This is a genomic window from Streptomyces sp. HP-A2021, from assembly GCF_022807935.1.
In the GTDB taxonomy this organism is placed as follows: Bacteria; Actinomycetota; Actinomycetes; order Streptomycetales; family Streptomycetaceae; genus Streptomyces; species Streptomyces afghaniensis.
The window spans coordinates 6,882,955-6,996,878 of sequence record NZ_CP094344.1; the positions used below are offsets into that span (position 1 = coordinate 6,882,955).

Annotated in this window: 96 protein-coding genes, 1 other RNA gene, 4 pseudogenes and 1 riboswitch (2 of these 102 only partly in view); of the genes and pseudogenes, 40 read left to right on the top strand and 61 right to left on the bottom strand. The window is 71.5% G+C overall.

The window, feature by feature from the left end; genetic code table 11:
* Window positions 1-790, bottom strand: the beginning of a protein-coding gene (locus tag MQE23_RS31110) for an alkaline phosphatase D family protein (RefSeq protein ID WP_243380864.1). The gene continues 848 nt to the left of window position 1, outside the view; 790 of the gene's 1,638 nt are visible here — the first part of the coding sequence; it begins with the start codon at window positions 788-790; the stop codon falls past the left edge of the window.
* 80 nt (window positions 791-870) lie between these two features.
* On the bottom strand, window positions 871-1,515 hold the full coding sequence (locus MQE23_RS31115; RefSeq protein ID WP_020271077.1) for an HNH endonuclease family protein: 645 nt from the start codon (window positions 1,513-1,515) through the stop codon (window positions 871-873).
* A gap of 399 nt (window positions 1,516-1,914) precedes the next feature.
* Here MQE23_RS31115 and MQE23_RS31120 point away from each other — a divergent pair, with 399 nt between their 5' ends.
* Both MQE23_RS31120 and MQE23_RS31125 read left to right on the top strand, forming a co-directional pair.
* A complete protein-coding gene (locus tag MQE23_RS31120; protein WP_020271078.1) occupies window positions 1,915-2,496 on the top strand; it encodes a TMEM165/GDT1 family protein in 582 nt (193 codons plus the stop codon).
* 184 nt (window positions 2,497-2,680) lie between these two features.
* Entirely contained in the window at window positions 2,681-3,340 is a 660-nt protein-coding gene (locus MQE23_RS31125) for an HAD-IA family hydrolase (protein WP_037667881.1), read from the top strand.
* 31 nt (window positions 3,341-3,371) lie between these two features.
* On the opposite strand, the gene cpt is transcribed toward MQE23_RS31125, so the two are convergent.
* Window positions 3,372-3,902, bottom strand: coding sequence for a chloramphenicol phosphotransferase CPT (gene cpt / locus MQE23_RS31130; protein ID WP_243380865.1), 531 nt, complete (start codon window positions 3,900-3,902; stop codon window positions 3,372-3,374).
* Between the two features lie 27 nt (window positions 3,903-3,929).
* A complete protein-coding gene (locus MQE23_RS31135; RefSeq protein ID WP_243380866.1) occupies window positions 3,930-6,269 on the bottom strand; it encodes a peptidoglycan-binding domain-containing protein in 2,340 nt (779 codons plus the stop codon).
* A gap of 178 nt (window positions 6,270-6,447) precedes the next feature.
* Here MQE23_RS31135 and MQE23_RS31140 point away from each other — a divergent pair, with 178 nt between their 5' ends.
* Complete coding sequence (locus MQE23_RS31140; RefSeq protein WP_243380867.1) at window positions 6,448-8,514, top strand: MFS transporter; 2,067 nt, start codon at window positions 6,448-6,450, stop codon at window positions 8,512-8,514.
* A gap of 14 nt (window positions 8,515-8,528) precedes the next feature.
* On the opposite strand, the gene MQE23_RS31145 is transcribed toward MQE23_RS31140, so the two are convergent.
* A complete protein-coding gene (locus MQE23_RS31145) occupies window positions 8,529-9,020 on the bottom strand; it encodes a GNAT family N-acetyltransferase (RefSeq protein WP_037667325.1) in 492 nt (163 codons plus the stop codon).
* 157 nt (window positions 9,021-9,177) lie between these two features.
* Between MQE23_RS31145 and MQE23_RS31150 the strand changes: the two genes are divergently transcribed.
* Both MQE23_RS31150 and MQE23_RS31155 read left to right on the top strand, forming a co-directional pair.
* Window positions 9,178-9,894 (top strand): hypothetical protein, encoded by a 717-nt coding sequence (locus tag MQE23_RS31150; protein WP_020270331.1) that lies wholly within the window; start codon window positions 9,178-9,180, stop codon window positions 9,892-9,894.
* A 5-nt stretch (window positions 9,895-9,899) separates the two neighbouring features.
* Window positions 9,900-10,409 carry a hypothetical protein gene (locus tag MQE23_RS31155; RefSeq protein ID WP_020270332.1) on the top strand — a complete coding sequence of 170 codons (510 nt, stop codon included), beginning with the start codon at window positions 9,900-9,902 and terminating at the stop codon, window positions 10,407-10,409.
* Window positions 10,410-10,419: 10 nt separating this feature from the next.
* On the opposite strand, the gene MQE23_RS31160 is transcribed toward MQE23_RS31155, so the two are convergent.
* Window positions 10,420-10,827, bottom strand: a complete 408-nt coding sequence (locus MQE23_RS31160; protein ID WP_020270333.1) for a DUF1992 domain-containing protein — start codon at window positions 10,825-10,827, stop codon at window positions 10,420-10,422.
* Between the two features lie 88 nt (window positions 10,828-10,915).
* On the opposite strand from MQE23_RS31160, the gene MQE23_RS31165 reads away from it, so the two are divergent.
* Window positions 10,916-11,308 carry an FHA domain-containing protein gene (locus MQE23_RS31165; protein WP_020270334.1) on the top strand — a complete coding sequence of 131 codons (393 nt, stop codon included), beginning with the start codon at window positions 10,916-10,918 and terminating at the stop codon, window positions 11,306-11,308.
* Between the two features lie 6 nt (window positions 11,309-11,314).
* Here MQE23_RS31165 and MQE23_RS31170 read toward each other — a convergent pair whose 3' ends face one another.
* On the bottom strand, window positions 11,315-11,986 hold the full coding sequence (locus MQE23_RS31170; protein WP_243380868.1) for an O-methyltransferase: 672 nt from the start codon (window positions 11,984-11,986) through the stop codon (window positions 11,315-11,317).
* A gap of 127 nt (window positions 11,987-12,113) precedes the next feature.
* Entirely contained in the window at window positions 12,114-13,451 is a 1,338-nt protein-coding gene (gene proP / locus MQE23_RS31175; protein WP_243382826.1) for a glycine betaine/L-proline transporter ProP, read from the bottom strand.
* Window positions 13,452-13,774: 323 nt separating this feature from the next.
* On the opposite strand from proP, the gene MQE23_RS31180 reads away from it, so the two are divergent.
* On the top strand, window positions 13,775-15,799 hold the full coding sequence (locus MQE23_RS31180; protein ID WP_037667323.1) for a phosphatase PAP2 family protein: 2,025 nt from the start codon (window positions 13,775-13,777) through the stop codon (window positions 15,797-15,799).
* Window positions 15,800-15,809: 10 nt separating this feature from the next.
* On the opposite strand, the gene MQE23_RS31185 is transcribed toward MQE23_RS31180, so the two are convergent.
* Together MQE23_RS31185 and MQE23_RS31190 are read right to left on the bottom strand one after the other, a co-directional pair.
* On the bottom strand, window positions 15,810-16,508 hold the full coding sequence (locus MQE23_RS31185) for a VOC family protein (RefSeq protein ID WP_020270339.1): 699 nt from the start codon (window positions 16,506-16,508) through the stop codon (window positions 15,810-15,812).
* A 73-nt stretch (window positions 16,509-16,581) separates the two neighbouring features.
* Entirely contained in the window at window positions 16,582-16,992 is a 411-nt protein-coding gene (locus tag MQE23_RS31190) for an ATP-binding protein (protein WP_020270340.1), read from the bottom strand.
* Window positions 16,993-17,083: 91 nt separating this feature from the next.
* Between MQE23_RS31190 and MQE23_RS31195 the strand changes: the two genes are divergently transcribed.
* Both MQE23_RS31195 and MQE23_RS31200 read left to right on the top strand, forming a co-directional pair.
* Window positions 17,084-17,911: a helix-turn-helix transcriptional regulator gene (locus MQE23_RS31195; protein ID WP_020270341.1), complete on the top strand. Its 828-nt coding sequence runs from the start codon at window positions 17,084-17,086 to the stop codon at window positions 17,909-17,911.
* Window positions 17,892-18,080, top strand: a complete 189-nt coding sequence (locus MQE23_RS31200; protein WP_020270342.1) for a DUF397 domain-containing protein — start codon at window positions 17,892-17,894, stop codon at window positions 18,078-18,080. Before MQE23_RS31195 ends, MQE23_RS31200 begins: the two co-directional genes overlap by 20 nt.
* Here the strand turns inward: MQE23_RS31200 and MQE23_RS31205 are convergent.
* Complete coding sequence (locus tag MQE23_RS31205) at window positions 18,064-19,233, bottom strand: steroid 3-ketoacyl-CoA thiolase (RefSeq protein ID WP_020270343.1); 1,170 nt, start codon at window positions 19,231-19,233, stop codon at window positions 18,064-18,066. The two genes, MQE23_RS31200 and MQE23_RS31205, sit on opposite strands and share 17 nt — an antisense overlap.
* A gap of 217 nt (window positions 19,234-19,450) precedes the next feature.
* Between MQE23_RS31205 and MQE23_RS31210 the strand changes: the two genes are divergently transcribed.
* On the top strand, window positions 19,451-20,686 hold the full coding sequence (locus MQE23_RS31210) for a cytochrome P450 (RefSeq protein ID WP_243380869.1): 1,236 nt from the start codon (window positions 19,451-19,453) through the stop codon (window positions 20,684-20,686).
* A 3-nt stretch (window positions 20,687-20,689) separates the two neighbouring features.
* On the opposite strand, the gene MQE23_RS31215 is transcribed toward MQE23_RS31210, so the two are convergent.
* Entirely contained in the window at window positions 20,690-21,280 is a 591-nt protein-coding gene (locus MQE23_RS31215) for a TetR/AcrR family transcriptional regulator (RefSeq protein WP_020270345.1), read from the bottom strand.
* Window positions 21,281-21,414: 134 nt separating this feature from the next.
* Between MQE23_RS31215 and MQE23_RS31220 the strand changes: the two genes are divergently transcribed.
* Window positions 21,415-22,335 carry a chlorophyllase gene (locus MQE23_RS31220; protein ID WP_243380870.1) on the top strand — a complete coding sequence of 307 codons (921 nt, stop codon included), beginning with the start codon at window positions 21,415-21,417 and terminating at the stop codon, window positions 22,333-22,335.
* 234 nt (window positions 22,336-22,569) lie between these two features.
* Here MQE23_RS31220 and MQE23_RS31225 read toward each other — a convergent pair whose 3' ends face one another.
* Genes MQE23_RS31225 through MQE23_RS31245 form a run of 5 tightly spaced genes read right to left on the bottom strand, consistent with a single transcriptional unit; the run spans window position 22,570 to window position 28,033 of the window.
* A complete protein-coding gene (locus tag MQE23_RS31225; RefSeq protein ID WP_020275935.1) occupies window positions 22,570-23,394 on the bottom strand; it encodes an ECF transporter S component in 825 nt (274 codons plus the stop codon).
* The gene (locus MQE23_RS31230; protein ID WP_243380871.1) at window positions 23,391-25,046 is read right to left on the bottom strand and encodes an ABC transporter ATP-binding protein; all 1,656 of its coding nucleotides are present in this window, start codon (window positions 25,044-25,046) and stop codon (window positions 23,391-23,393) included. The genes MQE23_RS31225 and MQE23_RS31230 overlap by 4 nt, the downstream gene beginning before the upstream one ends.
* The gene (locus tag MQE23_RS31235; protein WP_020275933.1) at window positions 25,043-26,146 is read right to left on the bottom strand and encodes a CbiQ family ECF transporter T component; all 1,104 of its coding nucleotides are present in this window, start codon (window positions 26,144-26,146) and stop codon (window positions 25,043-25,045) included. Before MQE23_RS31235 ends, MQE23_RS31230 begins: the two co-directional genes overlap by 4 nt.
* Before the next feature lie 46 nt (window positions 26,147-26,192).
* The gene (locus tag MQE23_RS31240; protein WP_243380872.1) at window positions 26,193-26,819 is read right to left on the bottom strand and encodes an SCO2322 family protein; all 627 of its coding nucleotides are present in this window, start codon (window positions 26,817-26,819) and stop codon (window positions 26,193-26,195) included.
* Window positions 26,816-28,033, bottom strand: coding sequence for a prenyltransferase/squalene oxidase repeat-containing protein (locus tag MQE23_RS31245; protein WP_243380873.1), 1,218 nt, complete (start codon window positions 28,031-28,033; stop codon window positions 26,816-26,818). The genes MQE23_RS31240 and MQE23_RS31245 overlap by 4 nt, the downstream gene beginning before the upstream one ends.
* A gap of 129 nt (window positions 28,034-28,162) precedes the next feature.
* Window positions 28,163-28,235, bottom strand: a riboswitch (cobalamin riboswitch).
* A gap of 88 nt (window positions 28,236-28,323) precedes the next feature.
* On the opposite strand from MQE23_RS31245, the gene MQE23_RS31250 reads away from it, so the two are divergent.
* Both MQE23_RS31250 and MQE23_RS31255 read left to right on the top strand, forming a co-directional pair.
* On the top strand, window positions 28,324-29,001 hold the full coding sequence (locus MQE23_RS31250) for a phosphotransferase (RefSeq protein WP_243380874.1): 678 nt from the start codon (window positions 28,324-28,326) through the stop codon (window positions 28,999-29,001).
* Between the two features lie 45 nt (window positions 29,002-29,046).
* Window positions 29,047-29,862, top strand: coding sequence for an SAM-dependent methyltransferase (locus MQE23_RS31255; RefSeq protein WP_037672314.1), 816 nt, complete (start codon window positions 29,047-29,049; stop codon window positions 29,860-29,862).
* Window positions 29,863-29,883: 21 nt separating this feature from the next.
* Here MQE23_RS31255 and MQE23_RS31260 read toward each other — a convergent pair whose 3' ends face one another.
* The 3 genes from MQE23_RS31260 to MQE23_RS31270 form a co-directional block, all read right to left on the bottom strand.
* On the bottom strand, window positions 29,884-30,789 hold the full coding sequence (locus tag MQE23_RS31260; protein ID WP_020275928.1) for a helix-turn-helix transcriptional regulator: 906 nt from the start codon (window positions 30,787-30,789) through the stop codon (window positions 29,884-29,886).
* A 91-nt stretch (window positions 30,790-30,880) separates the two neighbouring features.
* Complete coding sequence (locus MQE23_RS31265; protein WP_020275927.1) at window positions 30,881-31,336, bottom strand: nuclear transport factor 2 family protein; 456 nt, start codon at window positions 31,334-31,336, stop codon at window positions 30,881-30,883.
* Window positions 31,337-31,385: 49 nt separating this feature from the next.
* Entirely contained in the window at window positions 31,386-32,414 is a 1,029-nt protein-coding gene (locus MQE23_RS31270; protein ID WP_037672319.1) for an MBL fold metallo-hydrolase, read from the bottom strand.
* A gap of 113 nt (window positions 32,415-32,527) precedes the next feature.
* On the opposite strand from MQE23_RS31270, the gene MQE23_RS31275 reads away from it, so the two are divergent.
* Window positions 32,528-33,979, top strand: a complete 1,452-nt coding sequence (locus MQE23_RS31275) for an aldehyde dehydrogenase (protein ID WP_020275925.1) — start codon at window positions 32,528-32,530, stop codon at window positions 33,977-33,979.
* Between the two features lie 2 nt (window positions 33,980-33,981).
* The gene (locus tag MQE23_RS31280) at window positions 33,982-34,215 is read left to right on the top strand and encodes a ferredoxin (protein ID WP_243380875.1); all 234 of its coding nucleotides are present in this window, start codon (window positions 33,982-33,984) and stop codon (window positions 34,213-34,215) included.
* Between the two features lie 75 nt (window positions 34,216-34,290).
* Here MQE23_RS31280 and MQE23_RS31285 read toward each other — a convergent pair whose 3' ends face one another.
* Window positions 34,291-34,611: a GYD domain-containing protein gene (locus MQE23_RS31285; protein WP_243380876.1), complete on the bottom strand. Its 321-nt coding sequence runs from the start codon at window positions 34,609-34,611 to the stop codon at window positions 34,291-34,293.
* 372 nt (window positions 34,612-34,983) lie between these two features.
* Window positions 34,984-35,646, bottom strand: a complete 663-nt coding sequence (locus MQE23_RS31290; RefSeq protein ID WP_020275923.1) for a TetR family transcriptional regulator — start codon at window positions 35,644-35,646, stop codon at window positions 34,984-34,986.
* Window positions 35,647-35,857: 211 nt separating this feature from the next.
* Here MQE23_RS31290 and MQE23_RS31295 point away from each other — a divergent pair, with 211 nt between their 5' ends.
* The 3 genes from MQE23_RS31295 to MQE23_RS31305 are packed head-to-tail and all read left to right on the top strand — an operon-like array spanning window position 35,858 to window position 39,344.
* Window positions 35,858-37,534, top strand: coding sequence for a glycosyltransferase family 4 protein (locus tag MQE23_RS31295; protein WP_020275922.1), 1,677 nt, complete (start codon window positions 35,858-35,860; stop codon window positions 37,532-37,534).
* Window positions 37,528-38,277: a class I SAM-dependent methyltransferase gene (locus MQE23_RS31300; RefSeq protein ID WP_020275921.1), complete on the top strand. Its 750-nt coding sequence runs from the start codon at window positions 37,528-37,530 to the stop codon at window positions 38,275-38,277. The genes MQE23_RS31295 and MQE23_RS31300 overlap by 7 nt, the downstream gene beginning before the upstream one ends.
* On the top strand, window positions 38,274-39,344 hold the full coding sequence (locus MQE23_RS31305; RefSeq protein WP_020275920.1) for a hypothetical protein: 1,071 nt from the start codon (window positions 38,274-38,276) through the stop codon (window positions 39,342-39,344). The genes MQE23_RS31300 and MQE23_RS31305 overlap by 4 nt, the downstream gene beginning before the upstream one ends.
* A gap of 77 nt (window positions 39,345-39,421) precedes the next feature.
* Here the strand turns inward: MQE23_RS31305 and MQE23_RS31310 are convergent, their stop codons facing one another.
* The 7 genes from MQE23_RS31310 to MQE23_RS31340 form a co-directional block, all read right to left on the bottom strand.
* Complete coding sequence (locus tag MQE23_RS31310) at window positions 39,422-39,715, bottom strand: hypothetical protein (protein ID WP_010048443.1); 294 nt, start codon at window positions 39,713-39,715, stop codon at window positions 39,422-39,424.
* Between the two features lie 53 nt (window positions 39,716-39,768).
* Entirely contained in the window at window positions 39,769-40,779 is a 1,011-nt protein-coding gene (locus tag MQE23_RS31315) for an LLM class F420-dependent oxidoreductase (RefSeq protein WP_020275919.1), read from the bottom strand.
* 95 nt (window positions 40,780-40,874) lie between these two features.
* Window positions 40,875-41,714 (bottom strand): hypothetical protein, encoded by an 840-nt coding sequence (locus tag MQE23_RS31320; RefSeq protein WP_243380877.1) that lies wholly within the window; start codon window positions 41,712-41,714, stop codon window positions 40,875-40,877.
* A gap of 159 nt (window positions 41,715-41,873) precedes the next feature.
* Window positions 41,874-42,839, bottom strand: coding sequence for an N-acetylmuramoyl-L-alanine amidase (locus MQE23_RS31325; RefSeq protein WP_243380878.1), 966 nt, complete (start codon window positions 42,837-42,839; stop codon window positions 41,874-41,876).
* Window positions 42,840-42,902: 63 nt separating this feature from the next.
* Window positions 42,903-43,190, bottom strand: coding sequence for a hypothetical protein (locus tag MQE23_RS31330; protein ID WP_020269411.1), 288 nt, complete (start codon window positions 43,188-43,190; stop codon window positions 42,903-42,905).
* 107 nt (window positions 43,191-43,297) lie between these two features.
* Window positions 43,298-43,948 (bottom strand): class I SAM-dependent methyltransferase, encoded by a 651-nt coding sequence (locus MQE23_RS31335; protein WP_243380879.1) that lies wholly within the window; start codon window positions 43,946-43,948, stop codon window positions 43,298-43,300.
* 90 nt (window positions 43,949-44,038) lie between these two features.
* Window positions 44,039-45,778 carry an MFS transporter gene (locus MQE23_RS31340; protein WP_037672302.1) on the bottom strand — a complete coding sequence of 580 codons (1,740 nt, stop codon included), beginning with the start codon at window positions 45,776-45,778 and terminating at the stop codon, window positions 44,039-44,041.
* A gap of 193 nt (window positions 45,779-45,971) precedes the next feature.
* On the opposite strand from MQE23_RS31340, the gene MQE23_RS31345 reads away from it, so the two are divergent.
* Window positions 45,972-47,399 carry an MFS transporter gene (locus tag MQE23_RS31345; protein ID WP_243380880.1) on the top strand — a complete coding sequence of 476 codons (1,428 nt, stop codon included), beginning with the start codon at window positions 45,972-45,974 and terminating at the stop codon, window positions 47,397-47,399.
* Window positions 47,400-47,431: 32 nt separating this feature from the next.
* Here the strand turns inward: MQE23_RS31345 and MQE23_RS31350 are convergent, their stop codons facing one another.
* The 5 genes and pseudogenes from MQE23_RS31350 to MQE23_RS31370 all read right to left on the bottom strand — a co-directional run.
* On the bottom strand, window positions 47,432-48,049 hold the full coding sequence (locus MQE23_RS31350; RefSeq protein ID WP_279345166.1) for a response regulator transcription factor: 618 nt from the start codon (window positions 48,047-48,049) through the stop codon (window positions 47,432-47,434).
* Window positions 48,046-49,302 (bottom strand): polysaccharide pyruvyl transferase family protein, encoded by a 1,257-nt coding sequence (locus MQE23_RS31355; RefSeq protein WP_243380881.1) that lies wholly within the window; start codon window positions 49,300-49,302, stop codon window positions 48,046-48,048. The genes MQE23_RS31350 and MQE23_RS31355 overlap by 4 nt, the downstream gene beginning before the upstream one ends.
* A gap of 14 nt (window positions 49,303-49,316) precedes the next feature.
* A complete protein-coding gene (locus tag MQE23_RS31360; protein ID WP_020275911.1) occupies window positions 49,317-50,729 on the bottom strand; it encodes a histidine kinase in 1,413 nt (470 codons plus the stop codon).
* Between the two features lie 14 nt (window positions 50,730-50,743).
* Window positions 50,744-50,896 (bottom strand): annotated as a pseudogene (locus tag MQE23_RS31365) (ABC transporter permease); the annotation flags it as partial.
* Between the two features lie 3 nt (window positions 50,897-50,899).
* Window positions 50,900-51,043: pseudogene (locus MQE23_RS31370) on the bottom strand (ABC transporter ATP-binding protein); the annotation flags it as partial.
* Window positions 51,044-51,314: 271 nt separating this feature from the next.
* Between MQE23_RS31370 and MQE23_RS31375 the strand changes: the two are divergent.
* Genes MQE23_RS31375 through MQE23_RS31385 form a run of 3 tightly spaced genes read left to right on the top strand, consistent with a single transcriptional unit; the run spans window position 51,315 to window position 54,254 of the window.
* Window positions 51,315-52,172, top strand: coding sequence for a MaoC/PaaZ C-terminal domain-containing protein (locus MQE23_RS31375; RefSeq protein ID WP_020275909.1), 858 nt, complete (start codon window positions 51,315-51,317; stop codon window positions 52,170-52,172).
* A gap of 53 nt (window positions 52,173-52,225) precedes the next feature.
* Window positions 52,226-53,302 (top strand): Zn-dependent alcohol dehydrogenase, encoded by a 1,077-nt coding sequence (locus MQE23_RS31380; RefSeq protein WP_020275908.1) that lies wholly within the window; start codon window positions 52,226-52,228, stop codon window positions 53,300-53,302.
* Window positions 53,303-53,312: 10 nt separating this feature from the next.
* A complete protein-coding gene (locus MQE23_RS31385) occupies window positions 53,313-54,254 on the top strand; it encodes a 3-oxoacyl-ACP reductase (RefSeq protein WP_020275907.1) in 942 nt (313 codons plus the stop codon).
* Window positions 54,255-54,337: 83 nt separating this feature from the next.
* Here MQE23_RS31385 and MQE23_RS31390 read toward each other — a convergent pair whose 3' ends face one another.
* Both MQE23_RS31390 and MQE23_RS31395 read right to left on the bottom strand, forming a co-directional pair.
* A complete protein-coding gene (locus tag MQE23_RS31390; protein ID WP_020275906.1) occupies window positions 54,338-54,505 on the bottom strand; it encodes a hypothetical protein in 168 nt (55 codons plus the stop codon).
* Window positions 54,502-55,944: a hypothetical protein gene (locus MQE23_RS31395; RefSeq protein WP_243380882.1), complete on the bottom strand. Its 1,443-nt coding sequence runs from the start codon at window positions 55,942-55,944 to the stop codon at window positions 54,502-54,504. The genes MQE23_RS31390 and MQE23_RS31395 overlap by 4 nt, the downstream gene beginning before the upstream one ends.
* Before the next feature lie 257 nt (window positions 55,945-56,201).
* Here MQE23_RS31395 and MQE23_RS31400 point away from each other — a divergent pair, with 257 nt between their 5' ends.
* The 3 genes from MQE23_RS31400 to MQE23_RS31410 are packed head-to-tail and all read left to right on the top strand — an operon-like array spanning window position 56,202 to window position 59,132.
* The gene (locus MQE23_RS31400; protein ID WP_020271986.1) at window positions 56,202-57,059 is read left to right on the top strand and encodes a Nif3-like dinuclear metal center hexameric protein; all 858 of its coding nucleotides are present in this window, start codon (window positions 56,202-56,204) and stop codon (window positions 57,057-57,059) included.
* A complete protein-coding gene (locus MQE23_RS31405; RefSeq protein WP_347710169.1) occupies window positions 57,056-57,799 on the top strand; it encodes a C4-type zinc ribbon domain-containing protein in 744 nt (247 codons plus the stop codon). Before MQE23_RS31400 ends, MQE23_RS31405 begins: the two co-directional genes overlap by 4 nt.
* 19 nt (window positions 57,800-57,818) lie before the next feature.
* Complete coding sequence (locus MQE23_RS31410) at window positions 57,819-59,132, top strand: bifunctional RNase H/acid phosphatase (RefSeq protein ID WP_243380884.1); 1,314 nt, start codon at window positions 57,819-57,821, stop codon at window positions 59,130-59,132.
* On the opposite strand, the gene eda is transcribed toward MQE23_RS31410, so the two are convergent.
* The 4 genes from eda to MQE23_RS31430 all read right to left on the bottom strand — a co-directional run bounded on the left by eda (window position 59,107) and on the right by MQE23_RS31430 (window position 61,994).
* Window positions 59,107-59,754: a bifunctional 4-hydroxy-2-oxoglutarate aldolase/2-dehydro-3-deoxy-phosphogluconate aldolase gene (gene eda / locus MQE23_RS31415; protein WP_243380885.1), complete on the bottom strand. Its 648-nt coding sequence runs from the start codon at window positions 59,752-59,754 to the stop codon at window positions 59,107-59,109. The two genes, MQE23_RS31410 and eda, sit on opposite strands and share 26 nt — an antisense overlap.
* An 83-nt stretch (window positions 59,755-59,837) precedes the next feature.
* Window positions 59,838-60,620 carry a peroxide stress protein YaaA gene (gene yaaA, locus MQE23_RS31420; RefSeq protein ID WP_020271990.1) on the bottom strand — a complete coding sequence of 261 codons (783 nt, stop codon included), beginning with the start codon at window positions 60,618-60,620 and terminating at the stop codon, window positions 59,838-59,840.
* A 43-nt stretch (window positions 60,621-60,663) separates the two neighbouring features.
* Window positions 60,664-61,242 carry a hypothetical protein gene (locus tag MQE23_RS31425; RefSeq protein WP_020271991.1) on the bottom strand — a complete coding sequence of 193 codons (579 nt, stop codon included), beginning with the start codon at window positions 61,240-61,242 and terminating at the stop codon, window positions 60,664-60,666.
* Window positions 61,239-61,994, bottom strand: coding sequence for a MerR family transcriptional regulator (locus MQE23_RS31430; RefSeq protein WP_243380886.1), 756 nt, complete (start codon window positions 61,992-61,994; stop codon window positions 61,239-61,241). Before MQE23_RS31430 ends, MQE23_RS31425 begins: the two co-directional genes overlap by 4 nt.
* Window positions 61,995-62,181: 187 nt before the next feature.
* Here MQE23_RS31430 and MQE23_RS31435 point away from each other — a divergent pair.
* Together MQE23_RS31435 and MQE23_RS31440 are read left to right on the top strand one after the other, a co-directional pair.
* Window positions 62,182-62,339, top strand: a pseudogene (locus MQE23_RS31435) (Uma2 family endonuclease); the annotation flags it as partial.
* Between the two features lie 29 nt (window positions 62,340-62,368).
* Window positions 62,369-63,208 carry an AraC family transcriptional regulator gene (locus MQE23_RS31440; RefSeq protein ID WP_020271994.1) on the top strand — a complete coding sequence of 280 codons (840 nt, stop codon included), beginning with the start codon at window positions 62,369-62,371 and terminating at the stop codon, window positions 63,206-63,208.
* Window positions 63,209-63,283: 75 nt separating this feature from the next.
* On the opposite strand, the gene MQE23_RS31445 is transcribed toward MQE23_RS31440, so the two are convergent.
* The gene (locus MQE23_RS31445; RefSeq protein ID WP_243380887.1) at window positions 63,284-63,553 is read right to left on the bottom strand and encodes a hypothetical protein; all 270 of its coding nucleotides are present in this window, start codon (window positions 63,551-63,553) and stop codon (window positions 63,284-63,286) included.
* A 569-nt stretch (window positions 63,554-64,122) separates the two neighbouring features.
* Between MQE23_RS31445 and rnpB the strand changes: the two genes are divergently transcribed.
* An RNA gene (rnpB, locus tag MQE23_RS31450) (RNase P RNA component class A) lies at window positions 64,123-64,528 on the top strand.
* Window positions 64,529-64,554: 26 nt separating this feature from the next.
* On the opposite strand, the gene MQE23_RS31455 is transcribed toward rnpB, so the two are convergent.
* The 4 genes from MQE23_RS31455 to MQE23_RS31470 all read right to left on the bottom strand — a co-directional run bounded on the left by MQE23_RS31455 (window position 64,555) and on the right by MQE23_RS31470 (window position 69,040).
* The gene (locus MQE23_RS31455) at window positions 64,555-65,925 is read right to left on the bottom strand and encodes an acyl-CoA reductase (RefSeq protein ID WP_020271997.1); all 1,371 of its coding nucleotides are present in this window, start codon (window positions 65,923-65,925) and stop codon (window positions 64,555-64,557) included.
* Window positions 65,922-67,130: an acyl-protein synthase gene (locus MQE23_RS31460; protein WP_243380888.1), complete on the bottom strand. Its 1,209-nt coding sequence runs from the start codon at window positions 67,128-67,130 to the stop codon at window positions 65,922-65,924. The genes MQE23_RS31455 and MQE23_RS31460 overlap by 4 nt, the downstream gene beginning before the upstream one ends.
* Window positions 67,131-67,278: 148 nt before the next feature.
* The gene (locus tag MQE23_RS31465) at window positions 67,279-68,634 is read right to left on the bottom strand and encodes a helix-turn-helix domain-containing protein (RefSeq protein WP_243380889.1); all 1,356 of its coding nucleotides are present in this window, start codon (window positions 68,632-68,634) and stop codon (window positions 67,279-67,281) included.
* 46 nt (window positions 68,635-68,680) lie between these two features.
* A complete protein-coding gene (locus tag MQE23_RS31470) occupies window positions 68,681-69,040 on the bottom strand; it encodes a hypothetical protein (RefSeq protein WP_020272000.1) in 360 nt (119 codons plus the stop codon).
* A gap of 185 nt (window positions 69,041-69,225) precedes the next feature.
* Between MQE23_RS31470 and MQE23_RS31475 the strand changes: the two genes are divergently transcribed.
* Window positions 69,226-70,161, top strand: coding sequence for a LuxR C-terminal-related transcriptional regulator (locus tag MQE23_RS31475; protein ID WP_243380890.1), 936 nt, complete (start codon window positions 69,226-69,228; stop codon window positions 70,159-70,161).
* A gap of 39 nt (window positions 70,162-70,200) precedes the next feature.
* Here the strand turns inward: MQE23_RS31475 and MQE23_RS31480 are convergent, their stop codons facing one another.
* From MQE23_RS31480 to MQE23_RS31540, 13 genes are all read right to left on the bottom strand, one after another.
* On the bottom strand, window positions 70,201-71,010 hold the full coding sequence (locus tag MQE23_RS31480) for an alpha/beta fold hydrolase (RefSeq protein ID WP_020272002.1): 810 nt from the start codon (window positions 71,008-71,010) through the stop codon (window positions 70,201-70,203).
* 56 nt (window positions 71,011-71,066) lie between these two features.
* Entirely contained in the window at window positions 71,067-80,684 is a 9,618-nt protein-coding gene (locus MQE23_RS31485) for a non-ribosomal peptide synthetase (protein WP_243380891.1), read from the bottom strand.
* Between the two features lie 150 nt (window positions 80,685-80,834).
* The gene (locus MQE23_RS31490) at window positions 80,835-85,496 is read right to left on the bottom strand and encodes a non-ribosomal peptide synthetase (RefSeq protein WP_243380892.1); all 4,662 of its coding nucleotides are present in this window, start codon (window positions 85,494-85,496) and stop codon (window positions 80,835-80,837) included.
* Window positions 85,493-85,699: an MbtH family NRPS accessory protein gene (locus MQE23_RS31495; RefSeq protein ID WP_020274993.1), complete on the bottom strand. Its 207-nt coding sequence runs from the start codon at window positions 85,697-85,699 to the stop codon at window positions 85,493-85,495. The genes MQE23_RS31490 and MQE23_RS31495 overlap by 4 nt, the downstream gene beginning before the upstream one ends.
* A gap of 8 nt (window positions 85,700-85,707) precedes the next feature.
* A complete protein-coding gene (gene sbnB / locus MQE23_RS31500; RefSeq protein WP_243380893.1) occupies window positions 85,708-86,745 on the bottom strand; it encodes a 2,3-diaminopropionate biosynthesis protein SbnB in 1,038 nt (345 codons plus the stop codon).
* A 43-nt stretch (window positions 86,746-86,788) separates the two neighbouring features.
* Window positions 86,789-87,772, bottom strand: coding sequence for a 2,3-diaminopropionate biosynthesis protein SbnA (gene sbnA, locus MQE23_RS31505; protein ID WP_020274995.1), 984 nt, complete (start codon window positions 87,770-87,772; stop codon window positions 86,789-86,791).
* On the bottom strand, window positions 87,769-89,115 hold the full coding sequence (gene glyA, locus MQE23_RS31510; RefSeq protein WP_243380894.1) for a serine hydroxymethyltransferase: 1,347 nt from the start codon (window positions 89,113-89,115) through the stop codon (window positions 87,769-87,771). Before glyA ends, sbnA begins: the two co-directional genes overlap by 4 nt.
* Window positions 89,116-89,190: 75 nt before the next feature.
* Window positions 89,191-90,501, bottom strand: a complete 1,311-nt coding sequence (locus MQE23_RS31515) for a cation:proton antiporter (RefSeq protein WP_037671400.1) — start codon at window positions 90,499-90,501, stop codon at window positions 89,191-89,193.
* A gap of 62 nt (window positions 90,502-90,563) precedes the next feature.
* Window positions 90,564-95,894 (bottom strand): non-ribosomal peptide synthetase, encoded by a 5,331-nt coding sequence (locus tag MQE23_RS31520; protein WP_243380895.1) that lies wholly within the window; start codon window positions 95,892-95,894, stop codon window positions 90,564-90,566.
* Window positions 95,895-95,944: 50 nt separating this feature from the next.
* Complete coding sequence (locus tag MQE23_RS31525; RefSeq protein ID WP_243380896.1) at window positions 95,945-97,951, bottom strand: ABC transporter ATP-binding protein/permease; 2,007 nt, start codon at window positions 97,949-97,951, stop codon at window positions 95,945-95,947.
* A 6-nt stretch (window positions 97,952-97,957) separates the two neighbouring features.
* Complete coding sequence (locus MQE23_RS31530; RefSeq protein ID WP_243380897.1) at window positions 97,958-100,375, bottom strand: M20/M25/M40 family metallo-hydrolase; 2,418 nt, start codon at window positions 100,373-100,375, stop codon at window positions 97,958-97,960.
* On the bottom strand, window positions 100,372-100,947 hold the full coding sequence (locus tag MQE23_RS31535) for an isochorismatase family protein (protein ID WP_243380898.1): 576 nt from the start codon (window positions 100,945-100,947) through the stop codon (window positions 100,372-100,374). Before MQE23_RS31535 ends, MQE23_RS31530 begins: the two co-directional genes overlap by 4 nt.
* A gap of 184 nt (window positions 100,948-101,131) precedes the next feature.
* A complete protein-coding gene (locus MQE23_RS31540) occupies window positions 101,132-101,884 on the bottom strand; it encodes a hypothetical protein (RefSeq protein WP_020275004.1) in 753 nt (250 codons plus the stop codon).
* Between the two features lie 264 nt (window positions 101,885-102,148).
* Between MQE23_RS31540 and MQE23_RS31545 the strand changes: the two genes are divergently transcribed.
* The 8 genes from MQE23_RS31545 (at window position 102,149) to MQE23_RS31580 (ending at window position 109,692) form a co-directional block, all read left to right on the top strand.
* Window positions 102,149-102,436, top strand: a complete 288-nt coding sequence (locus MQE23_RS31545) for a hypothetical protein (RefSeq protein ID WP_020275005.1) — start codon at window positions 102,149-102,151, stop codon at window positions 102,434-102,436.
* 198 nt (window positions 102,437-102,634) lie between these two features.
* Window positions 102,635-103,771 (top strand): MFS transporter, encoded by a 1,137-nt coding sequence (locus MQE23_RS31550; RefSeq protein WP_243380899.1) that lies wholly within the window; start codon window positions 102,635-102,637, stop codon window positions 103,769-103,771.
* Window positions 103,772-103,866: 95 nt separating this feature from the next.
* Entirely contained in the window at window positions 103,867-104,655 is a 789-nt protein-coding gene (locus tag MQE23_RS31555) for a cupin-like domain-containing protein (protein ID WP_020275007.1), read from the top strand.
* Window positions 104,652-105,932 carry an aminotransferase class I/II-fold pyridoxal phosphate-dependent enzyme gene (locus MQE23_RS31560; protein ID WP_020275008.1) on the top strand — a complete coding sequence of 427 codons (1,281 nt, stop codon included), beginning with the start codon at window positions 104,652-104,654 and terminating at the stop codon, window positions 105,930-105,932. The genes MQE23_RS31555 and MQE23_RS31560 overlap by 4 nt, the downstream gene beginning before the upstream one ends.
* On the top strand, window positions 105,929-106,822 hold the full coding sequence (locus MQE23_RS31565) for a CoA ester lyase (RefSeq protein ID WP_020275009.1): 894 nt from the start codon (window positions 105,929-105,931) through the stop codon (window positions 106,820-106,822). The genes MQE23_RS31560 and MQE23_RS31565 overlap by 4 nt, the downstream gene beginning before the upstream one ends.
* Window positions 106,809-107,738 carry an acetaldehyde dehydrogenase (acetylating) gene (locus MQE23_RS31570; protein WP_243380900.1) on the top strand — a complete coding sequence of 310 codons (930 nt, stop codon included), beginning with the start codon at window positions 106,809-106,811 and terminating at the stop codon, window positions 107,736-107,738. Before MQE23_RS31565 ends, MQE23_RS31570 begins: the two co-directional genes overlap by 14 nt.
* Window positions 107,735-108,742 carry a 4-hydroxy-2-oxovalerate aldolase gene (dmpG, locus tag MQE23_RS31575; RefSeq protein WP_020275011.1) on the top strand — a complete coding sequence of 336 codons (1,008 nt, stop codon included), beginning with the start codon at window positions 107,735-107,737 and terminating at the stop codon, window positions 108,740-108,742. The genes MQE23_RS31570 and dmpG overlap by 4 nt, the downstream gene beginning before the upstream one ends.
* Window positions 108,739-109,692, top strand: a complete 954-nt coding sequence (locus tag MQE23_RS31580; protein ID WP_020275012.1) for an ornithine cyclodeaminase family protein — start codon at window positions 108,739-108,741, stop codon at window positions 109,690-109,692. Before dmpG ends, MQE23_RS31580 begins: the two co-directional genes overlap by 4 nt.
* Before the next feature lie 26 nt (window positions 109,693-109,718).
* Here MQE23_RS31580 and MQE23_RS31585 read toward each other — a convergent pair whose 3' ends face one another.
* Window positions 109,719-110,210, bottom strand: coding sequence for a MaoC family dehydratase (locus MQE23_RS31585; protein WP_020275013.1), 492 nt, complete (start codon window positions 110,208-110,210; stop codon window positions 109,719-109,721).
* A 115-nt stretch (window positions 110,211-110,325) separates the two neighbouring features.
* On the opposite strand from MQE23_RS31585, the gene MQE23_RS31590 reads away from it, so the two are divergent.
* The gene (locus MQE23_RS31590; RefSeq protein ID WP_243380901.1) at window positions 110,326-111,684 is read left to right on the top strand and encodes a hypothetical protein; all 1,359 of its coding nucleotides are present in this window, start codon (window positions 110,326-110,328) and stop codon (window positions 111,682-111,684) included.
* Between the two features lie 94 nt (window positions 111,685-111,778).
* On the opposite strand, the pseudogene MQE23_RS31595 reads toward MQE23_RS31590, so the two are convergent.
* Window positions 111,779-112,117 (bottom strand): annotated as a pseudogene (locus tag MQE23_RS31595) (MazG-like family protein); the annotation flags it as partial.
* Window positions 112,118-112,164: 47 nt separating this feature from the next.
* Entirely contained in the window at window positions 112,165-112,722 is a 558-nt protein-coding gene (locus MQE23_RS31600) for a DoxX family protein (protein WP_243380902.1), read from the bottom strand.
* Between the two features lie 168 nt (window positions 112,723-112,890).
* Here MQE23_RS31600 and MQE23_RS31605 point away from each other — a divergent pair, with 168 nt between their 5' ends.
* Both MQE23_RS31605 and MQE23_RS31610 read left to right on the top strand, forming a co-directional pair.
* Window positions 112,891-113,217 carry a hypothetical protein gene (locus MQE23_RS31605; protein ID WP_020269661.1) on the top strand — a complete coding sequence of 109 codons (327 nt, stop codon included), beginning with the start codon at window positions 112,891-112,893 and terminating at the stop codon, window positions 113,215-113,217.
* A 59-nt stretch (window positions 113,218-113,276) separates the two neighbouring features.
* On the top strand, window positions 113,277-113,924 hold the 5' portion of the coding sequence (locus MQE23_RS31610) for an aldo/keto reductase (RefSeq protein WP_243380903.1). The gene runs 339 nt beyond the window's last position; 648 of the gene's 987 nt are visible here — the first part of the coding sequence; the start codon lies at window positions 113,277-113,279; its stop codon lies beyond the right edge, outside the window.

The window sequence follows — 113,924 nt, forward strand, 5'->3', positions numbered from 1 at the left end:
CCGGGTCGGCGGCCAGTTCCTCCGGTGAGAGGTTCCCCAGGTGCTGGTGGACCCAGTACGACATCAGGCCGCTCAGCAGCCGCTCCCGCCACCAGTCGGTGGCCCGCATGTCGGCGAGCCAGGCGGCGGAGGTGTTCCAGTCGTCGACGACGTCGTGGTCGTCGAAGATCATGAAACTGGGCACGGTGGACAGCAGCCAGCGGATGCGGGGGTCGAGCCACGACTCGTAGTAGAGGTGCGTGTATTCCTCGTAGTCCGCGACCCCGTTGCCCGGCGGTTCGTCCAGGTCGCGGCGGGCCGCCAGCCAGCGCTGCGTCGTTTCCGAGGTCTCGTCGGCGTACACCTGGTCGCCGAGCAGCAGCAGGATGTCGGGCCGCTCGCCCTCCGGGTCGGCCACGAGCCGGGTGGCCAGCGCGTCCAGGGCGTCCGGGCCCACGGGGTCGTGCCCGCCGGCCGGAGGGGCGGCCCAGCGGCAGGAGCCGAAGGCGACGCGGAAGCCGCCCTCGCCGCCCGGGGCGTGGATCGCCGAGGGCGGGAAGGGGGATTCGGGCAGCGGCCACACGCGGGTGCCGTCGAGGAAGACCTCGTACGTCGTGGCCGTGCCGGCGGTGAGCCCGGTCACCGGGATCAGCGCGTAGTGGTGGCCCGCGACCTGGAAGGTCGGGGCCGTGCCGCCGGCGCCGTCGGCGCAGCGCACCGCGGCCGTGCAGGGACGGCTCGTCTCGACCCATACGGTCGCGGACGCGCCGTCGATGTATCTCAGCAGCGGTCCGAGCCGCAGTCCGGCCATCGCCGATCCCCTCTCCGTCGCCCCGTACGGTACGGAACGACGGAGGTCAGCGGGGAGGTCCCGGCGCGAAATCGCGCGTGTCAGCAGTTCGCGAGGTAGTTCTGGAGCGCGGACTTCTCCGCGGAGTCGACCGAGAGGCCGTAGTAGTACTTCACCTGGACCCAGGCACGGACGTAGGTGCAGCGGTACGCCGTCCGGGAGGGCATCCAGGTGGCCGGGTCCTGGTCGCCCTTGGCCTGGTTGACGTTGTCGGTGACGGCGATGAGCTGCGGGCGGGTCAGGTCGTTGGCGAAGGACTGGCGGCGGGAGGTCGTCCAGGAGTCGGCGCCGGAGTCCCAGGCCTCGGCCAGCGGGACCAGGTGGTCGATGTCGACGTCGGACGCGGCGGACCAGGTGGCGCCGTCGTAGACGGAGTACCAGCTGCCGCTGGTGGCGGCGCAGGAGGAGTCCTGCTGGACGTTGGTGCCGTCGCGCTTGAGGACGACCTCGCGGGTGTTGCAGGCGCCGGACTGGGTGATCCAGTGCGGGAAGAGGTCGCGGTTGTAGCCGGTGCGGTCCTCGGTGGCCACGGTGAGCGAGGCGAGGTAGGAGCGGGCGGTGGCCCCGCTGACGGGGGTGGGCAGGGCGGCGGAGGCGGCCGGGCCGTTGAGAAGCCCGGCCGAGGCTATGAGACCGGTGAGGCCCGCGAGTATGCTGAGCCGTCGACGCGCGTAGAACTTCGGCATGCGAACTCCCTTGTGGGGTGGGGGCGTTGGGCTGCGAGCGAGGGAATGCTCGTCGCGCCGTGTTGCGGGGAGGTGTGCGCCCGGTGAGAAGTTAGTGACGCGTGCATGACATGACAAGCTTTAAGGCGGAACTTTTCACTCCAGGGGTGTCGCGTACGATGGACGGCGCAGAAGGGGAGTAGCTCTTCGCCGGACCGTCGACATACTGCTCAGCTCGTCTGAGCCGGCGCCCGGAGGCAGGTCCCACTGGTCCGTCCAGGGGCCCCGCCAGCGAGACCTTCGGCAAGCAGTGCACGCCCGTGCTCCACGGCACGGGTACCGAGTGTGCTGCCGTGCCGAGGTGTCGCGTGTGAAGATCCAGCACTCTCGGTGGGGCAGCCCCGACCGATTGAGGAACCCTTGATCAGCCTGACCGTGACAGCCGTCGTCTTCGGCGTCGTCTTTCTCGCCGAACTGCCCGACAAGACCGCCCTGGCCGGCCTCGTCCTCGGCACCCGCTATCGCGCCTCCTACGTCTTCGCCGGTGTCGCCGCCGCGTTCGCGCTGCATGTCGCGCTCGCCGTCGCGGCCGGCAGTGTGCTGACGCTGCTGCCGCAGCAGATCGTGCAGGCGCTGACGGGCGTGCTCTTCCTGGGCGGGGCCGCGGTTCTGCTGCTGAAGAAGGGCGAGGACGAGGAAGAGGTCCGTAAGCCGGAGAACCAGTCCTTCTGGAAGGTCTCGGGCGCGGGCTTCATGCTCATCCTGGTCGCCGAGTTCGGTGATCTCACGCAGATCATGACCGCGAACCTGGCCGCACGCTACGACGATCCGCTCTCCGTCGGCCTGGGCGCGGTGCTCGCGCTGTGGGCGGTGGCCGGGATCGGCATCGTCGGCGGAAAGGCGCTGATGAGGAAGGTGCCGCTGCGGCTGATCACGCAGATCGCGGCACTGGTGATGCTGGCTCTCGGGGTGTGGAGCCTGTGGGAGGCCGTGACCGGATGAGCCGGGGCGAGCTGAACGGCGGGTGAACGTCTGCGGGAGGCCCTGGCGCGATCCGGGCATGTTTTGTACCGTGGAGAAACAAAGTGGCTCCCGCCCGTTTTCCCTGACCGGCGGGCGGGGCCGCCTTGTCCCTCCCGGGGGCTGTCGTGCGCCCTCGTCCGAGCCCTGAGCCTTGGAGCTGCCGATGACGGCCACCGCCGTGCTCACCGCCCGCGCCCTCCTGCTGGACATGGACGGCACCCTCGTCAACTCCGACGCCGCGGTCGAACGCGTGTGGCGGCGCTGGTCCGAGCGGCACGGGCTCGACCCGGACGAGGTCATGAAGGTCGTCCACGGACGGCAGGGATACGCCTCGATGGCGCTCCTGCTGCCCGGCCGGCCGATGGAGCAGAACCACGCGGACAACGCCCGGATGCTCGCCGAGGAGACGGCCGACACCGAGGGTGTCGTCCCGATACCCGGGGCGCCGGAGTTCCTCGCCTCCCTGCGGGGGCTGCCGCACGCGCTCGTGACCTCCGCCGACGTTCCGCTGTCGACGGCGCGGATGGCCGCGGCCGGGCTGGACCTGCCCGAGGTGCGGGTGACCGCGGAGTCCGTCGGGGCGAGCAAGCCCGACCCGGAGGGCTTCCTGAAGGGCGCCGCCGAGCTGGGTGTGGCGCCCGAGGACTGTGTGGTGTTCGAGGACTCCGGGGCCGGGATCGCGGCGGGGCGCGCCGCCGGGATGACGGTGGTCGGGGTCGGGTCCCGGGCCGCGTTCCACGAGCCGGACGTGGTGGTGGACGACCTGACGCGGGTGCGTGTGGAGGCTCTGGCGGGCGGGACGATCCGTCTGCACATCGGGTGACGGACGCCACGGTCATCAAGGGCCGGTGCGGTCAGACGTGGGTGGCGATGGTGCGCGCGCACGCCAGGGACTCGGTGTGTGTGGTGTCCACCTCCAGGTCGTAGTGCACGCCCTCGTGCACGAGCTGTGCCTGGGACGCGGCCATGCCCCGGACGCGGTCCCCTCGGGCGATCTCACGGCCCTCGGCGACCGCGCTGTCGCACCTGACGCCGACCCACAGCACATCGAGTCCGGCCAGGGCCTTCTGCCAGCGCTCCTGGGAGTGCGGTCCGCCGAGGAAGACGTCGTCGACGATGATCCTGGCGCCGGCTCTGGCCATCGCGGCGATGCCCTCGGTCCAGGCCGCGTCCAGTGCGCGGAACTCCGCGCCGACGCTCACCCCGCCGTCCGCCGTGAAGGTGATCCCTCCCTCCGAGCCCCGCATCTTGGCGGGCAGCGCCTCGACGAACGAGTCGACGCCGAAGGCCGGCCACGGGTCGGGCAGCACCTCTTGCAGACACCGGACGATCCCGGACTTGCCCGAGCTCGAACCGCCGTTGAGAACGATCACCTGTGTGGTCACGGCGTCAGAGTAGGGCGGCCGGGACGGTCACGGCTTCTTGGTTTCCGACTCCAGCTTCGCCCGCGTCTCCCGGTCGTAGACGCCGAGGTCGTCGGTCTGGATGCCGCGTGACCACTGGTAATTGCGGACGGCCTCCTCGAGCCGGCCGTCGTAGTCGCCGTCGGGGTCCTCGCCGTAGAGGTACAACTGGCGCAGCCGGAGCTGGAGTTCGGTGACCTCCGGCCCGCGGTCGCCGAGGCGCAGGACGGTGGGGCCGCTGTTCTGGCGGGAGTTGTCCGGGGGCGCGTTCCCCGGGCCGGTGGCCGTGGCGGACGTCGGGGGCGCCGACGGGGTGGCCGACTGTGACGGGCTCGGCGAGGCGCTCGACGCGGACGGCGACGGGGAGGCCGACGGGCTCCTGGTGGCCGACGGCGACGGCGGCGGTGCCGCGGGGACCGGCGGCGTGGCCTGTGCGCTCCCCTCCGGGGGTGTGGAGGCCGGGCTGCTCGACGGGGCGTCCGGCACGCTCGCCCGGAGGTCGTCCGGCAGCGCGGTGTCCCGGGACGGAGCCTCGTAGGAGAACAGCCCGCTCGCGAGCCCGGCCGCGGCCACGACGGCGACACAGGCCCCGGCGGCCACACCGAGCAGCGCGCCACGCCGCCGACGCCCGGGCCTCCGGCCGAACTCGTCCGTTTCCGGCCTGCCCCGGCCCGGTCCTCCCGTGCCGTCGAAAAGCCGCAGGTCGGTGACGCTGGGTTCGGTCCCGGCGGGTGTCAGGGGGGTCGGCAGCGGCGCGGTGCCGGGTGCGGCGGGCACCCCGGGGGCGGCCGGGGAGGCCGGGGAAACCGGCAGCACGGTGGTCGCGTCCGGGTCGACCGGGCGCAGGGGCATGGTCGCGTCGGCGAGGGAGGGCGGCGGCGCGGCGCCTTCGGCGCGCTGCCCGGGGTTCGTCACGGGCCGTCGCGGAGCGCCCTCGGCTGCCCGCGCGGGCTCGTCGGTGTGCCGCCGGTCCGTCGGCTGGGTCTGGGGCGGTCGCGGGGCGTCGTCGGCCGTCTGCCCCGGGGCGCGGCGCGGGGCGCCTTCGCTCGCCTGCGCCGAGGCTTGGAGGTGTGAGTTCTCCGCGGGCGAGGGCCGACTGCCTGCCTGCGTTCGCCGTGAGGTGTCTTCGGTCGCTCGGGTGGGGTGCTCGGGGGCCGAGGCCGTCGTGTGCGGGGGCGCGGACGGGCCGTCCTGCCGGGCGCGTCGCGGGGCGCCCTCGGCCGCCCGGCCGGGAGCGTCGGCGGGCGAGGCCTGGCCGTACCGGGGCGAGGCGGAACGGTTCGCCGGGGACGGCTCGTCGGTGTGCCGGGGCTCCGTCGGGTGGGCATGGGGTGGTCGCGGGGTGCTGTCGGGTGTCCGCCCGGGGGCTCGGCGCGGGGCGCCTTCGCTCGCCCGTGCGGGCTCCGCGGGATCAGTGGGGCCCGTGGGGCCCGTGGGCGAGAGCGAACTGTCCGCGTGGGTCTGCGTGGGGGTGCCTTCGGGCGCCCGCGTGGGGCGCTCGGGGCCTGCGCCCTTCGCGTCCCAGAGCGTGGTCGGAACGTCCGCACGGAGACCGGCCGCCCGGGCCGGGGCGTCGGCAGGCGCGGTCTGGGCGCGCGGGGACGGGGTGGGTGCGTCCGCCCCGGACGGCTGTGCGGGACCGTCGGCGCGCCGGGGCCCCGCCGGGTGGGCCCGGGACGTTCGCGGGGCGTCGTCGGCCGGTCGCCCGGACGTCTGGCGCGGAGCGCCTTCGAGGCTCGACGCCGGGGACTCGGCGTGGGAGGTCCCCGTGGGCGTGGGCCTGCCGTTGGCGTGGGGTCGCCGTGAGGTGTGGTCGGCTTCCCAGGTGGGCTGCTCGGGGCCCGGGGTCGTCGCTTGTGAAGGCGTGAGCGGGTGGTCGGCGTGGGGTCGCCGTGGGGTGTCGTCGGCTGTCCAGGTGGGCTGCTCGGGGCCCGGGGTCGTCGCTTGTGAAGGCGTGAGCGGGTGGTCGGCGTGGGGTCGCCGTGGGGTGTCGTCGGCCGTCCGGGTGGGCTGCTCGGGGCCCGGGGTCGTCGTGTGCGAGGGCGTTCGCGGGGCGGCGTCGGCCGCCCGCGTGGGCGCGTCCGTGTGTGAGGGCGGCGTGGGCCGGCCCTCCGCGGAGGGGCCTCCCGGCGTGCCCTCGTCCTCAGGGGACCGTATGGGCGTGTCGGGCGTGAGTTCGACGTACGGGCGGATGCGGAGTGGGTCGAAGTCCTCCGCCGCTGCCGCCTCCGTCGTGCGGGCGTTGCGGAGGGCCTCTGCGGCGCGGTGCGTACAGGTGCAGGACGGGGTGTTGTCCGGCTTTCTGGGCGTGCCGCACTCCGGGCACGGGTGGCCGTTCGGCTGTTCCACGCGTTCCTCCCTCCCCTCGCGAACTCCAGCTCCCCTCGCGAACTCCAGAGATTATCCAGATCTTCTCCACAGTGCGGACGGCCAGCTCCCGGAATGAAAGCTTCCAAAAGGACTCGGCGGGCCATACCGCGTCACACCGGTCACGATGGAAAATGTCACAGGACCCTCGGGAGGTCTCATGGCCGGGCATGCGCACGTCACGAAAGCATCGGACCAGGGCGCCGCAGTCCAGGAGCAGGTGCCCGGGAACGTCCTGGTCTCCATCGGCGCCCTGCTCCTCGGGATGCTGCTCGCCGCCCTCGACCAGACCATCGTGTCGACCGCGCTGCCCACCATCGTCAGCGACCTCGGCGGCATGGACCACCTGTCCTGGGTGGTCACCGCCTACCTGCTGGCCGCGACCGCCGCGACCCCGCTGTGGGGCAAACTCGGCGACCAGTACGGCCGCAAGCGGCTGTTCCAGACGGCGATCGTGATCTTCCTCGTCGGCTCCGCGCTGTGCGGCGCGGCGCAGGACATGACGCAGCTCATCGCCTTCCGGGCCGTTCAGGGGCTCGGCGGCGGCGGGCTGATCGTGTTGTCGATGGCCATCGTCGGGGATCTCGTCCCGCCTCGTGAACGCGGGCGTTACCAGGGGCTGTTCGGGGCCGTGTTCGGCGCCACCAGTGTGCTCGGGCCGCTGCTCGGCGGGCTGTTCACCCAGCACGCGAGCTGGCGCTGGGTGTTCTACGTCAACCTGCCCGTCGGGGTCGTCGCGCTCGCCGTGATCGCGGCCGTGCTGCACATCCCGCGCCGGACGCAGCGGCACGTCATCGACTACCTCGGCACGTTCCTCATCGCGGCCGTCGCCACCTGCCTGGTGCTCGTCGCCTCCCTCGGGGGCACGACCTGGGGCTGGGGGTCCGCGCAGATCGTCGCGCTCGCGGTGCTGGGCGTCGTCCTCGCCGTCGCCTTCGTGGCCGTCGAGCGGCGGGCCGCCGAACCCGTCCTGCCGCTGAAGCTCTTCCGCGTGCGCACCTTCACGCTCGCCGCCGTGATCAGCTTCGTCGTCGGCTTCGCCATGTTCGGCGCGATGGTCTACCTGCCGACCTTCCTCCAGGTCGTGCAGGGCATCAGCCCGACCATGTCCGGTGTGCACATGCTGCCGATGGTGCTGGGGCTGCTGCTGGCCTCCACGGCCTCCGGGCAGATCGTCAGCCGGACCGGCCGCTGGAAGGTGTTCCCGATCGCCGGCACCGGCGTCACCACCCTCGGGCTGCTCCTGCTCCACCAGCTCGACGAGCACAGCTCCACCGCCGAGCTGAGCGGCTTCTTCTTCGTCTTCGGACTCGGCCTCGGCCTGGTGATGCAGGTCCTCGTGCTCATCGTGCAGAACGCCGTCCCGTACGAGGACCTGGGCGTCGCCACCTCCGGCGCCACCTTCTTCCGCTCCATCGGCGCCTCGTTCGGCGTGGCCGTCTTCGGCACGGTCTTCGCGGGCCGCCTCGGCGACCAGCTCACGGACGCCCTCCGGGGGACGCCGCTGCCGCCCGGCGTCTCCGTGGGCGCGCTGGAGGCCGATCCGCGCGGCATCGCCGCCCTGCCGCCCGGCCTGCGCCCGCCGGCCCTGCACGCGTACTCCGTGGCCATCACGGACGTCTTCCTGTACGCCGCCCCGGTCGCGCTCCTCGGCTTCGTGCTGGCCTGGTTCCTGAAGGAGGACCGGCTGCGCGGCTCGGTCACCGCGCCCGACGTGACGGAGACCCTGGCCAGCAACCCCGTCGAGCGGTCCTCGTACGACGAGGTGTGCCGTGCGCTGTCGGTGCTCGGCACCCGCGCCGGGCGGCGCGAGATCTACCGGAAGATCACCGCCCGGGCGGGCTACGACCTGCTGCCCGCGGCGAGCTGGCTGCTGCTGCGGATCAGGCGGTACGGCTCGGTGGAGCCGGCCGTGCTGGCCGAGCGGGTGCCGGTGTCGCTGCCCGTGATCATGGAGGCCGCACGGCAGGTCGAGGAGCGCAGGCTCGCCGTGCGCACGGGCCTCGACATGGTCCTGACCGACCGGGGACGCGAGGTCGCCGAGCGGCTGGCACAGGTGCGTGAGGAGTCCCTGGCCGAGCTGCTCGGTGACTGGTGGGGGCCGGACCGGCCGACCGATCTCGTCCAACTCGTGCGGGAGTTGAACGGCGAACTGTGCGGCTCGCGGCGGGAGCGGCCGGACGCCGAGCGGGCCTATGCCGGGCGCCCGGCCGAGCGGGTGGGCTGAAAGAGGACGTTGGGTCAGGTGAGGTGCTTGGTGAACCAGTGCTCGGCGTACGTGTCGTCGTTGTGCGGCGCGGTCTCCTCGTAGCCGAGCCGGGCGTAGAGGGCGCGGGCCTCGACGAGGTCGCCGCGGGTGTCGAGGATCATCCGCCGGGCACCGAGCGTGCGGGCGGCGTCCTCGGCGGCCCGGACGAGCAGCGCGGCACCGCCCTTGCCGCGCATCGGCTCGCGCAGGAAGACCCGCTTGAGCTCGGCGGTCGTGCCGTCCAGCAGCCGCACGCCCGCGGTGCCGGCCGGCTCGCCGCCGTACCGGGCGACCAGCAACTGCCCGCCGGGTGGGGCGAGATCGGCCCCCGGCTCCTTGGCGATCTCCCGCTCCAGCTCGTCCGGGTCGGTCCGGCGCCCCTCGTGCAGCAGGTACCAGCGGTCGCTGACCTCGGTGTAGTACGCCCGCCACAGGGCGGCGGCGACGGGGGAGTCGTACGGTTCCGGGGCCACGGTCCAGGTCATGACCGGCATTCTCCGCGAGGGCCGTAGCGGGGCCGCAACCCGATAACGCCGGGGGCCTCCGGGCCCGGACGCCGTTTGGGGCCCTGCTTCCGGGCTACCCGGTCGGCGAACCGGCTCGCGAGGAGAGCCGGTTGGGCCGAGAACCCGGAAGGCATTCATGTCCACTGGCCTGATCATTGCTCTGATCGTGATCGCGGCGGTCGTCGTCATCATCGCGGCCGCCATGACCCTGCGCGCCCGAGGGGCTCGGCGCGGCCCGAGCCTGAAGCGGCGCTTCGGACCCGAGTACGAACTGGCCGTCGCACGGCACGACGGTGACGCCAAGGCCGCCGAGCGCGAGCTCGCCGAGCGCGTGGAGCGCCACGGTGAACTGCGCGAACGCGCGCTGGAGCCGGCGCAGCGCGAGCAGTACGAGGCGCGCTGGACGGCCGCTCAGGAGCGGTTCGTCGACTCGCCGCGGGAGGCGGTCGCCGAGGCGGACCGGCTGCTCGCGGAGCTCGCCGGTGCCCGGGGCTTCCCGGACGGCGGGCAGTACGAGGAACAGCTCGCCGCGCTGTCCGTGCACCACGCCCACCACGTGGACGGCTACCGGCGCGTGCACCGCGCGGCGCACCTGCGCGCGGACGACGCCCGGGACGGCGGCACCGGTACGGAAGACATGCGTGAGGCCATGGTGGCGGCCCGCGCCCTGTTCGAGGAGCTGGTGCGTCCGGCCCGCCACGACGGCGGAGACCACGTCGCCGGCCCGCACCTGGGCGGCCGCCATGAGGGCGGACGGCACAAGGCCGGGCTGAACGGCGGCCGCAAGACAACGGCCGGCCGCGGCGGGCACATGCCGTGGGCGCTGCACCGACGTCAGGCGAAGGAGAGTTGAGATCGATGTCCGACATGACCCGACCGCCCGGCGACGACACCCGCGACGCGCAGGTCACCTCTGACACTCGCGTCACCCCCGTCACCTCCCACACCCCCGGCACCCGTGGCTCCTCCGCCGACCCCGATGCCCGCGGTGAGACCGCCCTGGGCACCGGCCACGGCACAGGCCTCGCCGGTGCCAAGGAACGGGAAGGCACCTCCCAGGGCTCCCACGGCACCCCCGCGCACCTGCTCCCCCACGACGAGTCCGACAAACTCACCTCGCAGTTGCACCACGCCGTCGCCGAGTTCGTCGACGCGCCCCGGGCCGCCGTCGAGGAGGCCGACCACGTGCTGGAGGAGATCGCGGCCCGGTTCACCGAGGCCGTGACCCAGCGCCGCCGCACCCTGCGCCACTCCTGGCAGGCGGTGGAGGGCGGCGAGGGCAAGCCCGTGTCGAGCGGCGACACCGAGCAGCTCCGGCTGGCCCTGAAGGACTACCGGGAGCTGGCGGAACGGCTGCTGCACGTGTGAGCTGCCCCGCTCACCGGTCCGCCCGGCGCTCCCGCCATTGCCGTACGACGTCCTCGACGTCGTACGGCTTCTTACCGAGCGGGGGCCCGGGCGGCGGCTTGAACATCATGTCGCGGATCTTGTCGTTGATCTCGCCGATGATCTTCCTGACGGCCTGCTCCGAGGGCGCCGCGTACGCGGCCAGGAGCGCGTCCTCCGCCTCCTTGCGCAGCGCCAGTGTCGGCGGCAGGACCGAGAGGCCCTCGCGGGCCATCTTCCGCTTGACCCACCACAGTTCGTCGTAGGTGGCGTCCACATCGGCCGGCAGCGGTTTGCCCGCCCCCGGCAGCCGCTCGAACTCCCCGCGTGTCTCCGCGTCACGGATCTGTTTGTCGACCCAGGACTCGAAGTCGACGCCGGGTGGCTTTCGCTCGGTCATGAACCCATTGTGCCGGACACCGTGCAGCCGGGCGTTCTATCATGCGGCGGGCTTGCAGTCCCACCAGGACGTCTCAGGAGGAGCGCACGTGCTCGAACTCACCATGGCCGCCGTGTCCGCGGCGGAGGAGGGTGCCACGGCCGGCATGCTCATGGCCGACGCGCCCAGCGAGCCGGGCGCCGTGCTGCGGGTGGGCCGCGACAAGTCGGTGTGCCGGCTCTCCACGCCGGACGACTGGCTGTTCGTCTCCCGCGTCCATCTGGAGTTCCTGTGCGGGCCCGACGGGACCTGGCAGCTGACCTGGCTGCGCGGTTCCCAGCCCGACCCGTCCTCCGAAGTCCGGCTCACGGTGGGGGAGTACGCCCAGCCCCTCGCCTACGGCGGCACCGTCCCGCTGCCCAGGGGCGGCAGCGGCGAGGTCATCGTCCAGGACCGCACCGCCCCGCGCAGCGTCAACGTCGGTTTCTTCCACGAGGTCTGACGCCGGTCAGGCCAGCACCCGGGCCAGCGCGAACCCGTCGTACCCCTTCATGCCGACCGTCTGGATCGCCGTGCCGCTCAGCCGCGGGTGGCTGCCGATCAGTTCGATCGCGGCGCGGGTGCCCGTCACGTCCGGTGCCGTGCTCGCCGCGTCGGTGACGCGGCCGCCGCGGACGACGTTGTCGAGGACGATCAGGCTGCCCGTGCTGGTGAGCTTCACGGCCCACTCCACGTAGTGCGGGTTGTTGGCCTTGTCGGCGTCGATGAAGACCAGGTCGAAGGGGGGCGGGTTCTCGTCGGCCAGCTTGGGCAGCGACTCCAGGGCCGGGCCCACCCGGACCTCGACGAGCTTGTCCAGGCCGGCGCGGGCGATGTTGCGGACGGCGACCTCGGCGTGCCTGGGGTCGTACTCCAGGGAGACCAGCCGCCCGTCGTCGGGCAGGGCGCGGCCCAGCCAGATGGTGCTGTAGCCGCCGAGCGTGCCGATCTCCAGGATGTGGCGGGCGCCCTGGATCTGGGCCAGGAGCTGGAGGAGCTTGCCCTGGTTGCCCGCGACGTTGATGTGCGGAAGCCCGGCGGCGTCGCTGTCGCGCAGGGCGGCCGCCAGGGCTTCGTCGTCCGGGGCGAGGTGGGTGGTGAAGTAGGCGTCGACCTCGTCCCAGACGTGCGACTCGCTCATGCACCTCTACCTTTCGTACGCATAGTTAGCATCCCTAACTACTGGCGTGACGAAGATACGTGGTGCATCGCCTCGGTGTCAGGGGGATTCCCCTCGGCGTGTCTCATCCGGCCACGGAGGCCGTGGATCAGCCGGCCACCGACGGCGCCGAGCCCGGCAGCGGACGCCCTGCCGACTCCGCCATGCGCCACACCGCGAAACCGCCGATGACGGCCGCGGCCATCATGTAGTAGGCGGGCATCATCATGTTCCCGGTGGCGCCGATCAGGGCCGTGACCACCAGCGGCGTCGTGCCGCCGAACAGGGACACGGAGACGTTGAAGCCGATGGACAGGGAGCCGTAGCGGACCTTCGTCGGGAACAGCGCCGGGAGCGCCGAGGGCATGGCCGCCGTGAAGCAGACCAGCAGCAGGCCGAGGGCGCCCATGCCGAGGGCGACCGCGAGCAGGCTGCCCTCGCGGATCAGCAGCAGGGCGGGGACGGACAGCAGCAGGAAGCCCGCGCAGCCGGTGGCGATCACCGGGCGGCGGCCGACCCGGTCGGTCAGCGCGCCGGCGAACGGCTGGACGATCATCATCAGCGCCATCACGCCGAGGACGACGAGCAGGCCGTGCGTCTCGTCGTAGTGGAGCTGACCGGTCAGGTAGCTCGGCATGTACGACAGCAGCATGTAGTCGGTGACGTTGAAGACCAGCACCAGGCCGACGCAGAGCAGCAGCGCGCGCCACTGGCCGGTGATCATCTCGCGCAGCGGCACCTTGGGGCGGTTGGTCTCGGCCTTCTCGACCTCGGCCGCGAACGCCGGGGTCTCCTCCAGCCGCAGCCGCAGGTAGAGGCCGATGATGCCCATCGGGCCCGCGATCAGGAACGGGATGCGCCAGCCCCAGGAGGTCAGGTCGTCGGTGGACAGCAGGGCCGTCATCACCGTGACCAGGCCGGCGCCGCCGATGTAGCCGGCGAGCGTGCCGAACTCCAGCCAGCTGCCGAGGAAGCCGCGCCGCTTGTCGGGGGCGTACTCGGCGATGAAGGTGGACGCGCCCGCGTACTCACCGCCGGTGGAGAAGCCCTGCACCAGGCGGGCCACCAGCAGCAGGATCGGCGCGCCGACACCGATCGTCGCGTACGACGGGATCAGACCGATCGCGAAGGTGCCCGCGGCCATCATGATCATGGTGAGGGCGAGCACCTTCTGGCGGCCGACCCGGTCGCCGAGCGGGCCGAAGACCATGCCGCCGAGCGGGCGGACCAGGAAGGCCGCGGCGAAGGCGCCGAACGTGGAGAGCAGCTGTGCGGTGGGGTTGCCCGAGGGGAAGAAGACCTTGCCCAGCGTGACCGCGATGTAGCTGTAGACACCGAAGTCGAACCATTCCATCGCGTTGCCCAGCGCCGCCGCCTTCACGGCGCGCTTGACGAGCGCGGGGTCGGTGACGGTGGTGCCGGGGGTCTTCGCTGCGCGGCTCTTCAGGCCGGACGCGGGAGCGACGACTGAGACAGTCGACAAGACTCGCTCGCCTACCTTTCGACGGGGACAGGGACGCGGTCCGCGCGGCGGCGCTGTCGTACGGGCCGAAAAGCGACGATAGGCGAAGAAAAGCCCATTACGGGCGGTACGCCTTTCGTTGCAGGATGCATCTAAACACCGGCTGTGCAGGCACGTATGCCCGGCTGGGAGCGGTTCCCACGAGATCTTGATGTGATCCTTCTCGCGCCACGAGAGGCAACCGCCCGTCTCGCGCACTATCGTCAACCGGACGAAGAGGGGCATACCGGGTAGAAGGCCGACGAGGCGTGGCGAATGCGGAGCGCAGCGGACGACCGACGGAAGCCTTCGGAGCGACAGCCGTCGGCGGGACCCGCACACGTCTGCGCGTGGCCTGTCTCGGGCTGTGGCTGATCGTCGCGGCCCTCGCCGCACGGCAGGTGGCCGCCGTTCTCGGCACCCCGCGCGGCGAGCGGCTGACGGATCTGGAGACCTGGGTCGGGCCGAACGGCGTCCTGCACGTGACCGGCTCGCTCTACGACTCGACCCGTTTCACCGGCACCCCCTTCGGCGGGCTCGCCCTCAAACCCCTCACCCGTTCGGCCGAACAGGCCCTCGGCTGGGGCTGGACCTTCGGCACGCTGCTGCTGGTCGTCGCCCTCGGCCTGATCGCCGCCCGCGCCCTGCCTCAGCCCATCGGCCGCCGCACGGCCCTGCTGGCCGCCCCCGTCGCCATCGGCCTGCTCATGCTGTCCCTGCCGGTCCGCAACACCCTGTGGCTCGGCCAGACCAGCATCGTCCCGGTCCTGCTCGTCCTGCTGGGCTGCTTCACCGCCCGCGGTCAGCGGACCAGCGGCCTGCTCATCGGCGTCGCGGCAGCGCTCCAGCCCACCCTGCTGCTCTTCACGCCCCTGCTGTGGTTCACCGGCCGCAGACGCGCCGTGCTCTCCACCGGCGTCACCTTCGCCGCCTGCACCGCACTGGCCTGGGCGGCGATGCCGCACGACTCCCACCGCTACTGGGTCCACCACATGGCGGGCGTGGGCCTCGGCGGCCCGGCCGACGACCTCGCCAACCAGTCCCTGCACGGCGCCCTGCTCCGGCTCGGCCTGACCGGCCCCCTGGAGGTCGCGCTCTTCCTGACGCTCGGCGCGGCCGTCGCCGTCCTGGCCCTGCGCCGCGCCGTGCGCTGCTTCGGCGACGGCCAGCTCCTCCTCGCCGTCGCGATCACCGGCTGCGCCGCGATCGTCGTCTCGCCCACGGCCTGGCAGCACCAGCTGCTGTGGGTGCTGCTCGCGGTCGTCGGCCGGGCCGGCAGACGCGCCGGTGACCGGTACGTCTGGCCGGTCACCGTCGTCCTGGTCATGACCCTGCCGGCCAGGATGATGCTGCCGGACATGCCGGTGCTGGACCCACTGCGCACCAACCTCGTCCTGCTCGCCGCCCTCGCCGCCGCCACGGCCGTGCCGTTCCTCTCCCGCACCTCCCCGCACTACCAGTCGCCGCTCCCGCCCGAGTACGCCCCCGCCGCCCCGGCCCGCTTCCGGCACCTCCCGCTCGCCCCCTTCCTGCGCCGGGTCCTCACCAGGCCGAACCTCCTCCTGGAACTCCTCCTCCTGCGGGTCACCTACGCCGCGTACGCCCAGGTCCGGCTCGCCGCGACCGGCGGCAGCATCTCGGCCGGACGGGCCGAGGCCGAGGAGAACGGCCGGCAGATCCTCGGCCTGGAACGCGCCCTGCACATCGACGTCGAGCACTGGGCCAACCACGCCGTCGTCACGATCGGCTGGCTGCGGGACTTCTTCGACCATTACTACACGTCGATGCATTTCATCGTCCCGCTGACCGTCCTCGCCGTCCTGTACTGGCGCCGCCCGGCCGACTACCGCTGGGCCCGCTCCGCCCTGGGCTTCGCCACCCTGCTCGCCCTGATCGGCTTCTGGCTCTACCCGCTGGCCCCGCCCCGGCTGATGCCGACACTCGGCTTCATCGACACCGTCCACGGCGTCCAGGACTTCTCCCAGCCCGACTACGGCACGCTCACGTCCCTGACCAACCAGTACGCGGCGATGCCGTCCCTGCACTTCGGCTGGTCACTGTGGTGCGGCGTCGTCATCGCCGTCCTGGCGCGCCGCTGGTGGATCAAGGCCCTGGGGTTGCTGCACCCGCTGCTCACCCTGTCCGCGATCGTGGCGACCGGGAACCACTGGGTGCTGGACGCGGTGGGCGGGGCCCTGGTGGCCGGGGCGGGCTTCGGTCTCGTGTACGTACTGACGGGCCCCAGGACGGCCGCCGCCGCTCCTCGACGCATTCCGTCTGAAGTCCGCGCCTAGACGAGTGGTGTCACGGGCGGTCGGTGGCTGTCCTGGGCGGCCCGGCCACGCCGACGCACGCCTCGTTGCCCTCGGGGTCGGCCAGCACCCAGTTCGACGGCGCGTCGGCGTCGCTCACCAGGCGGCCGCCGGCCGCGAGCGCTGCGGCTATCCGGATTTCGGCCTGGTCGTACGGCACCCAGACGTCCACGTGGACCCGGTTGCGCTGCGGGCGCGGTGCGTCCATCTGCTGGAAGTAGAACGGTGCTCCGCGGCGGCGCGGGTCCATCAGGTCCTCGCCGCTGTTCGCGCGGTCCTGGTAGCCGAGCAGGGCACGCCAGAACGCCACCACGTCGGGACCCGCGAGGGCGTCGATGGTGACCTGGACGGTCTGCACGGCGGACGGGTCGGCCGGTATGCCCAGCGCGCGGGCCACCGCCGAGATCTTCCGGGCCAGCTCGACGTGCCGTTCGGTCAGCCCGTAGTAGTCGTCCGTGACCGTGATCAGCCGTACGGTCACGCCCTCCCGCCGCACGTCGACGTCCGGGTGATCGTCCCCGACTCCCGGTATCTCACTGATCGCCTGCAAGAACTCGGCGCCGGCCGCGAACGATCCGGCGCGGAAGTACGCACACGCCCCCTCGCCCACGACGCGCCAGTCCTCCACGCCGACGGTCTCGTGGAACTGCTGCGGCCTCACGTGCTCCGTCTTGCGCTCTGGGTAGGTCATGCGCTCAACGTAGCTTGCAGGTCCGACAACTCCCTTCCAGCGGCTGCCGTACCCGGCCGCTGTCCGCGCGGGGTCACGAGCCCCGATGCGTAGGCGACGCGCATTCGAACCACACGGTCTTTCCGCCCCCGCGCCACAGCGACACGCCCCACTTGTCGGCCATCGCGTCGAGCAGGAGCAGCCCCCGGCCGCCCTCCGCCTCCGGGTCCAACCGGTCCGGGGAGACCGGCAGTCGATCACTGCCGTCCGTCACCTCGACCCGCACCCCGGCCGGCTGCCGCAGCAACAGCAGCGCACAGCGGCGGTCCGGGACGTGCTGTACGACGTTCGCCAGCAGCTCGGTCACGCCCAGCTCGACGGCGTCCGACAGCTCGGGCATCCGCCACTCTTCGAGGAAGGAGCGGACGATGCGGCGGACGTGGCGGGGGGCATGTTCACCGACGGTGAGGCGCATCGAGTACTGGGCGGGAATGTATTCGTTCACGGGACGAGGCTGACGTGCGGTGACTACCCTCGGCTACGGAACGGATACAACCCGTCCGGTGGTGGACGGAGTTGCGTGAGAGGGGCTCTGCGTGACCAACATCAATGCCCTTGACCCGGGTGCTTCCCCGCTCGATTACTACGGCTACGAGCTGCGCAGGCACAGGGAGGCGGCGGGGCTGACGCTGAAGCAGCTCGGGGGAATCCTCAACTACACCGGCTCGCTGGTGGGTCAGATCGAGACAGCGCGGAAGGTTCCGACGCCGGAGTTCAGCGAGCGGGTGGATGCGGCGCTGGGCACGGACGGTTTGTTCTCCCGGCTCGTCGAACTGGTGCTGCGGAGTCGGCTTCCGGCGTGGTTCCAGCAGGTGGCGGAGCTGGAGATGCGGGCGACCGAGATCTGCTCCTTCCAGACGCACATGGTGCTCGGGCTGCTTCAGACCCAGGGATACGCGCAGGCTGTGCTCGGCGCGCTCGACCGGAGCGACCTCGAAGACCGCACGGCAGTCCGCCTGGCTCGTCAACGCGTCTTCGAGAAGGGGGAGCCGCCGGTCTTCTGGGCAGTCCTGAGTGAGGCCGCGTTGCACTTGGAGATCGGTGGCCCGGAGGTGATGCGGGAGCAACTCGCGCACCTGTTGTCGTTCGAGAGCAACCCTCGGCTCAACATCCAGGTGCTGCCGTTCTCGGCGGGTGCGCACCCGGGTCTGCAAGGCTCGTTCGACGTCTACCGCTTTTCGACCGACCCCACCATCGTCTACACGGAGGGGTATGGCAGCGGGCATCCGACCGCGAACCCGGACACGGTCAGAGAGTGTTCGCTCCGTTACGATCACCTCCGGGCCGCCGCGCTTTCCCTCACCGACTCGGCGGAGCTCATCCGGCGCGTAATGGAGGATCGCTATGGAGATGCAGTGGCGTAAGTCGACGTACAGCGGCGACCAGGGCGGCCAGTGCCTCGAAGTCGCCGAAACCCCCCACACCACCATCGCAATACGCGACTCAAAGAACCCGGCGGGACCGATCCTCACGCTCGACCCCGCCACGTTCACCACGTTCATCAACTGGACGACGACTACAACCGCTGAATGATCGTGCCGGTGGCCAAACCGCCGCCCGCACACATCGTGATCAGCGCGAACTCCTTGTCCGCGCGCTCCAGTTCGTGAAGTGCCGTCGTGATGAGCCGGGCCCCGGTGGCCCCCACCGGGTGCCCGAGCGCGATCGCGCCGCCGTTCACGTTCACCTTCTCCAGGTCCTGCTCGAAGACCTGCGCCCAGCTCAGTACGACCGATGCGAACGCCTCGTTGATCTCCACGAGGTCGATGTCCTTCAGGGACATCCCGGCCTTGCCCAGTACGGCCCTGGTCGCGTCGATCGGGCCGTCGAGGTGGAAGTGGGGGTCGGCGCCCACCAGGGCCTGGGCCACGATCCGGGCCCGGGGCCGCAGCTTCAGGGCGCGAGCCATCCGCTTCGACGCCCACATGATCGCCGCCGCCCCGTCGGAGATCTGCGACGAGTTGCCCGCCGTGTGGACCGCCGTCGGCATGATCGGCTTCAGCGCGGCCAGCCCTTCCGCCGTCGTGTCGCGCAGGCCCTCGTCCTTGTCGACCAGGCGCCACATGCCCTGCCCGGCATGCTGCTCCTCCTCGGTCGTGGGGACCTGGACCGCGAACGTCTCCCGTTTGAAGCGCTCCTCCGCCCAGGCGTGGGCGGCCCGCTCCTGGGAGGCGAGGCCCAGCGCGTCGACGTTCTCGCGGGTCAGACCACGGTGGCGGGCGATGCGCTCGGCGGCCTCGAACTGGTTCGGCAGGTCGACGTTCCACTCGTCGGGGAACGGCTTGCCCGGCCCGTGCTTCGAGCCAGACCCGAGCGGCACCCGGGACATGGACTCCACCCCGCAGGAGATGCCGACGTCGATCACGCCCGTGGCGACCATGTTGGCCAGCATGTGGGAGGCCTGCTGGGAGGACCCGCACTGCGCGTCCACGGTCGTCGCGGCCGTCTCGTAGGGGAGCCCCATCGTGAGCCAGGCCGTGCGCGCGGGGTTCATGGACTGCTCGCCGGCGTGGGTGACCGTACCGCCGACGATCTGCTCGACGCAGTCGGCCGGGATACCGGTGCGGCCGAGGAGTTCGCGGTACGTCTCGCCCAGGAGGTAGGCGGGGTGCAGGTTGGCGAGCGCGCCGCCGCGCTTGCCGATGGGGGTGCGTACGGCTTCGACGATCACGGGTTCGGCAGCCATGGGTGCGGGTCCTCTCCGGGAGGCTACGCGGAACTAGTACGCGTTCTAGTTCTGACTGCAGTGTGCTGAGGGTCACTTACTCACCGCAAGGGTCGTGCGGGCAATTGAGGGGCCCGTGCCTCTTGCTACTTGTAGAACCCGTTACTACCGTCACCGCAACTCCGCACAGCTGATGGGCCGTCAGACTCAGAGTCGGTACGAGTGGTGGGAGCCGCCCATGTCCTGTCCCGCGCTGCCCGACGGGTTCGACTTCACCGACCCCGACCTGCTGCACAGCCGCGTGCCCCTGCCGGAGTTCGCCGAGCTGCGCCGGGTGGAGCCGGTCTGCTGGGTGCCGCAGCCGGCGGGTCTCGCCGGCTTCCAGGACGAGGGTTACTGGGCGGTCACCCGGCACGCCGACGTCAAGTACGTCTCCACGCACCCGGAGCTGTTCTCGTCGTACCTCAACACGGCGATCATCCGCTTCAACGAGCACATCGACCGCGACTCCATCGACGCGCAGCGGTTCATCCTGCTGAACATGGACCCGCCGGAGCACACGCGGGTCCGGCAGATCGTGCAGCGCGGGTTCACGCCCCGGGCGATCCGCGCGCTGGAGGAGCGGCTGCGGGCCCGTGCCCGGGCGATCGTGGCGAACGCCCGCGCGCACACCGGCCCGTTCGACTTCGTCACCCAGGTCGCCTGCGAACTGCCCCTCCAGGCGATAGCGGAGCTGATGGGGGTGCCGCAGGAGGACCGGGACAAGATCTTCGACTGGTCCAACAAGATGATCGCGTACGACGATCCCGAGTACGCCATCACCGAGGAGGTCGGCGCCGAGTCGGCCACGGAGATCATCGCCTACGCGATGAACATGGCCGCCGACCGCAAGCAGTGCCCCGCCCACGACATCGTCACGCAACTGGTGGCGGCGGAGGACCAGGGCAACCTCAACTCGGACGAGTTCGGCTTCTTCGTGCTGATGCTGGCCGTGGCCGGCAACGAGACCACCCGCAACGCCATCACCCACGGCATGCACGCCTTCCTCACCCACCCCGAGCAGTGGGAGCTGTACAAGCGGGAGCGGCCGTCGACGACAGCGGAGGAGATCGTGCGCTGGGCGACCCCGGTCGCCGCCTTCCAGCGCACCGCCACCCAGGACACCGAGCTGGGCGGCAAGCTGATCCGCAAGGGTGATCGGGTGGGGCTGTTCTACGCCTCCGCCAACCACGACCCCGAGGTCTTCGACGAGCCGGACGCCTTCGACATCACCCGCGATCCCAATCCCCACCTCGGTTTCGGCGGCGGCGGCCCGCACTACTGCCTGGGCAAGTCCCTCGCCGTGCTGGAGATCGACCTCATCTTCAACGCCGTCGCCGACGCCATGCCGGATCTTGAACTGGTCGAGGATCCGCGTCGATTGAGGTCGGCTTGGATCAACGGAGTGAAAGAACTCCGGGTTCGGGCCCAGTAGCGGTCACTGCGGTTGGCGCAGTCCCGCGACGAGGAGCGCGACCAGTCGGCGTGCGTCGTAGTGGGGGTCGCTGTCAGCGCCGACGCAGAGGTTTCCGATGCCGCGCATGAACGGGTAGGCGTCGAGGTCGGAGCGGATCTCGCCGGACGCGGCGGCGGCTTCGAGCAGTTGGGTGCACACCGGCAGGAGCTGTTCGAGGAAGTAGGTGTGCAGCGGTCCGAAGCAGGTGCTGTCCCCCTGCATCGCGGTGGCCAGGCCGTGCTTGGTGACCAGGAAGTCGACGAAGAGATCGACCCACCGCACCAGGGCGGCATGGGGTGTCGGGCTGCTCGCGAGCAGGGCCGGGCCGGCTTCGGCGCAGGCGTCGACCTGGTGGCGGTAGACGGCGATGACGAGATCCGCCCGGGTGGGGAAGTGGCGGTAGATCGTGCCCACCCCGACGCCGGCCCTGGCCGCGATGTCACGCACCGGCGCGTCCACGCCCGAACTGACGAAGACCTCGGCGGCCGCGTCCAGCAGGGCCTGCTGGTTGCGCCGGGCGTCCTTGCGCTTGGACCGGGCTGAGCTTCCGGCGCTCTGGCCGCTGTCGTTCACCGTGTCGTCCTTCCGTGCGGGTGCGTGCTGTTGCGGGCGGTTGTAAAGCGGAACCATGTTCCGTATCGTGAGCTCGTAATCGGAACGGCGTTCCGTTTCATTCATGATGACAGACCTGACCGGAAGGCACCCCCATGCCCGGCACTTCCCTGTCCGACTCGACCACGGTGATCTCCGCGAAGCCGGTGGTCCTGCCCGCCCCGGGCCGCGGTGAGGACCTCCAGGTCCGCGTGTCCGCTCCCGCGACCGGCGGCGATCTGCCCGTCGTCGTCTTCTCGCACGGCTTCGGCTGGTCGATGAACGGCTACGCCCCGCTGGCGGACCACTGGGCCGCCCAGGGCTTCGTGGTGGTGCAGCCCACCCACCTGGACTCCAGGACGCTGGGCCTGCCTCCCGAGGACCCCCGCACGCCGCGGATCTGGCGCTTCCGTATCGAGGACCTCACACGCGTGCTGGACGGACTCGACGTTCTCGAAGCCTCCGTACCGGGCCTCACCGGACGCCTCGACCGCGACCGCGTCGCCGTGGCCGGCCACTCCTGGGGAGCCCAGACGTCGAGCATGCTCCTCGGCGCGCGCGTCCTCGACTCCGACGGTGTTCCCGGCGAGGACATGTCCGACCCTCGTGTGAAGGCCGGTGTGCTGCTCGCCATGGCCGGCCTGGGCGACGACCTGACCCCGTTCGCCGTCGAGCACCTGCCCTTCATGAGGCCGTCCTTCGACACCATGACCACACCGGCGCTCATCGTCGCCGGGGACCACGACGACTCCGCGCTGACCACACGCGGACCGGACTGGTTCACCGACCCCTACACCTACAGCCCGGGGAAGAAGAGCCTGCTCACGCTGTTCGGGGCGGAGCACTCGCTCGGGGGCATCCCCGGCTACGAGGTGGCGGAGACGACCGACGAGAGCCCCGCACGCGTCGCACTGCTCCAGCGCCTCACCACCGCCTACCTGCGCAGCGCCCTCTACCCCGGGGACACCAGCTGGAAGGCGGCGGCCGTCGCGCTGGAGGAGGACCCGGAGCCGCTGGGGAAGCTCCAGAGCAAGTAGGCGAGGGCGCAGGGAGGGGCGAAGGCGACGGCCCCGGGGATCAGGGGGCCGCCGCCTTCGGTCTTGGGGGGGGCTCGGTTTTGGGGGTGGCCTGGCCAGAGAAACAGGCACGCGGGATGCCCGCAAGGAACCCGCTTACTAGGGGTGGCCGCATGTGCGCGGAAGGTCTGGTCGGTGACCGGGGGTTGTTCCTACGGCCCCACTTCGTAAGTGACGGGGGTCATGTGGGGGGCTTCACGTCCGGGGCGCGTCGAACGTGACCGGCGTCTCGAAGGCCGCCCGGCGGGTGGCCCGGCGCAGCGCCCGCAGGACCGCGGGGCCGAGCGTGAGGGTCAGTACGACCGTGACGACGGCCCGGCCCAGGTCCCAGCCCAGCGACGTGGCCAGGCAGTACGCGAGGAAACGGGCCAGGTTGGCGGCGACCGCCGCGTGCGGGTCGAAGCCGACGCCCGATGCGAGGGCACTCATGAAGGGCCAGCCGGCCAGGTTCATGATCGTGCCGTAGGCGAAGGCGGCGAGGAAGCCGTAGGACGCGAGCATCGCGAGCTCCGCCCGGCCGCGCAGCCGGTCCGGGCCCGGCAGCAGGCCCGCACCCATCGCGAACCAGCCCATCGCCAGCATCTGGAACGGCAGCCACGGGCCCACCCCGCCCGTGAGCAGCGCGGACGCGAACATCGTCACCGAGCCGAGGACGAACCCGAACCCCGGGCCGAGGACCCGACCGCTCAGCACCATCAGGAAGAACATCGGCTCGATACCGGCCGTACCGGCGCCGATCGGCCGCAGAGCCGCACCCGTGGCGGCCAGCACGCCGAGCATCGCGACCGCCTTCGGGCCGAGACCGGACTCCGAGATCGCCGCCGCCACCACCGCGACGAGCAGCACCAGCAGGCCCGCGAAGAGCCAGGGCGCGTCCTGCGCGTGCGCGCTGAGCCGCGAGGTGGGCGGGGTCAGGAACGGCCAGCCGAAGCCGATGACGCCGACCGCGCTGACGAGGACCAGGGCGGTGACGGAGCGGGGGCCGAGGCGGACGGCTCGGGCCTGGCGCTGAGTGTTCACGAGCTGGTCCCGGGCTGGAGCGCCGCGCGGACCTGGGAGACCGTGAGCCAGTGCTGCGTGGCGAGGATCTTGGTGACCTGTGGGGCGAAGGAGGGGGAGGAGACCACGATGTCCGCCGTCGGGCCGTCCGCGATCACCTCGCCGTCGGCGAGCAGGACGACCCGGTGGGCGAGCTCGGCCGCCAGCTCCACGTCGTGCGTGGCCAGCACGATGGCGTGCCCCTCGGCGGCGAGGGTGCGGAGCACCGTGACCAGGCGGGCCTTCGCCGCGTAGTCCAGGCCGCGGGTCGGCTCGTCGAGCAGGAGCAGCGGGGGCCGGGCGGTGAGTACGACCGCCAGGGCGAGGGCGAGGCGCTGGCCCTCCGAGAGGTCCCGGGGGTGAGTGTCGTCGGTGACGCCGGGGAGCAGTTCGGTGACCAGGGCACGGCAGGTGCCGGGTTCTGCGTCCGCGTCCTGGTCGGCCGCCGTGCACTCGGCGGCGACGGTGTCGGCGTAGAGCAGGTCTCGGGGTTCCTGCGGGACCAGGCCGACCTTGCGTACGAGGTCCTTCGGGCGTGTGCGGTGGGGGACGGCTTCGCCGAGCCGGACGGTTCCCGCGGTGGGGGTGACGAGGCCGACCAGGGAGTTGAGGAGGGTGGACTTTCCGGCGCCGTTGCGGCCCATGAGGGCGATGGTCTCGCCGGGGGTGATGGTGAGGTCGATGCCGCGGAGGGCTTGGATGCGGGCGCGGGTGACCGCGAGGGAGCGGAGTGCGCCTACCGGGGTGGGGGGTTCGGAGCGTTTGCGGGTGCGGGTTGTGTGGGGCTTGTCGCGCAGTTCCCCGCGCCCCTTGGGGGCGATGTCCAGCTGTCGGCGTAGAGGAGCTGCCCTTCGCCGCGCGTCGCGGACCGTCAGCGGAAGGGGGTTCCAACCCGCCAAGCGGCCCAGGGCCACCACCGGTGGGTACACCGGGGACACGGCCATCACCTCGGCCGGGGTGCCTACGACCGGCGGCTTGCCCGGGGCGGGCAGCAGGACGACCTGGTCGGCGTACTGGATGACGCGTTCCAGGCGGTGTTCGGCCAGGAGGACCGTCGTGCCGAGGTCGTGCACGAGGCGCTGGAGGACCGCCAGGACCTCCTCGGCGGCGGCCGGGTCGAGCGCGGAGGTCGGCTCGTCCAGGACGAGGACGCTCGGGTGCGGGGTGAGGACCGAGCCGATCGCGACACGCTGCTGCTGGCCGCCGGAGAGCGTGGCGATCGGGCGGTGGCGCAGATCGGCCAGGCCGAGCAGGTCGAGCGTCTCCTCGACGCGGCGCCGCATCACGTCCGGGGCCAGGCCCAGCGACTCCATGCCGTAGGCGAGTTCGTCCTCGACGGTGTCGGTGACGAAGTGGGAGAGCGGGTCCTGGCCCACCGTGCCGACGACATCGGCGAGTTCGCGCGGCTTGTGGGTGCGGGTGTCCCGCCCGGCGACCGTGACCCTGCCGCGCAGGGTGCCGCCGGTGAAGTGCGGGACGAGCCCGCTGACCGCGCCCAGGACGGTGGACTTGCCGACGCCGGACGGGCCGGCCAGGAGGACGAGTTCACCTTCCGGGACCTCGAAGTCGACGCCCCGGACGGTGGGTTCGGCGGCACCGTCGTACGTCACGGACACATCCTCGAAGCGGATCACCACGGCTCCTTGGGATCGGGGGCGACGAACGCGGGCAGCAGGCCGAGCAGGATCGCCGCCGCGGGCCAGAGGGGAAGCGTGGGGGCCACGAGCGGCACCACACCCGGGTGCAGGGCCGCGGGGTCGCGGGCCGCGGCGAGCGTGAGGAGCGCGGCGACCGCCACGCCGGAGGCGACGACCAGCCACGCGCGCACGTCCCAGCGGTCGGGGCGGTACCGGGTGCGCAGCGACCGCCGTCCGCCGAGCCGGAGACCCGCGAGGGCGGCGGCGAGGCCCGCGAGGAGGAGCGGGATGCCGTATGTGGCGCCCTCGGCGGTGAGCAGTCCGTACGTCCCGGCGCACACGCCGAGCAGGCCGCCGAGCGTGAGGGCGGCGGTGGTGCGGCGGACGGCGGCGGGGACCTGGGCGGTACGGCCGTAGCCGCGCGCGTCCATCGCGGCGGCGAGCGACACCGAGCGCTCCAGCGCGCCCTCCAGGACCGGCAGGCCCACGTGCAGCAGGCCCCGGAGGCCCTTGTCCGGGCGGCCGCGCAGGCGGCGGGCGGCGCGCAGGCGCTGGACGTCGGCGATGAGGTTCGGCGCGAAGGTCAGGGCCACGACGACCGCGACGCCCATCTCGTACAGGGCGCCCGGGAGGGACTTGAGCAGGCGGGAGGGGTTCGCCAGGGCGTTCGCGGCGCCGACGCAGATGAGCAGGGTGGCCAGCTTGAGGCCGTCGTACAGGGCGAAGGTGAGGGCCTCGGCGGTGACCTCGCCGCCGAGGCGGATGCCCTGGGCCCAGGCGGGGAGGTCGGCTTCGGGGAGAGTGAGGAGGGTGTGCGTGCCGGGGATGGGGGAGCCGAGGACCGTGGCGAAGAGCAGGCGGATGAGCAGGACGGCGAGGGCGAGTTTGACGAAGGCGCCGTAGGAGCGGGACCAGGGGGTGTCGGGGCGGCGGGTGGCGACGACGTAGGCGGAGACCGTGATGAGGAGGGTGAGGAGGAGGGGGTTGGTGGTGCGGGTGGCTGCGGTGCCGAGGGAAAGGGACCAGAGCCACCAGGCGCCGGGGTGCAGGGGGGTGGGCTGCGCAACCCGGCGCTGCGGGGTGCCGCCTGTGCCCACCCGTGCCGCCCCAGCGGCACGACTGCCCACAGGCTGGGGCGTTGTCCTACGCACGTCGGCGTACCTGCCACACTGCTGCTCCGCCCAAGGCCACCACCACTGCGATGCCCGCCACCAAGCCCAGGGACGGGCCGCCGTCCGAGGTGTGCTTCTTCTCTGCGGTCGGGGGCTGCTTCTTCGACACCTGCTCTCCGCAACCCTTCTCCGGGTAACCCGAGATGGCGCACAGGAGGGCGTTCGTGTCGTAGCGCAGGGGCTTGGCCACCGCTGCCAGGGCCTCGCCCGTCGTCGCGTCGGGGGAGACCTGGGCGCAGGCCGTTCGGGCCGGGGGCGGGGTCTCGCCGGACGGGGCGTCCTTCGTCGTGCCGAAGTCGAGGAGGAGAGCGACCCGCTTCTTGCCGTCCCGCGCGGGCGTTTTCGCGCAGATCGCCTTGAAGTCGGCCGTGCCACGCGGCCGGGCCGCGTCCTTGGAGTCCTCGCTCACCGCGAAGCGGAAGCCCTGGACGTCGCCGTCCGAGGGGCGGGCCGTGGACGGGCCCTGGGTGGCGTACACCCAGTGGTCGCCGTCGCGGTCCCAGAACGACCAGTACCGGTAGCCGGCGGCCTGGGCCTGGCCCACTCCCGCGCACAGCAGGAGCGAGGCCAGGAGAAGGAGAACGGCCCGGCGGATCACGGCTGCTGCCTCTTCCGGCGGCCGCTGAAGAGGAATCCGATGCCGACGCCGGCGACGAGGCAGACGCCGACGTACCACCAGACGCCGAAGACGTCCGAGTCGCTCTTTTCGTCCGTCGCGCGGGTCTTCTCGGTGGTCTGCGGGGCAGGGCCCGTCGCGTTCAGCCGCTTCACCAGGTCGGTGCCGCCGAAGTCGCGCGGGTTCGTGCCGGTCGCGTGCGCGGCGAAGATCAGTTGGGCGTAGGCGGCGGGGCCGTTCTGGGCGGCCCAGGCCGCGGAGTTCTTCTCCAGCCAGCGCAGGGACTTCGCCGCCTGCCCGGTGTCACCGTGCGCGGCGAGTGCGACGACCGCGTCGGCGGTGTTGCCGTAGTCGGGCTGGGGGTCCGAGCCGGGTGTGGGCGAGGTGAGGTGGCCGTCCTCGGCGAGAGCCTTGGCGAGGTAGCCGGCTCCGTTGGCCGCCGCCTGCTCCGGCGTCTTCTTGTTCTTGCCCTCGCAGGCCTGGCCCTTCGCGGCCTCGGTCCTCGCGCCGGGCTTCACCACCATGCCCTTGCCCAGGGTGCCCAGCACACCCGCAGCCGTGGCATCGGCGTTGGCGGCCAGTTCGCCCTTCTCGTCCGGCTGGAACGCGAAGGCGCCCGCGTCGTCGCCGTCACAGCCGAGGGCGAGGGTCAGCAGCGCGTCGTAGGGCGACTTGCCGCCCTTCTCGACCTGTTGCGGCTTCTCACCGGCGGCGGTCAGCGCGCCGATGACGACGGACGTGGAGTTGGTGTCGCTGGCGCCGCCGGGCGTGTAGCCCCAGCCGCCGTCCTTGTTCTGGACGGACTTCAGCCAGGTGACGGCCTTGCCGGTGACGGCGTCGTGCCCGCCGAGGGCGGTGAGGGCCTGTACGGCGGCGGCCGTCTGGTTGGTGTCGACCATCGTCTTGGCGTCGCACGCGGTGGTGGGATCGGCGCGGTACGGGGCGAAGGAACCGTCCGCGCACTGCTGGCGCACCAGCCACTCCACGGACTTCGCCGCCGGCTTCACCCCGACGGTGTGCTGCGCGAGCAGGGCGAGGGACTGGCGCCAGACGCCGTCGTACTGGGGGTCCTTGTCGCCGTACAGGGCGGACGGGAACGCCTGGGACGGGGAGGGGGACGGGGCGGCGGCGGCCGGTGTGGCGGCGCCGATCACGGCGACGGCGGCCAGGACCGCGGCGCTGCGGCGGACGTTCATGATCGGCGGGTGCCTCTCCCTGCGGGGAGCCGGGCAGCACGGGACACCCCGGCGGCTCGGCTCCGTATACCTCGACGGTGCCGTGCACCGGCTCTCTGCCGGGCACGTGAGCCGGTCACGAACCGTACGGGGCGATCCGGCTCACCACCTCGGGCGGCGGTACACGGTTGCGGGTCAGCGCCGGAATTGCACCGGCTTCCCCCCGTACGGGTGTGATGACGACCTGCTTACTGTACCCGCACGCCCAAAAACGGCCTGAGGGTGCCGGGGGGCCGGGATACCTTCGGCTCATGCCGACGACACCACCGGGACGCCTGCTCGGCTCGGGCCGCCGTGCCGACGTGTACGCGCTCGACGAGGGTTGGGTGCTGCGGCGTGAACGGGAGGGCGGGGGCGACGCGGCGGGCGAGGGCGCGGTGATGCAGCACGTGCACGCCCACGGCTACCCGGTGCCCCGGGTCCGCCCGACCGGCTCGCGCACCGACCTGGTGATGGAACGGCTCTCCGGCCCGACCATGCTCCAGGCCTGCCTGGCGGGCACGCTGGACCCGACGGAGGCCGGCTCGATCCTCGCCCGGCTGCTGCGCCGGCTCCACACCGTCCCCGCCCTGCGCTCCACCGACCCGGCCGTCCGCGTCCTGCACCTGGATCTGCACCCGGAGAACGTGATCCTGACCCCCGACGGCCCCCGCGTCATCGACTGGTCGAACACGGAGGAGGGCGAACCGGTCCTGGACCGGGCGGTGTCCGCCGTGATCCTCGCCCAGGCCGCCGTCGCCGGTGACCACCTCTCCAGCCCGGCCCGCACCATGCTGACCGCCCTCCTCGCCGACGCGTCCCCCCTCACCCGGCCCGCCCTGACGGAGGCCCTGCGCCGCCGGTCAGCCGACCCGACCATGAGCCGGGCCGAAGTCGAACTGCTGGTCCCGGCGGGGGAGTTGATCCTGTCTCAGGGGCGAACAAGCTGACGGACAAGCTAACGTGGGCCTCCACGACCACACGCAGGAGCGTCCATGACTGATCAGGTGGGAAACTCCGGGCAGGAGCCGCTTCCCAAGATCGACACCTCCGTGCCGCACTCGGCCCGGATCTGGAACTACTGGCTGGGCGGGAAGGACAACTACGAAGTCGACCGTGTGGCCGGTGACGCGTTCCGCGAGATCTTCCCGGGCATCGAGACCGGGGCCCGCGCCGCCCGCTACTTCCTCGCCCGCGCCGTCCGCCACCTCGCCGCCGAGGAGGGCATCCGCCAGTTCCTGGACATCGGCACCGGGCTGCCCAACGTGGACAACACCCACCAGATCGCCCAGGGGGTGGCCCCGGACAGCCGGATCGTCTACGTCGACAACGACCCGCTGGTGCTGGCCCACGCCCGCGCGCTGCTCACCAGCACCCAGGAAGGCGTCACCAACTACGTCGACGCCGACCTGCGCGAGCCGGGCACGATCATCCGGGAAGCCGGCAAGACGCTGGACTTCGACCAGCCCGTCGCCCTCATGCTGATGGGCATCCTGGGCCACATCGAGGACCACGACGAGGCACGCTCGATCGTGCGGCAGCTGGTGGACGCCCTGCCCTCCGGCAGCTACCTCGTCCAGTACGACAGCACCGACACCAGCGAGGACTACGTCCGGGCCATCCAGCAGTACAACGACGGCGGTTCGATCCCGTACATCCTGCGCAGCCCCGAGCAGATCGCCCGCTACTTCGACGGTCTGGAACTGCTCGAACCGGGCGTGACGTCCTGCTCGCGCTGGCGCCCCGACGCCGCGGCCCTGGATCTCCCGGCGGAGGTGCACCAGTACGGCGGTGTCGCCCTGAAGCGCTGACTTCCCAGGTCTCCCGGGGGATCAGGTCTCCTGGAGGATGCGGTGGAGGATGGTCGGGGTCTCGTCCGGTGACTCGGCTTCGACCACCAGCCGGTTCATCGCGTCCCAGTAGCACTCGATCTCGGCGGGCCGGTCGGGATAGAGCGCGGTGGTGAGCTGTTCGAGGTAGACCACGTCGGGCAGCTCCCCGCCGGGGAGGCGCAGAATCGTGACCGGACCGCCCTCCGCGGCGTGGCCGCCGACGCGGAACGGCAGGATCTGGACCGTGACCTGCGGCAGCCGGCAGATCTCGATGAGATACCTGAGCTGGGCGCGCATGACGGAGAGACCGCCCACCGGGCGACGCAGCGCCGCCTCGTCGATCACGGCCCACAGCCGGGTCGCGGGCTGCCGGTGCAGTATCCGCTGGCGGGTCAGCCGCAGCGCGACCCGGCGTTCCATCTCCTGCGCACCGGCGTCCGGGTGGGCGAGCCGGAGGGAGGCCCGGGCGTAGTCGGCGGTCTGGAGCAGCCCGGGAACGCGCTGGACCTGGAAGCAGCGGATGACGCTCGCCGCCTGCTCGGCGCCGAGGTACGTCTGCATCCAGGCGGGCACCACGTCGCTGTAGTACTGCCACCAGGCCGGGGTGTTGGCCTGCTCGGCCAGTGCCAGCAGGGTCGCGCGCTCGGCCTCGTCCGTGACGCCGTAGAGCGTGAGCAGATCGGTGACGTCCCGCAGTTTGAACCCGTGCCGGCCCGCCTCCATCCGGCTGATCTTGGACGAGGAGGCCCGGATGACATGCCCCGCGTCCGCCCGGCCCATGCCCCGCTCCTCGCGCAGTCGCCTGAGCCGGGCGCCCAGCGCCAGCCGCGGCACCATGGGCCCGGCCGATCGGCTGTCCAGGGCTCCACTGCCGGACGTCGTACGAGCGGCCTCTTCGGTGCCCATGGGCGTATCTCCTTGCGGTGGAACGCAACTCCGCAGGCCTGCGATTGCCGCGGCACAGTCATCCTAGGGCCCAGCCCGGACACCATCTGGCTTATGACAGAGGCGAGTTCGCCCGCGGCGTGGCTCCGCCGAAGGGAAGGTGCAGGGTTCGGGAGGCGAGCAGCCAGGCGCCGTCGGCCCTGTGGAACGTGTCCTCGTAGTGCCCGGCCTGGACCGGCGGCCCGGCCGGAACCACACCGCCGTCGTAGCCGTCGACGCGGTACGTCGTGAAGTACGAGATCGCCGTGGCCGCGTCCCGGGACGTCACCGTGACCAGAACGTTGGACATCATGCGCCGGGACAGCCGGTCGGCGGGGCGGGAGCCGAAGTACGCGCGCAGGGCGTCCCGGCCCTTGACCAGCCGCCCGTCCTCCGGCCACCGCCAGACGCCGTCCTCGGTGAACAGCTCGGCCACGGAGGAGGGTTCGCCCAGGTCGAGCCGGTGGACGAAGTCGATGATCAGGCGCTCGCAGGCGCGTTCGGCGAGGAGGCGTTCCAGGGGGTCCATGGTCGTTTCGTAGCACCCCGGCGGCCTGTCCTGCGCCGGGTTTGCCACGTCATTGCACCGCCGAGTACGTCACCGGATCACTCCCCGGCACCGCCTCCGCCCGGCCCGCCTTGACCAGGCGGCGCAGATGGGACTCGGCCTCCGAGACGGCGATGGTGCGGGAACCGTGGGGGATGTCGGCCCAGGGGCGGTTCCACTCCATGCGTTCGGCGAGCTGCCAGGGTGTGAGCGGCTCGGCGAGGAGGGTCAGCAGGTCCGTGAGGCGGGTCTCGTGATGGGCGAGCAGTTCGCGGACGCGGGCGGCGGCGTCGGGGAACGCGTGCTGGTGGGCGGGGAGCACCTCGGCGGGCGCGAGGCGGCCCACGCGTTCCAGGGAGTCCAGGTAGTCGCCCAGGGGGTCGGTGACGGTGGCGTCGTCGGGGTCCTCGTAGAGGCCGATGTGCGGGGTGATCTCCGGCAGCAGGTGGTCGCCGGAGAACAGGCGGCCGTGGCCGGGGAGCCGGGCGGGGTGGGTCTCCTCCAGGTGGAGGCAGACGTGGCCCGGCGTGTGCCCCGGGGTCCAGATCGCGCGCAGGCGGCGGCCGGGGAGGTCGAGGAGTTCGCCGGGGACGATGTCGCGGTCGGGCAGGGCGGGGGAGAGACCGGGCAGGGCGCGGGGCCGGGCCGCGCGCAGCGGGGCGACGTGCTCCTCCGGGGCGCCGGCGGCCGTGAGCTTGGCCGTCATGTACGAGAACCAGCGCTCGGGACGGGCCTCCCGGGTCCGCCGTACGACCGCCGTGTCGGCCGCGTGCATCGCGATCCACGCGCCCGACGCCTCCCGGACCCGGCCGGACAGGCCGTGGTGGTCCGGGTGGTGGTGGGTGACGACCACGCCGTGGATCTCGGCGACCGAGGTGCCGCACGCCGTGAGGCCGGACGCGAGGGTGTCCCAGGACGTGGGGTCGTCCCAGCCGGTGTCGATCAGTACCGGGCCCCGGTCGGTGTCGACGACGTACACCAGCGTGTGGCCGAGCGGGTTGTCCGGGATGGGGACCCGCAGGGACCGGACGCCTCCGCCGTGGTCGTACACCGCCGGTATGGGCTCGCGGTCCTGGCTGCTCTTCATCTGCCCTCCGATCCACGGCCATTGCCCACTATAACGAGAACTGGTATCAGTTTCTGAAACACCGTCAGATGTGAAGGCAGTCGGCCATGACCGAGCTCGTGGAACACGGACAGCTGTTCGTCGGCGGGGAGTTGACCGACCCCCTGGGAGCGGACGTCATCGAGGTGATCTCACCGCACACGGAAGAGGTCATCGGACGCGTCCCGCACGCCTCGACGGCGGATGTGGACCGGGCCGTGGGGGTGGCCCGGCGGGCCTTCGACGAGGGCCCCTGGCCGCGCATGAGCCTCGACGAGCGGATCGAGGTCGTGAGCAGGATCAAGGACGGGATCGCCGCCCGGCACGACGAGATCGCCCGCGTGATCTCCGGCCAGAACGGCTCGCCGTACTCCTGGAGCGTCCTCGCCCAGGCCCTCGGCGCCGTCATGGTCTGGGACTCGGCGATCACCGTCGCCCGGAACTTCACCTACGAGGAGCGGCGCGACGGCGTGCTGGGCAGGATCCTCGTCCGGCGCGAGCCCGTCGGGGTCGTCGCGGCCGTCGTCCCCTGGAACGTCCCGCAGTTCGTCGCCGCCGCCAAGCTCGCCCCGGCCCTGCTCACCGGCTGCACGGCCGTGCTCAAGCCCTCGCCGGAGTCGCCGCTGGACGCCTACCTGCTCGGCGAGATCGCGAAGGAGGCCGGGCTGCCGGAAGGCGTGCTGTCGATCCTGCCCGCCGACCGGGAGGTGAGCGAGTACCTGGTCGGGCACCCCGGCGTCGACAAGGTGTCCTTCACCGGCTCCGTCGCGGCCGGCAAACGCGTGATGGAGGTCGCCGCCCGCAACCTCACGCGCGTGACGCTCGAACTGGGCGGCAAGTCGGCGGCCGTCGTCCTGCCCGACGCGGACGTCGAGACGGCCGTGGCGGGCATCGCCCCCGCGGCCTGGATGAACAACGGCCAGGCCTGCGTCGCCCAGACCCGCATCCTCCTCCCGCGCTCCCGCTACGACGAGTTCGCCGACGCCCTCGCCGCCGCGGCGGGCGCCCTGACGGTCGGCGACCCGCTGGACCCCGCCACCCAGGTGGGCCCGCTGGTGGCCCGGCGGCAGCAGCGGCGCAACCTCGACTACATCCGCATCGGACAGGAGGAGGGCGCGAAGATCCTGACCGGTGGCGGACGCCCGGCCGGCCTCGACCGCGGCTGGTACGTCGAGCCGACCCTCTTCGGCGACGTCGACAACTCCATGCGCATCGCCCGCGAGGAGATCTTCGGCCCGGTGATCTGCCTGCTGCCCTACGACGACGAGTCCGACGCCGTGAAGATCGCCAACGACTCCGACTACGGACTGAGCGGCAGCGTGTGGACGGCGGACGTCGAGCACGGCATCGAGATCGCCCGGCAGGTCCGTACGGGCACGTACTCGGTCAACACCTTCAGCCTGGACATGCTGGGCCCCTTCGGCGGCTACAAGAACTCCGGCCTGGGGAGGGAGTTCGGGCCCGAGGGGTACGGCGAGTACCTGGAGCACAAGATGATCCACCTCCCGGCGGACGCGTAGCGATGGGCGACCGCTGGCACGTGGAGGTCGACCGCTCCCTGTGCATCGGCTCCGCCCAGTGCCTCCACCACGCGCCGGACGGCTTCCGCCTGGACTCCGCCCGGCAGTCCCATCCGGCCGCCCCGGACACGGACGCGAACGAGCGGGTGCTGGCGGCGGCGGAGAGCTGTCCGGTGGAGGCGATCACGATCACGCTGGGGGACAGCGGGGAGCCGGTGTTCCCGCCGGAGGAGTGAGGAAGCAGGGGCGGCGCCGCAGCCGCCGCCCCGGGGTCCGTCAGCCGCCGGCGGGGGCGGCCGGTTCGGGGTCCGTCAGGCGCCGGGGGCCCGGTAGTCCACCTGCTGCCGGACGGCCTCGTCGACCTCCTCGGGCGACAGCAGGACGACCGTGCTCGTGCGGACCCCGCCCGCCGCCGAGACGACCATGCCCATGGCCGCGGCGGAGGTGTTGCCCGGCAGCTCCGCCGTGACGTAGACGTCGTCGTCGCCGAAGGCCCAGTACATCGTCTCGACCCGGCCCCCGAGGCCCTCGACCATGCGCCCGACGACGTCACGCCGCCTGCTCCCGCCCTCCTTGAGCAGACCCTTCAGTCCGTCCGGAGTCAGCTTCACCTTGAAGAGGTACTTCGGCATGAGGGTGCCCTTTCACTTCCGCCCGAAAAGTCGCTTTGACTCCCTCATGTTCCTTCCGCCTCGGTGATTCGTCGCGGCGACGGGGCCTCAAGGGGGGCATATGGGTCACTCAGGAGATTTAGGTAAAAAATTCCACACAGGGGCTTTTCTTCGCGGCCAGAAGTTCTAGCCTGGAATCAGGCCTACGGGACGAGTGAGGGAGTCCGACCGGAGTTGGCCGACTCTGGCAGGAAGCTTCGGCTTCCGCCGGTGCCGACTGCGACGGTAGGGCTGAGAGGCCGGAAGGCCGAAGGGCCGAGAGGTCCGGCGGCTGGAAGGCGACCCCCATAACCTGATCCGGACCATGCCGGCGAAGGGAACCCGTCTCGTAGGTCATTCGTGTGCGTCGGGCGCCGTCAGGTCGATCAGCCGGCACACCGTCTCGATGTCGATCTTGACCTGGGCGATGGAGGCGCGGCCCGACAGCCAGGTGATGAGGGCCGAGTGCCACGTGTGCTCGATGACCCGGACCGCCGACAACTGCTCCGGAGTGGGGTGCTCCAGCCCCATCGCGTCCAGGATGATCGCCGTGGTCTGCCGCGAGACCTGATCGACCTCCGGACTCACACTGCGGTCGGCGAAGGTGAGGGCCCGGACCATCGCGTCGGCCAGGTGCGGTTCGCGCTGGAGGGCGCGGAAGGCCCGCATCAGCGTCTCCGCGACCCGCTCGGCCGCCCTCTCGCCCTGCGGGGGCTTCTTGCGCAGCGTGCCGTGCATGTGCTCCAGCTGGTCCTGCATCGTGGCGACCAGCAGATGGATCTTGGAGGGGAAGTAGCGGTACAGCGTGCCGAGCGCCACCTGTGAGGACTCCGCGACCTCGCGCATCTGCACGGCGTCGAAGCCGCCCCGGCTGGCCAGTTGCGCGCTCGCGTGCAGGATGCGGCGACGGCGGGCCTCCTGCCGCTCCGTCAGGGGCGGGGAGCCGGGGGCTGTGGCTCTGGCATCCACCTTGGCCGGCTTGTTCACCTTGGCGCTCACCTTGGCTTCCGCGGGCATGGGTCGGGCCCGTTCCGTGACCGTCCGTGAGGACGAGTGATCAGACAGCATGGCACGGCGTCGGCCGTGGCGTGAATCACCTGATCCACTGCTCACAGCGCCCCTACCTGCCGGTAGATTCAGAGCCTCCGAACGATCAAGTCTGAAACTTGTTCTAGATTAGCGTCCCGGCGTAATCTCGCGGGACAGAGCAGTCAGAAGGGGGCCCAGAGTGACCGCTGAGGCCAGGGAGGCCGGGGCCCCGGAGGATCCCGCCGCCGACGGCTTGCGACCGCTCCACATCGCGCTCCTCACCTATAAAGGGAACCCGTTCTGCGGCGGCCAGGGCGTCTATGTCCGGCATCTCTCGCGCGAACTGGCCCGCCTCGGCCACCGGGTCGAGGTCATCGGCGCACAGCCGTATCCCGTGCTCGACGAGGGATACGACGGGCTGAGCCTCACCGAGCTGCCCAGCCTCGACCTCTACCGCCAGCCGGATCCTTTCCGCACCCCGAAGCGCGACGAGTACCGCGACTGGATCGACGCGCTCGAAGTCGCGACCATGTGGACCGGCGGCTTCCCCGAACCGCTGACGTTCTCCCTGCGCGCCCGCCGCCATCTGCGTGCCCGCCGCGGCGAGTTCGACGTCGTCCACGACAACCAGACGCTCGGGTACGGGTTGCTGGGAGACGTGGGCGCCCCCCTGGTGACCACGATCCACCACCCCATCACCGTCGACCGGCAGTTGGAGCTGGACGCGGCGGAGGGCTGGAAGCGGCGCCTCTCGGTGCGCCGCTGGTACGGCTTCACGCGCATGCAGAAGCGCGTCGCGCGGCGGCTGCCGTCCGTCCTCACCGTCTCCGGCACGTCCCAGCAGGAGATCGTCGACCACCTCGGCGTCCGCCAGGACCGCATCCACGTGGTCCACATCGGCGCCGACACCGACCTGTTCTCGCCGGACCCCTCGGTGCCGGTCGTGCCCGGGCGTATCGTGACGACGTCCAGCGCGGACGTGCCGCTGAAGGGCCTGGTCCATCTCGTCGAGGCACTCGCCAAGGCGCGCACCGAGCACCCCGGCGCCCACCTCGTCGTCGTCGGCAAGCGCCCGGCCGAGGGACCCGTCGCCCAGGCGATGGAACGCTACGGCCTCGACGGCGCCGTCGAGTTCGTCAAGGGCATCTCCGACGAGGAACTCGTCGACCTGGTGCGTTCGGCCCAGGTCGCGTGCGTGCCGTCGCTCTACGAGGGCTTCTCACTGCCGGCCGCCGAGGCCATGGCGACCGGGACGCCCCTGCTCGCCACGACCGGCGGAGCGATCCCCGAGGTCGCCGGCCGGGACGGGGAGACCTGCCTGGCGGTGCCGCCGGGCGACTCGGAAGCACTGGCGGCGGGGCTGGTCCGGCTGCTGGGCGACCCGGAGTTGCGCGCGCGGCTCGGAGCGGCCGGGCGGGAGCGGGTGCTGCGGCACTTCACCTGGGCCAGGGCGGCGGAGGGCACGGTGGCGCGCTACCGCGAGGCGATCGCCCGCGCCGGAGGTGACACCGAGGGCCGCCCCGTGCCCCGGGCCTCCGGCGGTGCGGAGGCGGGCGACGACCGCTTGACGTCCTTGGCTTCCGGGGTTTTCGCATCTCCCGCTTCCGCCGGCTCCGCGACGGGGACTGGGGACTCCGCGCATCCGGCTTCGGCGGGCTCCGCGGCCGGGGTCTCTGGCGGTTCCGCGGTGGACGGCGACCGCTCGGCGTCGCGGGCTTCCGGTGGCTCCCCGAGGGGTGTTGACGGCTCCGCGCCCCTGGACTCCGGTGGCTCCACCAGCCTGGCTTCCGGCGGTTCCGCCGCTCCCGCCGGTGCTGTTCCCGCGGCCACCACAGATGTAGAAGGCGTCAACTCCGAAAGCAGGGCCACGTGCTGACCGTCGACTTCTCCCGGTTCCCGCTCGCCCCGGGCGACCGAGTCCTGGACCTCGGCTGCGGTGCCGGCCGGCACGCGTTCGAGTGCTACCGGCGCGGCGCGCAGGTCGTGGCGCTGGACCAGAACGCCGAGGAGATCCGCGAGGTCGCGAAGTGGTTCGCGGCGATGAAGGAGGCCGGCGAGGCCCCCGAGGGCGCCACCGCCACGGCCATGGAGGGCGACGCCCTCGCACTGCCCTTCCCCGACGAGTCCTTCGACGTCGTCATCATCTCCGAGGTGATGGAGCACATCCCGGACGACAAGGGCGTCCTCGCCGAGATGGTGCGCGTGCTCAAGCCCGGCGGGCGCATCGCCGTCACCGTCCCGCGCTACGGCCCCGAGAAGGTCTGCTGGACCCTGTCCGACGCCTACCACGAGGTCGAGGGCGGCCACATCCGCATCTACAAGGCGGACGAGCTGCTGGAGAAGATCCGCGAGGCCGGCCTGGAGCCGTACGGCACCCACCACGCCCACGCGCTGCACTCCCCGTACTGGTGGCTGAAGTGCGCGTTCGGCGTCGACAACGACAAGGCGCTGCCCGTGCGGGCGTACCACAAGCTGCTGGTCTGGGACATCATGAAGAAACCGCTGGCCACCCGGGTCGCGGAGCAGGCGCTGAACCCGCTGATCGGCAAGAGCTTCGTGGCGTACGCGACGAAGCCGCACCTGCCGCGTCTGTCCGGCACCGGGGCGGACGCCCAGTGACGACTCCCCGGACGGAACACCTGGTCCTGCCCGGGGTCCTCACCGCAGGACAGGCCGCCGCGACCGTCGCCGGGATCCTCGCCGTACAGCGCGAGGACGGCGCGATCCCCTGGTTCCGGGGCCACCACCTCGACCCGTGGGACCACGTCGAGGCCGCGATGGCCCTCGACGCGGCCGGTGAACACGAGGCCGCCGAACGGGCCTACCTGTGGCTGGCCCGGCACCAGAACGAGGACGGCTCCTGGTACGCGGCCTACGCGGACGGGGACTTCGCCGAGGTCACCGACCGGGGCCGGGAGACCAACTTCGTCGCCTACATAGCCGTGGGCGTCTGGCACCACTACCTCTCCACCGGCGACGACACGTTCCTGGAGCGCATGTGGCCGGCGGTGTACGCGGCGGTGGAGTTCGTGCTGCGCCTGCAGCAGCCGGGCGGGCAGATCGGCTGGCGGCGCGACGACGACGGCACGGACACGGCCGACGCCCTGCTGACCGGCAGCTCCTCCATCCACCACGCGCTGCGGTGCGCGCTGGCGATCGCCGAACAGAGGGAAGAGGCGCAGCCGGACTGGGAGTTGGCGGCGGGTGCGCTGCGGCACGCGATACGCCGGCATCCGGAGCGGTTCCTCGACAAGAACCGTTACTCGATGGACTGGTACTACCCCGTGCTCGGCGGCGCCCTGACCGGCGCGGAGGCCAAGGCCCGCATCGAGGAGGACTGGGACCGGTTCGTCGTACCGGGGCTGGGCGTGCGGTGCGTGGTTCCCAACCCGTGGGTGACGGGAGGCGAGTCCGCGGAACTCGCCCTGGCGCTCTGGGCGATGGGGGAGTCCGACCGGGCGTTGGAGGTGCTGCAGTCGATCCAGCACCTGCGTGATCCGGAGAGCGGGCTGTACTGGACCGGGTACGTCTTCGAGGACGACGCGATCTGGCCGCGGGAGCTGACCACGTGGACGGCCGGGTCGCTGTTGCTGGCCGTGGCCGCGTTGGGGGGCCATGAGGCCACGTGCCGGGTCTTCGGGGGTGAGGGTCTGCCTGTGGGGCTGGACTCGGAGTGTTGCGTCTGAGAGCTCGGGGGGTTGTGGCCTGATTGCGGGCGCGGGTTGTGTGTGGCTGGTCGCGCAGTTCCCCGCGCCCCCAAAGGTCAGTGCCGGTGAACCCTGTTGGCGATGGCGTGGCCCACGAACAGGTAGACCACCGCTGCCAGGCCATAGCCGGCGACCACTCGGGCCCAGGCCTCGTCGAACGTGAAGAGGTCGTGGGACCAGCCCGCGAGCCAGCGGGCCGCGTCGTGGATGAACTGGACGAAGTCGTTGGCGCGGTTGGCGTCCAGCAGGTACATCAGAATCCACAGGCCCAGGATGAGGGCCATGATGTCGGCGACGACGGCGATGACCGTGCCGGCCTGATTCGCACCGTTGCGATATCGAGGGGACATGCCCTCCGGGTTGCCCTTGAAGTCTGGATGAAACCCGTACGTGCGGAATTCGCTCAGGCGTTCAACTCTGCGAGGACGCGCAGTGTCTCCCGGTCCGGCGCCAGCGCCAGCAGGTCCGTCACCGGGCCCTTGCGCCACAACTCCAGCCGTTCGGCGATACGTTGGCGCGGCCCGACCAGGGAGATCTCGTCGGCGAAGGCGTCCGGCACGGCGAGGACGGCCTCCTCCCGGCGGCCGGACAGGAACAACTCCTGGATCCGGCGGGCCTGCTCCTCGTACCCCATGCGGGCCATGAGGTCGGCGTGGAAGTTGCGGGCCGCGTGTCCCATGCCGCCGATGTAGAAGCCGAGCATGGCCTTGACGGGCAACAGGCCCTCGGCGACGTCGTCGCAGATCCGGACCTGGGCCAGCGGGGCGACGAGGAAGCCTTCGGGAAGGTCGCGCAGCGCGGGGCCGTACACCTCCGGCCGCGTCGGCGACCAGTACAGCGGCAGCCAGCCGTCGGCGATCCGGGTCGTCTGGGCGACGTTCTTCGGTCCCTCCGCGCCGAGCAGGACCGGCAGGTCCGGGCGGAGCGGGTGGGTGATCGGCTTGAGGGGTTTGCCCAGGCCGGTGGCGTCCGGGCCGCGGTAGGGGTGGGAGTGGAAACGGCCGGCCAGCTCGACCGGCGCCTCGCGCCGCAGCACCTGCCGTACGACGTCGACGTACTCGCGGGTGGCGGTCAGCGGCGACTTCGGGAACGGGCGGCCGTACCAGCCCTCGACGACCTGCGGGCCGGACAGGCCGAGGCCCAGCATCATGCGCCCGCCGGAGAGGTGGTCGAGGCTGAGCGCCTGCATGGCGGTGGTGGTCGGCGGGCGGGCCGCCATCTGGGCAACCGCCGTGCCCACCTTGATGGTGGAGGTGTGGGCGGCGATCCAGGCGAGCGGCGTGAACGCGTCCGAGCCCCACGACTCCGCCGTCCACACCGAGTCGTAGCCCAGCCGCTCGGCCTCCTGCGCGAGCGGCACATGGCCGGGGGAGGGGCCGCGGCCCCAGTAACCGAGCGCGAGACCGAGCCGCACACCTGCCTCCTGACGGGGCGTCAGTCGATGTGGGCGATGACTGTACGGCAACGGCCCCCCACCCGGAAGGGCGAGGGGCCGTACGTCGTTCAGGGTCAGCCGCGCTGGATGCCCGACGTGTCCTGCAGGACACCGCGGCGGCCGTCCTGCGTCTGGGCGACCAGGGCCGCGCCGCGCTGCTCGACGGCCAGGTACCACGTACCCGGGGCGAGTTCGGCGATCGGCGTCGGCGAACCGTCCTCGGCGAACAGCGGCCGCGGCACCGGCACCGCGAACCAGAACGGCGAGAAGTCCCCGGCCGGCGGCTGCGGCGCCTGGGCCTGCTGGGGCTGGCCGGCGTAGGGCTGACCCGGCTGCCCGGGCCCGGGCTGTCCCGGCTGCGGGTGGCCGTAGCCGCCCGGCTGCTGGGCGCCCGGGTAGCCGTAACCGCCGGGGGGCTGGGCGCCGTAGGGCTGCGGAGCGGCCGGGCGCGGGGCGGGGATGAGGGCGCCCTTGAGGGCCGGGACCAGGGGCGTGGCGAGGGCGGCGGCGGCCAGGAGCAGCGTGGCGACGAGGGCGAGGGTCAGGCCGAGGCCGGCGCTGGGACCGTCGGAGGTGCTGCCCTCGAAGTTGTCGGCTCCGCCGGCCGGGTCGAAGATGTTGCCCAGCGCGCTCCACGCGGCGAACACCGTGAGGGCGACGCCGAACTGGGCCAGGTCGAGACCCGCGATCTTCGGGACCTGCGGCAGACTGCGGGTGACGATGACGAGCGCGGCGCCGATGATCCCCGCGAGAACGACACTGAGCACGACCGGCCCGCTTGCCCACAGACTGGGGAGGTCGGCGCTGTCGGGGACACCATCGAGCGAGTAGAGGTCGAGAAACGACGCGATGAACAGCAACACCGCTGCTCCGATCACCACGCCGTCGCCTCGAGTGAGGGAGCGGATATTCACTTCAGGTCCTTCGTAGGTCGTCTCATCGTCGGTAGAGGCGTCGCTGCCACCATGTCGCCGTCAGGCCCCGGTGTGAAGCGCGGGGGTGACCCCTCATCGTACGAACGGACCCTATCGTCCGCCCGACCAGGGTGTCCGCCCGGAACAGCCCGCCGAGAGCTACCCGCGCAGGAAACTCACGATTCCCTCAGAGATCCCTTGCGCCGCCTTCTGTCGCCACGCGCCGCTGGTCAGCAGCGCCGCGTCCTTGCTGTCGCGCATGTTGCCGCACTCGATGAACACCTTGGGAACCGTTGACAGATTGAGACCGCCCAGGTCCTTACGCGTGACGAGACCGGTGCCGTCGCCGATGTAGTTGGACGGCGCGCTGCCGGTGACGGCGACGAAGCGGCCCGCGACGCGCTCGCCCAGATCCCGGGAGGGTCCGACGATCGCGCGGGTGTCGGCGGCGCCCGCGTGGACCGCGCCGGGCAGGATGACGTGGAAGCCGCGGTTGCCGGCGCCCGAGCCGTCCGCGTGGACCGAGACCACGGCGTCGGCCTTCGCCTCGTTGCCGATCCGGGCCCGCTCGTCCACGCACGGGCCGTACGGCCGGTCGCCGTCCTGCGTCAGCTTCACGGTGGCGCCCTGCTCTTCGAGGAGCGTGCGCATCCGGTGCGCCACGTCCAGGGTGAACTTCGCCTCGGTGTAACCGTCGTTGGTGGACGTGCCCGTGGTGTCGCACTCCTTCCAGTTCGTCCCGATGTTCACCTTGCGGTTGATCTCGGAGGCGTGCTGGAAGTTCTCCGGGTTGTGCCCGGGGTCGATGACGACGACCTTCCCCTTGAGCGGGCCGGAGGCCGGGGCGGGTGCGGAGGTCGACGACGCCGTCGGTTTCCGCGACGGCGAGGCGCTCGGCTTCTTGGCGTCGTCGGTCGGTGCGCCCGACGCGGAGGACACGGGAGGCGGGGAGGACCGCACGGTCGCCCGGCCCGAGCCGCCGCCGTCGCCCGAGCCGCCCACCGTCTCGTACACGAGCCAGCCGAGCAGCGCCCCGGGCACCAGCGCGGCGAGCGCGACGGTCAGGGGGCCGCGGCGGGGGCGGCGGGGCTGGGGAGGTTCGAAGTCCGGGCCTACGTACGACACGTGTGCCACCCTAGCGGCCCTCGCCGGGCGGCAACGGGTGGAGGACGGCCCAACGGGTGGCGGCTACTCCTCGTTCCCGTCGGGCTCCCCGTGCCGTACCGCCTCCTTCACCCGTGCCTCGATCTCCTGGCGCGGGGTGCCCTCCTGCTTCGCGTACGCGGTCACCGCCGCCTGGACGTCGCGGGCGAGGTCGCGCCAGGCGCGCCAGGCGGTCTCCCAGGTGGTGGTCTGCTGGGCGCTCCACGTGGTCTGGGTGGGCGGGCCGTACGCGTCCTGCAGTTGCCGCACGCGGGCGTACGCCTCGTCCGCCGCGCGCTGCTTCTCCACGAGCTCTGCGAAGGTGTGTGCCACGCGCCCGGATCCTTGGGCAGCGGCGGCCGCCCACCCACGCGCCACGCCGCCCGTGGGCCGACCGGGAGGGGGTGCGGAGGGCGCAGTTCACCCGCCCAGCCGTTCTGCTAGATACCCGGGCCGGTGCGCCGCAGGACCCGCAGCGAGTCCGTCGCCGAGACCTCGGTGAACGCGCCGGAGGCCAGGGCCCGGAGGTAGACGCGGTACGGGGCCTGGCCGGTGAACTCGTCCTCCGGTTCGGGGAAGACGTCGTGGATGACGAGCAGGCCGCCCTCGGCCACGTGCGGGGCCCAGCCCTCGTAGTCGGCGGTGGCGTGCTCGTCGGTGTGGCCGCCGTCGACGAAGACGAAAGCGAGTGGGGTCTGCCAGATCGCCGCGATCTGCGGGGAGCGGCCGACCAGGGCGACCACGTGGTCCTCCAGGCCTGCCTTGTGCAGTGTGCGGCGGAACGTGGGCAGCGTGTCCATCAGGCCGAGCTCGGGGTCGACCGTCTCCGGGTCGTGGTACTCCCAGCCCGGCTGCTGCTCCTCGCTGCCGCGGTGGTGGTCGACGGTCAGCGCGGCGACCCCGGCCTCCCGGGCCGCGTCGGCGAGCAGGATCGTGGACCGGCCGCAGTACGTGCCGACCTCCAGGAGCGGCAGCCCGAGCCGCCCGGCCTCCACGGCCGCCGCGTACAGCGCCAGGCCCTCACCGACGGGCATGAACCCCTTCGCCGCCTCGAACGCGGCCAGGATCTCGGGTTTCGGGGCCGCGGGCATGGGGTTCCTTCCGGTCGTACGACGGTCCGGGCGCCCATGGTGCCGTACCCCCTGCCGGGGGGTGACAGGGGGTACGGGTGGGCGGCGGGGTCAGACGGAGACCGTCTCGCCCGGCAGCGACAGGTCCAGGTCGACCGGCCGCTCGTCGCCGGTGTGGGTCGCGGACGAGGCGAGCGGGGCGTGGCCCGTGGCGCGGGCGGCCACGACGTAGGAACCGCCGGCCGGGACGGCGAGGGCGTAGGCGCCGTCCTCGGCGGAGAGCGTCGCGCCCGCCTGGCGGCCCCGGCGGTCGATCAGCGTGACCTTGGCACGGGCGACCGGTGTGCCGTCCGCCGCCAGGACGCGGCCGCGGAAGCCGCGCAGGACCTGCTCGGCACGCTCCAGGTTGGCGTCCTCCTCGCTGCTGGCGCGCAGCTGCGGCTTGTCCGACGGGCGGCGGCCCGGCAGGAAGAGAGCCAGCAGCAGGCCCACGGCGACCGCGCCGGTCGCGATCAGGAAGGAGAGCCGGAAACCGTGCATGGTCGGGATCTCGACGCCGCCGACGTTGTCCGCGGTGTTCGCCAGCACCATGCCGATCACGGCGCTCGACACCGACGTGCCGATGGAACGCATCAGGGTGTTGAGGCCGTTCGCGGCGCCCGTCTCCGAGGCCGGGACCGCGCCCACGATCAGCGCGGGCAGCGAGGAGTAGGCCAGGCCGATGCCCGCGCCCAGCAGGACCGAGATGACCAGGCTCTGCCAGGGGGCGCTCATCAGGCCGAGGCCGGCGCCGTAGCCGATGGCGATGATCAGCAGGCCGAGGATCAGGGTGACCTTGGGGCCGTACTTCGCGGACAGCCGGGCGTAGACGGGCGCGGTGAACATCATCGTCAGGCCGAGCGGCGCGACGAGCAGACCCGCGACGACCATCGACTGGCCGAGGCCGTACCCGGTGGACTTCGGCAGCTGGAGCAGCTGGGGCAGGACCAGGGAGACGACGTAGAAGGAGACGCCGACCATGATCGAGGCGAGGTTGGTGAACAGGACGGCCGGACGGGCCGTGGTGCGCAGGTCGACCAGCGGGGCCTTGACGCGCAGTTCCATCACGCCCCACAGCAGCAGGACGACCGCGGCGGCGCCGAACAGGCCGAGCGTGGTGCCGGAGGTCCAGCCCCAGTCGCTGCCCTTGGTGATCGGCAGCAGGAAGAGCACGAGCCCGGTGGACAGACCGAGGGCGCCGGGCAGGTCGAAGGAGCCCTCGGCGCGCATCGGCGACTCGGGCACGACGAGCAGGGTGAGGGCGATGGCGAGGACACCGAGGCCGGCGGCGCCGTAGAACAGGGCGTGCCAGTCGCTGTGCTGGGCGACCAGGGCGGCGGCGGGCAGGGCGAGGCCGCCGCCGACGCCTATGGAGGAGCTCATCAGGGCCATGGCCGAGCCGAGCTTCTCCCGGGGCAGCATGTCGCGCATCAGGCCGATGCCGAGCGGGATGGCGCCCATCGCGAAGCCCTGGAGCGTACGGCCGGCGATCATGAGCAGCAGATCGCTGGTGAACGCGCTGACCAGGGCGCCGACGACCATGACCGACAGGCTCGTGATCAGCATGCGCCGCTTGCCGTAGAGGTCGCCGAGGCGGCCCATGATCGGGGTGGCCACCGCGCCCGAGAGGAGGGTCGAGGTCAGGACCCAGGTGGCGTCGCTGGGGGCGGTGTCCAGCAGTTGCGGCAGGTCCTTGATGACCGGGACGAGCAGGGTCTGCATCACCGCGACAACGATGCCCGCGAAGGCGAGTACGGGGACCACGGCCCCGCTCGCTCTGCCGGCGGGACGGACTGTCGTCGTCTGCGTCATTTGAGGGTGGCCTCCAGGCCGGGGGTTCGGGTGTTACGTGATTACGTGGGGCGTGAACCTCGTATGCGTAGGCAACTATTCCGTTGCTTCGGCACTCTAACGAAATCTTGACCTTCTCTTGGGGAAGGAGGCCCGGGGGTGCCGTGGCCCTAGGTCGAAATCCCGATGCAAGGAGCATGGAGTGGTTGAGAGCATGACACCCATGCTCGAAGCCGCCGAAATGACCCGTGCGCCACGCCGTGCCGCGCCGCCCACCTGGCTGGTGATCGCGCTCACCTGTGCCGGGCAGTTCCTCGTCGTGCTGGACGTGTCCGTCGTCAACGTGGCGTTGCCGTCCATGCGGACCGGGCTCGGACTGAGCGAGCAGGGCCTGCAGTGGGTGGTGAACGCCTACGCCATCGCCTTCGCCGGGTTCATGCTGCTCGGCGGGCGGGCCGGGGACCTCTACGGTCGCAAGCGGATGTTCCTCGTCGGGCTCGGCCTGTTCACCCTGGCCTCGCTGGCGGGCGGACTGGCGCAGGAGGAGTGGCAGCTGCTGGTGGCGCGGGCCGTGCAGGGGCTGGGGGCGGCGGTGCTGGCGCCCTCGACGCTGACGATCCTCACGGCCTCGGTGCCGGAGGGCGCCGCCCGGGCCCGGGCCATCGGGACCTGGACGGCGGTCGGTGCCGGTGGTGGCGCGGCGGGCGGCCTGGTCGGCGGGCTGCTGGTGGAGACGCTGTCGTGGCGGTGGGTGCTGCTGATCAACGTGCCGGTGGGCGCGGTCGTGCTGTGCGGGGCCGCCTGGTTCCTCACCGAGGGCAGGGCCGGGGACGGGCGGCGGCTCGACCTGCCGGGCGCGCTGCTCGTGACGGGCGGGCTCGGCACGCTGGCCTACGGCATCTCCCAGACCGAGGCGGCGGGCTGGACGGCGGCGGCCACACTGCTGCCGCTGCTCGCCGGGCTCGCGCTGATCGCCCTGTTCCTCGCGGTCGAGGCCCGCACGGCGAGCCCCCTGATGCCGCTCGGGCTGCTGCGCCTGCGGTCGGTGTCGTCGGCGAACGTGGCGATGTTCCTGTGCGGCTCCGCGATGTTCTGCATGTGGTTCTTCATGACCCTGTACGCGCAGAACGTCCTGGGCTACACCCCGCTGGAGGCCGGACTCGCCCTGGTCCCGAGCTCCCTGGCCGTCATCCTCGGCTCCAAGCTCGCCCCGCGGCTCATGCGGAGGCTGGGCCCGCGGAACGTGGCGGCGCTGGGCACGCTGGTCGCCGTGGCCGGCTTCGCCTGGCAGTCGACGATGACCCCCGAGGGCGCCTACGCGACGACGATCCTGATCCCCGGAGTCCTGATGATGCTCGGCGCGGGCCTGGCGGCGACCCCGCTGGCCTCCGTGGCCACGTCCGGCGCGGCACCCGAGGAGGCCGGACTGGTGTCCGGCCTCGTCAACACCTCCCGCACGATGGGCGGTTCGCTGGGCCTGGCGATCCTGTCGACACTGGCGGCGACCCGCTCGGCGGGAAGCGCGACACCGACGGCGCTGACGGAGGGGTACGCGCTGGCGTTCCGCGTGGGGACCGGGGTGCTGGCGGCCGGCGTGGCCCTGATGTGGGTCTGGCTGCCGCGGACGGCGGGTGAGCGGTAGGACTGCCGACTGCGGCTGAGTAGGCCGTGGTCTCACAGCCAGCCCTGGCGGCGGGCCTCGCGTAGGGCCTCTGTGCGGTTGCGGGTGCCTGTCTTGCCGATGGCGGACGAGAGGTAGTTGCGGACCGTGGACTCCGAGAGGTGGAGGCGGGTGGCGATGTCGGCGACCGTCGCGCCGTCCGCGGAGGCCTTGAGGGCGTCGCTCTCGCGCGTGGTGAGGGGGTTGGGGCCGGCGCTGAGTGCGGCCGTGGCGAGGGCCGGGTCGACGACGGTCTCGCCGGCCAGGACACGGCGGATCGCGGCGGCGAGTTCCTCCACGGGGCCGTCCTTCACGAGGAAGCCGGTGGCTCCGGCCTCCATGGCGCGGCGCAGATAGCCGGGCCGGCCGAAGGTGGTGAGGATCAGCACGCGGCAGTCGGGCACCCGGGCACGCAGGTCGGCGGCAGCGTCCAGGCCGCTCTTCCCCGGGAGTTCGATGTCGAGGAGCGCGACGTCGGGGCGGTGGGCGAGCGCCGCGTCCAGGATCGTGTCACCGGCCCCCACCTGGGCGACGACCTCGATGTCGTCCTCCATCCCGAGCAGCAGCGCGAGCGCACCCCGCAGCATGCCCTGGTCCTCTGCGAGCAGCACGCGGATGGGTCTGTCGGTCACGGGGCAAGGGTAGGGCTCCCGGGGCTCCCGGGGCGCTGGGGTGTGTCCAGCAACGAGGCCAGCGTCTCGGTGAACGCCGTCGCCGAGTAGTCGGCGTGAGCACGGATGCGCGCCGCCACGGCCTCGGCCCCGCCGCCCTCCACGAGGCGTACGAGCCGGTCGATACGGCGTTCGTGGCCTTCCCGGGTGTCGGGGAGGGTGGACACGTAGAAGTCCGTCGCGTCGTAAGCCATGTGGAAGACGTGCTTCTTCACATCGCTCAGCGTCAGGTAGTCGTCGTGGGTCTTGGGGGCCGGCTCGGGCGCGCCGACGCACACCGCGGGGGTGCCGGCGCCCCAGGCGTTGACGCACAGGTGGTAGGTGTCCGTGATGACCAGACGGTAGCGGGGGAGGACCTCCACCAGGTCGCCGATGGTGTGCCGGCCAGGGCGCTGCGCGATGTGACCGACCGGAGCGGGGACGTCCCGGTCGAACCAGGGCAGCCATTCGAGCGGCGCGCCCAGGCGCTCGGACAGGTCCTGGCAGAAGGCGGGCAGCCACTCGGGGATCTGCGTGCGCGCACCGAGGAACACGCCGATCGCACCGCCGTCCGGGACCGCCCGGGACCACTCCGTCGTCGGGAGGTGGCCGAGGTCGCCCGGGCGGGACAGCAGCGCCGCGTCCGAACCGAAGTGGTCGGTCGTACGGTCCCCGCGCAGGTGCGCGATCTTCGCCGCCGAGAGCGGGTCGCGCACCCAGACGCGGCGGCTCCGCGTCACCAGGCGTGAGAACAGGGGGCCGTACTCCTTGTCCTCGAAGTCCTCGTAGTCGGACTGCGAGTTGTGCAGGATCGTCCCGCCGTAGCTGAGGGTCCGCGCGAGGAGCTCGTCCGGCTGGTCCGCGAAGAGCAGGGTGCGGTTCAGCAGGGTGCGGGCCGCGGCACGGTCCTCGGCGAAACCGAAGTCGAGCAGGCGGTTCGTCGCGTCCTGCTCCAGGTAGTGCCGGGTGTGGAGGAAGTCGCCCCAGAAGACCACCGCGTCGTGGTCGCGGAGCGAGTCGAGGTGCTCGGCCAGGGGGTGGAAGCGGAACGGGAGGTCTGTGCCTCGTGCGCACTCGCGCAGCGGCACGGTCTCCGGCGTGTGCAGGGTGTACCAGGTGGCGTCGATCTCGGGTGTCATACGCCGCCGCAGCGACTCGAACGCCAAGTCGACGGTCAGCATGCCGGTGTTGCGGTACCCGATGTTCGGCGCGGTGATGACGGCGACGCGTGCCATGTGCTCCATTTCCCCTAGCCGTTGCCGGCGCCGTCGACGTGTACGTGTGCATCCACGTGTACGTGTGGCGCGCGCGGACCATCGGCCAACGTACACGCCGGCGCAGGTCGTACGGCGTCCCGCCCCCCGTCGAGCGGGAGTTCCGCCGCCACGGCGAAGCCGCCCCTGGCCCGCGGCCCCGCCGTCAGCGAGCCGCCCGCCGCCGCGAGACGCTCGGTCAGGCCTGTCAGCCCCGTGCCGGCCCGGGCGCCCGAGCCACCGGATCCACCGTCCGAGCCACCGGCCCCGCCCCTACCGCCGGCGACCGCCCCTTCCCCGCCGTCGGAGACCACCCCGACCCCGTCGTCCACCACCGACAGACGCACCCGCTCCGCCGCACCCGACAGCGTGATCTCACACTGCCGCGCCGCGCTGTGCCGTACGACGTTCGTGACCGCCTCGCGTACCACCCACCCCAGCAGCGCCTCGGTCTGCGGCCCGAGCGGGGGGCCGGTGCGGATCACGGCGAGCTTGATGCCGGCGGCCGTCAGGGCCGAGTGCGCGCGGTCCAGTTCCGTGTCGAGGCTGCCCCGGCGGTAGCCGGTCACGGCCTCCCTGATCTCGGTGAGCGCCTGGCGGCCCACGGACTCGATGTCCGTGATCTGGTCCAGCGCGGCGTCCAGGTCGCGAGCGGCGAGGCGGCGGGCCGCCTCCGACTTCACGACGATCACCGACATCGTGTGCCCGAGCAGGTCGTGCAGGTCACGGGAGAAGCGGAGGCGCTCCTTCTCGACCGCCCGGCGGGCCAGTTCCTCGCGGGCCGCGCGCAGTTCGCGCACCGCCTCGGAGAGCCGCATGATCGCCGCCGTCACCATCGTCGAGATCCACGTGGCGTACGCGATGTCGAGGCCGCCCCAGCCGTCGTGCAAGCAGGACACCGCACCCGCCAGCACCGCCACCGCCGTACCGGCCGGCCGCAGGTGCGACAGACGCAGGGCCGCGCCCGTCGCGAGGCCGAGCAGGGGGAAGAACAGCAGCCAGTTGCCGCCGTAGCCGGCGGCGAGCGCGCAGGTCACGGCCGCCAGCAGGGCGAGGGCCACCCGCGTGGAGCGGGCCTCGCGCGTCTGTCTGCGGAACGCGCGGAACGCCACGTAGATGTAGAGCGAGTTGAAGGTGAGCAGCCCCAGCGCGCCGATCCACGGGTTCGGCGTCTGGTCCTGGAAGAGGTTGGAGAGGGCGCCCATCCCCAGCAGCAGCCACGGCAGCAGGGTGAACCCGCTGGGCGGCGGACCGGGGTGCTCGGGAAGCTCGCCCGCCCTCCGGGCGGCTCGCCACTCGGCCCTGAGCCGCGTCCTGTTCGCCGTGTAGTGGCGCTGGTGCTCCCGGGCCTGCCGGACGGCCGCCCGGGTCGCCTCGAAGCGGCACCTGACCTTCTGTGTCCAGGACATGTCCCCGTCCCCGATCAGACGTTCGCCGCGCCGCGGCGGTACGACAGCACAGCGTACGAGCCGAAGGCCGGCAGCCGGACGGCCGGCACGAGGACCGTGCCCGGCCCCGGCGCGGGGCCCGCCGCGACCGATCCGCCGAGCTCGGCGAGGCGGTTGGCCGGCGTGTACGTGCCCGCGCCGTTCCTGCCGGGCAGGGCGACCGTCTCGCCCGGTGCGGTGCCGGGATCGATCCCGTCCACGGCGCGCACCTCGCCGTAGGTCTTGCCCGCGCCGGTGAAGGACACGGCCTGCTGGGCCCGCGTGGTGGTGGTCATGGCAGCGACGCTACGGATCCGCCGGGGCCGGGCGGCAGATGCGGTTGTACGGAGTTCGGCAGGACAAATGTCACGGGGCCGCGTGTCGCGCGGCGGCGATCTGACACGGTGTCAGGAGGCTTCACAAGTGTGGGGGCCTGGGCTATACAGGGGGCGCAGGACTGGAACGCGTTCCAGTTCGGCCGCAGACGGCCTCGGCGCGGCCGACGGTGCGGACGGCCGTGCCGAGGTCTTTCCCGCGGCGGTCCTTCCCACGGCGATCAGGAGCCCCATGCCCATCGACGCAGCCAAGGCGCTCGCCGCCGAACCCCGGACCGGCGAGCTCTCCTGGGACCACAAGGACGTGCAGCTCTACCACCTCGGCATCGGCGCCGGTGTCCCCGCCACCGACCCCGACGAGCTGCGCTACACCCTGGAGTCCCGGCTGCACGTCCTGCCGAGCTTCGCCACCGTCGCCGGCGCCGGATCCCCCGGCGTGATCAGCGGCCTGTCGATGCCCGGCGTCGACGTCGATCTCGCCCGCGTCCTGCACGGCGGGCAGAGCCTGCGGCTCCACCGCCCCATCCCGGCCCGGGGCCGCGCGACCGCCACCGGCCGGATCGCCGCCGTGTACGACAAGGGCAAGGCGGCCGTCCTCGTCATGCGCACCGAAGTGGCCGACGACGAGGGCCCGTTGTGGACCAACGACGCGCAGATCTACGTCCGGGGAGAGGGCGGCTGGGGCGGCGACCGGGGCCCGTCCACCCGGCTCGATCCGCCCGCCGGCGAGCCGGACCGGGTCGTCGAACGGCACGTCCGCGAGGACCAGGCCCTGCTCTACCGCCTCTCCGGCGACTGGAACCCGCTGCACGCCGACCCCGAGTTCGCCAAGCGTGCCGGCTTCGACCGGCCCATCCTGCACGGGCTGTGCACCTACGGCATGACGCTCAAGGCGGTCGTGGACACGCTGCTCGACGGCGACGTGACCCGGGTGCGCTCGTACGCCACCCGGTTCGCCGGCGTCGTCCACCCGGGCGAGACGCTGCGCATCCGCATGTGGCGCCCGGACGGCGAGGTCCGGGTTGCCGTCAGCGCCGTCGAGAGGGACGACGCGCCCGTCCTCGCCGACACCGTCGTCGAACACACCTGAAGTCCGGAACGCCGTACGAGAAGTCCAGAACGCCGTACGAGGGGAGCCGCACCATGCGCGCAGCCGTACTGCACGAGATCGGCCAGGACAAGCTGGAGGTCCTCGACGACGTCGAGGCGGTGGGGTTCGGACCCGGCAAGGTGCGGATCCGGGTGCGCGCCGCCGGGCTGTGCCACTCGGACCTGTCCGCGATGAGCGGGGTGCTGCCGCAGCCCGGGCCGTTCGTGCCCGGGCACGAGGGGGCGGGCGAGATCCTCGAAGTCGGCGAAGGGGTCGGCCACTTGAGGGCCGGTGACCGGGTCGTCGTGTGCTGGCTGCCCGCCTGCGGCGTCTGCCCCGCCTGCAAGCGCGGACAGACCGAGCTGTGCCTCGCCGGGTTCATGAACGCGGGCACCCCCAACTTCAGGCGGCCCGGCGGGGACGTCTTCGGCATGGCCGGCACCGGCACCTTCACCGAGGAGGTCGTCGTCGACGCCGGGTGCGCGGTCCCGATACCCGACGACGTGCCCTTCGACATCGCCGCCCTCATCGGCTGCGGGGTGACGACCGGGCTGGGTGCCGCGCTCAACACGGCGGACGTGGAGGCCGGTTCGTCGGTGGCGGTCATCGGGTGCGGGGGCGTGGGCATCTCCGTGATCCAGGGGGCGCGGCTGCGCGGGGCCGCCGAGATCGTCGCCGTCGATCCGGTCGTGACGCGACGCGAGGCAGCCCTGCGGTTCGGGGCCACGAAGGCCGTCTCGCCCGAGGAACTGCCCGACGCCAAGCAGCAGGTCACCGCCGGTGAGGGCTTCGACTACGTCTTCGAGGTCGTCGGCAAGTCGGCCACCGCACGCGCCGCCTACGAGAACACCCGGCGCGGCGGCACCCTCGTCGTGGTCGGCGCCGGCGCCATGGACGACTTCCTCCAGCTGAACATGTTCGAGCTGTTCTTCGACGAGAAGCGGATCCTGCCGTCCATGTACGGCGGCGGGGACATCCTGCGCTCCTACGAACGCACCATCGCCCTGTGGCGCGCGGGCCGCGTCGACCTGGCGGGCCTGATCACCCACCGGGTCCCCTTCGCCGACATCAACGAGGCCCTGGACCAGATGCGGACCGGGACCGCCCTGCGCACGTGCATCGAGATGTGAGGACACCGCCATGCCGCTGCCGCTGAAGGGACTGTCCGCGATCGTCACGGGCGCGGGCCGCGGGCTCGGCCGGGCCGAGGCGCTGGAACTCGCCCGGCTCGGCGCCGCCGTGATCGTCAACGACTACGGGCAGCCCGGCCGCGACGGCACCGGCGAGGCCTCCGCCGGGCCCGCCGAGGAGGTCGCCGCCGAGATCCGCGCGGCGGGCGGGACCGCGCTCGCGCACACTGGCGACGTCGCCGACTTCCGGCAGGCGCGCGAACTGGTCGAGTCGGCCGTCGCCGAGTTCGGCAAGCTCGACATCCTGGTCAACAACGCGGGCATCCTGCGCGACCGCATGGTGTTCTCGATGGCCGAGGAGGAGTGGGACGCCGTGCTCCGCGTGCACCTCAAGGGGCACTTCAACACCATCCGGTTCGCCGCCGCCCACTGGCGGGAGCGGTCCAAGCGGGCGGGGGAGCCGGTGTTCGGGCGGATCGTGAACACCTCCTCGGAGGCGTTCCTCGCCGGTTCCGCCGGGCAGCCCAACTATGCGGCCGCCAAGGGCGGGATCGTCGGACTGACCACGTCCACGGCCCTCGCCCTCGGCAAGTACGGCGTCACGGCCAACGCGATCTGCCCGCGCGCCCGCACCCGGATGACCGAGGACGTCTTCGCGGGCGTCGAGCAGCCCTCCGGGAACGGCCTCGATCCGCTCGCCCCCGAACACGTCGCCCCGCTCGTCGGCTATCTGGCCTCGCCCGCGGCCGCCCATGTGAACGGACAGCTCCTCGTGGTGCACGGCGGCATGGTGGCCGTCGTCGAACGGCCGCGCGTCGCCGCCCGGTTCGACAGCAAGCAGGACACCTTCACGTACGAGGAGCTGGAGGCCGTCCTCGGTCCGTACTACGCGGACCGGCCGACGGGGGAGACGTTCGCGGCGGCGGAGGTGCTGGGGCTGAAACGCGGCTGAAGAACGGGAACGGCCCCACCCGTCACACGGGTGGGGCCGTTCGCCGTACGGGCAGTACGGTCGGTACGGGCACTGACGTTCCGTCAGGCCGCCGTCTCGGTCCGCTCGGTCTCCGTCACCGGCTTGCGGTGGCGGCCGCGCGGAGCCGTCTCGCTGTCCTTCGTGGAGATCTCGCCACGGTGCCGGCCGTGGCCGGCGGCGATCTCCTGGACGTCGGAAGTGCGCAGCTGGTTCGTGCTGGCGTCGCTCATCGGATGGAATTCACCCCGTCAACATGATCTTTCAAACAGCCGGGCGAGTTTAACCGGCCCCCCGCACCCCGGATCCAGGCGGCCACGCCAACCGGCACTAGTTCGTTACAAGCCGTCCCAATGGCGCCTGCTGCAGCGGGACCGGGCGGGGGGCGGAGGGTGTCGGGGAGGGGCGGGATCGGCTGGTGGGGCGGGTTGCGGGGGTGTGGGGGATGCGGGGTGTGTGTGGGCTGTGCCGGTTCCGGGGCGTGCCCCGATGTGTGGGGCGCCGGTGTGTGGGGCGCCTGTTCCGGAGGGTGTCCCGTTGCGGCGGTCGCGTCGGCGGCTCGCGCGTCCGGCATCTGTCCCGGCCCCGGCCCCGCATCCGGATGCGGATGTGGATGCGGCGGCGTGGCACCGGGCTCGGGCGGCGCCACGGCCGCGGGCGGGCTCACCAGTGCCACGCCGCACGGCACGGCCTCCGTCGCGTACGGCAGCCGCAGCACCCCGTCCGGCGTCCACGTCCCGGCGCCCGCCAGCCACCCCTCGGGCGCCGGGAGATGGTGCACCCGCCGCTCGGCCGGCCGCCACACGCCGACCCAGCTGCCGCCTGGCCCGTCGACGCGCAGTGCCACCGCGCAGCTCTCCGGCGTCAGCATCTGCCCCGGCTGGATGGCGAACGGCGTGACGGTGCAGTCCGGCAGCCGCAGGCACTCCGGGAAGCGCACCGGCAGTGTGCTGCCCAGGACCCCCCAGCCCAGCCGGTCCTGCCCCGGCGAGGGCGCGTCCGAGCGGATGAGCAGCAGCCCGCTGTCGTGGTCGGCGAGCAGCAGCCGGTCGTCGCTGTCGGCGGCGATCTGGAGCAGCGGCGACACCTCCCCACCGCCCTCCAGGTCCACCACGACGGCCTTGGTGCGCCCGCCGGTCTCGCGGTCCAGGGCCAGCAGTCGTCCCGTTCGGTCCAGCCAGACCCCGCCCGAGCAGCGGCCGGGCAACTCGGCCAGCCGCTCGGGCCCGAACGCACCGCCCGCCACCAGCCACACCGTCGTCGAACGCGGGCCGACGGACAGGGCGTACGCCCGCTCGCCGCCGGGGGCGGGCGGCAGCAGTCGCAGCCGGGCCGTGTCGTGCGGGCACTCGACCACACCCAGGGGCAGCTCGCCGGTGCCCGGCCCGGTCGGGTACAGCAGCGAGAAGGCGTGCCGCCCGGCCACCAGACGGTGGATGAGGACCCGCCCGTCGCCCATCGGCTGCACCTCGGTGCCGGGTTCCTCCGGCTGGTTGCGGGGCAGGGGTACCGCGTACGGCTCGGGGCCGTCCAGGGTCCAGCGCTCCGGGAACCAGGAGTCGCCGGCCGACGCGAGGCGCGCGGCGTAGGCACCGTCCGCGGTGAGTGTGCATCCTGCCGGCGCGGCCTCGTCCTCGTGTCCCGCCGAAGGTTCGATCGCACACGCTGTCATCGTTCGGTCACCTCCAGTGACGAACGTAGTTTTCGTGTGCACGGCCGGGGAATCCGCAGGTACCCGACTTCACACATAAGGGTGTTCCAGGAACGATTCGCCTGAGGATGTGGGGGTTTCTGTGCTGGGCGGGCCGACAGCGGGCCGACGGGGCATGGAGCGGTGGCAGTGGCGGTGGGAGCGGCGGTGGCCCAGCAGGGCGGTGGCGGTGACGGTGGCGGTTCAACGCCACAGATCAGACGGGTAGCCTTGCACCCGTGCCCCGTCTGTCTGAAGTCATCGCCGAGCTGGAGAGCCTGTGGCCCGCCGAGCGGGCCGAGTCCTGGGACGCGGTCGGCACCGTCGTGGGCGACCCGGACCAGGAGGTCACGCGCGTCCTGTTCGCCGTCGACCCGGTCCAGGAGATCGTCGACGAGGCCGTGAAGCTGGGCGCCGACCTGCTCGTCACCCACCATCCGCTCTATCTGCGCGGCACGACGACGGTCGCGGCGTCGCACTTCAAGGGCCGTGTCGTCCACACCCTCATCAAGAACGACATCGCGCTGCACGTCGCCCACACCAACGCCGACACCGCCGACCCCGGCGTCTCCGACGCCCTCGCGGGCGCCCTGGACCTCAGGGTCACCGGCCCGCTCGTACCGGACCCCGCCGACCCCGAAGGCCGCCGCGGCCTGGGCCGCGTCTGCGCCCTGGACCACCCGCTGACCGTCCGCGAGTTCGCCGCCCGCGCAGCGGAGCGGCTGCCCGCCACCGCGCAGGGCATCCGGGTCGCCGGCGACCCCGAGGCGGTGCTGCGTACCGTCGCCGTCAGCGGCGGCTCCGGCGACAGCCTCTTCGACCACGTACGCGCGGCGGGTGTTGACGCCTTCCTCACCGCCGATCTGCGCCACCACCCCGTCTCCGAGGCCCGCGCCCACAGCCCCCTCGCGCTGCTCGACGCGGCGCACTGGGCCACCGAGTGGCCCTGGTGCGAGCTGGCCGCGAGCCAGCTCGACGAGATCTCCGACCGTCACGGATGGGACCTGCGCGTCCACGTCTCGAAGACGGTCACCGACCCCTGGACCGCCCACGCGGCGTCCAGTACTTCCTCTGACCCACTGGGAGCCCCCAACTGAACGCCGCGCCCGCCGACCAGATCCGACTCCTCGACGTCCAGGACCTCGACGTCCGCCTCCAGCAGCTCGCCCACAAGCGGAGGTCGCTGCCCGAGCACGCCGAGATCGAGTCGCTGAACAAGGACCTGACGCAGCTGCGGGACCTCCTCGTGGCCGCGCAGACCGAGGAGAGCGACACCGCCCGCGAGCAGACCAAGGCCGAGCAGGACGTCGACCAGGTCCGCCAGCGTGCCGCCCGCGACCAGCGGCGCCTGGACTCGGGCGCCGTCTCCTCCCCCAAGGACCTGGAGAACCTCCAGCACGAGATCGCCTCGCTCGCCAAGCGGCAGGGCGACCTGGAAGACGTCGTGCTGGAGGTCATGGAGCGCCGGGAGTCCGCGCAGCAGCGGGTCGCCGAGCTGACCGAGCGGGTCGGCTCCGTCCAGTCGAAGATCGACGACGCGACCGCGCGCCGTGACGCCGCCTTCGAGGAGATCGACGGCGAGATCGCCACGGTCACCAAGGAGCGCGAGGTCATCGCCGGTTCGATCCCCGCCGACCTGCTCAAGCTCTACGACAAGCTGCGCGAGCAGCAGGGCGGCATCGGTGCGGCGAAGCTGTACGCGCGCAGCTGCCAGGGCTGCCGGCAGGAGCTCGCCATCACGGAGCTGAGCGAGATCCGCAGCGCCGCGCCCGACACGGTGATCCGCTGCGAGAACTGCCGCCGCATCCTGGTGCGCACGTCCGAGTCCGGTATCTAGGCCGCGGGGAGCCCTTCCGGTGCGGGAGTTCATCGTCGAGGCCGACGGCGGGTCGCGGGGCAACCCGGGGCCCGCGGGCTACGGGGCCGTGGTGAGCGACGCGGCGACGGGGGAGACGCTGCGGGAGGCCGCCGAGTACCTCGGCGTCGCCACGAACAACGTCGCCGAGTACCGCGGCCTCCTCGCCGGTCTGCGCGCCGCCCACGAACTGGACCCGGCCGCGACGGTCCACGTCCGGATGGACTCCAAGCTCGTGGTCGAGCAGATGTCGGGCCGCTGGAAGATCAAGCACCCCGACATGAAGCCACTGGCCGCCGACGCGGCCCGGATCTTCCCGCCCGGGCGCGTGACGTACGAGTGGATTCCGCGCGAGCGCAACAAGCACGCGGACCGGCTGGCCAACGAGGCGATGGACGCCGGGGCCAGGGGGGAGCAGTGGTCGGCGTCGACGTCGACGGCGGACCTGGACACGCCCGCCGCGACCGTCGCCCCGCCTGATCCGCCGGGCGACGCGACGGCAGGCGCCGCGAGGGCCCGTGAAGCGCTGGCGGCCGGCAGGACTCCGGAGTCCGGGTCTTCTTCGCCCGCACCTTCTTCCGCCCCCGGGACGACGGAGCAGTCGGACGCCGGCGTCAGTGCGGCCAAGGCGGATGCCGATGCCCGGGCCGCCAAGGCCGTCGCCTCGCCCGGCTGGGCTCCCGCGGACATGGGCGCCCCCGCCACCTTCGTGCTGCTGCGGCACGGGGAGACGCCGTTGACGCCGCAGAAGCGGTTCTCCGGCAGTGGGGGCACCGACCCCGCCCTCTCCGACATCGGCAGGGACCAGGCCGAGCGCGCCGCCGCCCTGCTCGCCCGGCGGGGCACGATCCAGGCGATCGTGTCGTCGCCGCTCGCCCGCACCCGGGAGACCGCCGGGATCGTCGCCGCCCGGCTCGGCCTGGACGTCGGCGTCGACGACGGGCTGCGCGAGACGGACTTCGGGGCCTGGGAGGGCCTCACCTTCGCCGAGGTACGCGAACGCCACCCCGACGACCTGAACTCCTGGCTGGCCTCCCCGGACGCCGAACCCACCGGCGGCGGCGAGAGCTTCGCGGCGACCGCCACCCGGATCGCCGCCACCCGCGACAAGCTGGTCGCGGCATACGCGGGCCGCACGGTCCTGCTCGTCACGCACGTGACCCCGATCAAGACGCTCGTCCGGCTCGCCCTCGGCGCCCCGCCGGAGTCCCTGTTCCGGATGGAACTGTCGGCCGCGTCCCTGTCGGTCGTCGCGTACTACGCGGACGGCAACGCCAGCGTCCGGCTCCTCAACGACACGTCCCACCTGCGCTGAGCGCCGCCGCCTCGCGGGCCAGCGCCTCGACCCGGCCCCAGTCGCGCGCCGCGACCGCGTCCCGCGGCAGCATCCAGCTTCCGCCCACGCAGGCGACGTTGGGCAGGGCCAGATAGTCCGGGGCGGAGGCCGGGCCGATCCCGCCCGTGGGGCAGAACCGGGCCTGGGGGAGCGGCCCCGCCAGCGACTTCAGATACGCCGTACCGCCCGCGGCCTCGGCCGGGAAGAACTTCATCTCCCGCACCCCGCGCTCCAGCAGCGCCACGACCTCCGAGGTGGTCGACACCCCCGGCAGGAACGGCACGCCGGAGGCACTCATGGCCTCCAGCAGTACGTCGGTCCAGCCGGGACTGACCAGGAAGCGGGCGCCCGCGGCCACCGTGTCCGCGACCTGCCCGGGGCTGATCACCGTCCCGGCACCCACCACCGCCTCCGGAACCTGCCCGGCGATCTCCCGGATCGCCTCCACAGCCGCCGACGTCCGCAGCGTCACCTCGATCGCGGGCAGCCCACCGGCGACCAGCGCCCGCGCCAGCGGTACGGCTTCACCGGCATCCTCGATGACGACGACGGGGACGACGGGCGCGAGGTCCAGCACGGAGGCGGGCAGGGGAGAGGCCATGGCCGTATCCTGCCGTCGACTCAACAGCATGCGCAAAGGCCATTGCGTATGCTGCAACGCGTCACTTGATGCCGTGATGATGCTCAGTGGACCTCGGTCACCAGCACGTCCAGCGACCACGCCTGCCCCGCCTTCGCAGGGGCCTGGGCCTCCACGACGTACCCGAGATCCCGCAGAACCTCCACCAGCTCGGCCGGCCCCTTCGGAGCGGCCCCGGCGGTCAGCAGACTGCGCACCATCCGCCCCTTCGTCGCCTTGTTGAAGTGGCTGACGACCTTCCGCGTCGGCGCGTGCAGCACCCGCACGGACGCCGTCCGCCCGGCGACCTCGCCCTTCGGCTTCCACGCGGCGGCGTACGCGGCCGACCGCAGATCCAACACCAGCCCGTCCCCGGCCACCTCGGGCAGCACCGACGCCATCGGCGTACGCCAGTGCGCGCCCAGCGCACCGAGCCCCGGCAGCTTCACCCCCATCGAGCACCGGTAGGAGGGAATCCGGTCCGTCACCCGGACCGCTCCCCACAGCCCGGAGAAGACCAGCAGCGACCGCGCGGCACGCCGCTTGGCGGAGGCGTCCAGGGACGCCAGGCCGAGGGCGTCGTACAGCACCCCGGTGTAGATCTCCCCGGCCGGCCGTGCCCCCGCCGTGCGCAGCTCCGCGTTCTTCGCGACCTCGCCCCGCAGTCCCTCGCTCAGCCCGAGCACCTCGCGCGCCTTGTCCTCGTCGCCGGCGCACAGCTCGACCAGCTCGGTGAGGACGGCCTCCCGGGCGGCGGCCAGCCCCGGCAGCGACAGTGACTCCGGCTTCAGCGGGGCCCCGCGGCCGGAGGGGGCCTTGCCTTCGGACGGCGGCAGCAGGACAAGCACGCGTACTCCTTCGATCGAACTCCGCCGACAGCGTACGGGGAGCTCAGACGCGGGCCCGGCCGAGGGCGCGTACGAGGCCGTCGGCGTCGTCGGCGTGGAAGCGGACGACCCGTACCTCCCTCCGGCGCCCGAAGAAGGTGAGGTGCGTGACGGGTTCCGTCAGTTCGAGCGTGACGGTGGTCTGGGACCCGACCTCGACGTCGAGCTCACCGTCGGCCCGCTCGTGCGTCATCCGCAGCTCGCGCCGCACCGAGGCGATCCGCTCCAGCGGCACCCGCAGATCCACATGGACGTACCGGCGGATCCGCAGCGAGCCGTCGCCCGGATCCAGCACGTGCGGGCGTACGACGGACGAGGCGTGCAGCGCGACGACGATCACGATGCCGTACACGTCCAGGAAGAGGAACACGGCGTGCACGGTCGGCCAGTCGCGCAGCAGCACGGACATCGCGACGGTCTCGACGAGACACACGAACCCGAACCCGAACATCATCGCGCCCTGCCCACGCGCGTACCCGAAAGCCCGCCCACTCCTCGTCCCCTCGGTACGCCGCACCACCCACAGCGCGAGACTCACCAGCAGCCGCACCTCGTGCCGGACCAGCAGACGCGCGATCCTCATCGCCGCTCCTCGGCGAGGATGCGCAGCGCCCGGCGGATCGCCTCCGCCTGGGCCGGGGCCAGGTCCTCGTAGAAGGCGCGCAGGACACTGTCGTCGTGGTCGAGGTCCCCGATCTCCGGGAACAGGCCCGGCGGAATGCAGTCGGCGAGGGCCCGGGCGGCCCCGGCGACGCGCGGGTCGTCCGGCTCCGCGTCGGCGAGCGCGTCGAGCCGGGCATACACCTCGTCGGCCCGCGCCACGGCATCGGGCCGGCCGAGCACCTCACCCAGCGACGACACGAGCTGCTGCCGGGCCTCGTCGGGCATGGCCGTCTCCAGGAAGGCGATGATCTCGCGGTCCTTGGCGGCCATCGGCGAGTCCGACAGATGCGCGGTCCCCGCGAACAGCGCGGCCAGCTCGGGCGACACCGGCCCCTCGGCGGGCAGCCCGCCCTCCGCCTCCAGCAACGCCCGCAGCCGCCCCCGCCGTTCCCGGATGGCCTCCTCCTGCCGGGCCAGATCCTCGTCCAGCTCGGTCAGCACCTCGACGAGGTCCTTCCCCGCGTCGTCCGCCAGCACGTCCCGCACCTCCGCGAGCCCCAGCCCCAACTCGGTCAGCCGCCGGATCCGCGCCAGTACGACAGCGTGCCGCAGCCCGTACTCCCGATACCCGTTCGCCCGCCGCTCCGGCTCGGGCAACAGCCCCAGATGGTGGTAGTGCCGCACGGCCCGCGTGGTGACACCGACGACGTCGGCGAGTTCTCCGATCCGCATGGGACCAGTAGAGACGTTGACGTTGCGGCAAGGTCAAGGGACCACGATCGAGGGAACGGCCCTCGATCCCGCGGACGGGTCCGTGCCGGTGTCCCAGTCTGGCCGGTGATCGCGGAAGGGAGCGGCATCGCCATGGCGCAGGATCCGTACACGCAGCAGTTGCTGCTGGACTGGTTTGTCGAGCTGGACACTCACCAGGCCGGAGATCGATCGAGTGGTCAAGCGCCGTTGCTACGCCCGTGGCGGTATCCCTTTCTCCTCCGATTCACCACCGTGGCCTTCGGCAGACCGATCACCCTCCCGAACCCCTTCGCCTTCGACCTGGACACCACCGACTTCCTCTGATCCCCTGTGAGACGGGGAGGTAGTACGCGGTGAGCACACGGGGGCGGATACGGGAACAGGCCCGCTGGGCCAGGGCGCGGCTGGGGCGGGAGGGGCCGGCTCTCGATCTGCTCACCGCCCACTTCGATCAGCATGTCTACGCTCCGCACGCCCACAACGAATTCACCATCGGCGTCACCGTCGGCGGGTCGGAGGTCATCGCCTACCGGGGCGGGCTGATCCACTCCTACCCGGGCTCGATCGTCGTCCTGGAGCCGGGCGAGATGCACACCGGCGGTCCGGCCGCCTGCGAGGGGTACGCCTACCAGGCCCTGTACGCCGAGCCGTCCCTCCTCACCGACGGCACGCTCGGCGGCCTCCCGCACTTCCGCGACCCCGTCCTGCACGACCCGGAACTGGCCACCGCCCTGCGCGCCGCCCACACCGACATCAGCGCCTGCCCCGACCCGCTGGAGGCCGAGTCCCGGCTGCCCTGGCTGCTCACGGCCCTGGCCCGCCGGCACTCCACGGCCCGGGCGAGCGAGGACACGGTGCCCGGCGCCGGCCACATCGCCAGGGTCGTACGCGACCGCCTCGCGGACGAGCTGCTGGAACCACCCTCCCTGGCCGACCTCGCCACCGACCTGGGCCTGTCCCGCTACCAGCTGCTGCGCGCCTTCCGCACGACGATGGGCGTACCGCCCTACGCCTGGCTCGCCCAGCACCGCGTCGCCAGGGCCCGCGGCCTCCTGGAAACCGGCTTGCGCCCCGCCGAGGTCGCGAGCCTCGTCGGCTTCGCCGACCAGGCGCACCTCACCCGCTGGTTCCGCCGCGTGCTGGGCGTGACCCCGGCGGCGTACCGCAACAGCGTTCAAGACGCGGCGGGGTGAGGCGGCCGAGACTCGCCGTATGACTGCACGCGGCTGGTTCCTGTTCTCCCTGATGGGAGTGGTCTGGGGTGTCCCCTACCTGATGATCAAGGTGGCGGTGGACGACCTGTCCCCGTCCATGGTGGTGTTCACGCGCTGCGCTCTGGGCGCCGCGCTCCTGCTCCCCTTCGCCCTGCGCCAGGGCGGCCTGACCCGCACGGTCCGCACCCACTGGCGCCCTCTCCTGGCCTTCGCCTGCATCGAGATCATCGGCCCCTGGTGGACGCTGACGGACGCCGAACGCCACCTGTCCAGCTCCACGGCGGGCCTGCTGATCGCCGGCGTCCCCATCGTCGGCGTGGTCATGGCCCGCTTCTTCGGCGACACGGAACGACTCGGCGTACGCCGCGTGGCCGGCCTCGCGCTGGGGCTGGGCGGCGTGGCGGTCCTCACGATCCCGCACCTCACCGGCGGCGACGCCCGCTCCCTGGGCGAGGTCCTGCTGACGGTCCTCGGCTACGCGACGGCCCCCCTGATCGCCGCCCGGCGCCTGAAGGAGGTCCCGTCCCTCCAGCTCACGGCCTTCTGCCTGACCCTGGCCGCACTCGTCTACGCCCCGGCGGCCGCGCTCTCCCGGCCCTCCTCGGTCCCGGCCCCCGAGGTCCTGGCCGCCCTGGCCGGACTGGGAGTGCTGTGCACGGCGATCGCCTTCGTCGCCTTCCTGGAACTGATCAAGGAGGCGGGCCCGACCCGGGCGACAGTGATCACCTACGTCAACCCGGCGGTGGCGGTGGCGGCGGGGGCACTGTTCCTCGACGAGCGTCTGACCCCCGGCATCATCGCGGCCTTCACCCTGATCCTCGCCGGTTCGGTCCTGGCGACCGCCGCCGGTCCGCGGCCCCGCTCACGCCCGGTACCATGGTCGACACGGCAGACGAGCCGGGCGGACGGCCGCGTGGAGTCCCCCTGACGGGGAGCTCCCCGAGGAACGTCCGGGCTCCACAGGGCAGGGTGGTGGCTAACGGCCACCCGGGGTGACCCGCGGGACAGTGCCACAGAAAGCAAACCGCCGAGGGCTCCGGCCCTCGGTAAGGGTGAAACGGTGGTGTAAGAGACCACCAGTGCCTGGGGTGACTCAGGCAGCTAGGTAAACCCCACCCGGAGCAAGGTCAAGAGGGAGCACCTCGGTGCTCCTGCGCGGACGTTCGAGGGCTGCCCGCCCGAGTCCGCGGGTAGACCGCACGAGGCCGGTGGCAACGCCGGCCCTAGATGGATGGCCGTCGCCCGGGGCTCCGCGAGGAACCCCGGGAACAGAACCCGGCGTACAGCCCGACTCGTCTGCCGCTACCCCTGGCTCGCCGTCGCCCTCACGCTGACACACCCTCGTGGAAAGCCGCGGGCATGCTCACCCGGCGGCTGTACCGCTGCAAGGCGAGGTGGCCGTCGTGAGGTTCGCCCGCGTAGGTGTCCAGCATCTGGCCGAGTGGGGTGATGCGGAGAGCCCCGGCTCGGAAGAACTCCCCGGACAGGGCCACGTCGCCGTCCCCCGTCGCGGCGAGGCCGACTGTTTGCAGGTAGCGGCGCATGGGGTGCAGGACGCGCACGATGTCCTCGCGGGGCAGTGGCTTGACCCAGATGGTGCCGAACAGGGGCGAGGCACACAGACCCGGGCGCGTGTCGGCCAGGACGTGCCAGCGTCCGTCCGAGGCGCTGCGGGTGCGCGTCAGCCCCAGGTGCTCTTCGAGTCGGGCGACCTCGACCACGTTGGTGACCTCGGCCTGTTCCGCTGCGGTGGGGGCGATGACGGGAAGCCCCGGGGCCTCGTCGGCGAGAGCCGTGGCGAGTGCGTCGGCGACACCGAAGAGCCGGTCGTGGTCCGTGGTGTCGACGTACAGCACCTGAGGGCTGGTGCAGGTGCGCTGCGCGTTGCGCAGGATGTCGCGCGCCAGGCCCCGAAGGCCGGCGGGTTCGGCCGACGCCGTCCGGTCGAGGTACGCGAAGGAGATCTTCGGGCCCCACGCGACGACACGACAGCCCGAGGGGGCGTGCTGGGCGATCCCGGCGACAGCTTCCTCCGACCCCCATACCGCGACCGCGTCGGCGGATCGGCACAGCCGCCGCAGCCAGTCGGTGTTGCTGGAGGAGAACCGCAGGACGACGAGTCGGTCGCGGATCCGGCCCGTGGGGTCCGCGTCGGCCAGGAGGGCGAGTGCCCGCTGGGTGAAGAGACCGTCGGTCCCGCTCGTCTTGACGATGTTCGTGTTGCCCGCGAGCAGGCCTTCGACGGCGCTCAGCACACCGGCCGTGGCCACGTTGGCGGGTGAGATGTGGACGAGTGTTCCCACGGGTTGCCATACCTCGACCGCCTCGTTCGCGAACGGCGCGGGTACGGGGACGCCGGGGGCCGCACTGCCCAGTTCGGCGGTCAGCTGAGCGGCCAGCGACCGCGGATCGAGGGCCTTCGCGAGCCCGGCCAGGAGAGCGTCCGCGTCCTTTGCAGGCAGGGCCGTGGTGGAGGGATCGGTCAATTCGTCGCGGAGTCCTGCGTATGTGCTGCCCGTGGTGTCGTCGAGTTGGGAGGCCAGGTGGCGGCACGCGGCGAGGACGTCGTCCACGACGAGCGGCTCGCGCAGGCCGGGCAGGATGAGGCCGATGTCGTCGAGCCGGCGCCCCGCGCTCTCCTCGTCGACCCATTCGCCGCGCCAGTAGTAGGGCGTCACATGCTTCAGGAGCGTCATCGTTTCCCCAGGAGTTCGGCCGCGGCAACGGCACAGTTGCGGTTACGGCGTACGCCGGCTCGCCCATGGACGTCGAACCAGGGCGTGTCCACCTCACAGGCCCCCGGAGGGTGAAGCGTCCCCAGGTCGGCCATGAGGATGCTGTGAGCAGGCAGCGCCGTGATGTAGGGCGAGATGAACTGCAGATATCCGGGGTTTCCGTAGGGCAGTGGTTCGAGGGTGCGGACGTCACGAACGACGACGCGGGACCAGACCGGCACGTGGAAGTGGTGGTCGGCGCATTCGATGTACGGCAGGCAGTGCTCGACGGAGCCGTAGCAGTCGCGGATCCGGTCGTCCGGAATGCCCAGTCCGCTCCGGACGGCTTCGCGGAACGCCGGCTTGGTGATGGCCCGGTCGGCGTGCCCCTTCCAGCCGCCACCGGTGAGAACGAGGGACCCTTCCGGGAACCGCAAGGGCGGGACGCCCATCTGGCGCATGCGCTCGACCACCGCGTACACGAAGGCGGGGAAGCCCACGACGCGTACGGGTTCGTCGCGAGCGGCGTAGTCGAGGAGTGCGTCGACAGAGCCCATGGGGTTGAACTCATGGCCGCCGCCCGTGTTGCGCAGCGCGTGCACGGCGGAGGCGACCGGGGCGAAGTCGCAGAGCTCGTTGAGGCCGTGAGCGGCGCCGACCGTGAGGCGGGGATCCGGCTCGTAGCCGCACACCAGGTAGTTCGCGGGGCGATCGGGGTCGATCAGCCCCAGTGCCTTGAGGGTCCAGGCATCCATGCGCTGCGCCGATCCGATGGACCAGGCGTCGAAACCGATTTCCGTGCGCTCACCGCCCGTGCCCGAGGAGGTGAGGCGCAAGGCGACATCCGCGTCGGGCACGGAACCCAGGGCATGGCGCTTGAAGAGATTCACATGGAGGTACGGGAGGGCGTCCAGTTCCCGTGTCCTGCGAGGAACCGGGCTGCCCGCCTTCTCCCAGGCAGCCCGGTAGAGCGGTGACCGCGCCACGTGCCAGGCGTTGATCTCCCGCATCGCGGCGACGAAGAGGGAATCCGTGTCCTCTCCCGGCCGAAAGGGATCGTCCCTGTCGCACAGCTCCTGGACGTGCGGAAGTTCGAAGGGTGCCGGCACGGTGATCGGGCGGAAGTACTTGGCGAGGGTGGGCAGTCGTCGCGCGAGATCGGCGTCTGCGCTGATCGCGGTGGTCATGATGCTGTTTCGCTCCGGAAGTGGGTGGGGATTCGGTTGCCGGGTCCCGTTCTCGTGATGGCTCCGGGCAGGCCAGGCCGGATGATCTCCGATGTGCACCGACGGAGAAGCGGTGGTTCCGAGGCAGGGCGCTTCGAGGGGGCGCTGGTCAGATGTGGGCGATGGCCGGCAGGGCGGCGTGTTGCCGAGCCGCGTGGAGTGTGTGACGGACCAGGTTGAGGACGGAGACCGCTGTGCCGCCGCCCGGAACACGTTCCTCGCGGATCAGGCCGCGCAGCAGCAGGCCGTGCAGGGCCCGGGTGACCTCCTGGGGTGGTCCTCCGAGGCGGCGCTGTACCTCCTCGGTCGGGCAGGGGGCACGGTGGAGGGCCAGGGCGGCCAGCACTCTGGCCGGCGCCGGGCGCAGCGCGGTGATGGCGCTGCCGATCAGCGTGCCGAGATCGAGTCCCCCTCCGGACTCGCCGTCGAAGACGGGCTCCACCAGGTCGAGCGGGCTGTCCAGCGCCACGGAGTGCAGTTGCTCGGGCGAGTACATCGGCAGCCAGCCCGCCGCCAGGTTGAGGGCGAGGGGAATCCCGTCCAGTTGCCGGCAGAGCCCGGTCACCGCTTCGGTGACGGAAGCGGTCTGTTGCAGCGACGGCCGGGCGCAGCTGACGTGGGACAGCATGAGCCGCACTGCGGCCGACGCCGTGCCCTGCCCCGGTTCCGCGCTGGGCGGAGCCAGGGGCAACGGGGCGAGTGGCACGGCGCGGACGCCGAGGACCGGTAGCGGGCTCCGCATGGTGACCAGGACCTGGAGGCCGTCGCAGCCTGCGAGCAGCCGCAGGAGACGCCCCCCGTCGGCGGCGGGGTCGTCGTACCCGTCGATCACCAGAAGGGTGCGGCGGCCGCCGATCAGCCTGGCCAACTCGTCCAGCGGGCCGTTCCCGGTGAGCCGGTCCAGCATCCAGGACGCGAGCAGGCTCTGTGCGCGGTCAGGTCCCGCACCGGGCCCGAACGGGGTCGCCCCGCTGTCGGGTGAGGCCGGGAGCCAGATGACGCGGGCCTCCCGTTCCGCCTCGTAGCGGTGGGCCACCGCCAGCGCGAGCCGGCTCTTGCCCACTCCGGGGAGCCCCACCAGGGACAGCAGACGCTCCTGGCCGACGAGGAGGGCGCGGGCGAGCACGTCGAGTTCTCGTTCCCTGCCGACCAGCGGGTACATCGCCGCCGGAGCGGAGGCCGCGTCCTCCTCGTACATCTGCCGCAGCGTGGTGTCCACGGACGCGTGGCCGGATGCGTGGTCGAGCAGTACCCGGTGGGAGCCGGTGAGGTCGAGGGCGTCGGCCAGGAGCCGGATCGTCTCCCTGCGAGGGCGGTTGGCGCGGCCCAGTTCCAGGTCCCGGATGGCTCGGATGCTGACACCGGAGGCCGCGGCGAGCTGCTCCTGCGTCAGGCCCGCTCGTTTCCGTGCGAGCTGAAGGGTGCTGCCGAAGCGGGTGGGCTCGGCGCCGGGGTCCGAATGCATGAGCCTCACCTTCTGCCGCTCCGGCCGCGGTCTGCTGGGACGTACGTCATGCGGCGCCGCCAGGCGTCGGGACACCCTTCTCCATGGCGCCCGCACCCGGGGCGTTCCAGCCGAAGTCGCGCGGCTGACCGTTCCAGCCGATGTCCTTCCCCACGACCCGCTCCGCTGCCGGGTTCGAGGGGAGATTGCGCTTGGGACCGTCCCAGCCGATGTCCATCGCCAGGACGCGCTCAGCGGGGGAGTTCCAGCCGAAGTCATGGGGCCCGTGGGCGCCCGTGAGCAGGGCGCCGGCCCCCACGAGCAGTGCGCCGGTCAGGGTGACGGCGGCTACGGTCCGCCGCGCTCTGTGCAGCGCCTTGCCGGCGCCGTGCTCTTCGTCGATACCCGTCGCAGAAATCTTGATCATGGCGTTTTTCCCCCGCTTATGGCGCGTTATCTCGGTCACCTGGAGGCTAGGGTTCGACTGAGTAGGAACTCCACGGTACGGGGGGGACAGTTTTTTGCATCGCAGAGATCTGAGGGGGGCATATGGGGCCAGATAACCGCGAAACTTTACCGGAACTGTCGGAAGCAGCACTGGCCGCCTACGAAATGGCCCTTCGCGAAACGGCCTTGGCCCCCGACACCGATGTGCCGGGGGTTGACGACCTCGCCCGGATCGGCTTGCTGGAGCTGTCGCCCGACGACGCGTCCCTACGGCCGGTCGATCCGAGACTGGTGGAGGCCCGGCTCGCGGCCCAGTGGCGCACCGCGGCATGGGAGTTGGAGTTGCGGGCCTCGGAGGTCGAGCACAGGCTCGCACCGGCGCTCCGGATCTTCATGGCCCAGGCCCCGCCAGAACGCGCGACACCCGCTGTCGAGTACCTCCACGGCATGACGACGATCCGGGACTACATCACCCGGGTCACCGACGAGGCCACGGAGGAGATCCTCACCGCGCAGCCGGGCGGCGGGCGCCCGGCCACGGTGCTCAACGCCGTGCTGCCGCTCACCCTGGAGCACCTGCGCCGCGGGGTGCGCATGCGGACGCTGTATCAGCACCCGGCACGGTTCAACACGGCCACGAAGGCTTACGTCGAGGCCGTGACGGAGGGCGGTGGGGAGGTCCGCACCCTGGACGAGTTCTTCGACCGGCTCATCGTCATCGACCGTTCGCGGGCCATCGTGCCGACGGACGAGGACCGCACCACAGCGGTGGTCATCCACGACAGGGCTCTGGTGCGATTCCTGACGGACGTGTTCGACCGGAACTGGCAGCGCGCGACGCCCTTCGACCCCACGCACGCCTCACACGCCTCCACCGAGGTCATGCCGGACATTCACAGCATGATCAAGCGCCTCCTCGTCGAGGGTCTGACCGACTCCGTCATCGCCCGGCGGATCGGTGTCAGCGAGCGCACGTACCACAGCCACCTGGCACGGATCCGGGAGAGCATGGGGGCACAGAGCCGTCTGCAGTTGGGTTACCTGCTCGCCAGGGAGGAGCTGAACCAGGAGGAGACAGCTCCTCCCGAGCAGGGCGACTGAACGGCCCGGACGTGCGGGGGAACACGTCCGGGCACTCCGCTACCGGCCCGGGCGGCTTCCCCGGGCCGGCCCGCTCCCGAGGTGCGGCGCTTCGCCCATGCAAGCAGCCCGGACGACCGGCAGGACGTCGTCGATGCGGTCGTTCAGGTAGAAGTGTCCACCGGGGAAGACGCGCATCGCGTACCCGGCCGTCGTCAGGTCCCGCCACGCTGTGAGGCCTGTGACCGGCACTCCGGGATCGGCGGCCCCGCCCAGCGCGGTGACGGGAACGCTCAGCGGCGGACGCGGCCTGAACCGATAGCCGTCACACACCTGGTAGTCGGCTCGGAAGAGGGGCAGCAGCAGCTCCATCATCTCCGCCGATCGCAGCACGTCTTCGGGCGTGCCGCCCAGCGACCGGATGCGGTCGATCAACTCGGCGTCCCCGCGCGCCCCGGCCACGGGCCCGCTGCGGTGGGCCGCCAAGGGCGGTGCCGTCATCCCGGAGACGACGAGGTGTGCGGGCGGGCGGTTCGCAGCGGACATCCGGTGGGCCACCTCGTAGGCGATCAGGGCACCCATGCTGTGGCCGAACAGGGCCCAGTGCTGGTCGCCGCGCTCCGCCAACGCGGCGCACATGCCGTCAGCGATCTCGTCGGCCGTGGTGGCGGGTTCCTCTGCGAATCGTGCTTCCCGGCCCGGGAGCTGGACGGGCACCACCTCGATACCGTCGCCGAGCCGTCCTCCCCAGGCGCGGTAGGCGGAGGCGCCGGCTCCGGCGTGCGGCAGACAGTAGAGGCGCAGCCGGAACGGGTCGGCGGTGCCGCCCTCCGAGGGGAACCAGCCGGTGGCGACCGCCCGGCGCTTCATGTTGTCGGTCCTCCACCTGGAAGACCCGGTCGTTGTGATCGTCACTGGAGCATTCCTTAGAGTCGGCCGGAAGAGTCGGAGAGCAGGGCGTCGGTCTCCTCGTCGGAGAGGTGCTCGATCTCTGCGAGCAGCTCCTCGACGCCCACGGAGTGGTCACCGTCCCGGGCACCCGCTGCGACGAGGGTGGTGATCTCGGCGGCCAGGGGCTCCAGGACGGGGGTCTCGAAGAGTGTGCGCAGCGGGAGCTGGACGTCGAAGTCGGAGCGGATGCGGGCGATGAGCTGCGTGGCGAGCAGGGAATGGCCGCCCAGCGCGAAGAAGTCGTCGTCCAGACCGACCCGCTCGACACCGAGCACCTCGGCGAACAACTCGGCGAGAAGCCGCTCGTCCAGTGTGCGCGGCTCGCGGTGGGGGGCGCGCCGGGTCGTCAGATCGGGGGCGGGCAGGGCGGCCCTGTCGATCTTGCCGTTCGGGGTGATCGGCATCGCGTCGAGGCTGACGACGACGGAGGGCACCATGGCCTCCGGGAGTGTCCGGGCGAGCGCGGCCCGTGCCTGTTCCGGCTGCGCGGTGCCGGTCACGTAGCCGACGAGGGCGGTGCCGCCTGCGGCGTCGGGCCGGGCGAGGACGACGGCGTCGGTGACGCCGGGTTGTTCGCGCAGTGTGTGCTCGATCTCGCCGAGTTCGATGCGCTGTCCGCGGATCTTGACCTGGTGGTCGCGCCGTCCGAGGAACTCCAGCTCTCCGTCGGGCAGGTAGCGCACGACGTCGCCGGTGGCGTACATGCGGGCGCCCTGCGTCGTGCTGAACGGGTCGGGCACGAAGACGGCGGCCGTCTTCGCGGGATCGTCCAGGTATCCGCGGCCGACGCCCGTGCCGCCGACGAACAGTTCGCCGCGGGCGCCGACCGGCACCGGCCTGAGGGACGGGTCGAGTACGTACAGGCGCGTGTTGCGCACGACCCTGCCGATGGGAACCCTCGTCCGGCTGCCGGGGGAGCCCACGGTGAGGTGGGCGTGGGTGACGTCGTCGGAGCATTCGGTGGGGCCGTAGGCGTTGATGATGTCGATGTGGGGGTAGCGCGTGAACCAGCGGGTGCACAGGTCCGGTGGCAGGGTCTCACCGGTCACCACGAGGGTTCGCAGGTGGGGCAGTGCGGGCGCTGCTGTTGTTGTGTGGGGGGTGCGGGCTGCGTTGTCCAGGGTGTCCCAGGCGTCGAGTGTGGCGCGGAGGAGAGAGGGGACGACTTCGAGGATGGTGGCGCCGTCGTGGTGGGCGCGGGTGAACAGGCCGATCGGGTCCAGGGCGGTGTCGTCGCCGTAGACGGTGGTGCGGCCGCCTTCCATGAGCGCGGCGACCATTTGCCATACGGAGATGTCGAAGGTCAGGGCGGCGTTCTGGACCAGTACGTCGGAGTCGGTGAGTGTCAGGTCGTCCACCTTGGCCTGGAGGTGGTTGTTCATTCCGGCTCGGTGGACCATGGCGCCCTTGGGCCTGCCGGTGGATCCGGAGGTGTAGATGACGTAGGCCAGGTCGTCGCCTGCGCCTCGCACCGGCACCAGATCGTCCAGCCCATCGGCCGAGTTCGGACAGGCGAGCACGGCCACGTCCGGGCCGGCCGCTGCGGCGGTGACCGCAGCCTCCGCCGTGCGGTCGGGTTCCGCCACGATGTACCGCGCACCGGACGCGACGACCATGTCGGCTTGGCGGGTGTGGGGGGTGCGTAGGTTGAGGGGGACGTAGGCGCCGCCTGCGCCGAGGATTCCGAGGAGGGTGATGAGGGCGGTGGTGCCGCGTTGGCCGTGGTAGACGACTCGGTCGTCGGGGGTGATGCCGGCGGTGAGGAGTTCGCGGGTGAGGCGGCTGGCGCGGCCGGCGAGTTCGGCGTAGGTCAGTGACTGGTGGTCGTCGGTGACGGCGATGGCGTGGGGTGTGTGTGCGGCGTGGTGTCTGATGCGTTCCACGACGCATGTGAGGGTGTCGTTGCGGTCGGTGGCGTTCCAGGTGTGGAGCAGTAGTTGGCGTTCGGTTTCGGAGACCGCGGTGAGTTCGTGGAGGGGTTGGGCCGGGTCGGCGGCGGCTGCGTGGCAGGCGCGCAGGATGTCGTTGAGGATCGTGTGTGCGGTGTGTTCGGTGAACAGGTCGGTGCTGTATTCCAGGGTCAGTGACAGTTCGCCGGTGGGGTCTTCCTGGGTGATGAGCATCAGGTCGAACTTGGATGTGCCGTCGCCGGTGGGCAGGTGGGTCAGGTGGGTCTGGCCCAGGATCTGTTCGGTGGCGGGGGCGTTCTGGAAGGCGAGCATCACCTGGAAGAGCGGGTTGCGGGAGCGGTCGCGGTCGGGGACGAGGTGTTGTGCGAGTCGTTCGAAGGGCACGTCCTGGTGGGACAGTCCTTCTTGGGAGGTGCGGCTGACCTGGTCGAGGAGGGTGTGGAAGGTGTCGGTGGGTGTCACGTGGGTGCGCAGGGGCAGGGTGTTGACGAAGAAGCCGATGAGGTCTTCGGTTTCGATGCGGGAGCGGTTGGCGACGGGGACGCCGATCACGATGTCGTCTTGTCCGGCGCGTCGTGCGAGCACTGCGGCCAGGACGGACTGCATGACGTTGAAGAGGGTGCTTCCCCGGTCCTGGGCGATGTGCGTCAGCCGGGTGACGGCGTGTGTGTCGAGTGTGTCGGTGAGCTGGGCGCCCCGGTAGGTGGGTGTGGCCGGGCGGGGGTGGTCGGTCGGCAGGTCGAGTGCGGGTGGTGCGCCGGCCAGGGCTGTTTGCCAGTAGGTGAGTTGTTCTTCCAGTACGTCGCCGGTAAGCCAGGTGCGCTGCCAGGTGGCGTAGTCGGCGTACTGGACGGGCAGGGCGGGCAGGTGCTGGCCGGTGTAGGCGGCCTGGATCTCCTTGAGCAGGACACCGACCGACCAGCCGTCGGAGACGATGTGGTGCATCGACAGGGCCAGGACGTGTTCGTCGTCGCGCAGGCGCATCACGACGACCCGCATCAGTGGTCCGGTCTCGAGGTCGAACGGCAGTCGGGCCAGTTCGTCGGCGGCGGCGGAGGCGGCCGAGGCGGGGTCGGCGGTGTGGGAGAGGTCTTGTGCGGTGATGTCGATCATCGGCTTGTCGCCCACGATCTGTACTGGTCCTGAGGTGTGTTCCTCGAATCGTGTGCGCAGTGTTTCGTGCCGGCCGGCCACCGTGAGCAGGGCTTCACGCAGCCGTTCGACGTCCAGCGGGCCACTCAGGGCTACTGCGGCCGGGACGTTGTAGAGGGAGCTGTCCGGTTCCAGCTGGTGCAGGAACCACATCCGCTGTTGAGCGAAGGACAGCGGCAGTGGTCCCTCCCGCCGCACAGGACGCAACTCGGGCAGCGCTCCTACGCGTTTGGCCGACCGGACCACAGCGGCCAGGGGCTCCAGGACGGGGGTCTCGAAGAGTGCGCGCAGGGGGAGCTGGACATCGAAGGTGGAGCGGATGCGGGCGATGAGCTGGGTGGCGAGCAGGGAATGGCCGCCCAGCGCGAAGAAGTCGTCGTCCAGACCGACCCGCTCGACACCGAGCACCTCGGCGAACAACTCGGCGAGACGACTTTCCTCTGAGGTGCCGGGCGCGCGGTAGGCAGCCTGAGCCCCGGAGAAGTCCGGCTCCGGAAGGGCCGCGCGGTTGGTTTTGCCGTTCGGCGTGAGGGGCATCGCGTCGAGACGGATGAGTACCGAGGGAATCATCGCTTCCGGCAGGGTGCGGGCCAGCGCCAGGCGGACCTCCGCCGGGTTCACGTCGCCTACGACATAGCCGACGAGGGCGGTGCCGCCCGCGGCGTCGGGCCGGGCGAGGACGACGGCGTCGGTCACACCGGGTTGTTCACGCAGCGCGTTCTCGATCTCGCCGAGTTCGATGCGCTGTCCGCGGATCTTGACCTGGTGGTCGCGCCGTCCGAGGAACTCCAGCTCTCCGTCGGGCAGGTAGCGCACGACGTCGCCGGTGGCATACATGCGGGCGCCCTGCGTCGTGCTGAACGGGTCGGGCACGAAGACGGCGGCCGTCTTCGCCGGATCGCCCAGGTATCCGCGGCCGACGCCCGTGCCGCCGACGAACAGTTCGCCGCGGGCGCCGACCGGCACCGGCCTGAGGGACGGGTCGAGTACGTACAGGCGCGTGTTGCGCACGGCCCTGCCGATGGGAACGTGGGCGTGACGAGTCTCCGTACCGGCGGCGATGTTCGCGTGGGTGACGCGGTCGGAGCATTCGGTGGGGCCGTAGGCGTTGATGATGTCGATGTGGGGGTAGCGCGTGAACCAGCGGGTGCACAGGTCCGGTGGCAGGGTCTCACCGGCGACCACGAGGGTTCGCAGGTGGGGCAGTGCGGGCGCTGCTGGTGTGTCGGTCGTGGCGGCTGCGTTGTCCAGGGTGTCCCAGGCGTCGAGTGTGGCGCGGAGGAGAGAGGGGACGACTTCGAGGATGGTGGCGCCGTCGTGGTGGGCGCGGGTGAACAGGCCGATCGGGTCCAGGGCGGTGTCGTCGCCGTAGACGGTGGTGCGGCCGCCTTCCATGAGCGCGGCGACCATTTGCCATACGGAGATGTCGAAGGTCAGGGCGGCGTTCTGGACCAGTACGTCGGAGTCGGTGAGTGTCAGGTCGTCCACCTTGGCCTGGAGGTGGTTGTTCATTCCGGCTCGGTGGACCATGGCGCCCTTGGGCCTGCCGGTGGATCCGGAGGTGTAGATGACGTAGGCCAGGTCGTCGCCTGCGCCTCGCACCGGCACCAGATCGTCCAGCCCATCGGCCGGCTCAGGGCAGATCAGGACTTCCGGACAGGTGCCCGCATCATCGGCGACGGCGCGGGCAGCTTCTGCCAGGTCCGGCTGAGTGACGATCCAGCGCGCCCCGGATGCCGCAGTCATGTCGGCTTGGCGGGTGTGGGGGGTGCGTAGGTTGAGGGGGACGTAGGCGCCGCCTGCGCCGAGGATTCCGAGGAGGGTGATGAGGGCGGTGGTGCCGCGTTGGCCGTGGTAGACGACTCGGTCGTCGGGGGTGATGCCGGCGGTGAGGAGTTCGCGGGTGAGGCGGCTGGCGCGGCCGGCGAGTTCGGCGTAGGTCAGTGACTGGTGGTCGTCGGTGACGGCGATGGCGTGGGGTGTGTGTGCGGCGTGGTGTCTGATGCGTTCCACGACGCATGTGAGGGTGTCGTTGCGGTCGGTGGCGTTCCAGGTGTGGAGCAGTAGTTGGCGTTCGGTTTCGGAGACCGCGGTGAGTTCGTGGAGGGGTTGGGCCGGGTCGGCGGCGGCTGCGTGGCAGGCGCGCAGGATGTCGTTGAGGATCGTGTGTGCGGTGTGTTCGGTGAACAGGTCGGTGCTGTATTCCAGGGTCAGTGACAGTTCGCCGGTGGGGTCTTCCTGGGTGATGAGCATCAGGTCGAACTTGGATGTGCCGTCGCCGGTGGGCAGGTGGGTCAGGTGGGTCTGGCCCAGGATCTGTTCGGTGGCGGGGGCGTTCTGGAAGGCGAGCATCACCTGGAAGAGCGGGTTGCGGGAGCGGTCGCGGTCGGGGACGAGGTGTTGTGCGAGTCGTTCGAAGGGCACGTCCTGGTGGGACAGTCCTTCTTGGGAGGTGCGGCTGACCTGGTCGAGGAGGGTGTGGAAGGTGTCGGTGGGTGTCACGTGGGTGCGCAGGGGCAGGGTGTTGACGAAGAAGCCGATGAGGTCTTCGGTTTCGATGCGGGAGCGGTTGGCGACGGGGACGCCGATCACGATGTCGTCTTGTCCGGCGCGTCGTGCGAGCACTGCGGCCAGGACGGACTGCATGACGTTGAAGAGGGTGCTTCCCCGGTCCTGGGCGATGTGCGTCAGCCGGGTGACGGCGTGTGTGTCGAGTGTGTCGGTGAGCTGGGCGCCCCGGTAGGTGGGTGTGGCCGGGCGGGGGTGGTCGGTCGGCAGGTCGAGTGCGGGTGGTGCGCCGGCCAGGGCTGTTTGCCAGTAGGTGAGTTGTTCTTCCAGTACGTCGCCGGTAAGCCAGGTGCGCTGCCAGGTGGCGTAGTCGGCGTACTGGACGGGCAGGGCGGGCAGGTGCTGGCCGGTGTAGGCGGCCTGGATCTCCTTGAGCAGGACACCGACCGACCAGCCGTCGGAGATGATGTGGTGCATCGACAGGGCCAGGACGTGTTCGTCGTCGCGCAGGCGCATCACGACGACCCGCATCAGTGGTCCGGTCTCGAGGTCGAACGGCAGTCGGGCCAGTTCGTCGGCGGCGGCGGAGGCGGCCGAGGCGGGGTCGGCGGTGTGGGAGAGGTCTTGTGCGGTGATGTCGATCATCGGCTTGTCGCCCACGATCTGTACTGGTCCTGAGGTGTGTTCCTCGAATCGTGTGCGCAGTGTTTCGTGCCGGCCGGCCACCGTGAGCAGGGCTTCACGCAGCCGTTCGACGTCCAGCGGGCCACTCAGGGCTACTGCGGCCGGGACGTTGTAGAGGGAGCTGTCCGGTTCGAGCTGGTGCAGGAACCACATCCGCTGTTGAGCGAAGGACAGCGGCAGTGGTCCCTCCCGCCGCACACGGCGCAACTCGGGCAGCGCTCCTACGCGTTTGGCCGACCGGAGCACAGCGGCCAGGGGCTCCAGGACGGGGGTCTCGAAGAGTGCGCGCAGGGGGAGCTGGACATCGAAGGTGGAGCGGATGCGGGCGATGAGCTGCGTGGCGAGCAGGGAGTGGCCGCCCAGCGCGAAGAAGTCGTCGTCCAGACCGACCCGCTCGACACCGAGCACCTCGGCGAACAACTCGGCGAGAAGCCGCTCGTCCGGTGTGCGCGGCTCGCGGTGGGGGGCGCGCTGGGTCGTCAGATCGGGGGTGGGCAGGGCGGCCCTGTCGATCTTGCCGTTCGGGGTGATCGGCATCGCGTCGAGGCCCATGACGACGGAGGGCACCATGGCCTCCGGGAGTGTCCGGGCGAGCGCGGCGCGTACCTGTTCCGGCTGCGCGGTGCCGGTCACGTAGCCGACCAGGGCGGTGCCGCCTGCGGCGTCGGGCCGGGCGAGGACGACGGCGTCGGTCACACCGGGATGTTCACGCAGCGCGTTCTCGATCTCGCCGAGTTCGATGCGCTGTCCGCGGATCTTGACCTGGTGGTCGCGCCGTCCGAGGAACTCCAGCTCTCCGTCGGGCAGGTAGCGCACCACGTCACCGGTGGCATACATGCGGGCGCCCTGCGTCGTGCTGAACGGGTCGGGCACGAAGACAGCGGCCGTCTTCGCCGGATCGCCCAGATACCCCCAGGCGACCTGAGTGCCTCCGATGTAGAGCTCGCCCGGCACCCCTATCGGCGCCGGTGCCATCCGCTCGTCCAGAACGTACAGGGAAGTGCCTGCGATGGGCCGCCCGGCGGGGACGCCGGACCGACCGGGCACGGCATCGCCGGGGGCGAGCCGGTGGACGCAACAGCCGACGACGGTCTCGGTGGGCCCGTACTCGTTGACGATCGAGGCCTCGGGCGCGACCGCGCGGAACTGCTCCACGAGGACCGGGGAGAGCGCCTCACCGCCCACGACGAAGCAGGCTTCCAGACCCGCGAGGCCGTCCTCGGGGAGGAGCCGGCACAGAGCCTGAAGGTGGGAGGGGGTGAGTTTGACCAGGTTGGGCCGGGCCCCGCCGGTGAGCACGGACACCAGTCCGTCCAGGGGATCGTTCTCGTCGACGAGGTGGATCGTTCCGCCTGCGATCAGCGGCACCCACAGGCTGGTCACCGTGAGGTCGAAGGCCACGCTGGAGTGGACCGGGGCCACGGGGGCACGGCCCGGGCTGTAGGCGTCGGCGGCCCAGCGCACGTAGTTGGCCAGACCGCGGTGCGGTACGACCACTCCCTTGGGGCGGCCGGTCGAGCCGGAGGTGTACAGCACGTACGCCGCCGTCCCCGCGCCGGGAAGGTTCTGTGCCGGGTGCTCGGGGAGGACGGTGACGTCGACGACGGCGGTACCCCCCGCCACTTCCCGTGCCTGCTCCCCGATGCCGACGACGGCGGCGGCTCCGGCGTCTCGCACCAGGGAGGCCAGCCGCTCCATCGGCTGCCCCGCGTCGAGCGCCAGGTAGGAGGCGCCGCACTTCCAGGCGCCCAGCATCGCCGCGACGAGGTCCACCGAGCGCGGCAGCAGCACACCTACCACCTGTCCGGGGCGCACGCCCGCCGCGAGCAGCGCGGCGGCGATCCGGCCGGCCCGCTCGTCCAGCTCGCCGTAGGTGACGTGCCGTCCGCCCGCTACGGCGGCCACGCTGCCGGGCGCGGTGGCCACCTGCGTGTGGAACAGGTCGAGCGCCGTGGTGCCCTCGTCCACGGCGGCGGGGCCGCGTGACCAGCCGGACAGGCGAACCTGGTCTTCGACAGACACCGACGTCAGCGTGCACAGTGCCCGATCCGGGTGGTTGACGGCGTTGCGGCTGAGCGCGAGCACCGCGTCGAGCAGTCGCTCGGCGGTCTGTGCGGTGAACAGCTCGGTGCTGTACTCGAGGGTCAGGCGTGCGCCGCCGGGGCTGTCCGCGACGAACAGGGTGAGGTCGAACTTGGCGGTGGCGTTGGGGATGTCGAACCGCTCGGCGCGCAGCCCCGGAGCGAGGTCGAAGCCCTGTGGCATGTTCTCCTCGGCGACCATCGCCTGGAACAGTGGCTGCCCCGGGCGGTCCTGCCGGTGGCCGAGCGCCTGGACGACGTCGCGGAACGGAACGTCGGCGTGGCTGAGCGCCGTGGCCAAACGCGCGCGGACCTGACCGAGCAGGGCACGGAATCCCAGCCGGCGGTCGATCTCGGAACGTATGACAAGGGTGTTGGCGAAGAAGCCGATCAGCTCTTCGGTGTGCGCATGGCTGCGTCCCGCGGTGGGCACACCGATCCGGATCTCGCGCTGGCCGCTGTGCCGGCCGAGGGTGGCGGCGAACGCCGCCTGGAACGCGGCGAACAGACTCGTGCCCTGAGAGGCCGCCAGTTCCCGGAGCCGCTGGGTGTCCCGCTCGGACAGCGCGGCGGTCACCCGGGCGCCGCGGTGCGCCGGGACAGCGGTTCGAGGATGGTCGGTGGGCAGATCCAGGACGAGGGGTTCGGCCAGGTCGGCGCGCCAGTGGTCCAGTTGGCGTTCGGCCACACCGCCGGCCAGCCAGTCCCGGTGCCACACGGCGAAGTCGGCGTACTGCAGTGCGGGCGCGGGGAGCGCGTCGGCGTTCCGCTCCGAGTACAGGGCGCGTAGTTCGTTCATGATGACGCCCATGGACCAGCCGTCGGTGACGATGTGGTGCATCGCCATCAGCAGCACGTGGTCGTTCTCGGCGAGACGATAGAGCACCGGGCGCAGCAGCGGACCCGCCGCGAGGTCGAACGGGGCGGCCGCGCGAGCGGCACTGTCCTTGCGGCACTCCTCTTCGGCGGCCTCGGCTGTGAGGTGGTCCAGGGCGATGTGCTCCATGCGCCAGGTGGGCTCGGCGTGGATGAACTGGGACACCTCCCCCTCGGCCAAGCCGAACGTCGTGCGCAGGATTTCGTGCCGCACACCTAGGAGCCGTACGGCGTCGTCCAGCGCGCCGGGGTCCAGCGGGCCGGCGAGGCGCATCGCCACGGGCACGTGGTAGGCGCTCGACTCCGGCTCCATCTCGCCCAGGAGCCACAGGCCGAGCTGGCTCGGGGAGGCAGGCATGACATAGACCTGATCTGTGGACATGGGGTCCTCGCTGTTCCCTCTCGCGGTGTTGCCGGTCATTTCCGTACCGCTCGCTGGTCGTTCTCCTGGTGCGCCGTCTCGTCCCGGTGATCGCCGGGCGGGCCACAGGGTGGGCGCCCCGTCCGGCGGGTGCCGGACGGGGGGTTCGCGTCAGACGGCCGGGACGTCTGTCCCGCCGTCTGCTTTCTCCTGCCGGCTCTTCTCCTGCTCGCTCTCCGACCGGGCCGCCAAGGTGTGCAGCGCGTCCACCCACCGGTCGGCGAGTTCATCGGCGTCGTGCGGCGGCTCGCGGTCGCCCGCGAAGGTGAGCACGAGCGCGTCCTCCGCACCACGCAGCACGTCGACCCGGATCGGGAACTCGGTCTGCGCCACGGAGTAGCTCCGGTGTGCCAGGGGGTGGTCCGACTCCACAGCCGCGGACACCGCGCCGAGCGAGGCGTCCACCGGGTAGTTGTCGAAGACGAGCACGGACTCCAGCGAGCGCCCGCCGGTCATCACGGCCAACTCGACGCCGCCGTGCTCCTCCGCCTCAAGGCGTTGCAGGTGGAGCCGGCGCACGGCTGCCGTCACGGGCTCGTCCGGAGCGAAGCGGAACCGGACGGGCAGGGTGCTGATGAAGGGGCCCACCGCCGCCTCCGCCTCGGCGGTGGCCGGGCGGCCGTTCGACGTCACGCCGAAGACGACGTCCTCGCTGCCGCCGCGGTCGGCGAGGACCCGTGCCCAGGCGAGCTGTGCGAACGTGGCGAAGGTGGTGCCCGCGCTCTTGGCCGCCGCGTCCAGCCGGTCGGTGAGCCGCGGGTCGAGCGCGCGCTGCACCTGCGTCAGGCGCCCCTGAGTGCGTTGCGGCTCCCCGGCCCACGGCCCGGTGCTGCCCTCCATGACGCGGGCCCAGTACGCGGCCGCCGCGTCCCGGTCGAGGCTCTCCACCCATGCGACGTGCTCGGCGAACGGGCGCGCCGGGTCGGTCTCCGGCTCGGAGCCGGTCGCGAACGCCTGGTAGGCGAGGAGGAGTTCCTGCCGCAGCCGCATGCAGGACCAGCCGTCGAGCAGGCTGTAGTGGTGGTGCTGGACGAGGAGTTGGAGGTTGTCCGTCAGCCGGTAGCGCAGCAGCCTGATCAGCGGCGGGCGGCCGAGTTCGAAGCCGGCCAGCCGCAGCTCGTCCAGCTCGGACAGCAGGCGCTGCTCCTGCCCCTGCGGGTCGAGACCGCGCAGGTCGCGCTCCTCGAACCACGGCTCGACGTGGTCGGCGACGCGTTGCACCGGGGTGTCGGTGTCCAAGCCCTCGTAGTAGGTGCGGAGTACGGCGTGCCGGGCGAAGAGCCAGTCCCATGCCCGACGGAAGGCCGCCTCGTCCAGTTCACCGGGGAGCGGGAAGCCGGACTGGATGACGTACAGGCCGGGGAAGGGCCGCTGCCGGGCACTGGTGAGCATGTGGCGCTGGATCGGCGCCAGCCCGTACCGGTCGTGCGGCACTTCGGCATCGCCGTGCTGCCCCTTCCCGGTCTGCCCCTTCTCCGCGTGCTGCGTCGCGGCCGACTCGTCGACGACCCTGGCCAGGGCCTCGATCGTCTGATGCTGGAACACCATGCGGGGGGTGACGGCCAGGCCCGCTGCCTGAGCCCTGGTGACCATGCGGATGCAGGTCACCGAGTCGCCGCCGAGGGCGAAGAAGCCGTCCGTGGCGCCGATGTCCGGCAGTCCCAGCAGCTCCTGCCACACGCCTGCCAGCAGCTGCTCGGTGGGTGTCACGGGGGCGCGGCCCGCGGAGCGGGTGGTGGTGGCGGCCGGGGTGCCGGGTGCGGGGAGCCGGCCGCGGTCGACCTTGCCGTTGGGTGACAGCGGAAGCTTCTCCAGCTCGACCAGGAAGGAGGGCACCATGTAGCCGGGCAGCAGCGTGGCCAGGTGCTCGCGGACGGCATCAGCGTCCACCGGGCCCGCGCCCTCCTCGGGGACGACGTAGCCGACGAGGCGGCGCTGCCCGTCCATGGTCACGGCCGCGGCGACTGCCTGGCCGATGCCGAGCCGGCCCCGCAGGGCAGCCTCCACCTCACCCAGCTCGATGCGGTGTCCGGCGATCTTCACCTGGAAGTCGACGCGGCCCAGCAGTTCGAGGCTTCCGTCGGCCCGGTAGCGGGCCAGGTCGCCGGTACGGTACATCCGGTCGCCCGGCACGCCGCTGAACGGGTTCGGCACGAAGCGGTCCGCGGTCTGCCCCGGGGCGTCCGCGTAGCCCCAGGCCAGGCCGGTGCCCCCCAGGTACAGCTCGCCCGGCACCCCCTGCGGGACCAGGCGCAGGTCGGTGTCGGTGACGTACGCGGTCTGGTTGGCCATGGGCACGCCGTACGGGATGCTCTGCCATGCGGGGTCGACCCGTTCGACCTCGAAGATGGTGGAGTCCATCGATGCTTCGGTGGCACCGCCCAGGCTGATCACCCGGGCCCGGGCGGCTCGCGTGCGCAGCCGGTCGGGCAGCGTGACCGGGATCCAGTCGCCGCCGAGCAGCACCACCCGCAGGTCCGGGAGGGACTCCACGCCGAGGTCGTCCATGCCGTCGAGCAGCAGCCCGAGCAGGGCCGGTACGGAGTGCCAGACAGTGATCCGGTGTTCCTGGATCAGCTCGAGCCAGTGGCCCGGATCGCGATCCCGCTCCGGTGCGGGCAGGACGACGCAGGCGCCGGTGATGAGGGTGCCCAGCAGGTCGTACGCCGTCATGTCGAAGCCGAGCGAGGACACCGACAGGACGGCGTCACCGGCCGCGATGTTGAAGCGCCGGTTGAAGTCGCTGAAGTTGTTCACCCGGCCCCGGTGGTCGAGGAGGACTCCTTTGGGCCGCCCCGTCGACCCCGAGGTGAAGATCATGTAGCACAGGTCGCCCGCGTCGGCCGGGCAGGGCACGGGCGCGTCCGAGGCCGCATCGAGTTCGCGACGGACCTCGTCGGCGTCGAGCACGACCACCGGAACGTCCACGGCGGGGAGCCGGCCTCGCACCGCCTCGCTGGTGACGACGGCCCGGATCCCGGCGTCCTGGAGCATCATGGTGAGCCGCTCGGCCGGCTGGTCGGGGTCGACGGGCATGTATGCCGCTCCCGACTTGAGGGTGCCGAGCACCGCGAGCGGCAGGTCGGCGGTCCGCTCCACGGCGACGGCGACGACCTCGCCCCGCCCCGCTCCGCGCTCCGCGAGGACCCGGGCGAGCTGGGAGCTGCGCCGCTCCAGCTCCCCGTAGGTGACGGTGCCCGACGGGGTCCGCACGGCGGGGGCGTCGGGACGGGCGGCGGCTCGTTCGGCGAAGAGGTCCGGCAGAGTGCGCTCGCGGGGGTACTCCGCATGGGTGGCGTTCCACTCCAGGGCGGCACGCCCCTCCTCCTCGGCGGTGAGCACGCCGAGATCCCCGACGGTGGTGTCCGGTGCCTCGATCAGGGTGACCAGCGCCTGTTCGAGGTGGGCCAGCATGCGGTCGATGCGCTGGGCGGTGAAGATCTCGGCGTCGTACTCGCAGGACACGTCGATGCCGTCGGGTCCGTCGAGGAGGGAGAGGTCGAGGTCGAACTTGGCGGTGCCGTTGTGGGTGTCGAAGGTCTCGGACTCGACGCCGGGCAGGCCGAATCCGCCGCCGACGCGCTGGTAGACGAACATGACCTGGAACAGCGGGTTGCGGTCCAGGCTCCGCTCGGGGCTGGTGCGGGCGACGACCTTCTCGAACGGCACGTCCTGGTACTCGTACGCGGCGGTGACGTCGTCCCTGACGCGGCGCAGCGCGTCGGTCGCGGTGTGTGCGGCGTCCAGCCGCAGCCGCAGGGCGAGGGTGTTGGCGAAGCAGCCGATGAGGTGCTCGGTCTCGGCTGTGGGCCGGTTCATCGCCGGAGTGCCGACGAGCAGGTCGCTCTTGCCGCTGTAGCGGCGCAGCACCAAGCCGAGCGCGGTGAGCAACGTCATGAACGGTGTGGCGCCGTGCTCCCGGGAGAAGGCGTGGATGCGTTCAACGAGCTCCGGCTCCAGGCGGCGGCGTCTGCGCCCGCCACTGCGCTGCGCGTCAGCCGGACGCAGCCGGTCGGTGGGCAGGTCGAGGGAGGAGTCCGCGCCGTCCAGCCACGTGTCCCAGAAGTCCAGCCCCTGGCTGAGACGTTCGGCCCCGAGACCGGACTGCTGCCAGCGGGCGTAGTCGGCGTACTGGACCGGCAGGTCGGGCAGGGCGGGGTGCTCGCCGTCCTGCATCGCACGGTAGAGGGTGACGAACTCACGGAACAGGATCTCCACGGACGCGCCGTCGGTGGCGATGTGGTGCACGATGATGGCGAGGACGTGGTCCTCGTCATCGAGCCGTATCAGCACCGCTCGCACAGGCAGTTCGGCACCGAGGTCGAAGTTGTACGCCGCGCAGCGGTCCACGATCGCGCGGACCGCCTGCTCACGCTCGTCGGCGGGCACGGCGGTGACATCCTCCGTGGCCAGGGAGAATCCCGTGGCGTTCGGCGCGGTCACCGCGACGGGTCCCTCGTCGCCGTCGGCGTACCGGGTCCGCAGGATCGCGTGGCGCTCGACGATCCGGCGCAGTGCCAGGTCGACGGTGGCGGGGTTGATCGCTCCGCGCAGCCGCTGCGCCATCGGCACGTTGTAGACGCCGGAGCGTTCCGGGTCCTGCTTCCACAGGAACCAGAACTGCCGCTGCGCGGCGGACAGCGGGGCCGGGCCCTCCTCGCCGCTCGGGGCGATCCGCGGCCGGCCGGCCGCGCGGCGTTCGCGCAGCATACGGGCGAGCAGGGCCTGCTTGGCCGGGGAGAGCCCGGCGATTCGGGCGTCGAGGTCGCTCATGCCGAGACGCTCCCGTGACGCTCGCGCACGGAGCGGGGGGTCAGGTCGGTCCACACCTCGGCGATGTGGGCCAGGCACTCCTCGCGGGTGCCCGTGGTGCCGGTGTCGGTCCAGCCGGCCGGCATCGGGCGCTCCAGGAACCACACGGAGTACTGCTCCTCGGCGTTCACGACGACGCGGAACTGGACGGTGTTGCTGCTCATGGACTGCCTCACTTGGTGGTGACGGTGGATGCGAAGAAGTCGGGCACGACGTGGCCGGTGCCCGCGGCCCGGGCGCGGCTGTGCACCCAGGAGCCGACGGCCAGGTCCAGGACGCCGAGGCCGAAGGGGGAGAAGACGATCGGCCGGGAGCGGTCGACGTCGACCCGGCCGAGGAGGACGTCGGCGAGCGTGCCCGTGATGAAGTCACGTCCGCCCCGGGCCTGTTCGGCCAGGTGCAGGGAGGTGCGCTCCCGTACCGCGTGCTCGGTGTCGTCGGTGATGTTCTGAGAGGCCAGCACCATCTCGGGGGAGAGGTCGCGCAGGGAGAGGTGCAGCACCAGGGGGGCGTGGTCGAGCAGCTTGGGGTCGTGGATGTGCGGCTCCCCCGCGACGGTGGTGAGGACCACCAGGTCGCACTCGGTGAAGGCCTGCTCGACGTCCTCGGCGACGGTGAAGTCCTGGGCGCCCTCGGCGGTCAGCTCCTCGCCGAAGGCGCGGGCGGCGGCGGGGTCGAGGTCGTAGAGGGTGAAGCCGCCGATCTTCCAGTCCAGGTCGCGCAGGAACTTCCACACGTGCCGGGCGATCAGGCCGGTGCCGACGACGCCGACCCGGCGGGCGGTGCGGCCGCCGCCGAGGGTCTCGGCGGCGAGCACGGCGGAGGCCGCGGTGCGGGTGGCGGAGATGACGGAGGACTCCAGGCAGGCCGCCGGGTAGCCGGTCTCGGGGTCGTTGAGCAGCAGCACCGCTGAGGCCCGCGGGATGCCGTGCGTGCGCGGGTTGTCCGGGAAGCTGGCGATCCACTTCAGGCCCGCTGCTGCGAATTCGCCGCCCAGGTAGGCCGGCAGCGAGATGATGCGGGCCCGCGGGTTGTCGGGGAAGCGCAGGAAACCGCTCTGCGGGTTGACGCTGTCGCCGCTGTCGTGCGTGAGGTAGGCGCGGCGCACGAGATCGACGCACTCCTCGCGGTGGCCCTCGATCTGTGCCCCGACAGCGGCTTCGGAGACGAGGGTGAGGGAAGGCGGGGAATCCGCGGTGCCAACGGACACGGTGGTTCCTTTCCTTTCGTACGGGCAGGAAGGCCGGACGGGTTCAGACGATGGCCGTGGCCACGGCATCCGGGGTGAGGGTGCGCTCCACCCAGGCGGGGTTGTAGACGGTCCGGGCGTAGGGAATGCCGCGGTCGGCGCACAGGAAGACGGTGGTGGGCCGCTGTCCGGCGGGCGGCGGGCGCTCGGCGAAGTACCGGCCGATCGCCGCATAGACGCTGCCGGTCGAACCGCCCGTGTACAGGCCGTGCTCGGCGTACAGCGATCGGCAGCCACGCACGGTCTCGTACTCGCTGACGTGTATGACGTCGTCGATGACGGCCTGGGTGACCAGCGGTGGCACGATGCTTGACCCGAGACCGGGGATGTGGCGCCGGCCAGGCTCGCCGCCGAGGGCGACGGAGCCGAGGACGTCGACGGCGACGACCGTGACCCCGGGAAACCGTTCCTTGACGCGCCGCGACAGACCGGCGACGGTGCCGCCTGTGCCGACGCCGACGAAGAGGTAGTCGATGCGCGCGAGCGCTCTGTTCAGCTCGGCACCCGTCAGTTCGTAGTGGGCCGCCGCCGCGTCGGCGTTGGTGTACTGGTTGGGCCAGTAGACGTCGCTGATCTCCTCGCACAGCTCGGCGACCCGCGCCAGCCGGGCCGGCAGGTAGCCGTCGAGGCCCGGTTCCACGACCTTCTCCACCCGCTCGCAGCACGACCGCAGGACAGCCTCGGTCAGCGCGTTGCAGTTGGCGTCGATGACAGGTACGAACCGGATGCCGAGCGACTGGCAGAAGGCGGCGAGCGACGTGGCGAAGTTCCCCGACGACGACTCGACGACGGTGGTGCGCTCGGTGATGTCGCCGCGCTCGATGGCCTTCTTGAGGATCCAGTACGCGGAACGGTCCTTGGTGCTGCCGTTGGGGTTGACGTACTCCAGCTTCGCGAACAGGCTCAGCTCGTCGTCCGGGAGGCACAGCAACGGGGTGTCGCCCACGGAGGCGCCGATCATGTCCAGGCGCTTGCGCAGGGGGTTCACAGCTGACCGCCCGGCAGGTAGCGGGGCAGCGGGAACTCGGCTGCCAGCTTCTCCACCTCGGCACGCAGCCGGGCCGCCGTGAACCCGTCCAGGACGAAGTCACGGTCACCGACCGGCTCCATGGCGGTGAGGACGGCGTGGATGATGCCGGCGCAGGTGCGCATCTCCCGCGGGCCGAGTCCGCGCTGGGCGACGGCGTTCGTGCCGATGCGCACCCCGCTGGTGATCGCGGCGGGACGGGCGTCGCCGGGGACACGGTTCTTGTTGACGACGATGCCGATGGATTCCAGGGCCCGCTCCGCGGCGAGGCCGCTGACGTTGTCCCGGGTCAGGTCCAGCAGCACGATGTGGTTGTCGCTGCCACCGGTCACCACGTCGTGCCCGAGCGCCGTCAGCTCGGCCGCCAGCGCCGCCGAGTCGTCCAGGATGCGCTGGGCCGTGTCCCTGTAACCGTCGGTCGCGGCCAGCGCGAAGGCCCGCGCCTTCGCGGCGATCGCGGGGAGGACGGGCGCGCCCTGGAAGAACGGGAAGACGGCACGGTCCAGCGTCCTGGCGATCGTACGGCCGGTGCCGGGCAGCACCGTGCCGGCGTCCCGGCCGGACATGATGACGCCGCCGCGCGGCCCGGCGAGCTGCTTGTGGGTGCAGCTGGTGGTGATGTGCGCGTGGTCGATGGGGCTGGGGTGCAGGCCCGCGGCCACGAGCCCGGCGATGTGTGAGATGTCTGCCATCAGGAGCGCGCCGACGCTGTCGGCGATGGCCCTGAAGCGTGCGAAGTCGACCGTGCGCGGGTACGCCGTGGCGCCGCAGATGATCAGCTTGGGCCGGTGTTCGGCCGCGAGGGCGGCGACCTCGTCGTAGTCGATCTGGCCTCGCTCGTCCAGGCCGTAGTTGACCGGCGTGAAGTACGTGCCGGAGTAGGCGACGCTGTAGCCGTGGGTGAGGTGTCCGCCGTGGTTGAGCCGCATGCCGAGCACGCAGTCGCCCGGATCCAGGACGGCGGAGAGCACCGCGTAGTTGGCGGTGGTCGCGGAGTGCGGTTGCACGTTGGCGTACTGGGCGCCGAACAGGTCGCGGGCCCGGTCGACCGCCATGCGCTCGACGGGGTCGATCGCCTCGCATCCCGCGTGGTAGCGGGCACCGGGGTAGCCCTCGGCGGTGACGTTCATCGATGAGGTGGCCAGGCACGCCAGTACCGAAGGATCGGTGACGCTGGAGGAGGCCACGAGCATCAGGGAGTTGTGCTGGCGGGCGTGCTCCCGCTCCATGGCGGTGACGAGTTCCTCGTCGTCCGACGTCAGCAACTGTGCGGCGTGGCGGGCGAATTCTTCGGTGGCGAGCATGGTCGATACAGCCCCTCTTGCGGAATCGGAGAATGCGGGGTGAGAAAGCAGGAATCGGGTGCGGTGTGCCCCGTCTCAGACCTTCTGCGGCTCGGAGACGGGCGCGTCGAACGCGGGTGGCACGGGCACCGGGTCCATGAGGGAGTCGTCGGCGTCACGCCGGATGAACATGCCGGCCAGGCCGGTCGTGACCAGCGCCATCACCACCAGCATGGTGTAGAGCTTCTGGTCCAGCAGGCCCACGCTGACACCGATGTTGAGCACGATGAGCTCGGTCAGGCCACGCATGTTCATCAGCAGCCCGAGCGTCCCGCTCTGCCGCCAGGACAGTCGGAACAGCCTCGCGGGAACGGCCGCACCGACGAGTTTCCCCACGCAGGCGACCAGCAGGATGAAGAGCATCTCCAGCGAGTTCCCCGCCGAGAGCGAGCGGAGATCGATCGAGATACCGACGACGATGAAGAACAGCGGCAGCAGGAAGACGCTCACCTGCTCGATGGGCTCCAACGCGTGCTTCTGCAGCATCGGGTGCACCGGCCGCGGCATGACCAGTCCGAAGACGAAGGCACCGAAGATGGCGTGCACGCCGATCCACGTGGTCGCGCAGGCGGAGAGAAACACCCCGGCGCCCACCACCGCCGACATGTACGGTGCGCCCGCCCCCATGCTCATCCGCTCTGTCAGCCGTGCCAGCAGGGGACGCACGACCAGGGCCATCACCGCGAGGAACAACGCCAGCCAGCCGGCCATGGCGGCCACCCCGAGCAGCGAACCGGCCGTCACGATGACCACCACCAGCGCCAGCGAACACCAGGCGATGGCATCGCCGAGCGCGGCGCTGGCCAACGCGAGCACCCCCACCGGGGTGTGCAGCATCCGGCGGTCGGCCAGGAACTTGGCCAGCACGGGAAACGCGGTGATCGACATGACGACGCCGATGAAGAGGGCGAACGGCACAGCGGCGACTTCCTCGCCGTTCACCACACCGTGCTCGCGGTAGAGCCACAGCGCCAGGGGGAGCCCGAGCAGGAACGGCACGGCCATGGCCGACACCGAGACGCCCACGACCACCCGTCGCCTGCCCTGGAGCAGCCCGGTGTTGAACTCCCATCCGATGAGGAAGACGAACAGCACCACGCCCACCTGGGCGAGCACCGACAAGTAGGGGCGGACGTCGGAGGGGAAGAGCACCTCCGTCAGGTTGCCCGGCAGCAGGCCGAGCAGGGAGGGGCCGAGAACGAGGCCCCCGACGAGCTCACCGATGACGGCGGGCTGCCGGAAGCGGAGCGCCAGCCGGCGCAGTGCGGCGCCGGTCAGCAGGATGATCGCGATTCCCGCCATCACCATCGCAACGACCGTGTCGCTGTCTTTCACGGGGCCGGCCATCGCCGCACCACCCTTTCTGTTCAAAGGCCCGGTGCCCACCACCGCGGGCACCGGACAGGACGTCAGCGGGCCGCGGGGCTCCGGGCGTACCGGGCACGCGGCAGGGCCACGGGGCCGGCCGGAGCCGCGGGCTGCGCCACGGCGGTCCCGGCGTCCAGCAGCTCCTGGACGCAGCGCGCCACACCGCGGGCCGTCGGCTCGTCGAAGAAGGCGTTGAGGTCGATCTGCACGCCGTGGCGCTCGCGCAGCCGCGTCGTCAGCCGGATGGCCAGCAGCGAGTGGCCGCCGATGTCGAAGAAGTTGTCGTCCACCGCCACGTCGGGGACCCCGAGCACCTCGGCGAGCAGCGTCACCACCTCGCCCTCCAGCGGGGACATCTCCGCGTCCGGGGCCGCGGCCCCGGCGGTGTGGGCGGGCGGTTTCGGCAGTGCGGCGCGGTCGATCTTGCGGTTCGGGTTCTTCGGCAGCTCGGGCAGCCGCAGCAGGACCGGCGGGATCATGTACCGGGGCAGCCAGTCGGCCAGGTAGGCGGTCAGCTCCTGCGGGGAGGGCGCGCCCGCGTAGTACCCGACGAGGCGTTTGTGCCCGGCGCTCTCGTCCACCAGGGTCAGCGACTCCCGCACCTCGGGATGGGAGAGGACGGCGGAGTCGATGTCGCCCAACTCGATCCGGTAGCCGCGGATCTTGACCTGGAAGTCGATGCGGCCCAGGAAGTCGAGCATGCCGCCCGGCAGCCAGCGCACCTGGTCGCCGGTCGCGTACATCCTCGCCCCCGGTTCGTCGCCGAACGGGTCGGGCAGGAACGCTCCGGCGGTCAGTTCCGGCCGACCGAGGTAGCCGCGGCCGAGCCCGTCGCCACCGATGAAGAGCTGGCCGGGGACACCCACCGGCACCGGGCGCAGCCACTCGTCGAGCACATACACCCGGGTGTTGGCGATGGGCCGGCCGATCGGCACCCGCCACGTCCCCTCCGGCACCTCGCGGACGGCGAAGGTGGCGGCGATGCTGGTCGACTCGGTCGGGCCGAAATCGTTGATGAGCAGGGGCCCGCCGAGCTCGACGACCTCCCTGGCGCGCTTGGGGTCCATCGTGTCGCCGCCGACCACGAGTTCCCTGGCACCCTCGAACACCGTCGGGTCGTACGCCGCGACCTCGGTGAACAGGGGCGTCGCGAAGACGACGGTGTCGACCCCGCCCGCGCGCAGCGCCTCGCCGAGCACCGGCGGATTGAGCACCGTGGCCTGGTCGAAGCCGTGCAGCACGGCCCCGTTCAGCATGGCGCCCCAGATCTCCAGGGTGGCCGCGTCCCAGGCGGCGTTGGAGATCTGCGCCATCTTGTCGCCCGGTGCGATGTTGATGAAGTTGGTGTTGCGCACCAGGCGGATCACGTTGCGGTGGGTGATGCAGATGCCCTTGGGCCGGCCCGACGAGCCCGAGGTGTACATCACGTACAGCAGCGACTGGGGACCGGCTCCGCCGTCCACAGCGGTGTCGTACGCGGGGTCGACGGCGATGTCGGGACGCAGGTACGCGTCCACGTGGACCACGGGCACCGTGACGTCCACGCCGGGCAGCCGGTCACCGGACGGCGTCAGCACCACGGCCGGACGCGCCGCGTCCAGGATCTGCCGCAGCCGCCGCCCGGGGTGGGACGGGTCGAGCGGCAGGTAGGCGCCGCCTGCCTTCACCACGGCGAGCATGGCGACCACGACGGCCGGGTCCCGGTCCACGTACAGGCCGACCAGGGTCTCCGGTCCGACGCCCAGCTCCCTGAGGCGGGCCGCCAGCGCATTGGAGCACCGGTCCAGCTCCTGGTAGGTGCAGCGGAAGTCGCCGTACACCAGGGCAGGTGCGTTCGGTGTCGCGCGCACGTGCTCCGCGAACAGGGCGGTGAGCGTGCTGTCCTTCGGGTAGGCGGTGGCGGTCTCGTTCCAGCCGGCGGCCTCGCGCTGCTCGGCCTGCGAGGCGTGCGGCAGCAGCCGCAGGGGCTCGGCCGGTGCCGCCGAGACCTGGGCGGCGAGCTGGGCGAAGTGGTCGGCGAACCGGTCGATCGTCGTGCGGTCGAACAGGTCGGTGCTGAAGGTGATCACGCCCTCCAGGCCGTCGCCCGCCTCGGAGAGTGTCATCCCGAGGTCCGTCTGCGAGGCTCTGCGCGTCAACTCGACCGACTCCACCGCCAGGTCGCCGAGCCGGGCGCGCAGGCCGCCCTTGCCGGTCTGGAGCGCGCCGAGCCCGTCCTGCCCCAGCAGATGGGTGTTGGTGAGGCTGAACATGACCTGGTAACCGGGAGAGCGGGAGGCGTCCCGGTGCAGCCGCAGCCGCTGTACGAGCGCCGGGAAGGGCATCTCCTGGTGTGCGAGCGCGCCCACCACCGTCCGCTTGGTCTCCCGCACGAGCTCGGTGAACGTCGCCTCCTCGGTCACCCGCGAGCGGATGAGCAGCGGGTTCACGAAGTAGCCGATCACGTCGTGCAGGTCCGCGTCGTGCCGCCCCGAGCCGGGCACGCCGACGAGGAAGTCCTTCTCGCCCGTGTAGCGGTGCACCAACAGCTGGAAGACCGACAGCAGCGTGACGAACAGGGTGGACTCCTCGGCCTCCGCGCGGCGCCGCAGTGCCTGTGTGACGCCGGGGTCCAGGGCGAACGTCACCGTGTCGCCGCGGTGGCTCTGCACGGGGGGCCGCGGCCGGTCGGCGGGCAGTTCGAGGACCGGCTCGCAGCCGTCCAGCTCCGCCTTCCAGTACTCCCAGAGCCGTTCGCCGCGGGGCGACTCCAACAGCCGCCGCTGGCGGTCGGCGAGCGAGAGGTAGGCGGCCTCGGGCGGCTCGGGCAGTGCCGGGCCCTCTCCTCGTTCCGCCGCGTAGAGACGAGCCAGTTCGTCGGTGAGCAGCGCCATCGACCACATGTCGGCGGCAACGTGGTGGAGCGTCAGCGACAGGATGTCGCCGTCGGATCGACGCAGCAGGAGCGCGCGCAGCACGCGGCCTTCGTCGAGCACGAACGGAGTGCCGTCGCAAGCGCGCTCCAGACGGGCGGCGAGGGCGTCCTTGCCCAGGGTGTGCCCGTCCTCCACCGTGAAGTCGACGTCCAGGTGGGGCAGCACCGTCTGGTACGGCTCACCGTCCGCCCAGCGCAGGGCGGTGCGCAGTACGGGGTGGCGGTCGACGAGGCGCTGGAAGGTGCGGTGCAGGGCGTCGGGGTCGACGTCCGCGAGCAGCCGCACGGCGAGGGAGATGTGCAGTGCGGACGTACCGGGGTGCTGCTGTTCCATGAAGACCATGGCCTGCTGGTTCGTGGTCAGCGGCAGGTGTTCCCCGGGAGCGGCCGGCGTCGGCCGCGCGACCGGTGCGGCCGGGGTGTCGAGGGTGAGGTCGTCGACGGCGGCGCCGGCGAGCAGCTCGGCCAGCGACAGCTCCACGCCTGTCGTCTGTGCGACGGCGGCCTGGAGCTCCACGGCGGCCAGCGAGTCCAGGCCCTGCCCGACGAGCGGCGCCGTGCGGTCCACGCTGACGCCCAGGCGCCGCGCGGCCAGATCGGTGACGACGGCGCGCAGGGCGTCCGGGTCCGGCTGCCGCCCCGGGGCGGCAGCCGTGAGCACGGCGCTTGCGGCGGCGGTCGCCGCGGCGGCCGCCTGCGGCGGCGTCCCGGACGGCTGCGGGCCGCCCGTGTCGGACCTCCGCACCACCTTGATCGTGCCGGTGGCGAGCGCCGCGCGGGTCGCGGAACGCTGGATCTTTCCGCTGGTGGTACGCGGGATGCCGCCGGGCCGCACGAGCACGACCGACCCGGGTGCCACAGCGTGCTCCCGTACCAGCGCGGCGCGCACGGCTGCGATCACCTCGTCGGCCGTCTCCGCCACATGGCCGTGCGGCGTCTCCAGGACGAGACAGATCTCCTCACGGCCGTCCTGTTCGACGGCGAAGGCGGCGGCGCCGCGTCGCAGCGTGTCGTGGGCGGCGAGCGCGGTCGTCTCCAGGTCCTGCGGGTAGTGGTTGCGGCCTCGGACCACGATCAGGTCCTTGCTGCGGCCGGTCACGTACAGGTGGCCGTCGCGCACGAAGCCGTAGTCCCCGGTGCGCAGGTAGGTGCGTTCCTCGCCGGTCAGCCGGGCCCCGAACGTGCCGTCGGCGGCGGGTTTGCCCCAGTAGCCGTCGGCCACGTTCTCGCCGGCCACCCAGATCTCTCCGACGGCGCCAGGGGCGCAGGCCCTGCCGTGCTCGGCGTCGGCGACCGTGACGTCCAGGTCCACGGCGACGGGCCCGCAGTCGACGACGGGAAGCCCGTCGGCCGCCGGCTCGGGGAGGCGGCCGGGACCCAGCGAGTCCGCGGCGAAGGTATGGGCGATGTCCTCGTCGCCCACCCGCCTGCCGGACACCATCAGCGTCGCTTCGGCCAGCCCGTAGCAAGGGAAGAAGGCCTCGCGGCGGAACCCGAGTGGCGCCATGCGGGCAGCGAACCGCTCCAGCGTCCTCGCGCGCACCGGCTCGGCGCCGTTGAACGCCACCTGCCAGCGGGACAGGTCGAGCCCGGCGAGACGCTCCTGCGGAATGCGGTCCACGCACAGGTCGTACGCGAAGTTCGGCCCGCCGCTGATGGACGCACCCAGCTCGGATATCAGTTCGAGCCACAGCAACGGCCGGGTGATGAACGCCGTCGGAGCCAGCAGCGTCGCCGGGGCTCCGGCGTAGACGGGCTGCAGGATGCCGCCGATCAGGCCCATGTCGTGGTACGGCGGCAGCCAGCTCACCACACCCGTGTCAGGGCCGGATCCGAACCGTTCCTGGATCTGGGCCGAGTTGACCACCAGGTTGCGATGGGTGACGCGTACGCCGCGCGGTGTCCCCGTCGAACCGGAGGTGTACTGGAGGAACGCCACGCTGTCCCCGTCGATACGGGGCCGCCGCCAGTCGTCCGCTGCGGGCAGGTCGCCGTCGACCGAGATCAACTGAAGCCCCGGCGCCCGCAGTTCCTCGGCCAGTTCGGCGGCGCGCGCCAGCTGGCTGCCCGGCACCAGCGCGGCCGCGGGTCGTGAGTCGGCGAGCACGGCCAGGTGCCGGGCCGAGTACTTGCCGCCGCTCGGGGGGTACAGCGGGACCGCGACGGTGCCCGCGTACAGGCAGCCGAGGAACGCGGCCACGTAGTCCAGGCCTGGCGGCAGCAGTACGAGGACCCGCTCGCCGGTGAGTCCCCTGGCGGCGAGCATCGCGCCCACCGACCGGGCTCGGGCGTCCAGTTCGGGGAAGGTCAGCGAGGGCCGCTCGTCCCGGTCGGGGCTCACGAAGGTGTAGGCGGTGCCGCCGCTGAGCGTCGCACGCTCGGCCACGACGTCCACGAAGGTCGGGGCGCGCCTGACGGAGAGGTCCGTGGGTGGGGCGTTGGTGCTCGGCAGGTACATGACAGGGAGTCCTTAGGCGGATCGTACGGAGGTGTTGCCAGGGGACGTGCTCAGGCGGTGCGCCAGCGGATCCAGCGGCTGGCGCCGACCAGGCCGGCCGCGGTCATCGCGGCCAGGACGGCGATGTCGAACAGGAAGGTGGCGCCGAAGTCACCGACCAGGGCGAGGCGCAGGGACTCCGCCGCATACGTGGGCGGGAGCAGGTAGCCGAACACCTGGAGCGGAACCGGCAGCGACTCGATCGGGATGAGCACCGGGGCCACCAGCAGCAGCACGAAGATCATCAGGTTGACGATCACGAGCAGCAGGTCCATGCTGCGCACGAGCGTCCCGATGGCCAGTCCTATGGCCGACAGCGCCATGCAGGACAACGGCAGCACGAGCAGGAGCGCGGGCGAGATGACGAAGTCGGTGTCGTACATCAGCTTCGCCACGATCATCGGGGTGATCAGGCCCGGCAGGATCAGCAGCAGCCGGGAGAACACCATCGCGGCCAGGAACGAGATCCTGCTGATGGGCAGCGACGCGTAGTACACCATCATCCCGTCCTGGCGCAGGACGCCGATGCGCTGGGCGAGCGTGCCGATACCCTCGTTGGCCACGGAGAAGATGGCCGCGCCGCTGACGATGAACAGCAGACTCTGCTCGTCTGACAGACCATTGCCGATCCGGGTCAGGCCGAACACCATGGCCGTCGGCATCAGCAGGCCGAACATCAGCACCCACGACCAGGTGGTACGAACCTCCAGCATCTGTTCCAGCCACAGGTACTTGAGGTCGATTCCCATGCGTCGCAGCCGTGTCTTCGCACCACGGGCAGGCACCCCCTTCCCGTCCCGGGGCACCGGGCCCGCGGACGCGGCCTGTCGGGTCCGGGCGCCGGAAGCCGTCTCGTCGCCCGCCTCCCCGAAGGCGGAGGGCGGGGCGGGAGTCGTCGCCGGTGCGCTCGGCGCCGTCGTCAGGACGGCTGCCGCGGACGTCACCGCTCCCGCAGGCACGAGGCCGGCAGCGGTCTCGCTCGCCTCCGCGCTCGCCAGGCCCTCCGCGGCGTCCGGCTCCGTCGTCACCGAAGGGGCCGCATCCGGCACCGAACGGCCGTCCATCGTCAGATAGACGTCCTCCAGCGTCGGCCGGGTCAGCCGGAAGTCGGCCACCCGGTCCATCCCCACCTCGCCGTGGACGAGGCGCATCAGCTCCGGCATCCGCGCGGAGTCCGTCTGGACCAGGTAGCTGCCGTCCCGCTTGCCCGCGGTGATCGTGCCGACCGCGCCGAACCGTTCCCGCTCGTGCCGTGCCAGCCCGCCGTCGCCCTTGACGAACAGCTCCAGCCGGATGCTGTCGCCCAGCGCCTCCTTCAGACGGCCTGGCGTGCCCATCGCGGTGATGCGGCCACCGTTCATGACGGCGACCTGGTCGACGGCCGACTCGGCCTCCAGCACGTTGTGCGTGACGAGGACGACGGTCGTGCCGTCCGCGGCGCTGCGCCGCGACACCATGTCCCACACGAGCCGCCGGTTGTGCGGGTCGAGTTCGTTGGTCGGCTCGTCGAGGATGAGCAGTTTGGGCCGGCCCATGAGGGCCATGCCGAAGTTGACCAGACGTGTCATGCCGCCGCTGAGCTGGTCCACGTAGCGGTCCCTGACGTCGCCCAGGCCGAGTTCCTCGATGAGCTCGGCGGTCTGGCGGCGCGCGTCCGCCTCGGACTGGCCGCGCAGCCGACCGGTGTAGTGCAGCGCCCGCCGCACCTCGACCAGGCGCATCGACAGGCCGGTCTGCGGCAGAAAGCCGGTCATGGCCTTGACCTCGTCCGGCCAGGCGACGGCGTCGATGCCCTCGACCAGGATCTCGCCCGAGGTGGGCCGCACCAGGCCGAGGAGCTGCGACACCAGCGTGGTCTTGCCCGCGCCGTTTGCTCCCAGCAGCCCGAAGACCTGGCCGCGGGGAATGCTGAATGTCAGGTCGTCATTGGCCTTGACGAGCGTGTCCGAGCCCCCGGTCGGGAAGACCCGGGTGAGGTTACGGACCTCGATGGCGTTGTCCCGTGAGACGTGGTTCATGGATCCTCAGATCTCTTCCGCCGCACGGGCGATGACGGAGTCCTCCGGCAGGAAGCCGAACGCGACCGGGACGGTGTCCCGCGGCCGCGGCCCCACCAGATCCCGCACCTGCGGGGTCAGACCGATGGTGTAGTCCGCTACGTCCACGCGCAGCCGGGTCCCGGCCGGGACCTCACAGCTGACGTCGAAACCGCGCGCACCGTAGTGGTGGAAGACGACGTCGTTCGCGCCTCCCGTTTGCTCCTTCATCGCCGCCCGGTCCAGGCGGGTGCCCGCGACCGTGCAGGCGGCGAGAGGTTTTTGCGGCAGCCGCACCTGGATGCGCCAGGCGGGGCGCTGCGACTCGGCCCTGAAGCGGACCGTGCGGGTGCCGCCGCGGGTGGTGTCGTCCAGCACCGTGACCTCCGGGAGGGGGATGTCCAGCGCGGGCGCCTTCGCCACCATCGCCGGCTCGTCTCCGCGCGGAGGGAAGTAATCGTTCACGGCAGCCCGCCTCGGGTCGTCGCCCAGCGCTCCGCGCGTCCAGGCATCGGGTGCCGGGTCGCCGCTGAACCACAGCGTCCTGGCCTTCACGTCGTCGCGTACGTACAGCAGCGAGTCGGGCCTCGGCCGCTCCGCGCTGAACCCGTGCCGGACGACGCCGGTGCCCAGAAGGGCCAGCGCGACACCGGCCGCGACCACGGCACTCAGTCCGGTGGCAGGCAGCCGGACCAGCAGCGGCAGGGCCGAGACCAGACCGGCCGTGACGAAGACCATGGCCACCGAGGCGAGCGGAATACCGAGCGCCGTCAGCAGGCTGCCCGTGAGCGGCACGAAGAGAACGACGGCGACGGCGGGCCCGGCCGACCACAGCAGCGCACCGGCCCACATCTCCCGCGTCCCGGCCGCCGTCTCGCCCGTCGCGCGTCCCTCGGTCCGGCAGATCCACCACAGCGAGGGCAGCGCAGCGAGCAGCGGCCACTGCAGGAGATAGCCGGCACCGGGCAGCACCAGCGTCAGCACCGCGAGCAGCAGGCCCGCGAACAGCAGCACGCCACCCGTCGTCTCGGCCGGGCGCAGCCGGCGCAGCACCTTGGCCGCCGTCAGCAGGACGCCGCCCACGATCGCGCCGAACGCCGCCACGAACCAGCCCCGGTTGTACGGCTCGGCCAAGGGCAGCGCGGCCAGGTCGGGCGCGAGCAGCAGCGCCAGCGTCCACAGCCCGTGGACCACGGCACCGGCCGCCACCAGCGTGCCGAGTGCCGTCCCCGCCGCCGCGACGACCCGCAGGGGACGCAGGGCGGACCGGCGTGCCCCCCACACCAGCAGGCCGGCGAGCACCGTCAGCGTGAGCCCGGCCAGCGGCAGCGCCCACGACACCGGGTAACGCACGAGGACCCGCGCGAACAGGTCGAAGTAGACCCCGTTCTCGCCGCGGAGCTGCTCCGCGTCGGCGCCGTCCAGGGCCCGCACCATGCCGACCATGGCCTCACCGTGGTGCTGCATGCTGTCCCGGTCGAGCTGTTCGACGGTGTCGGAGCGCGAGTGGTAGTCGTGGAACCCCTCGATGAAGGCGGAGTTCAGGCCCGCGACGCCCTCCTTGCGGAAGACGGTGAAGTCGCTGTCGTTGGGCAGCCGCTTGTAGACCTCGTACGCCAGCGAGTTGGCGACCGGGCGCGGGTTGGCCTCGGCGAACAGGTCGATCAGCGGCAGATTCCCCTCGCCGGTCTCGAACAGCATCACCGGGCCGCCGCTGCCGCGCGCCTCCCAGTTGAGCACCGCACCGAACTCGTCGAGCCCGTGCTCCCGTGTGAAGAACTCGGCTCCCAGCGCTCCGAGTTCCTCCCCGTCGCTGAACAGGAAGACGACGTCGTTCTCGACCCCGCCGGACGCCTTGAGGGCGCGCAGCGTCTCCAGCATGGCCGCCACCGCGGCCCCGTCGTCCGATGCTCCCGGCCCGTTCGGCACGGAGTCGTAGTGGGCGACGAGCAGCAGCGCACCGCCCGCGTCGCCCTGACCGTCGCGCCCGTCCGGCCCGTTCTCGCCGGGCAGCCGGGCGATCACGTTGTGCACGGTCGCGGACGGGAACGGGCTGCCCATGTCGGGCTGCACGACCTCGCCCGACTGGACGACGACTTCTGCCCCCAGCTCCCGTGCCGTCCGCGCGAGGTACTCGCGGACCCGGGTGTGCTCGGCGCTCCCGAGCGGATGCGGTTTCCGGGCGAACTCCGTCAGGTACTCGGCCGCTCGGGCCGCCGAGAACTCTCCTTGTGGCGCGTCCGTTCCCTTCGCGGGCGGCGGCTGCAGCGCCAGTGTGCCCAGCAGCGCGAGGAGCGCCAGAAGCGATGAGACGGCAAGCAGCACCACGGGGTGGCGTCGCCGGGGAGGCACCACGCCGGGCGCGGCCGGCCTCACGTCGGTGGGGGCAGAAGACGTCGTGGTCATGGCGTGTCCGCGCCCTGCAGTTCGGGCTCCTCGGGAGCGACGAAGTCGACCTCGGCAGCTGTTTGGAGCCGGATCTCGTACGGCCGGCGCTCGACGTAGACGCCGTAGCCGTCGAGGATGCGGTGGTGATGGTCGATGATCGCCTCAAGGGGGAGGTGCTTCGCCGGAGTCGAGTGGCCGTCGGAGACCAGAGTCACGTCGTACCCGAGGGTCACGGCCTTGCGGCAGGTGGAATCGATGCACAGTTCGGTGACCAGGCCGGCAACCACCAGGTGCCGGATGCCGTGCGAGCGCAGCAGCTCATCCAGCCGGGTCTCGTGGAAGGCGTCACATTCGACCTTGCGTACCTTGAGGTCCCCCTCCTCCACGCCGAGTCGGGGGTCGATCTGCCACTCCTCGGAGTCGACGTCGCCGAGGTCGTCGTCCTGCACGTGGACGACGGGAACCCCGAGCGCACGCGCCTTCTCGGCGAGCGGACGCAGCCGGTCCAGCAGGGAGTCCGCCTCGGGTACCGCGTCTTCTCCGGTCAGCAGGCCTACCTGGAGGTCCACCAGGACAAGTGCCGTAGTCATCTGACTGATCTCATTTCGGTCGGGTGGGATCGGGTGGCGGCCGGGGCCGGTGCTGCTCGGGAGCGCGTCGGTGTGTCACCACCGAACGTGCGCGCCGAACCGCACCGGCCCGGCACAGGTGCATGCCTGCGCCGATCAGGCTGATCGCTGGGAATGGAACCCAAACCCGCTCGGTGCGGCGGGATCAGTTGAACATCGCCTGCATGGTTTCGTGGGTCGCCTTCTTCAACTGGTCCTGCTCGCTGCCCCAGCAGGTGTTGAGGATGATCCGCGTCTTGTCGGCGTTCAGCGGAATCGTGCGGTGCAGGGTGGTGTCCGACCGCAGGAAGTACATCTCGCCGGTGGCGTGCGGGTACGTGCTGATCGGGTGCTTGGCGAGGTACTCGTGGACCCGCGGGTCGTCCTTGTCCCAGTCCGTGTGCGGAACGGCCTGGAGCTGCCCGCCGAACTCCGGGCCCGGCGCCTCGATGATCCAGATGACGGTGAAGCTGAAGTCGCCCCAGTGCCAGCCGTGCGTGTCACCCTGCTTGTGCTGGCGGATGAGGACGTACTTCTCCTCGTCCCAGGGGCAGGGCAGGACCGGCTGGCCGGCGATGCGGGACAGAGTGCCCATCATCGCCTCGGAGTTGTAGACGGCCCGGACGAGTTCGCTGTCGTTCTCGATGGCCTTCTGGCTCACCGTGCTCATGAAGCGCGGCGAGTTGCTGGTCTCCTTCAGATGGATGTCGATGCGCTGCTGGTGCAGGTCCAGCAGCCTGTGGCACTCCTTCGTGATGGTCTGGAAGAGGTCCTTCGAGACGAAGTTCGACAGTTTCACGTAGCCGTTGCGCCGGAAGCTCTGCGACAGCTCACGCAGCGCGGCGTCGTCAAAAGCGCCCGCGAAGTGGTTCGCCAGCTCCTTCTCGATCTGCGCCGGGGCAATCTCGTCGAATGACATGTATTTCTCCCTGCTTTCACGCCGAAGCCCGTTGGCGGAAATCCGTCGGGCGATTCGTGAGTGAACCTACGCGGCGCCGAAGAGGCCCACAAGGAAAGGGGCAGTAACCCGGGCCGCGGTTGCCGGTAGCGAACGCATCCTGCCCACTCCTGCCGTAACTGCCGGAAGTCTGCCGCCCAACCGCCTTGCGCTGCGCCCCGGACGAAATCATCCTCAAGTGAGGCCTTACCGCGCTCATAACCGCCATGTGGGGGAGACGACGAGATGAACGAACCCCTGGACCCGACGCGGAGCGTTTCACCACGGGACCAGGTCGAAGCTCTCCTGGGGGACCTGGTCCACAGCGAGGGCACGCCATCCGACCCCCTCGGCCGCGCGCAGGTCAGCGGCCTGCGTACGGTCCTCTGCCTCCTCGACGCAGAGGAACAACCTCTCACTTCCGGGCAGCGGCTCGCGCGCCTTCGCAAGGCCCGCGCCCATGCCCGCACCACCACCTTCCTCACCGCATACCTGCTCAACGACGCCACCCTCCCCGGCAGCCCTGACGAATAAGGGAATTCGGGACGGGCGGCTACGCGACTCGAAGCCGTCGCGATTTCTTTCCGGGTATTCTTTTACATCGACGGGAGAGCTGTGTCCGCAGAAGCATCGGGGATGCATTCCGGGCTCGGGTCCTATGTGCGACTGCTGAGATCGCCCGGTGCGGCAACGTTGGCGCTCTCCGGGATGATCGGTCGATTTCCGATCGCCATGCGCTCCCTCAGCTGCCTGATGCTGGTATCGGCCGTCACCGGATCGCTGGCCGAGGCCGGGACGGTGGCGGCGGCGATGTTGGTCTGCCAGGGGGTGGCCAGTCCAGTGCTCGGCCGCCTGGCCGACCGGACGAGCCAGCGGCGGGTGCTGCTCACCGCATGCCTGGCGCACGCGGTGGGGATGGCGTCGCTGCTGGTGTCGATCGCGCTCAAGGCTCCGCTCTGGGTGCTCATCGCGGGGGCGGTCGCCGCCGGGTGCACCTCCGTGTCGTTCGGCTCGTTCGTACGGGCACGGTGGGCGGCGATGGTCGCCCCCGAGTCGCTCCGGACCGCCTACGCCATGGAGTCCATGCTGGACGACACGATCTTCCTGCTCGGGCCGCTGCTGGTCACGGCGTTGGCATCGGCGGTGCATCCGGTCACGGGTCTGCTCACGTGCTGGGCGCTGCACACCATCGGCTCCCTCGCGGTCGCCCTGCACCGCAGATCCGAGCCGGCGTCCGAGCCGGTACCGGGTCGCAGCCCCGTACGAGCGATCACCGTGACCGGGGTGTGGGTGCTGACGCTCGCGTATGCCGGAATGGGCTTCCTGTTCGGCGCCGTGGACGTCTCGATGATCGCGTTCGCCGAGGAGCAGGGGACACCCTGGTTCGGCGGCGTACTCCTTGCTCTGATCGCAGCCGGCAGCCTGGTTTCCGGCCTGGTCTACGGAGCGGTCGACTGGCGCGTCCCGCAGGACAGGATGCTCTCGATCACCACGTGCTTCCTGATACTCAGCGCGATCCCCCTCGCCCTCACCGACTCGTCTCTCGTGATGGCCTTCCTCGCCGTCGTCGCGGGCGTGGCCATCTCGCCCGCGCTGATCTCGGGAAGCACCCTCCTCGAGTCGGTGGCTCCGCAGGGCTCCCTGTCGGAGTCGTTCTCATGGCTCACCAGCGCCGGGGCCTTCGGCATCGGCTCGGGCACGGCAGTGGGCGGGGCGCTTTCCGACATGAACGGTTCCGCGCACGGGGTGTGGGCGGGCGTCGGCGGCGGGGTCGTCGCCGTGGCACTCAGCGTCGCGGGGCGGCGGGCGCTGCGGCAGGGCAAGCCGGACGTGCAGCCGGCATCGACATGGGCGGTATCCGAACAGTGAACGATGAGGACAGAGTTGTGAACACAGCGCATTCTGTGTCGGGGCGGGACACTCTCGGGGGCCTACCGGTTCCCCGCATCTCGTTCGACGAATTCATGGCCTTCGGGCGGCGGGCCCTCATCCGGGCCGACGTTCCAGTGATCATCACCCTGCCGAAGGGCACCGAGGGCCTGGGCCGGGAAGGCGTGGCCGAGCGCCTCGGCGACATGAGGGTGACCCTGTTCACCGAACCGAGCAACAAGCAGAACTCCAAGCGATGGACCACCGAGGAGATCAAGCTCCGCGAGTTCTTCGAGAACGACAAGTACCTGACCGACCCCGGTACGTGGAACCGCATCGTCTCGAACTTCCGCAACAGCCCGGACGACGTCAACGCGATCCTCGGGTTCGATGCCGGAAAGCTCTTCGACTATCGGGGCCCGATGAACGCCGCCAACCTGTGGATCAGCCACCAGGGCGTGTTCACCCAGAGCCACTTCGACGAGCTGGAGAACTTCAACATCTGCCTGGAGGGCCGCAAGCGGTTCGTGCTGGCTCCCCCCGGGTTCTGGGAGTACTACCCCAGGTCGCTCAAGGGAGGGTTCGGCGACAAGTCGCAGGTCTTCGACTTCGACGACGTGGACTGGGCGCGGCACCCGAAGGTGGCCGCCAAGCTCGCCCAGCGGCGCGAACTGGTCCTGGAGCCAGGGCAGATGCTCTACCTCCCGCTGGGGTGGTGGCACCAGGCCGAGTCGCTGGACGAGATGAACATCAACATGAACTTCTGGCTGCGTGACGCGAAGATCTTCCGTCGGCCCTACGTGCTGGGCGTGGCGCTCTACACCGCGGTGTTCCGGAAGCTCAAGGGCGTCTACAACTACGAGCCGGCGGTGACGAGTTCATGACCGAGCGGAAGACCATCACCCCCACGCACCGGTACCGCAACAACGACAAGCTGATCGGAATCGGCAACGAATTCTGGGACATGTCGGAACGCAACGGCCTGGCCGGAATCGTGGCCGACCTCGACGCCGGCTCGGGCGTGCTCCGCGCCACCGAGGGGCATGAATTCATCGCCGAGGGCCATGAGTTCGTCAACTTCAGCTGCTGCTCGTATCTGGACCTCGACTCACACCCCGAGGTGATCGAGGGCGGCATCGACGCGATGCGCCGCTACGGCGTCCTCGACCACTGCATCGCCCGCAGCCGGGTCCAGATCCCCGCCATGCGGGAACTGGAGACGTCCCTGGGCGAGCTGTTCGGCGCCCAGGTCGTCTGCTCCATCGCCGCGAGCACCGCGACGTTCGGCCTGCTCCCGCTGATCGCCTCCGGCCACCTGGGCAACGGCACCCGGCCCTTGATGATCTTCGACAGGAACGCCCATGTGTCGATGGCCGGCCTCAAGCCGGTCTGTGCCGACGAGACCGAGGTCGTCACCTCACGCCACCACGACCTCGACTTCATCGAGGACATGTGCAAGAAGTACGCCAAGGTCGCCTACGTCTGCGACGGCAGCGACAGCCTGGGCGGCTACGCACCGGTCAAGGAACTGGCCGAGCTGCAGGACAAGTACGGTCTGCTGGTCTACTACGACGACTCGCACTCCCTGTCGGCCTACGGCGAGCGCGGCGTCGGCTACGTCCGTACGCACAGCCCGGTCCAGGACGAGCGCACCATCACGGTGGTCACCCTGAACAAGGCGTTCGGCACCAGCGGCGCGGCGATCGTGCTCGACGGGCAGTCGAAGAAGACCCTGCGCGTCATCGAGCGATTCGGCGGCGCCCTGAACTACTCGCAGCTGCTGAACACCGCGTCGGTCGGTGCGAGCCTCGCCTCGGCACAGATCCACCGGACCGGCGAGCTGACCACCCTGCAGAACCGCCTCTACGCGAACATCGAGCTCTTCGACTCGCTGGTCCGCACGGAGCAGGCCGGCAGCACGTTCCCGATCCGGCTCGTGCCGATGAGCGACGCGACGGTGATCGAGGCGGGCCGTCGCGTGATCGAGGCCGGCTTCTACGTCTCGCCGGTGTTCTTCCCGATCGTCGCACGCGGTACGGCAGGACTGCGCGTCATGATGCGGGCGGGCCAGACCGAGCAGCAGATCCGCGATCTGTGCGATGTGCTGGTCGAAGTGGGCGCCGAGGCGGCCGCCCCGCTGTCCGGGGAGGCGGTCCTGTGACGAGCACGGCCCGAGCGATCCCGCGCAGCATCCTGTACACCCCCGCGCTCTCCCTCGACCGAGTGGTCAAGGCCTGGTCGTACGACGCGGACGTGCACCTGATCGACCTGGAGGACGGAGTCCCGCCGCAGGAGAAGCCCGCGGCGCGCGACGTGTGCCGGGCGGCCCTCGACAAGGCGCCGGAACCGGAGAACGTCGCCGTGCGCGTCAACGGACTCGGCACCATCGAGGCGGTCCACGACATCGAGCTGCTCGCCGGGTCACCGGTCCGGCCCGGCTTCGTCGTGATGACGATGGTGAAGTCCGCGGTCGAGGTGAGGCTGATGCGCGACACCCTCGCCTCGGCGGGGCTGCGCCCACAGATCTACGTGACCCTGGAGACCCCGGAGGCCGTCGCCTGCGTCGACGAGGTCGCGGCGGCCGCCGACGGGCTGATCCTCGGTTCCGCCGACCTGGCCGCCACCCTGGGCATCGAGATCACCTGGGCCGGCCTGCTCGCGACCCGGCAGGCCATGGTCATGGCCTGTGCTCGCTACGGCACCGCCTGCATCGACACCGGCAACTTCCGGCTCACCGAGCCGCTCGTCCTGGCCGAGGAGATCGCGCGGGGGCGCGAACTGGGCTTCCAGGGCAAGGCGACCGTGCACCCCGGTGAGCTGGACGCCATCAACCGGGCCCTGCGGCCCGACCCGGAGGGTCTGCGCCTGGCCCGGCGGGTCTCCGACGCGGTCCAGGCCGCGGGTGAGGGAATCGCGGTCCTGGACGGGAACATGATCGGCCCGCCGTTCGCCCGGATGGCCCGGATGACGGTGGCACTCGGGGACGCCTGGGCTGGTCGGTTCGGCCGGGCCGGCGGCAATCGTGAAGGGATGGACAATGACCGTCATTGAGGAGGCGACCGCCCCGAGGCCGGGTGCCGTCCGGGCCGTCTCCGTCGCCGTCATCGGCACCGGGGCGATCGGTCAGGACCTGGTCAGCAAGATCCACCAGTCCGACGTACTCGAATGCGGCCTGGTGGCCGGGCGCAGTCCGGAGTCCGCCGGCCTGCGGCGCGCACACCGGCTCGGCTACGCCACCACGGCCGGGGGGATCGACGCGGTCCTCGCGGTGCCACGCCCGTTCGACGTGGTGTTCGACGCCACCAACGCCGCTGCGCACGTCGAGCACTGGCGGCTGCTCCAGCCGCTGGACACGCTGCTGATCGACCTGACGCCCAGCAAGGTCGGGCAGATGGTGGTGCCGACCGTGACCGGGACGCACGCCCCGACCGAGCGCAACATCAGCCTGATCAGCTGCGGCGGCCAGGCGTCCACCCCGATCGCGCACGCGTTGGCCGGCCGGTTCGAGGTGGAGTACATCGAGGTCGTCTCCACCGCGGCCAGCACCATCGCGGGCCGGGCCACCCGGCTCAACCTCGACGAGTACGTGGCGACGACCCAGCACGCCATCAGCACGTTCTCCGGCGTGCGCGACACCAAGGTGCTCCTCAACATCAGCCCGGCCGTGCCCCCGGCGACCTTCCGGACGACCGTCCACGCGGTCGTCCCAGGAGCCACCGCCGAGGCGGTGCGTGCCGTGGTCGACGAAGCGGCCGCGCGGGTACGGGCGTTCGCGCCCGGCTACCAGGTCATCGGCTGCACGGTGGAGGGCGACCGGGTCGTGGTGTCCCTGGAGATCATCGCCAAGAGCGAGGTCCTGCCGCCGTACGCCGGGAACCTGGACATCATCAACTCGGCCGCCGTCATGGTCGCCGAGCAGCACGCGGCCCGGCTCGCCCTGGCCGCAGGGACGAAGGTGGGCCGATGAGCGCCGTCGTGATCCATGACCCCACGTTGCGCGACGGCCAGCACGCGGTGCGGCACCAGCTCGGTGTGGCCGCGCTGCGAGGGTACGCACAGGCGGCCGACGCGGCGGGCGTCCCGGTGGTGGAGGTCGGCCACGGCAACGGCCTGGGCGCCTCCTCGCTCCAGGCGGGACGGGCAGCGGTCAGCGACGACGTGATGCTGTCCACCGTGCGGGAGGCCCTGAGCACCAGCAGGATGGGTGTGTTCATGCTGCCCGGCTGGGGGACCTCCGACGAGCTGCGCAAGGCGGTCGCGCACGGCACCGACGTGGTCCGTGTCGGCGTGCACTGCACCGAGACGTCATTGGCCGAGCGCCACCTCGAATTCCTGCGGGAGCAGGAGACCGAGGCACACTGCGTGCTGCTGATGAGCCACATGGCCACCCCCGAGGAACTGGCCGAGCACGCCGCGAGCGCCGTCGGGTACGGGGCGCAGGCGGTGGGGATCATGGATTCCGCGGGCCACTTCCTGCCCGGGGACGTCGGCGAGCGGATCGGTGCGATGGCCGCGGCCGTGGATGTGCCGGTGATCTTTCACGGGCACAACAACCTCGGCATGGCCGTCGCCAACTCCGTGGCCGCCGCCGAGGCCGGGGCCAGGATCATCGACGGCTGTGCGCGCGGCTTCGGCGCCGGGGCCGGCAACACCCAGCTGGAGGTGCTCGTGCCGGTGCTGGAACGCACCGGGTTCACGACCGGCATCGACCTGTACGCGCTCCTCGACGCCGCCGAGTTCGCCGAGCGCGAGCTGATGCCCGCGCCGCCGGTCACCGGCTCGCTGAGCATCGTCAGCGGGCTGGCCGGGGTGTTCTCCGGGTTCAAGCACCAGGTACTCGACCACTCCGCGCGTGCCGGGGTCGACCCGCGCGACGTGTTCTTCGAGCTCGGCAGGCGGCAGGCCATCGCCGGGCAGGAGGACCTGATCCGGGACGTCGTGGCCGAGCTGAGCGAAAAGGCCGGCGCATGAGCGGGCAACTGATGATCGGCGCCGCGGACATGGCGGGCCGAGAGCGGCTGCTGCGGGTGATCGACGCGCTGGCCGATGTGTTCGTCGACCTGTCGGCGGGCCGTACCTCCTCGCCGCCCCGGACCCTCGTCCAGCACGGCCCGCAGCGGGAACTGCTGGCCGGGACGGCGGTCTGGGAACGGCGCGGGGTGGGCAGCGTCAAGATCACCACGCTCACCCCGGACAATCCGGAGCGCGGGCTGCCGCTGATCCACGGGGTGGTCGCGCTGACCGCCCTGGAGACCGGCCGGATCACCGCCCTCCTGGAGGGCGCCGAACTCACCGCCCTGCGCACCGGTGCGGTCGCGGCACTCGCGACCCGCCTGTGCGCACCGGAGCACGCCGAGGACCTGGCTGTCATCGGCGCCGGGGTGCAGGCCCGCGCGGTGGTGCGAGCGGTGTCCGCAGTGCGCCCGATCCGCTCCGTCCGGGTGTACTCACGCACCGCGGCCCGTACGCAGGAGTTCGCCCGGTGGATCCGCGACACGGCGGGCGCCCCGGTGCGGGTCACGGTGTGCCGCACGGCCGAGGAGGCCGTCACCGACGCCGCGGTCGTCTGCACGACGACCTCCACCAGCGGCCGTACGCCCCTCGTGGAGGCCGGCTGGGTGGCTCGAGGCGCACACGTCAATGTGATCGGCGGGACCCATGAAGAAGCCCTCGAAGTCGCCCCGGCGCTCCTGGCGGACGCGTTCGTCGTCGTGGAGCAGCGGGTCGCGGCTGTCGAGGAGGCGGGCGAGGTGCGGGCCGCGCTGGCCGCCGGGCTGATCGGCGAGGACCGGCTCCACGAACTGGGCGAGCTGGTCAACGCCCCGGCCGCGACCGGCGGCCGGACCTCGGTGTTCCGCTGCGTAGGCATGGCCATCGAGGACACGGCCGCGGCGGCAGCGCTCTACGAGGCCGCGAGCTGAGCCGATCCGGGCATCGGCCCTGTCGGTCAGTCCGTCTCGCGGCAGCGGACCATGAAGGAGCGCTCGAACACTATGACGGCTTCCCCGGTCGACTTCGTGCCGGTCGTCTCGACCGTGATGATCCCTTGCCCGGGCCGGGAGTTGGACAGCCGTTTGTCGAGGATCCGGCTCGTGGCGTACAGAGTGTCGCCGACGTACACCGGATCCTTCAGGCGCACCTTGTCCCAGCCGAGGTTGGCCACGGCACGCGCGGACAGCGCCTGTACGGTCATGCCGCCGACCAGGCACAGCGTGATGCCGCTGTTGACCAGCACCCGCCCGTACTCGGATCCCGCGCCGTAGTGCCGGTCGAAGTGCAGGGGGTGCTGGTTCATGGTCAAGAGGGTGAGCCAGGTGTTGTCGGTCTCGGTGATGGTCCGCCCCGGCCAGTGCCGGATCACCATGCCGGCCTCGAAGTCCTCGTAATCACCGCCGTGCTCCTCGACGTACTCGTTGTGCTGGACGCGGCGCAGAGTCATGGGTCGATCTCCCCTGTGAGATACGGCGGTTGCTATGCGATCAGACCGTACGTCATCCAGATCACGGCAGGTCAGAACAGTCCCGACGGGACGAAACAGGTAGGGGGAACAGCGGATGACCGCGCTTGAGGACCACGGAACGCACGGGGCGAAGGACCACCCGTGGTTCGGCAGGCACCGCTTGGCGCCCGCCGCTCCGGCGAAGACGATCAGCGAGATGCTGCGCCACGGGCTGCGGGACATCGGCTACCCGTACCAGCCGCTGCTGCCCGCCGCGCCGTTCGCTCTGCCGCGGGCGACCTATGCGGAACTGTTCCGCGTCTCCGCCGCGCTGCTCGACATGGTGCGCCGCACCGCCCTCGAGACCGCGCCCACCACGGAGGGCAGGCTCACGGCGTACAGCATGCCGCGCAGTGAACGCCAGTTGTTCATGGCCGACCCGTTCGTGGAGGAACGGTACGCGGACTGCGTGGCCCGTCCGGACGTCGTCATCGGGCCCAACGGGCCGCAGTTCCTGGAGTTCAACGTCAGCGGCGCGCTCTGCGGCGCGGTGGAGGTGCACTGCCGCATGGACGTCTGGCACAAGCTCTACGCGAGCGCGGGCCGGGTGCCGTTCACTTCTCCCGATCCGTTCGCGGCCCGTACCCGGATGTTCGAAGACCTGTGCGCGGAGCTGGGGGCGGAGCCCCGGGTGGCCCTGCTGGGCAGCGCCCGCGACCAAGGAGGCTTCACCCGCTACTTCGACCTGCAGACGGACTACTTCAACCGCCATGGACTCACGGCGCGCTTCTTCGAGCCCGAGGACCTGCATGAGGCCTGGGACTGTCCGCCGCACCTGCGCTACCCACTGGGCCTGCGGGACTTCACCATCCCCGACTGGGAGGCTCTCGGTCTCGACACGGCGCCGGTGCAGGCCGCGGTGGACGCCGGCTGTCTGCTGGTGGGCACCCAGACCTCCACCTTCCTGTCCAGCAAGCTCACCATGGGCCTGCTGTCGGAGGGGCGGCCGTGGATGAGCGCGGCCGAGCGGAATCTGGTCGACACGTACCTGCCGTGGACGCGAGTCCTGTCCGACAGGGGGACGCACCGGGACGGCCGCAAGGTCGACCTCGTCCAGTACGCCGTGGCCCACCGCGAGTCCCTGGTGCTCAAGGCGAGCGTCGGAATGAGCGGCAAGCAGGTCGTCATCGGCCGTGAGACGGAGCAGGCGCAGTGGGAGACGGCGGTGGCCGCAGCAGCCGAGGCGGGCACGAGCGTGGTGCAGGAGTACGTGGATCCGCAGACGTACCGGCTTGCGATGTGTGCCGACGGTGTCGACGAGCCGTACGAAGTCGACGTCGCCCCCGTGCTCGGGCCGCTGCTGTTCGGCGGCCGCCCGGCAGGGGTGTACGCGCGGTTCTACGGTGACGGCACGAGCGGGATCGTCAGTGTGTTCGGTGGCAGTAGCTCCGACAACTGCGTCGTCGCCGTCTAGGGCGTGTCCGTAAAGTCCCGTCGTCCGCCCGGACGCCGCAGGGCAGGCGGGACTTTGCGGACACGCCCTGGCGGTCGAGGGGCGCTCTCGTCGTCCCCAGCGACCTCTTCGCAACCCGCTCCAGATGCCGCCCGAACACCTCCCGCGCCTCAGGCGTCAGCGTCCGCAGCGCCAGCAGCGCGGTGATGACGACGTCGCACAGCTCCGACTGCACGTCGTCCCAGGTGTGTGTCACGCCCTTGCGCGGGTTCTGGCCGGTCGCGCCGATGACCGCCTCGGAGACCTCGCCGACCTCCTCGGACAGTTTCAGGATGCGCAGGAGCACGCCCTCGCGGCCCTCGACCGGGCGGTGGGTGTCGAGCCACTCGGACAGGGTGTCGACGGTGGCCCACAGGTCGGGCGAGGGCGGGGGCTGAGGCGTGTGATCGTCCATGGGGCGGCAGCCTGCCACGAGGGTCTGACAGCGAGGCGCCCCGGCGGCTACTCCATGTACTCCTCTTCGAACAGCGGGTCCTGCTCGCCTTCCTTCGCCTTCCGCAGCCGCCGGTTGCGCGCCCCGACGATCAGGGCCGTCCCCGCCGCCGTCGCCGCGAACGCCGCCGGGATCATCCAGCTCCGGTTCACCGCGTGCCCGAGCGCGTGGTCCAGGGAGAGCCGGCCCGGGCCGGTGACGGCGAGTCCGGCGGCCGTGAGGCCCAGTGACGCCGCGTACTCGTAGCCGCCGCCCTGGTTGAAGAAGCCGTTCGGTGTGTGCACCGCCGCCGCGCCCGCCATCGCGCCGGCCGCCGCGGCACCGGCCGCCGGTGTGGCCAGGCCCAGGGCGAGCAGGGTGCCGCCGCCGGTCTCCGCGAGGCCCGCCGCCGTCGCGCTCGCCTTGCCGGGGACGTAGCCGACGGACTCCATGAACTGGCCGGTGCCCTCGATGCCGTGCCCGCCGAACCAGCCGAACAGTTTCTGCGTGCCGTGCGCGGCCAGCACACCGCCCGTCCCCAGCCGGAGCAGCAGCAGGCCCAGATCACGTCGGTCGTAACGCCTCACGTCGTCTCCCGGAGCAGACATCAGGAACAGCAGGGAACAGATGAACCCTCCCCGTCGCGTTTCCACCGTCGCACTCCTGACACCCCGCGACACCCGGCGGACCCGCCCGGGACGCCGTTCGGGTGGCACGGGTGGCGTGGTCCGGTGGCCGGTACGAGGCTGACTGGCATGACGATTCAGACCACGCGTCTCAGCGACCCGGCCGTCCGCGCCTTCGTGACCGCCGTGAACAACCACGACCGCGAGGCCTTCATGGCGCTTCTCGCGCCGGGCGCGACCATGGCGGACGACGGCTCCGACCGCGACCTCGCCGACTGGATCGACCGGGAGATCTTCTCCTCCCACGGCCACCTGGAGGTCGACAACGAGTCCAACGGCGGCCGCGCCCTCATCGCCCGCTACAGCAACGACACGTGGGGCGAGATGCGCACCCGGTGGAGCTTCACCGTGGACGACGACGGCCGGATCTCCCGCTTCGAGACCGGCCAGGCCTGAAAATCCGCACCCCGCCGGGGCTTGTGTTCGCGTGCGCTCCAACTCCTAGCCTCCCGGGCATGGAAACCACACGGCAGCTCGGACGCGGCGGTATCGAGGTGAGCGCCCTCGGCTTCGGCTGCTGGGCGATCGGCGGCGAATGGCAGGACCCGGACGGGCAGCCGCTCGGCTGGGGCAAGGTGGACGACGAGGAGTCGGTACGGGCGGTGCGGCGCGCCCTCGACCTGGGCGTCACCTTCTTCGACACCGCCGACACCTACGGCGCCGGACACAGCGAACGCGTGCTCGGCCGGGCCCTGGGCAAGCGCAGGACGGATGTCGTCGTCGCCACCAAGTGGGGCAACGTGTTCGACGAGGACACCCGGACCCGCACCGGCAGCGACGCCTCCCCGGCCTACCTGCGCCGCGCCCTGACCGCGTCCCTGGACCGGCTCGGCACCGACTACGTCGATCTCTACCAGTTCCATCTCTCCGACGCGGACACCGAGCAGGCCGCCCTGCTCCGGGACGCGTGCGAGGAACTGGTCCGCGAGGGGCTGATACGGGCCTACGCGTGGAGCACCGACGACCCCGCACGCGCCGCCGTGTTCGCCGAGGGGCCGCACTGCGCCGCCGTCCAGCACACGCTCAACGTTCTCCAGGACGCGCCCGCGATGATCCGGCTGTGCGAGGAGGCCGGCCTCGCGAGCATCAACCGCAGTCCGCTC

Coding starts and splice junctions, on each gene's coding strand:
- MQE23_RS31585 (WP_020275013.1), bottom strand. CDS start 110,210: ATGACTCTGCGCCGCGTCCAGCACAACGAGTACGTCGAGGAGCACGGC.
- MQE23_RS31455 (WP_020271997.1), bottom strand. CDS start 65,925: ATGACGCTCCTGAAGCATGTGACGCCCTACTACTGGCGCGGCGAATGG.
- MQE23_RS31245 (WP_243380873.1), bottom strand. CDS start 28,033: ATGAACGTCCGCCGCAGCGCCGCGGTCCTGGCCGCCGTCGCCGTGATC.
- dmpG (WP_020275011.1), top strand. CDS start 107,735: ATGAGCGCCGTCGTGATCCATGACCCCACGTTGCGCGACGGCCAGCAC.
- MQE23_RS31160 (WP_020270333.1), bottom strand. CDS start 10,827: ATGACCGAGCGAAAGCCACCCGGCGTCGACTTCGAGTCCTGGGTCGAC.
- MQE23_RS31445 (WP_243380887.1), bottom strand. CDS start 63,553: ATGACCACGCCGACGATGGGGACGCCGGCGATCAGCAGGCCCGCCGTG.
- MQE23_RS31530 (WP_243380897.1), bottom strand. CDS start 100,375: ATGACCACGACGTCTTCTGCCCCCACCGACGTGAGGCCGGCCGCGCCC.
- glyA (WP_243380894.1), bottom strand. CDS start 89,115: ATGCTCGCCACCGAAGAATTCGCCCGCCACGCCGCACAGTTGCTGACG.
- MQE23_RS31140 (WP_243380867.1), top strand. CDS start 6,448: ATGGCCGGGCATGCGCACGTCACGAAAGCATCGGACCAGGGCGCCGCA.
- MQE23_RS31200 (WP_020270342.1), top strand. CDS start 17,892: ATGGAGATGCAGTGGCGTAAGTCGACGTACAGCGGCGACCAGGGCGGC.
- MQE23_RS31145 (WP_037667325.1), bottom strand. CDS start 9,020: ATGACCTGGACCGTGGCCCCGGAACCGTACGACTCCCCCGTCGCCGCC.
- MQE23_RS31425 (WP_020271991.1), bottom strand. CDS start 61,242: ATGAGGATCGCGCGTCTGCTGGTCCGGCACGAGGTGCGGCTGCTGGTG.
- MQE23_RS31125 (WP_037667881.1), top strand. CDS start 2,681: ATGACGGCCACCGCCGTGCTCACCGCCCGCGCCCTCCTGCTGGACATG.
- MQE23_RS31280 (WP_243380875.1), top strand. CDS start 33,982: ATGGGCGACCGCTGGCACGTGGAGGTCGACCGCTCCCTGTGCATCGGC.
- MQE23_RS31290 (WP_020275923.1), bottom strand. CDS start 35,646: ATGCCCGCGGAAGCCAAGGTGAGCGCCAAGGTGAACAAGCCGGCCAAG.
- MQE23_RS31460 (WP_243380888.1), bottom strand. CDS start 67,130: ATGACCACCGCGATCAGCGCAGACGCCGATCTCGCGCGACGACTGCCC.
- MQE23_RS31115 (WP_020271077.1), bottom strand. CDS start 1,515: ATGCCGAAGTTCTACGCGCGTCGACGGCTCAGCATACTCGCGGGCCTC.
- MQE23_RS31275 (WP_020275925.1), top strand. CDS start 32,528: ATGACCGAGCTCGTGGAACACGGACAGCTGTTCGTCGGCGGGGAGTTG.
- MQE23_RS31550 (WP_243380899.1), top strand. CDS start 102,635: ATGCGCTCCCTCAGCTGCCTGATGCTGGTATCGGCCGTCACCGGATCG.
- eda (WP_243380885.1), bottom strand. CDS start 59,754: ATGGCCTCTCCCCTGCCCGCCTCCGTGCTGGACCTCGCGCCCGTCGTC.
- MQE23_RS31480 (WP_020272002.1), bottom strand. CDS start 71,010: ATGAAGCGCCGGGCGGTCGCCACCGGCTGGTTCCCCTCGGAGGGCGGC.
- MQE23_RS31390 (WP_020275906.1), bottom strand. CDS start 54,505: ATGAGCGACGCCAGCACGAACCAGCTGCGCACTTCCGACGTCCAGGAG.
- MQE23_RS31185 (WP_020270339.1), bottom strand. CDS start 16,508: ATGACCTACCCAGAGCGCAAGACGGAGCACGTGAGGCCGCAGCAGTTC.
- MQE23_RS31545 (WP_020275005.1), top strand. CDS start 102,149: ATGAACGAACCCCTGGACCCGACGCGGAGCGTTTCACCACGGGACCAG.
- MQE23_RS31560 (WP_020275008.1), top strand. CDS start 104,652: ATGACCGAGCGGAAGACCATCACCCCCACGCACCGGTACCGCAACAAC.
- MQE23_RS31395 (WP_243380882.1), bottom strand. CDS start 55,944: ATGACAGCGTGTGCGATCGAACCTTCGGCGGGACACGAGGACGAGGCC.
- MQE23_RS31205 (WP_020270343.1), bottom strand. CDS start 19,233: ATGGCTGCCGAACCCGTGATCGTCGAAGCCGTACGCACCCCCATCGGC.
- MQE23_RS31470 (WP_020272000.1), bottom strand. CDS start 69,040: ATGATCAAGATTTCTGCGACGGGTATCGACGAAGAGCACGGCGCCGGC.
- MQE23_RS31355 (WP_243380881.1), bottom strand. CDS start 49,302: ATGGCACGCGTCGCCGTCATCACCGCGCCGAACATCGGGTACCGCAAC.
- MQE23_RS31570 (WP_243380900.1), top strand. CDS start 106,809: ATGACCGTCATTGAGGAGGCGACCGCCCCGAGGCCGGGTGCCGTCCGG.
- MQE23_RS31170 (WP_243380868.1), bottom strand. CDS start 11,986: ATGAGCGAGTCGCACGTCTGGGACGAGGTCGACGCCTACTTCACCACC.
- MQE23_RS31495 (WP_020274993.1), bottom strand. CDS start 85,699: ATGAGCAGCAACACCGTCCAGTTCCGCGTCGTCGTGAACGCCGAGGAG.
- MQE23_RS31265 (WP_020275927.1), bottom strand. CDS start 31,336: ATGGACCCCCTGGAACGCCTCCTCGCCGAACGCGCCTGCGAGCGCCTG.
- MQE23_RS31385 (WP_020275907.1), top strand. CDS start 53,313: ATGCCGCTGCCGCTGAAGGGACTGTCCGCGATCGTCACGGGCGCGGGC.
- MQE23_RS31555 (WP_020275007.1), top strand. CDS start 103,867: ATGGCCTTCGGGCGGCGGGCCCTCATCCGGGCCGACGTTCCAGTGATC.
- MQE23_RS31520 (WP_243380895.1), bottom strand. CDS start 95,894: ATGTACCTGCCGAGCACCAACGCCCCACCCACGGACCTCTCCGTCAGG.
- MQE23_RS31590 (WP_243380901.1), top strand. CDS start 110,326: ATGACCGCGCTTGAGGACCACGGAACGCACGGGGCGAAGGACCACCCG.
- MQE23_RS31430 (WP_243380886.1), bottom strand. CDS start 61,994: ATGCGGATCGGAGAACTCGCCGACGTCGTCGGTGTCACCACGCGGGCC.
- MQE23_RS31605 (WP_020269661.1), top strand. CDS start 112,891: ATGACGATTCAGACCACGCGTCTCAGCGACCCGGCCGTCCGCGCCTTC.
- MQE23_RS31335 (WP_243380879.1), bottom strand. CDS start 43,948: ATGCCCGCGGCCCCGAAACCCGAGATCCTGGCCGCGTTCGAGGCGGCG.
- MQE23_RS31210 (WP_243380869.1), top strand. CDS start 19,451: ATGTCCTGTCCCGCGCTGCCCGACGGGTTCGACTTCACCGACCCCGAC.
- MQE23_RS31255 (WP_037672314.1), top strand. CDS start 29,047: ATGACTGATCAGGTGGGAAACTCCGGGCAGGAGCCGCTTCCCAAGATC.
- MQE23_RS31490 (WP_243380892.1), bottom strand. CDS start 85,496: ATGAGCGACCTCGACGCCCGAATCGCCGGGCTCTCCCCGGCCAAGCAG.
- MQE23_RS31525 (WP_243380896.1), bottom strand. CDS start 97,951: ATGAACCACGTCTCACGGGACAACGCCATCGAGGTCCGTAACCTCACC.
- MQE23_RS31485 (WP_243380891.1), bottom strand. CDS start 80,684: ATGTCCACAGATCAGGTCTATGTCATGCCTGCCTCCCCGAGCCAGCTC.
- MQE23_RS31250 (WP_243380874.1), top strand. CDS start 28,324: ATGCCGACGACACCACCGGGACGCCTGCTCGGCTCGGGCCGCCGTGCC.
- MQE23_RS31360 (WP_020275911.1), bottom strand. CDS start 50,729: ATGTCCTGGACACAGAAGGTCAGGTGCCGCTTCGAGGCGACCCGGGCG.
- MQE23_RS31515 (WP_037671400.1), bottom strand. CDS start 90,501: ATGGCCGGCCCCGTGAAAGACAGCGACACGGTCGTTGCGATGGTGATG.
- MQE23_RS31465 (WP_243380889.1), bottom strand. CDS start 68,634: ATGCATTCGGACCCCGGCGCCGAGCCCACCCGCTTCGGCAGCACCCTT.
- MQE23_RS31285 (WP_243380876.1), bottom strand. CDS start 34,611: ATGCCGAAGTACCTCTTCAAGGTGAAGCTGACTCCGGACGGACTGAAG.
- MQE23_RS31150 (WP_020270331.1), top strand. CDS start 9,178: ATGTCCACTGGCCTGATCATTGCTCTGATCGTGATCGCGGCGGTCGTC.
- MQE23_RS31155 (WP_020270332.1), top strand. CDS start 9,900: ATGTCCGACATGACCCGACCGCCCGGCGACGACACCCGCGACGCGCAG.
- MQE23_RS31260 (WP_020275928.1), bottom strand. CDS start 30,789: ATGGGCACCGAAGAGGCCGCTCGTACGACGTCCGGCAGTGGAGCCCTG.
- MQE23_RS31535 (WP_243380898.1), bottom strand. CDS start 100,947: ATGACTACGGCACTTGTCCTGGTGGACCTCCAGGTAGGCCTGCTGACC.
- MQE23_RS31220 (WP_243380870.1), top strand. CDS start 21,415: ATGCCCGGCACTTCCCTGTCCGACTCGACCACGGTGATCTCCGCGAAG.
- MQE23_RS31310 (WP_010048443.1), bottom strand. CDS start 39,715: ATGTCCCCTCGATATCGCAACGGTGCGAATCAGGCCGGCACGGTCATC.
- MQE23_RS31375 (WP_020275909.1), top strand. CDS start 51,315: ATGCCCATCGACGCAGCCAAGGCGCTCGCCGCCGAACCCCGGACCGGC.
- MQE23_RS31475 (WP_243380890.1), top strand. CDS start 69,226: ATGGCCCTTCGCGAAACGGCCTTGGCCCCCGACACCGATGTGCCGGGG.
- MQE23_RS31340 (WP_037672302.1), bottom strand. CDS start 45,778: ATGACGCAGACGACGACAGTCCGTCCCGCCGGCAGAGCGAGCGGGGCC.
- MQE23_RS31540 (WP_020275004.1), bottom strand. CDS start 101,884: ATGTCATTCGACGAGATTGCCCCGGCGCAGATCGAGAAGGAGCTGGCG.
- MQE23_RS31580 (WP_020275012.1), top strand. CDS start 108,739: ATGAGCGGGCAACTGATGATCGGCGCCGCGGACATGGCGGGCCGAGAG.
- MQE23_RS31345 (WP_243380880.1), top strand. CDS start 45,972: ATGACACCCATGCTCGAAGCCGCCGAAATGACCCGTGCGCCACGCCGT.
- MQE23_RS31380 (WP_020275908.1), top strand. CDS start 52,226: ATGCGCGCAGCCGTACTGCACGAGATCGGCCAGGACAAGCTGGAGGTC.